This is a genomic window from Streptomyces sp. FIT100 (assembly GCF_024584805.1).
Lineage (GTDB): Bacteria > Actinomycetota > Actinomycetes > Streptomycetales > Streptomycetaceae > Streptomyces.
The window spans coordinates 7,474,982-7,590,324 of sequence record NZ_CP075715.1; the positions used below are offsets into that span (position 1 = coordinate 7,474,982).

Consider the following 115,343-nt stretch of genomic DNA (forward strand, 5'->3'; position numbering starts at 1 on the left):
GCCGCTGCACAGCGGGGCGGGTGCGTCACCCCGGCGCCCGCCGCCGGCGGGCGCCGGGGTGACGCATCGTCCGCCCGCGGCCCCCCACCGCTCAGCCGGCGGAGACGTCCCGGCGCAGCAGGTCCTCGAACGTCTCCCGGCGGACCACCTCGCGGGCCTCCCCGTCGCGGCAGAAGACGACGGGCGGCCGCCGGGCACCGTTGTAGTTGTTCGAGAGCGAGTAGCAGTACGCGCCCGTCACCGGCACCGCGATGACGTCGTCCACCTGCGGAGAGCGCAGACGGACGCCGCGGATCAGGGTGTCGCCGGACTCGCAGTGACGGCCGACCAGGTCGTACTCCTCGCCGCCGCCGACCCGCGAGGCCACGGTGGCCTCGAACCGCTGGCCGTACAGCATCGGTTCGAGGTTGTCGCCCATCCCGCCGTCCACGGCCACGAGCGTGCGCGGGCCCTGCTTGACCGTGACGACCCGGTAGAGCGTCATGGCGGCCTCCGCCACGAGCGAGCGGCCGGGCTCGATGATCAGCCGGGCGTCCGCCGGCAGGTGCTTGCGGGCGGCGTCCGTCAGGGTGCGGACGTACTCCTCGACCGTGGGCGGCCGGTCGTCGTAGGTGTAGCGCACCCCGAGCCCGCCGCCGAGGTCGTAGACGGCGTGCTCGCCGAGCTCACCGATCGCGGCGACCGCCTCGACGGCCCTGCGGAACGGCTCGGTGTCGAGCAGTTGCGAGCCCACGTGGACGTGCAGTCCCTCCAGCCGCAGGCGGTCGCTGGCCCGCAGCCGTGCCGCGGCCCGCACCGCGTCGGGCACGGAGAGGCCGAACTTGGAGCCGCGCTGCCCGGTGACCATCGCCTCGTGCGTGTCGGCGTCCACCTCCGGGATCACCCGGAGCAGCACCCGCTGCTCCCCGTCGCCCACCAGGCGTTCGAGGCGGTCGATGTCGTCGAAGTTGTCCACGACGATCGTCCCCGCGCCGGCGTCGACGGCCATGGCGAGTTCCTCGGTCGTCTTGGCGTTGCCGTGCACGACGAGACCGGCGGGATCGACACCGGCGGCGAGCGCGGCGACCAGCTCCCCGCCCCCGGCCACGTCCACACCGAGGCCCTCCTCGACCAGGACGCGGACGACGGCGGTGCAGGGGAACGACTTCGACGCGAACACTATTTGGCTGTTCGGCCAATGCTCCGCCATCGCCCGGACGTACTCCCGCGCGCGGCTGCGCAGCGCGTTCTCGTCGACCACGACCGCCGGGGTGCCGAAGCGTGCGGCAAGGTCGTCCACCTGGCATCCGCCGACGACGAGCGCACCGTCTTCGTCCAGGTGGGCGCCGTTCGGGAAGAGCCCGACGAGGTCGGTCGCGGTGGCGACAGGCTGTTCGGTGACGGTCATGGGTGGGGGTCTCCCTCTCGGTTCAGCTGAGCGTTCGCGGCTATCCTGGCAGTCTCCCACCGCACCCCGCCGTGGCCGATCGCCCCATGAAGAGAGGCGCCCGTTGTCCGCTCGCACAATGCCGGGCCAGTCCGCGCAGCCGCCTGCCGAGAGCACGTTGCGGGCCCTGGCCGACGCCACCGGCGCCGCCCCGGTGCGGGTGCTGACGGCCCCGGCAGGGCTGGACGTGCCGGTGAGCGGGACCGTGATCCACGATCCGCAGGAGCCGCTGCCGCCGTCGGCCGGTGCCGTCCTGCTGCTCGTCGGCGCCGGCATCGATGACGACCGGGCGCTCGATGTGCTGCGCCGGGCCGCGGAACAGGGCTTCGCGGCGGTCGTGGTGAAGCGGCGCGGCCACGACCCCGCGCGGTTCGTCGCCGAGGCACGGGCCGCGGGCATCGCCGTGCTCACGGCGGACGACGCGCTGCCGTGGCGGGACGTCGACGCGGGGGTGAGCTGTGTGCTCGCCGCGTACGGCAACGGGATGACGACCGGTTCGGCACCGGCCGGCGGCGAGGAGCTGTTCGCACTGGCCGACGCCGTTGCGGCGGTCGTCGGCGGCTCCGTGGCCATCGAGGACCTGGACCGGAACGTGGTCGCCTACTCCAAGGACCCGGGCCTGCGCATCGACGCCGTGCGGGAGCAGGGGATCCTCCACCGCCGTGTGCCCGACATCCCCGAGCAGCTCCGCCAGTACCGCCAGGTGCTCGCGGCCTCCGGCGTCGTGCGGTTCCCCGTCATGGGCGAGGAACTGGCGCGCGCGGCCGTCGCGATCCGCGCCGGGGCGCTGCCGCTCGGCACGCTCTGGGCCATCGAACCGGACGGGGGCCTGTCCGCCGAGGCGCAGAAATCCCTGCTGGACGCCGCCCGGTTCGCCGCCCCCCACCTGCTGCGCGCGCTGAACCTGCCCGAGGCGGAGCGCCGGATGCGCCGCGACACCCTGCGCGCGGTGCTCCACCGCTCGGGCCCGCCCGCGGACGAGGCGGCGGACCTGCTGGGGCTGCGCCCCGGGGTCGAGTTCAGCCTCGCGGCGTTCACGCTTCCCGGCGGCCGGCACTCGGCCCCTGACACGGTGTCAGCCACCGCCGACTCGGCGCTCCTCACCCATCTGGAATCGGTCCTGACACGGCACTGCGCCGCGCACCGGACGGCGGCGACGGTGGCGGCCGCGGCGAACGCCGCCTACGTGCTGCTGCCCGCCACGGGGCAGGCGGCGGGGTGCCGCTTCGCGGAGGTCGCCCTCGCCGCCGTCCGGCGGGCCGTGGGTGAGGGCGTACGGGCCGCTGTCACCCGGCCGTACGCCGACCTCGGCAGGTCGGCCACCATGCGCCGCGAGGCCGACGGAATCCTGCGTGCCACGGCCCAGGACGGGCCCGGGCTGCCGCCGGCGACGACCGCCGATGTACGGCACCTGATCCTGCTGGACCGGCTCGGCGACGAACTGGAGCGGGACCCGTGGCTGCGTCTGAGCGAGATCGACGAACTGCTGGGCCACGACCGCGACCAGGGCACCGACTACGCCACGACGGCCGTCGCCTGGATCGACGCCGTCGGCGACATCGCGTCCGCCGCAGCACGGCTGAAGGTGCATCCCAACACCTTGCGCCACCGGCTGCGGCGGATACGCGAGTTGTTCCGTGTCGACCTCGACGACCCGGACGTACGGCTCGCCGTCTGGCTCGAACTCAGGCGTGCGGCGGCGTCGGCTCCGACTCCCCGGCACGCGGCCGGACCACCTCGCCCCTAGCCGCGGCGTCGCCGCCCGCCGGGCCGCCGTCATCGGCCGGGCCGTAGTCACCCGCCGGGCCGTTGTCACCCGCCGGCGCGCCCTCGTGCCGCAGCCGCGAGTGGCGGCGTCCGAACCCGAGGTACAGGGCCGCCGCCAGGAGGAGCCAGACACCGAACAGCGTCCAGGTGATCCCCGGCAGCAGATACGCCAGGTACAGGCAGGACCCCGCGGCGAGCACGGGCACCACCGGGTAGAAGGGCACCTTGAACGAACGCGGCGCGTCGGGTGCGATGCGGCGCAGGACGACGACGGCGGCGGCGACCGCCACGAACGCGATCAGCGTGCCCAGGCTGGTCAGGTCGGCGAGGTGCTGCAAGGGCACGAACGCCGCAAGCAGACCCACACCCACGCCCACGATCCAGGTGTTGTGGGTCGGGGTGTGCCGCTTGCGGTCGACGCGGCGGAAGACCTCCGGCACGAGGCCGTCGCGGGCCATCGAGAACAGGATGCGGGTCTGTCCGAAGAGGGTGACCAGGACGACGCTGAAGATCGAGACGACCGCTCCGGCGGACAGCACCAGGGCCGGCCAGCCCGTGCCCGTGACGTTCCGCAGGATCTCCGCGAGGACCGCCTCGCCCGCGTCGGCCTGCTCGCCGAACTCGCCGGCCGGCTGCGCACCCACACCGGCGACCGCGACCGCGACGTACAGCGTCGTGACCACGAGCAGCGTCAGCAGGATCGCCAGCGGAATGGTGCGCCGGGGGTTGCGCACTTCCTCACCGGCCGTGGAGACGGCGTCGAAGCCGACGTAGGAGAAGAAGACGCCCGAGGCGGCGACGGTCACACCGGCGACGCCGTGCGGGGCGAAGTCGGAGAAGTGGTCCGAGTTGAAGGCGGTGATCGCCACGGCGACGAAGAAGACCAGCACGCCGATCTTGATGCACACCATCACCGTGTTCACCACGGCCGACTCCCGGGTCCCGCGCGCCAGGAGCAGGGAGCAGAGGAGCACGACCACGAGGGCGGGGACGTTGAACCAGCCGCCGGCTCCCGGGGGTTGGCTGATGATGTCCGGCAGGGTGAAGCCGAACAGGGTGTCGGAGACCTCGTTCAGGTACTGGCCCCAGCTGACGGCCACCGTGGAGACGGCGACGCCGTACTCGAGGATCAGACACCAGGCGACGAGGTAGGCGGCGCCCTCACCGAGCGAGGCGTACGCGTAGGAGTAGGTGCTGCCCGCGACGGGGACCGCGCCCGCGAGCTCCACGTAGCACAGTGCCGCGAGGCCGGCCACGGCGGCGGCGATCGCGAACGAGAAGATCACGCTCGGACCGGCCTTGGGCACCGTGGTGCCGAGCACGAAGAAGATGCCGGTGCCGACGACCGAGCTGATGCCGAGCAGTGTGAGCTGCCACAACCCCATGGTGCGCCGTAGCGGAGGGCCTGAGTAGTCGCCTTCGGCCTCGGCGATCATTCGGTCGATTGGCTTGCGCCGCCGCAACTCGTCGGCCATCGAGCTCATGGCTCCTCCTTCGGATCTTGCATCGCCGCTGTTTCGCGGTCCTGTGGATCCTGAGGCCGGCCTCTCGCCCGAACAACGGTGGAGTCGTGCGTCCGCCCGCCGCAACGTTGTCCGATCCGACAAAGACAGGGGGCGTCAAGCGCAGCGGGAAGTACGCCACGCTCGACGGCTTCCGCATCACAGGATGATCGAAGGGTGAAAATGGACCACTGTCCGGTGACTGCGGCCCACGCGGTCACCGGACGGGCCGCATAGCGTGACCTCCATGCCCATGCAGCCATGGTTCTCCGACGCCAAGCTCGGAATCTTCCTCCACTACGGCATCTACGCGGTGGACGGGGTCCCCGAGTCCTGGGCCTTCTACGGGGGCCGGGTCCCCCACGACCAGTACATGAAGCAGCTCGACGGCTTCACCGCGTCGCAGTACGATCCCGGGGCGTGGGCGGACCTGTTCGCCCGCGCCGGGGCGAAGTACGCGGTGCTGACCGCCCGTCACCACGACGGTGTGGCGCTGTGGGACACGGCGCACGGCGACCTGAACGTCGTGCGCCGCACCCCCGCGGGCCGCGACCTCGTCGCCCCCTACGCCGAGGCCCTGCGCGCGCGGGGCCTCAAGGTCGGTCTGTACTACTCCCACTCGGACTGGAACCACCCCGACTACGCGAGCGTCGTCCACCCCGAGCCGCCCAACGAGGACGTGCGCACCAACCGCTTCGTCGCACCGAAGGACGGCGTCGAGGACCCCGACGCCTGGGCCCGCTACCTCGCCTACCGCAACGGCCAGGTCGGCGAGCTCGTCGACCGCTTCCGCCCGGACCTGCTGTGGTTCGACGGCGAGTGGGAGCGCAGCGAGGAGCAGTGGGGGATGCGGGAGCTCTCCGAGCAGATCCTCGCGGGCAACCCGGAGACCGTCCTCAACGCGCGCATGCTCAGCTACGGCGACTACGCCACGCCCGAGCAGGGCGTGCCGCTGACGCCCCCGGACGGGCCGTGGGAGCTGTGCCTGACGGTCAACGACTCCTGGGGCTACCAGGGCCACGACCACAACCACAAGTCGGTGCGCCAGCTGGTGCGTTACTTCACCGAGACGATCGCCATGGGCGGCAACCTGCTGCTCGACGTCGGCCCCCGGGAGGACGGCACGATCACGGCCGAGCAGACCGAGCGCCTCGAGGGACTCGGGTCATGGATCTCCCGGCACTCCGACGCCGTGTACGGCACGGTCGCCGGACTGCCGGCCGGTCACCACTACGGTCCGAGCACCCTGGCCGCCGACCGCCGCACGGTGTACCTGATCTGCTTCGACACCCCGCGCGAGTCGCTCTCCCTGCGCGGACTGCGCAACAAGGTCGAGCGCGTGAGCGTCGTCGGCACGGGCACGGAACTGGCCCACCGGGTCATCGGCGGGCTCGGGGCCGTCCCGGGCGTGGTGTGGATCGACGCGCCCGAGGCCGGGGACGTCGACGAGTACGCCACGGTCCTCGCGGTCGAGCTCGACGGCGAGCTCGACCTCTACCGGGGGACCGGCCGGGACTGACGCCCGCTGTCCGTCGACCCATCGGCCTGTCGGCCTGTCGTCCGTCGGCCCGTCGGGCTCAGACGCCGGCGCGGATCGCGCGCGGAGACGCGCCCAGTTCGCGCCGGCACGCCTTGTTGAACGCCTGGAGATCCTCGACGCCGACGGCCGCCGCGATCGCCGGGATCGACAGCGTCGACTCGCGCAGCAGATGCCGGGCGCGCTCCATCCTGCGCCGGCGGATGTACGCCACGACCGTGTCGCCCGTCTCGCCCCGGAACAGCCGGATGAGGTGGTTGTGCGACACCCCCGCCGCCCGCGCCACGTCCGGCACCGCCAGCCGCCCCGCGAGATGCGACTCGATGTACGCGACGGCGGCCGCGACCGAGGCGTGCGGCCGGGCGGCGTCCGCGCCGGGCTCGGCGAGCTCGGCCACCCGCCACAGCGCGCCCCACACCTCCGCGTCCGCCCGGCGCGGGCTGCGCGGCGCCGTGGCGATGGCCCCCAGCAGCAGCTGCGACAGCGCGGGCGTCAGCGAACCGGCGTCCTGCATCACGGGAATCTCCCGCACCTCGCCCACCCCGGGCAGCCTGAAATGCGCGAACAGATGCTCGGACCGCCCTCGGTAGCGGTACCGCACGACCGCCCCGGGCGGCACGAGGCTCACATGCCCTGGCCGGATCGCGTGGTCGGCTCCGTCGACGGTGAGGTCGGCGGCGTACCGGTACAGGTGCAGCTGCCACAGCTCCGGCAGCCGGAACACCTCGAGCGAGGTCGTCGTGCCGTGCAGCCCCACCCCCAGCTGGGACAGCCGCGGCGGCTCGTCCAGGGGCGCCGCGGCCGTCCGGCCGGGCACGATCCAATGACTGTCGGTCACGTTGAAAATCTACCAGCGTCGAATGAACCGGGGCGCCCACCGAGATGGCCCGGTGGCTGCGCGACAGCGGCCACGGCCGGGTGACAGCCACCCGGCGACCGCCGCGTCATGGACCGCGCCCGGGCCCGGGCCAGCGCCTGGGCCTGCCTGCACCTGGTCACCGGCGGACCGGTACGTCCGAACCGGTCAGGCCCCCAGCCCGCGCAGCAGCCGTGCGCCCGCAGGGAGCAGGGGCGGCAGGGCCTGGGCCCCGGGGTACCACAGGGCCTCGTACTCCCAGCACAGCCAGCCCCGATAGCCGCCGCCCCGCAGGGAGTCGACGCAGGCGGCGAGCGGGAGGACGCCGGTGCCGAGGGGGAGCGGGGTGGTGTCCGTGCGGCTCGCGATGTCCTTGACCTGGACGTACGCCAGGTGGGGGGCGAGCGCCCGGTAGGAGTCCTGCGGGTCCTCGCCGGCGCGCCAGGTGTGCATCAGGTCCCAGATGGCGCCCACGCCCGGGTGGTCCACACGGTCCAGAACCCGGGACACGGCCGTGGCGGTGCTGTGCGAGTCGTGGGTCTCCAGCAGCACCCGCACGCCGAGGTCCGCGGCGACGGGCGCGACGGCCGCCAGGCGCCGGGCCGCGTTGGCGTCGGCCTCCGACGGGGGCAGGTCGCCGCCCCGGGGGAAGACGCGGACGTGTCCGGCGCCGACACCGGCGGCGAGCCGCACGGCGGCCAGCGCCTCCTCCACCACCGGCTCGTCGGGGCCGTCCTGGGCCATGCCCGCGTACGCCGCGATCGTGAGCGGGGTGACGCCGGACGTGGCGAACCGCTCGGCCACGCCGGCGCGCTCGGCCGCGTCCAGGCCGGGGTTGACCGGCTCGTCGGCGGCGGCCCGCAGCTCGACGCCCTCGTATCCGGAGCCGGTGGCGAGCGCCAGGACCTCGTCGAGCGGCATGCCGGGCACTCCGAGGGTGGAGAAGGCGAGTTCCATCGTGTGTGTTCCTTGCCTGTCAGCCGAGACTGACGGTGATCTTGTGGGTGGCGCCGTTAGCGGCCGAGGTGTCGATGCGCAGTTGCAGCGAGGAACCGGTGGACAGGACCGTCACCGTCGGGTCCGTGGAGATCACGGCGGAGACGGGACGGTTCCAGGTGATGTCGAGACTGGCGGCGTTTCTGGTGGGGTTGGCCACGCACAGGGTTCCGGTGGAACCGGACGTACGGGCCATGACCGTGGCCGGACCGGTGGAGCTGAGGGTTCCGACCGTGCCGGTGCCGTAGAAGTTGACTGCGGTGCAGCCGAGGGTGGGCACGCTGATGCCTTGGTGGTTCGCGGTGTTGGCGAGGACGGTCAGCCGGCCGGCGTCCGCGGCGCGGGCGGCGGTGGCCGCGGCGTCGGCGCCGGGCAGGAGGACATAGGAGTAGGTTCCGCCGGTGGGATCGGTTCCGTGATCGAACCACATCGTGAGGTAGCGGCGGGTGAACGGGGTCGTGGAACCACCGCCGTTGATGTCCCTCCAGGCGCCGGTGCGGTCCTCGCGCAGCGCCTTGACGGTGGCGCCGCCGGGGAACACATAGCCGGCGTGGCCGTCCAGGTGCGCCCAGCCGGCTCCGGCGAGCGTGGCCGACCAGCTCGCCGTCGAGGGCTGCTTGACCCCGTCGACGGTGAACGCCGTGCTGTAGACCCCGCCGTGGCGGTTGTCCACGACCGACTCGACGCCGGTGCCGTCGGTGCACCGGATTCCGGCGCCCAGGCAGACGATCGCGTCGTCCAGGAAGAACCAGGACTTGCGCCCGTTCAGCGTGGACGTCAGTCCCCGGATGTCCATGCCGGCCACACCGTACGTGCCGTCGGTCGTCCCACCGGCCCAGCTCGCGGTCGGCTTCGGCCGTGCGAAGCTCCCGCCCTCGCCGTCGGCGAGCACCTTCCGCGAGACGGTGGTCCCGGGGAGCCGGTAAGGGTCGACCGTGGGCCAGAACGCGTCGGAGTACTGGCCGAGCACGGCGCTCGCCCGCCACCAGGCGAGCATTCCGGAGTTGGTGTGCCAGCCGCGCTTGTTCTCGTCGTTGCCGAACTCGTAGAACGCGGTGCGGTTGGAGCACATCGACAGGGTGGCCGCCCACTGCGGACGCCGGTGGGTTGCGCGGTCCATGGAATTGAACGAGCGGTGCCCGACGGGCTCCGCGACGGCCGTCACCCCGGGATCGTCCCGCACCGCGAGCAACCGCGACAGCGCGACGACGTCCATGTTGGCGTTGTCCTCCAACGACAGGTAGTAGTCGCGCTGCAGCCAGCCCTTGACCAGCCCCTTCCAGCGGGCCTGCTCGGCCGGGCCCGCCCCTGTGCCCAGGAGCAGGATCGTCGACATGATCCCCTGCCCGCGCGAGTGGTCGCTGCTGGGCATGCCGGTGGTGCTGGTGGCGCTCAGGCCGCGGCTGACCCCGCGGCCCATGACGTTGTCCATGAAGGCACCGTTGTAGACGAACGGTGCGAACGAGTTCTCGACGGCGTCCAGCATCAGCTGCCGGGCGGGGTCGGTGATCTGCCAGCTCGACCCGGACAACAGGGCGAACAGCAGCGCCACGCCGTTGATGAGGACGGCCCCGTAGGACCCGGTGTACGGGATGGAGTTGTGCTGGAGGAACGATCCGTCGGCGTAGAAGCCGTCGCCGGAGGTGACGCGAGGGAACACGGGGGACAGCATGTCCCGGGCGAGGGCGAGCTTCGCCGGGTTCCTGCCCACGATCCCGCGTAGCGCCCGCACCCGGCAGAAGTCGACCTGGTTGGCGCCCGTGAACTCCGTGGAGTCCGGCAGGAAGTGGTCGACCGCGGCGCAGTAGTCGGCGATCTGCCCCGCCGAGAGGTGGTCGTACACGAGCACACAGGTGTCGAGCAGCGACTGCGGCGCCCCGATCTGGACGTTCCACCACCAGTCCCAGTACTCGTGGGGGATCGGGTCCGCCGCGCTGTACACCCCGTCGTGGATGTGGTCGAGGCCGGCGACGATGTCAGCGGCCAGCCCTGCGTCGCCCGTGAGGCCGGTACCGGTCTGGGCGTACGCGAGCGCCATCGTCCTGAGCCGGTTGCAGGTTCCGGTGATCGGGTCGCCCTTGAGCGTGTTGTACGGCAGATCGGGCCAGAGCCCCGCGCTCGACGGCGCCATGGACGAGCGGTACGCGCCGGCCTGGGTGCCGAGAGCGGCGAGCCGGGGCGCGAAGAGCGGGTCGGTACCGCTGATACCCGTTCCGACGAGCAGGTTGCGCCACTTCGCGCGGAGCGTGTCGTACTCGTCGGCCGCGAAGGCCGCGGGTGCCGGGACGAGCGCCAGTGACAGGGCTGCGCCGGTCGTGGCGCCGAGAAAGCGGCGGCGGGAGAGTGGAGAGGGCATGTGTCCTCCAGGAGACGAAGGCGGCGGCTACTGCCAGACGCGGATGTAGTCGACGTACATGTTCGAGCGGTGGTCGAGCGGTGCGTCGTGGATCGAACCGGCGGCCCACTCCGCCGACTCGCTGGAGATCACGGGGAACAGGGACACCTGGCTGACCAGGTTCGGGTCGGTGATGGTGCGTACAACCGTGCCGTCGTAGCGGTAGATGATCCGGTCCGGGCGCCACTCGACGGTGTAGGTGTGGTAACCACTGTGCAGGCCGGGAGCGTTGACGGAGACGGCCGACGCCTTGTGGTCGGCGCCGTAGCCGTCGTAGTGGACGGTGTTGCCGTACGTGTCCGACGCCGACGTGCTCTCGATGACGTCGTACTCGCCGCCGTCGCGGGCCGTCCCGTCCACGCCGTTGATCCCGCCCGGCGGCATCATCCACAGCGCGCCGAAGAGGTCGTGGTTCGGCGGCATCTGCGCCCGCCACTCGACGGTGTCGTACGTGAAGTCGAACTTCCCGCGGCTCTCGATCTCGCCGGTCGCGTACTCGGTCCCGCTCAGCTTCGACAGCGAGATCCAGAGGTTGCCGCCGTTGACGGAGTCCGGGTTCGGGTTGACCCTGACGTTCGACGGCTTCCACCAGCTGTCGAAGTACTGGCCGTCGCGGCGCTTCGCGTCCACGGCGGTCCACTTGGCGGTGTCGAGGGACGTGCCGAGGAACTCGTCGCTGAAGACGAGCGCCGCGTGCGAGCTGCCCCCGTTGGGGCGCACGCCCGCGGGGGTGTTGGGATCGACCCCCGCGGCGCGCACGCCGACCCGCACGCCGGCCCGCACGCCGGCCCGGGCGTCGGCCCGGGCGTCGGCGAGCGCGGACTCGGGGAGCAGGGCCGCGAGGGCGAGAACCGCGGCGGCGGCCACGGCGGTGTGACGACGGCGCTTCATGTCCGGTCTCCTGACGTGAGGGTGGCGGCCACGGACGCGACCGCCCGCAGCGGGTCGCCGGCCGGACGGTCGGCCGTACGAGGGGGGTGCCGTGCCCAGGCCGCGCCATGGGCGAACCAGTCGGTCGGGACAGGCTCCGCACCCGAGCGCAGGGACGCGGACAGGGCGCCGAAGTACCGCTCCCAGCGCGGGACGTAGTACGTGGACAGCAGCCCGGCCCAGTCGTGGTTGGCGTAGTCCTCGACCCAGTCGGCGGCGGGGCGGTCACCCCACACGGTGACCAGGCGCGCCGCGTCCGCCCGCAGCGCCGCCCGCTCCCGGGGGTCGGTGCCCCACCGCTCGGCCTGCCGGAGCCATGTCTCAAGGAGGAACTCGGGGCGGGTGGCGAGCACGGTGTCGGCGAGGCGCGCCGTGTCCAGGAACGCGTGTGCCAGCCGGTCGAACTCCCCGGCGTCCGCCGCCTCGTGGGCCGCCTTGATCCGCGGCAGCAGGACGCGCGCCCGGTTGGCCAGGACCTGGCGGGCGATGTCGACCAGGTCGTACAGGTAGGTGCCGGTACGGCCCAGCCGGGGCGCGGCGGCCAGCAGGGCGAGCAGCGCCCGCTCCACCAGGGCCGGGTCGTGGCTGATGCGGTCCGGGGCGAACGGCGAGGCTTTCGCCGCGTCGAGGGAGGGGCGCGCGTTGAAGAGGGAGTCGGCGCCGGACGGCCAGTCCGTCCAGCTGTCGTACGCGGACCGCAGCAGCAGCCGCCATGCCTCGCGGGCGGACGCGTCGTCGGCCCCGTAGCGCGCGGCGGCGTAGTGGGCGACCCAGGTCTCCGCGTCGCCGGCCGGCCCGCTCTCCCACACCAGATCGGAGAGCGCGGTCTGGATCACCGTCTGGTTCTGTACGCCCTCCAGCATCACGGCCAGCCCGGTCAGCGCGCCCCGGCCGGGCTCCCCGAGCGTCGCGGGCACTCGGGTCAGCAGCTCGCCCACCGCGCCGTACAGGCCCTCCCGGCCGCCCACGTTGGCCAGGATGCCGAGGGCCCAGGGCGCCCCCTGGAAGGCGTCCTTGCGCCAGCGCTCGTCGTGCTCGGTGCCGAGGTCGAGCACGAGCAGACGGCCGCGGTCGACGGCCGCCAGGATGTCGTCGCGCGGGTTGCCGCCCCACGCCTGCACGACCCAGCGGTAGTCCGGCCCGAAGGCGTCCCGCAGGGCCCGCTCCACGCCCCGGGCGGCGGCGCCCGGATCGACGTCGCCGGGGGTGCCGCCCTCGTGGAGCAGGTCGACGGCCTGGTACCGGGCGGTGCCGAAGAGTTCCTGCTGGGCCTCGTAGTACGCGGCGGCCACCTGCCGGTAGTGCGTACCGTCCGTCGCCAGCCAGTCGGGCCGGGTGAACGGACCCCACGTCCCCTGCGGAACGGTCCTCGCGCCCGGCACGCGCTCCGCGAAGCCGTCCGGCACCGTGCCCGCGAACCCCGGCAGCACCGGCTCGATGCCCAGCTCCCGCATCCGCGCGACGATCCGCCGGCCGAGTTCCACCCGGCGCTCCATCAGCCCGGGCGACGGCGCCGGCCCGATGCCGCCGATGTTGGCCATGTGCTGCCAGGGCTGGAGGGACGGCGCGCACACCCAGTCGCGGACCTCCTCCTCCGTGTACCCGAACCGGCTGAAGGTGTCCACCCAGACCTGTTCCAGACCGGTCGTCACCAGCGCCCGGTTGATGCCGTGGGCGGCGATCAGGTCCAGCTCCCGCTCCCACTCGGCGAAGGTCCAGTAGGGCGAGGTGTAGCCGTTGACGGTGAAGTTGTAGATGTACCGGTCGGTGTACGGGGTCGACTTCACGATCACCGCGTCCGGCCGGGGCGCCTCGGCGGGCACGGTGTCCCCGGTGCGGGAGAGGTGGCCGCCGGCCACGTGCCGCAGATACCAGTGGAAGCCGCTGACCAGGGCGACGGTGGTCGTCCCCGTGATCAGCACTCGGCTGTCCGTCCGGCTGTCCGTCCGGCTGTCCGTCCGGCTGTCCGCCCGGCCGTCCGTCCGGCCGTCGAGCGGCGCGATGGAGAAGCCCTCGCCGCCGTCCGCGCCGCGCTCCTGCGGACGAAGCTCCTCCAGGCGCAGCTCCACCGCGTCCGCCAGCGACGGCGCCAGCCGTGCGACGGCCCGCCGCGCCGCCGCGGCGCGGCCGTCCGCGGTCAGCGCCATGCCGGTGCGTGTCCCTTCAGGTCGTCGAGGTCGTACGTCGTGTCCCCGAGGGTCAGGGTCCCGCCGGACGTGGTGGCCGAGGGCGGGGTGCCCCTGCCGACCGCCAGGACGATCCTGAAGTCGGCCTCGGTGCCGCTGCGGGTGACCCTGAACGCACCCTTGTCGACCGAGAGTTCAGCACCCTCCGGGGCCAGCACCCAGCCCTTGAGATAGCCGCCGCCCTTCGTGAAGAGGAAGGTCCTGGCACCGGACTCGGTCTCGCCGAACGTGATCGCGGTGCCCGCCTCGGGTGCGAGCTGCCAGGCGTACGTGTGCGGGGCGCCGTCCGCGAAGGAGTCGTGGACGGCGATGACGGAGTCGGCGCCTGCAACGGGCCGCAGGTCCACGGCTATGTCCCGACGTGCCTTGGCCAGCTGGTAGTTGGCGCTCCCGTCGAGGGAGAGGAAGCCGCCGCCCTGGCCGGCGTAGGTGCGGGAGTCCAGGGTCCTGCCCTTGCCGACGACCGGCTCCACCTTCCCGTCCACGAACGGCTTGGAGTAGAGCTCCGTCTTCGTCGTGTCCTTGCCGGGCTGCCGAGCCCAGGTGACGTCCTGGCCGACGAGGGAGGTGCCGAAGGTCTCGGGCAGGTTCCAGCCGGCGTGGTGGTGGTTGCGGTTGGTGAGACCGACCAGGACGTCGTCGGCGTCCTGGTAGCGGCTGCGGAACTGGTACGCGCCGCCGTGGTCGTCCAGCAGTCCCGCCCGCACGGCTGCCGGGCCGTCGTCCGGGTCCTGCGCCGTCACCCCGTACGGGTAGTGCAGCAGCCCGAACACGCCGCCCCCGTTACCGACGGTCTTCTCGTACTGCCAGAGGAACGCGGCCTTCTGTTCCTCGGGCACGCTGGAGAAGGAGAGGGCGGCCACGGCCGTACTGCCGGTCGGGTAGCCCACACCCCACTGGAGCCGGGCCCGGTCGGGCTGGGCGGAGACGCTGTGCATCAGCAGATTGGCGAGCTGCGGGCGCTTCCACGGTGCCTTCAAGGCGTCGATGCCCGCGTCGAGCGCGGCGAAGACGCCCGGTGCGCAGATGGAGCGCTCGTAGTCGAAATAGTCGTAGCCCTCCTGGTACCAGCCGGTGTCGGAGTAGGCGAGGACCATGTGGCGGGCCATCTGGTCGACGAGAAGGGCGATACGGCGCTCCTGCATGTCGTGGTCTCCGTCGCCGCGCAGCGCGAGACGCAGGGCGAGCTCACCACCGCGGGTGACGGCGACCCAGTTGGACGCCTTGTCCGGGTAGTCCATGTTCGGGTGCCACGTCGTCTCCAGCATCGCGGCGGCCTTGCCCAGCGCGTCACGGGCCTTCGCCCGCTGCGGCTCGCTCCAGCCCCGGTACGCCCAGTCGTAGGCGGTGGCGAGCGCGGGGCCCGCGTTGCCCGTGCTGAGCGGATGCGTCAGCGGCATCTTCTGCCCGGCCTGGATCACCGCGTCGTAGGCGATCTGCGCGTAGGCGGGGTCGCCGCCGACCAGGTAGAGCAGGGCGGCGTCACGCGCCAGTGCCGCTTCGGCCTCACCTGCGGCGTAGTTGTACGCGGGCAGGCCCTTGGCGACGCGGGAGAGCAGCGCCTCCCAGGTCCCCTTGGGGGTGCCCGGCTGCTGGATCGCGGCACGGATGGTGGCGAGCTTGTCCTCGGTGGCGGCGATCCGGGGGTGCTGCAGCCCGGCCAGGCCCGCGGTGGCGAGCGTCCTGCCGTGGCGGTCCCTGAGTGTGAACGAGGTCGCGCTCTTGTCCCGGCCGCGGCCCAGGGTCACGCCGAGGTCGTCCGCGTCGTACGTACCGATTCGCCGGTGCCCGGCGTAGAGGGTGACCGGGCCGCGGGTGCCGGCCTTCAGCCGCCACGCCACCCGTGTTCCACCGCCGGTGGCGGTCGCCGAGAGGACATGGGTGCCCTGGTTGTCCTGGAACCTCGCCGGGGTGGTGACCGTCTCCGGCGCCGTGGTGGCGAGGACGCTCCCGTCGGCCGCGAGCGCGACGACCTTGTACGAGTACCGCTGGTCCGGCCGCGCGGTGCCGTCCTCGGCGAACGGCACACCGGGGACCGCGCGCAGCAGGGTCTTGCGGCCGGGCACGAAACCGGGGTGGGACCCGCGGTGGATCTCGTAACGCGCGGGCGCCTCGCTGAGCGAGCCGAAATCCCAGGACAGGTTGACACCCCCGGTGGGAAGCGGGTTGGCGCCGACCACATCGCCCTCGACCGGCTCCACCGACACGTTGTCGATCAGCATCCGGCCGGTGGAGAAACCGAGGCGCGGCCACAGCTTCTGCACGGTGGCGCCCTTGGGTGCGATGATCAGCCGACTCACCCGGTGCCAGCCGGTGGTGCCGGTGGTACGGGCATGGATCTCACCGGTGTAGTCGGTGGAGAGGTAGCCGCCGTAGCCGGTGATGTCCTCGGCCTTCTGGTCGAAGGTGACCCGGTACGCCTGCGGGCGCGTCGGGTCGGCGTTCGGGACGTCCTGGCCGACCGTGACGTTGTCGGCGAGATCGCCCGTCTCCAGCACCAGCGCACGGCTGCCGTCCGGTCCGGCGCCGTCGACGACGTGCGCCTTGTAGCTGCCCCATGCCTCGACGATCTTCCAGCCCGTCGGCAGTCCGTCGGCGCCGACCTGCTCGAAGCGGCCGTTGGTGACGAGCTCGGAGGCGTAGGCGGGCGCGGGCACGGTGAGGGCGAGGGCGCCGGCGAGCGCCGCACCGGCGATGGCGAGACGGAGCGGGCGCGGCAGAGCGGTGGGTCTGGGCATGAGTCTCTCCGGTGCGGAAGGAGGGAAAACCAAGTGGTGGAGTGGTGAAGTGGGGGCGTGGTGCCGGTCGTGGCGGGCGGCGACAGGGACCGCCCGCCACGACCGGGGTGTGCGAGCGGCTAGACGTCGCCGCTGGTGGTGCCCATCTTCAGATCGTTGATCCAGTTGACCTGGTCGGTGTCGGCGACGTTGGAGTCGTACACGCCCCAGCGGGGCTTGTTGCCCAGGTCGTCCCAGGTGCGCGCGTTATTCCGATCGACGATCAGATTGCCGTCCAGGTACACCTGGAACGAACCGCTCGTCGAGGACTGCGCGCTGATGCCCAGCTTGATCTTGTGCCAGGCCCCCGGTGTCCAGGCGCCGCTGCCGACGTGGATCCACTGCTCACCGGGCGCCACGTACCAGACGCGGAGCTGGTTCTCCAGGACCATCATGATCACCGGGTAGTTCTGCTGGTGCTGCTCGCCGGTGCCGTTCGACTTCCACTGGAAGACGGTCGCGGCGTTTCCGGTACTGGTCATGGACTCCCAGCCCCACCAGTAGGCCCTGCCGCCCGTGAAGGCGTACTCCGAACCGCCGACGCGGACGCTGTGCGCCTCGCAGCGCGTACCGCCCGCCTTGTTGACGAAGCCGAAGATGTCGCCGCGGCCGTCGCCCCAGTCGGGGATGTAGACGTAGTTCGGGGAGTCGCACAGGACCCCGGCGAACACCCCGGTGCTTCCGGACGCGTCGCCGTTCCAGATCAGCGAGGCGTGCGCGGGAGTGGCCACGACCAAGGTCATGGCCGCGGCCGCGGCGGCCGTGGGCAGAAGACGCCGCAGGCGCTTCGTGTGCTTCCGTCCTTTCACTGGACGATCACCGCCCACCGGGTGTCGCTGATACCGGTCCTGATGCGGAGCAGCGCGGTGCTGGTGGTCTGTGTGGCCGCGACGGCCATCGGCAGTTCCGTGGACCAGGTCGCACCCGGTGCCAGTGCCGGCACGTTCCAGTACTTCCAGCTGCCGGAGAAGCCCGGCGTGCTGTTGAAGCTCTGCATCTGAGTGGCGGGCGTGGTCGCGGTGGAGGTGTTGGTCAGGGTGACCGGGACCGTGGTCGTGGTGCCGCGCGGGACGATGCAGTTCCCGCTCGGCAGCGTCGCCGACACCTGGAAGGGGCCGGTGCTGCCGGTGCCGGTGATGACGCCCATCTCGTAGGAGTTCTGCGACACCCAGGCGCAGGCGTTGGCGTTGTTCGCCGTCGACTCCCATATGACGACGCCGTCCGCCGACGCCTTCACCTTGGCGAACATATGGGCCCAGGCGTTGCCCGGCACATACGTCTGGGAGCTGAAGGAGTACGGGTTCACGTACGGGTAGATGGGGTGGTTCGGCGCCATGGCGCGGTCGCGGGCGATGGCGGCATCGAAGTCGGAGTCCCACGCGGCGAGGGACTGGCCGTCGTAGAAGTAGGCACGCGGTGCGAAGCAGTTGAGCAGGTTTTCGTCGTGCAGATCCTCGATGAGGTCCTGGTTGAGGGTGAGCCAGTCGTAGCCGTAGTGACAGATCGGCGCCTGCGGGGCGGCGTTGCGGGTCCAGGTGAGCAACGTGCGCCACAGGCCTTGCGCCTTGAGCGCCGCCTGCCTGTTCGACAACTGGGTCATCTCGATGGCCTCGAAGTCGAGCACGACAGGGGCCGTCGGGTCCCCGCCGAACTGGCTCGCGCCCATGTACTCCTTGACCTTGGCCTCGTATGTGGCTTGCGAGGGCAGGGTGGTGCTGCCGTTGGAGTAGCAGGCGACGGCGTCGCACGTGTAGGCGAAGACGTCGTAGACGACGGTGGCCTTGGTCGCTCCGTACTGGGGGTGGCCCGGCGGGTGGGCGCCGCGCTCGTTGGTGAAGACGGTGAAGCCGGCTGCCGCCGCGCTCGGTGCTTCCGGGCTCTGCGCCGCCGCGGGTGGGGCCGTGGTCGGCAGGGCAGCGAGGGCGAGTACGGCGGCTACGGCCGCGAGGGGTCTCGCGCACTTGGCGCGAAGGACGGACAGGGCGTTGCGTCGTTGCAAGGTGTCCTCCTGAGGGGGAAAGCGGCCGCCTCGTCGCGGCCTGCGCTCACCGGCAGGGCCCTCCCGAAAGGGAGGCGGGGAGGGCCCTGCCGGGGATCTGGGGGAGGCGGCGCCCGGTGTCAGGCCTTCTGGGCGGCCTCGTACTCCTTGGCGTACTCCTCGGCGGCCTGGTCGCCGCCCTTGGACTTCCAGTCCTTGACGGTCGTGTCCCACTCGGAGAGCGGCTTGCGGCCCGCCACGATCGCCTTGATCGCGTCCTCTCTGACGACCTGCAGTTCGGACAGCTTGGTGTTGAAGGTCTTGGACAGCAGGCCGACCGACGGGTCGGCGACGCCGACCTCGGCGATCTCGGTCTGGAAGGCGTGGCGGCGCTTGACCGTCTCGGCGGCTCCCGGCAGGGAACCGGGAAGGAACAGCACCTGCTGCGGGCCGCACAGGTACGTCAGGCCGAGGGTGCCATGGTTGTCCCCGTTGAGGGCGAACTCGTTCTGCACCGGGCTGCCGTCGGCGCCGCGCTCGAAGTGCGTGCCCTCCACGCCGTACTGGATGAGCTCCCACTCCTTGGTGCCGAACGGAGCGGCCAGGAAGTCCAGGATGCGCAGCATCAGCTTGATCCGGTCCTTGGACGCCTTCTTCAGCGCGGTGAAGTAGTCGGCACCGGGAGAGAACCAGTGGCCGGGCCGGCCGCCGTTGGACGGCTGGAACGGGCGGAGCGTGTCGAGCGTGAAGCCGTCCTTGATCTGTGTGGCGAGGCCGGAGAAGGATGCCTGCGAGTTGGGGTTGAGGGCGATGACGCCGCTCTGGAAGTCGGTTCCGCCCTGCACCACCTGGGGCTTGTAGACGCCGGCCTTCCACCACTTGGCCATCTGCTCCAGACCGGCCTTGAACTCGTCGGTGTCCATCGACGGCAGGAACTGGCCGTCTTTGAGCGCCCACTGGTTGGGTGTTCCGTGCACGGGGATCACGGAGTTGAAGCCGTACGCCCCGGCCGGGTCGGCGGCGAAGGCGAACTTGTTCCTGCCCGTAATCTGCCGCAGTCCCTTCGTGAGGTCGTCGGCGGCGATCCCGCCGACCTTCGGGACCCAGATCCCGGCCTGCTTCAGCCGCCCCTGGTTGGCGTAGTAGGAGTGGCCGATCCGGGACCGCTCGGCCGGTACGCGGTACAGCCTGCCGCCGATGCGGCCTGCGGCCTTCCAGGCGTAGGCGGGGATGGCGGCCAGGTTCGGATATTCCTTGACGGCGTCCCCGGACAGGAACTCGGTCAGGTCCTGGCACTTGGCGGCGAGCAGCTCGGTCGGGTTGGGAAGGTTCTGCGAGACGGCGATGATGTCGGGCAGTTCGCCTCCGGCCACCAGCGCCGCGTACTTCTGCGAGACCTCCATGGCGGGCACGACCTTGAGGTCCAGGTCGACGCCGAGCTCCTTGTTCAGCGCCTGCCACAGCTTGTGCTTGTCCTTGGCGCTCGGCGGGGCACCCCAGGTGATGGTCCAGACCGTCACCTTGGAGCCGTCACCCGGCTTCTCGGCGACGGACTGCTTCAGCTCCTTCGGGTAGGAGAGGAAACCGGGCTGCACACCCTTGTCGTTCGATGCGAGCTCGGGCCTCGGCGCGTCCGGGTGGGGCACGTACGCAGGCCACGGGGCGAGGTCCTTGCCCACGTTGCCCAGGGAGCCGCCGGAGCCGCCGGAGGAGGAGCACGCGGACAGCGGGACACCCGTGGCGGCGAGGGCCGTGCCGATGCCGATCGAACGGAGGACGGATCTGCGGGAGAGGCCAGAACTCATGGGAACGCGACTCCTTGTGGACATGCCGGACCGAGGTGCCGGAGCTGAGGGGAGGAGATGGGGTGTGGGGGAGTCTGTGGTGCGGGGCTGGGCCGGTCAGCTCTTGATGGCCCCGGTGAGGACACCCTTGGTGAAGTAGCGCTGAACGAAGGGGTACAGGATCAGGATCGGCACCGTCGCCAGCACCACCACGGCCATGTTCGTGGTCTGGGGTGCGTAGATCATCTGTTCTTCCACCGCACCCTTGACGTCGATCAGATTGCCGTTGGTGGTGCCGATGACGTAGGTGCGCATCAGCGCCTGAAGCGGCCACTTGTTGGTGTCGCCGAGGAGCAGCACGGCGTTGAACCAGCTGTTCCAGTAGCTGACGGCGTAGAACAGGCCGACGACCGCGATGACCGCCTTGGACAACGGCAGGACGATCGTGCAGAGGATGCGCAGCTCGCCGGCGCCGTCGATCTTGGCCGACTCGAAGAGCTCGTTCGGGATGCCCTGGAAGAAGCCGCGCATGACGACGAGGTTGAAGGCGTTGACCAGCACAGGGAGGATCAGCGCCGCGTAGCTGTCGTACAGCCCCAGGCTCTTGACCACCAGGAAGGTGGGAATGAAGCCTGCCGGGAAGAGGAAGGTGAACAGGATGCCGATCATGACCGGCTTGCCGCCCACCACACCGGGCCGGGCGAGGGCATAGGCCAGCGTCACCGTGCAGAACAGACTGAACAGCGTGCCCGCGATCGTGATCCCGACGGAGACGCCCAGGGCAGTGGTGACCTGGCCTTGTTCGAGGATCCGGCCGTAGGCGGCGAAGGTCCACTGCTCCGGCCACAGGGCGTAACCACCGTTGGCGATCACTTGCCGGTCGGGGGCGAAGCTGGTGGCTATCACCGTCCAGAACGGGACCACGACCACCAGGACCGTGACCACCAGGGCGACAGCCTTCGCTGCCTGGGTGATCGGCTTGGGCTTCTCCTTCCACGCCGGGCGCTCGAAGCGCTCAGGGGCGGCGGAGGTCTTGTCCTCGAGTGCGAGGCTCATCAGCGGTACACCCCCTGCTCGCCCAGCCGGTGGGCGAACTTGTTCGCGGAGAAGACGAGGACGGCGCCGATCACGCCCTTGAACAGGGCGGCTGCTGTGGCCACACCCCAGTTCCCGTCCCGGACGCCGTGGAAGTAGACGTAGGTGTCGATGACCTCGGCGACGTCAGCGCCGAAGATGTCGCGCTGGAGCAGGATCTGCTCGAAGCCGACGGAGAGAATGTCACCGAGGCGCAGGATCAGCAGCAGAATGATCACCGGACGCAGTGAGGGCAGGGTGACGTGCCAGAAGCGGCGCCAGGGCCCGGCTCCGTCGAGCGCGGCGGCCTCGTACAGACCCTCGTCCACCTGGTGCAGTGCGGCGAGGAAGATGATGGTGCCCCAGCCGCACTCCTTCCAGATCAGCTCGACGACCATCAAGGGCCGGAACGCGTCCGGATTGCCGAAGACGTCGATCAGGTGGCCGTCCGTGCCGCCGAACAGTCCGTTGAGCAGTCCGCCCGCGCCGAGCACCTGCTGGAAGAGGGCGACGACGATCACCCATGAGATGAAGTGCGGCAGGTACACCACGCTCTGCACGAACTTCCGCGCACGTCCCTGGATCAGGCTGTGCAGCAGGAGCGCCAGTGCGAGCGGGATCGGGAAGTAGAACACCAGCTGCAGAAGCGAGAGCACCACCGTGTTCAGCGCGGCCTGCCAGAAGGCCGCCTCACCGAACAGGGTCTGGAAGTTGGCGAATCCCACCCACTCGCTGTCGAGGATGCCGATGAACGGCATGTAGTCCTTGAACGCGATCACGTTTCCGAACAGCGCCAGGTACTGGAAGACCAGGAAGTACAGGATGCCGGGAAGCATCAGCAGGAGCAGGACCCGGTCCCTGCGGATACGGGACAGCAGGCTCTGCGTGCTGCGGCCCCGCGCGGAGTCGCCGCCGCGGGGTGCGGCGGCCGAGGACCCGTACGGTTTCCCGGACTTGCTCGGCGTGGGCGGATCGTCCACGGACACGGCCATGGGTGGTTCCCTTCGATGCGCGTGAGCTGTGCCTGGGCAATCGGGGCGGCGGGGGCGGAGTGCCGCCTGGCTCGGTGAGGTGCGCGCAGCGGGCATTGGGGGGTGCCCGGAAGCGGCTCGCCGTGCGTTCCGGGCCGGGCTCAAGGGGAAGCCGGCGGCTCGTCCGGTTGCGGTGCGGGCGGTGATGTCGCCGTCCGGTGCGCCGGCCGTGGAGGCCCTGCAACGGTGCGGCGATGCGCAGTTTTTACGTTCCGCGCGATCGAAGTCAAGACGTTCGTAACAAACTTTTGAAAAACGATCGTTTTGATGTCACTTACAAAGTTTCAAGCCGGGCGCCGCAGGAGGCGCGCACCCGCAACTCGGGCAGCAGGTCCAGGTGCTGGCGCGGCGACGGAGCGACGGCATCCGCGAACGCCCGCTCGCGGACCCGCTGTTGGAGCAGACGCACCGCCGCCTGCCCCACGGCGTACTTGGGCGGGGCCACCGCCGTCAGCGGGAGCTCCGAGAGGGCGGCCACCTCGTCGTCGTAGGCGACCAGGGCGAGATCCCGGGGGACTTCGACGCCCCGGTCGCGCAGCAACTGGAGCAGGAGGATCGCGTCGGTGTCGCTGATCACAAGCACGGCGGTGACCTCGCGCTCGCGCACCGCGTCGGCCAGTCGGTCGACCGACGCCTCCTGGCGGGCCGGATCGGGGTCCTCGGCGTGGAACTCGATGGCCGCCACCGGGGGCCGGGCCAGACCGAGTGTGCGCAACGCGGTGTCGAAGCCCGCCATCACCTGCACCCGGGTCGGGCTGTCGCCGGCCACCAGGGCGATGCGCTCGTGGCCGAGCCCTGCCAGTCGTTCCACCGCGAGGCCGGCCCCGGCGGCGTGGTCGGTGCAGACCCGGTCGAGCCGGGCGGCGCCGGTGCCGGGTGCGCCCCGGCGTTCGACGAGGACGACGGGGACGCCGAACTCCAGGCCGGGGGAGTCCTGTCCGCTCACGCCGGTCGGCCAGTTGGGGGTGAGCAGCAGCCCTTCGACACCGCTGTCCAGCATCCGGCCGATCTGGAAGTCGGGACTCTGGGAGTAGCCGGAGAAGCCGAGTACGAGCCGGCCGCCGGCGGCCGCGGCGGCCTCCCCTGCGCCGCGGACGACCTGCTCGAAGTAGTGCCGGGTGCTGGGCACGACCATGCCGAGCACCGGGCCGGAGGCGGAGGTGGCGGGGGCGGCTGTCGTGTCGGGCACCCCGCGCTCGGCGTGCTGCAGGCGCTCGGCGGGGGAGGGGGCGTCGGGCCAGGACACGACGCCTCTCGCCCGGTCGACGATGCCCCGGCCCGCGAGGGTGTCGACGTCTCGGCGCGCCGTCACGGTGGAGATGTCCAGATGGTCGGCGAGTTCGACCAGCCGGACCGTCCCGCAGGACCTCACGAGCTCGATGATCCGCTGATGGCGCTCTTCCATCGTGAACCGCACGGTGTCCTCCCCGAGTCCGGCCGCGCACCCGGCTGCGCACGTGGTGGTGCACTGTCGCGCGGTTTCGTCGCCATGAAGCGATGAGCTTACTCATGCTTTCGCAGTGAGCGATGTTCGAAGTTCGCTCTTGACGATAGAAAGCCCTTTCCCTAGAGTCGCGGCACTCGCCGAGCGCTCATGATTGAGCACGCCAAGTCCGAGGAGCCGCCGTGCCCGCGCTGACGACCGACCCCGAGGAGCCCTTGCTCCCGGCCGCACCGGCGACACCGGCCCCGCTGGGCCCGCCGGCTCCGCAGCCGCGGCCACGTCCACGCGTACTGCTCGCGATGGACCCCGCCATGGAGCCGCGGCTGCTCACCGGCCGCACCCGCGCCGAACTCCACCGCGTCGCCGATCCGGTGCCGGCCCTCGTCGTCGACGACTTCTCCCGGCCGGCAGCGGCCGCGGCGCTGCGCGAGACCGAGGTGCTGTTCACCGGCTGGGGCTGCCCGCGCATCGACGAAGCGGTGCTCGCCGCCGCACCGCGGCTGCGCGCGGTGGTCCACGCCGCCGGCTCCGTACGCGGGCACATCACCGACGCCTGCTGGGACCGCGGCATCGCCGTCTCGTCGGCCGCGGCGGTCAACGCCCTCCCGGTCGCCGAATACACCGTCGCCACCGTCCTGCTCTCCAACAAGCGGGTACTGGAGGCCCGCGAGGAGTACCGCACGCACCGCGGGGAGAAGCGCAACTGGCGTGCGGAGTTCCCCGCAGTCGGCAACTACCGCCGCACCGTCGGGATCGTCGGCGCCTCCACCATCGGCCGCCGCGTCATCGAACTGCTGCGCCCCTACGACCTGGACGTCCTCGTCCACGACCCGTTCCTCGGTCCGGCCGAGGCCACCGCCCTGGGCGTGCGCAAGCGGGAACTCGACGAACTGTGCCGCGCCTGCGACGTGGTGAGCATCCACGCCCCCGAACTGCCCGGGACCCGGCGGATGATCGACCGGCGCAGGCTCGGGCTGATGCGGGACGGCGCCACGCTGATCAACACCGCGCGCGGCTCCCTCGTCGACCAGGACGCGCTCACCGACGAACTGGTGGCGGGCAGGCTCCGGGCGGTCATCGATGTGACCGAGCCCGAGGTCCTGCCCGCCGGATCACCGCTGTACGACCTGCCCAACGTTCTGCTCACCCCCCACTTCGCCGGTTCGTTCGGGAACGAACTGCACCGCATGGCGGACTGCGCCGTCGCCGAACTCGGCCGTTACGCCGCCGGGCTGGCCTTTGCCCATCCGGTGCTGCGCGAGCGCCTCGACCGCAGCGCCTGAATCCGTACCCACGCGGTGTCAGGCCCCTCGACGCACCGCACGCCGCCGCACCGCGCGCGCACCGCCGTACCGCCGTACCCATGCCCTGACGTACCGACGCAGCCACGTCACCTGGAGCCAGCCATGAGCCGAGCCGCCGCCGTGCCCCGACCCCCGACCCGGCCCCGTCTGTTGCGCACCGCCGCCATCGGCGCGATGGTGGCGGGAGCCCTCGCCGTGACGCTCCCGCCCCCCGCCTTCGCCGCGACGCTGCTCCCCAACGGCGACTTCGAGCAGGTGGCCGCCGACGGCCTCCCGGTGGGCTGGGGCCCGTGGAAGCCGGTGGGCGACGGCACCATAGCCGTCCGCGACGGGGCGGGACCCGACGGCAGCAAGGCTCTGGAGCTCACCGGCAACTCGCCCGACGACCGCACCGCCGTGAGCCGCCGCATCACCAACCCGGGCCCGGGAAAGGTGCAGTTCTTCCGCGTCGACCTCGACGTCAAGGCCGAGAACGTCGCCGGCTATGCCGCGGCGGTCAGGGTGCAGTACGTGGGCGGCGGTGTGCCCCTCAGCCTCGTCGGCCGCACATCGGGGACGCACGACTGGAAGCACGTCGCGGCGTACGTGTCCGCCCCCGCCGGCACCACCGAGCTGTCGGTCGAGCCGATGCTGGACGGCGCGAGCGGCCGCTACCTCGTCGACAACCTCACCATCGAGCCGGTCGACATCGCCGGGGTGGTCGGCGCGAGCCCCCAGCCCACCGGTGAGATCGAGCTGACCTGGAACATGAGCGGACTCGCCTCGACGCCCGAGAGCTACGAGATCCACCGCTCCGCCGACCCCGGCTTCACCCCGTCCGCGGACACCCGCATCCGGACGCTGAAGAGGTTCACCGCGGCCGAGGACGCCACCACCGCGCCCGGCGCGACCTACGCGTACAAGATCGTCGCCCGGGGCGCCGACGGTGCGCTGCTGGGCACCACCGCGGCCGCCACCGTGACCGCGCCCGCGGTCTTCGAGGACCAGCAGCAGACCGATGTCCTCTCGGCGACCCGTATCGACGGCCACACCCGCCTGGCCTGGCGGTTCAAGGCCGGCACCACCGGGACCACCACCGTCTACGCGGGCCGGCGCAAGGTCGGCGTGTACGACGTCGCGGCAGGCGGGGTCACCCTGCCGGAGTCCCGGCGCAGGGGTGTGACCGAGTTCTCCGTCGTACGCGACGGCCGGACCGTCGCCACCGCCTCCCTGGGCAGCCTCCAGCACCCGCGCGGCGAGGCCACCCGCGAGCGCATCGCCGACGCCCGCGCGGCGGTGAGCAGGCCGGGCACCCCGCAGGAGCTGTGGAAGAAGCTCCTCGAACGCGTCACCGCCGGCCCCTCCGCCTACGCCGGCAGCGTCTACGCCCAGAACTGCGTCTGGGGCAGCGAAGCGGCGCTCGCCCACCAGATCACCGGCGATGCGGCCCATGCGCAGAAAGCCTTCGACGGGTTCGTCGTCTCCGAGGCCAACCTGCCCTACCTGACCACCTCCAACCTCCTCGAATCGGCCAACTGCATCGTCCGTCTCGCCCAGATCTACGACTGGTCCTACACAGCCTGGACCGAGGAGCAGCGCGCCCGGGCACGCGACGGCTTCCACCGTGCCGAGGCGTTCTTCGAGGTCGGCCACCACCCCAACATCGACTGGCCGGACAAGGCGTCCAACTGGACCTCGGTGATCCGCGGCGCAGAGCTGGCCATGCAGCTGGCGGTGCGCGGCGACGGCGACTTCGACCTGAGGGAGCGCCGTATCGCCGACCTCACCGACCAGGTGCGCCGCCATCTCGACTCCGCCTACTCCGACACCGGCTGGGACCAGGAAGGTCTCGACTACCTCAGCTACGGCCTCTCCATCAGCGCCCCGGCGATCAACGCCTCGCTGGACGCCGGAATCGACGCGCTGGGCACGTCCTGGAAGCGCCCGCGGTTCGGCGCGCTGCTCATGCACAGCCTCTCCCTGCGCGAGAAGACCGACCGCCTCCAGTGGGGCGTCGGCTCCCCGCAGGGCGGCGTCGCCATCGCCCCGCTGTTCTTCCCGACCGTGCCGAGGGAGCAGCTGCCGGCGTACCTGTGGCACTTCGAGCGCACCATCGGAGCCACCGGCAGCACCCCCATGCTCGCGAGCTCCCAGGCATGGGCCGCGATCCTGTACTGGCCGAAGGGCGTCACCCCGCGCGACCCGGACCAGGGCCCCCGTGCCGTACGCTCCGCGCTGCTCGACGACCACGGCGGCGCGTACCAGTTCCGCAGCCGCTACCAGGACCGGGACGACGTCCTGGTCGGACTGACCAACCGCAACCAGAGCCATCTCGGCTGGAACGGCTACGAGACCTTCGGGCTCAGCCTGATCAGCCACGACGCCACCTGGGCCCGCCAGCCCGCCAAGGACCTGACGAAGCGGGAGCTCCTCTCCAAGCCGCTCATCGACGGTCGGCCCGAACGGCGCAGCGTCACCAACGACGACTCGCCCGGCAGGGGCGAGACGCTCGCGTCCCACGCCTACGAGGGGCAGGGCGGCGGCTTCGTCTCCCTCGACGGGCACCTCAACTACGAGGTGGCCACGGCCCGGCGCGACATCGCCGTGGACCTGCGCCCCGTCGGGGGCGCGGACTCGGTGATCGCGGTCCACGACACGTTCGCCGACACCGCCGCGCACCGCTACGACTGGCAGCTCGCCCCGGAGGCGGGCGTCACCATCACCCACGGCGAGACCGAGAACGGCGCCACGACCTTCCTCTTCCGCAAGGGCGACAGCTGGCTCAAGGGGTGGGTGCTCGACCCCGACGGCGCCGAACTCTCCGTCGACAAGGGCGCCTTCCGGGTCACGCGCACCGGCACGGACGCGGACTTCCGCATCGTCCTGGCCGTCGGCACAGGCACTGCGCCCACCGCCACGCCCACCGCCGACGGCGCCGGCCTGACGCTGGGTGACACGACCTACGACCTCGACCACCTGGACCGACTGCGGCCCTAGGCCGTGTCTGACAAATCCCGCCTGGCGCGCGATGCCCGGCACGCTCCCCCAGAGCTCGCGCCTGGGAGGTGCCCCCACCCCCGTAGCCCTTCGGGCACGGGAGGTGCCCCCACGCTGCGTTGTCGGAGTCATCCGAGTACGTCCAGTACGAGGATGATCCTCCGCCTTGCGGTTGCACGCACCGGACGCCGCGCACCCCGCCCTGCGGGCGGACGGCGCCATTTGTCAGACACGGCCTGGGCGGTGTCCGACGTCCGTCTCCGTACGCACAGAAGGCAACGATGACAACATCCCGACTCACCCTCCAGGACACCGGACAGGAAGCCCGGGACTCCGGACAGGCACCCGCCGGCCAGGTCGTCGCCGCCGACCCCGCCGCGTGGCGGAAGGTGCTCGCCGACGCCGACATGGTGTGGCAGCGCATGCCGGGGACCTGGTACGAGGGCCCTTTCCTCGGCAACGCCCTGCTCGGCTCCGCCGTGTACGCCGAACCCGGTGCGAACGCCGTGCGCTTCACCGTTCAGCACAGTGAAGTGCAGGACCACCGGCCGGAGTTCGGCGCACTGTTCGGCCTCGCCCGGCTCCCCGTCGGCCACTTCACACTGGAACCGGTCGGCACGATCACCGCCGTCGACTGGCGGCTCGGCCTGCACGACGCCGAGCTGGCCGGCACGCTCACCACCACGGCGGGCACACTCGCCCTGCGCGCCATGGTGCACAACGACCGCTCGCTGCTGGTGGTCGAGGCGATCCCGTCCCCGGGGGAGGAGGAGTTCCGCTGGGTCTTCCACCCGGCGGAGGCGGTCAGCCCGCGCACCGCGTTCATCGAACCGCCGGAGGGCTACCGGGCCAATCCGCCCGCGGTCGTCGAGCGCCACGGCTCGGCCTCCGTGGCCGTGCAGCGGCTGCTCGCGGGCGGCGGCCACGCCACGGCCTGGAGCGAGACCACCGGCGACGGGCTGCGCACGCTGTACGCGGGCATCGCCCACTCCTTCCCCGGTTCATCGGCCCGTGACGACGCCCTGCTCAGTGTGGCCCGGGCCGCCGGGACCTGCTACGACCAGCTCCTGCCCGGCCACCGCGCCTGGTGGAACGCCTACTACCGCAAGAGCTTCCTGTCCGTGCCCGACGCCCGCCTCCAGAGCTTCTACTGGATCCAGCTCTACAAGGCGGCCTCCGCGGCCCGCGCCGACGCGCCCGTCATGGCGACCTGCGGTCCCTGGCTGGAACCCACACCCTGGCCGGCGACCTGGTGGAACCTCAACGTGCAGTTGGAGTACTGGCTGATCCACGGCTCCAACCACCTCGAACTCGACGCGCTCACCCGCACGCTGAGCGAGAACCGGTCCGCGCTCGCCGACGCGGTCGCGGAGCCGTACCGGAGCGACAGCGCCGGCATCGCCCGTACGACGGACACCCGTCTCGACGGCGGCCTCGACGCGGCGAACGGCGGCTATCCGATGGGCGTCCCCGGGCAGGACGAGCCCGCGCCCGAGGTCGGCAACCTCACCTGGGCCCTGCACAACGCTTGGCTCAGCTACCGCCACACCATGGACGAGTCGATCCTGCGCGACACCGTCTTCCCGCTCCTGCGCAGGGCCGTCAACTACTACCTGCACTTCCTCCACCGCGGCTCCGACGGCCGGCTGCACCTGCCCGCCACCTCCTCGCCGGAGTACGGCGTCAACGCCCCCGACTGCAACTACGACCTGCAACTCCTGCGCTGGGGCTGCGCCACCCTCGCCGAATCCGCGGAACTGCTCGGCATCGACGACCCGCTGGCGCCCCGCTGGCGCGAGGTGCTCACCGACCTCGCCCCCTATCCGGTGGACGGCAACGGCCTCATGATCGGCGCGGGCGTCCCCTTCGACCGGTCCCACCGCCACTACTCCCATCTGCTGGCGATCTACCCCCTGTACGAACTCACCTGGGAGGACCCGGAGCAGCGGGAGCTCATCGAGACCTCCCTGGCCCATTGGATCGGCTTCGAGGGCGCGCTCCAGGGCTACAGCTTCACCGGCGCCGCCTCCGTCTGCGCCCAGATGCGGCGGGGCGACGCCGCGTGGGGCCATCTCAGCGAGCTGCTCGACCGTTTCGTGAAGCCCAACACCATGTACGAGGAGTCCGGCCCGGTCATCGAGACGCCGCTGTCGGCCGCCCAGTCCCTGCACGACATGGTCTGCCAGAGTTGGGGCGGGGTGATCCGGGTCCTCCCCGCGATCCCCGCCGCATGGCAGGACGTGACCGTGCACGATTTCCGCACCCAGGGCGCCTTCCTGCTCAGCGCCTCGCGCCGGGGCGGCCGCACCCGCTGGGTGCGTCTGCACAGCGAGGCGGGGGCGCCGTGCACCGTCGAGACCGGGATCGCGCGCCCGCTGACCGTGGTCGACGGCGAGGGGCGGCCGCTGCCCTGGGCCGACCTGGGCGACGGGAGGATCCGGATCCCGCTGGCGCCCGGCGGCGAGGCCCTGATCCATCCCGAGGGGGAGCACCCCGACCTCTCCGTCACCCCGGTCGAACCCGATGCCCGGGGCCCGCGCTGGGGGTTGCCCGCCTGACATACACGGAGCGCACGACGCACGCCAGCGATCGGATCTATCGACGCACAAATGTCCAAGCGGACTTGGACGTTCTGCACACGTTCCGGCCCACATCTTGACCTGCGCCGGGGTCCGCGGATTGGATCGGCAGTCGGTCATCCGGGGGTTAGAGATCCGATGACTGAACTCATGTACCCCGCTCCGATGGGACTTGCAGTGCTACGCAGACGATCCATCTCCCGGCTGTTGGGCGCCATGGCGGCTGCCCTGCTGCTGATCACGGGACCGGCACCGGGCGCCGCCGGGGCCACGGCCGAAGCGGACGCGGCGACCTCCGCATCCGCACCGCCGGCCATCGTCCCCGCCCTGGACAACTGGACACCCGGGAAGGGGAGCTTCGCCTTCGGTCGGCACACCCGCCTCGTCGCGGACCCGCGCGACATCGGCGCACGGCGCGTCGCCGCCACCCTCGCGGGCGACCTGCGCGCCGCCGGTCACGGCACCGTGCCCGTCGCCGACGGAGGCGCACGTACCGGCGACATCGTTGTCTCCGTCGCACCCGCACGGAAGAAGAGCCTGGGCGCCGAGGGGTACGAGCTGACGGCGGGCCGCACCGCCGCCATCACCGGAGCCACCGAGGCCGGTGCCTTCTACGGCACCCGCACGCTCCTCCAACTCCTCGCCGCGGACGCCCGGATACCGGCCGGGCGCACCGTGGACGTGCCGCAGTACGCCGAGCGCGGCGTCGGCGTGTGCGCCTGCTACATCCACATCACCCCCGACTGGCTGGAGAACCTCGTACGCGACATGGCGTACAACAAGCTCAACCAGCTGCTCCTCGAACTGAAGGTGAAGAGCGAGGCCCATCCCGAGGCCAACACCTGGGGCTACTACACCAGGGACGAGATCCGGGCGCTCGTCGCACTCGGCGAGAAGTACCACGTCACCGTCATCCCGGAGATCAACTCCCCGGGGCACATGGACCCGTGGATCGAGAACCGGCCCGACCTCCAGCTCACCGACAGCGACGGCAAGCCCCAGCCGTCCCGCCTCGACGTGACCGCCCCCGAGGCGTTCGCCTACTACACCTCGCTCATCGACGAGTACGCCGAGGTCTTCACCTCCCGCGCCTGGCACATGGGCGCCGACGAGTACATGCTCGGCTCGGACTTCGCCAAGTACCCGCACGTCCTTGAGTACGCACGCGAGAAGTACGGCCCTGACGCCACCCCGCAGGACGCCTTCATCGACTTCGTCAACCGCGTCCACGACTACGCCGCCGCCAAGGGCAAGCGGCTGCGCATCTGGAACGACGGACTCACCGGCGACCACACCGTGCCCGTCAGAGCCGGTACGACCGTTGAGCACTGGCTGAACGTGAAGACCAAGCCGAGCGAACTCCTCGCCCAGGGCTACCCCGTGCTCAACGCCTCGTACTCGCTGTACCTGATCCGCGGCGGCTTCCACATGAACACCAGGTCGCTCTACGAGCAGCAGTGGGACCCGCGCAGCTTCGAGGGCGAGAAGGTCGCCTCCCGCGACGGCATCACCGGAGCGAAGATCAGCCTCTGGCCGGACAACGGGCGCGGCAACACCGAGAACGAGGTCGCCGCGGGCATGTACCTGCCGCTGCGCTACCTTGCCCAGACCACCTGGGGCACCCCGAACCCCGACGCGACCTACGACGCCTTCACCGCCCGCGCCGAGGCCGCGGGCCACGCCCCCGGATGGCGCGACCTGACCCGGCTGCCGGTCGCCGAGGGCACGTACACCCTGCGCGACAGCAAGGGGCGGCTCGCCCCCGCCGACTGGCGGATCAGCCGCACCGCCGACGGCTACGCCACGCTGACGTCCGCGGCCGGCGGCCGCTGCGCCGAGACCCGCAGCGGCCGGCTCACCCTGAACGTCCCGCTCCAGCCCGGCACCCCGGTCACCGAGGAGACCTGCGCGGCGTCCAACACGCTCCAGCGCTGGCAGCTCACCGAGGTCCCCGGCGGTTACCGCCTCACCAACGCCATCACGCAGATGGCCGTCCACGTCACCGAGGACGGCCGGATGGTGCAGTACCCGGCCGACCAGCAGCCGCCCGCCGTATGGCGCCTGGACCCCCACTGACCACGGAGGAACCCCGCATGGCCATCAGCAGACGCCTCTTCGTCGGCGCGGTCGCCGCGTCCAGCACATCGTTCGCGCTCGCCGCACACTCCGGCACCGCGAACGCGGCACCGGCGGCTTCGGCTCCGCCCGTGGAGCCGTACTACCGCATCCCCGTCACCACCTCCGACACCCCGGAGGAGCTCGTCGCCAAGGCCGCCCGCGTCCGGCCGACGGAACGCCAGATCACCTGGCAGCGCCTGGAGAAGACCGCCTTCCTCCACTTCGGCGTCAACACCTTCACCGGCCTTGAATGGGGCACCGGCGACGAGGACCCTGACGTCTTCCAGCCGGCGGGCCTCGACACCGACCAGTGGGCGCGGGCGCTGCGCGACGGCGGATTCCGGCTCGCCATCCTCACCGTCAAGCACCACGACGGCTTCGTCCTGTACCCCTCCCGCCACACCCGGCACAGCGTCGTCTCCAGCAGCTGGCAGGACGGCCGCGGCGACGTGCTGCGCTCCTTCGCCGACTCGATGCGGCGCCACGGCATCAAGGTCGGCGTCTACGTCTCCCCGGCCGACGAGAACCAGTACCTGCACGGCGTCTACGCCAACGGCAGCGCCCGCACCGCGCACACCGTCCCGGCCCTCGTCGAGGGCGACGACCGGGCCGGCGAGGAGCTGCGCACCTTCGAGCTCCAGGCCACCGACTACGGCGCCTACATGCTCAACCAGCTCTACGAGGTGCTCACCGAGTACGGACCCATCGACGAGGTGTGGTTCGACGGCGCCCAGGGGCGCATCCCCCCGGACAAGGTGGAGCGCTACGACTGGGACAGCTGGTACGAACTCGTCCGCACCCTCGCCCCCGACGCGTCGATCGCCGTCTCCGGCCCCGACGTGCGCTGGGTCGGCAACGAGGGCGGTCTCGCGCGCGAGGACGAGTGGAGCGTCGTGCCGGTCAAGGAGAAGGACTACGGCCGCACCGACTACGCGCTCCACTACGAGGCCGCCGACCAGGGCAGCCGCGCCGCGCTGGTGGAGGCGCAGCCGCTGGCCCAGTACCTCCAGTGGTGGCCGGCGGAGTGCGACGTGTCCATCAGGCCCGGCTGGTTCTACCACGCCGACCAGCAGCCGAAGACGGTGGAGCAGCTGACCGACATCTGGTTCCGCTCGGTGGGGCGCAACTCCGTGCTGCTCCTGAACATCCCGCCGGACCAGCAGGGCCGGCTGCCGGACGCGGACGTCACGGTCCTGCGGGAGTTCCACGAGCGCACCGGGCGCGAACTGCCCCAGGACCTGGCCCGGTCCGCACGGGCCTGGGGCGACGGCCGACGCCACGGCCGCGCCGTCGACGGCGACCCGGACACGGCCTGGACCGCTCCGGCGCCCGCGAAGGGCACGCTCACGGTCGACCTCGGCCGCGACCGCACCGTCGACCGGATCCGGCTGGCCGAGGACGTACGGCAGGGCCAGCAGGTGGAGTCGGCGGTCGTCGAGGCCCGCACGGACGGCGGCTGGGAGCGGATCGCGGAGGTCGGCACGATCGGTGCGAGCCGGATCCTGGCGCTGCCGGCTCCGGTGACGGCCCGTCAGTGGCGGCTGCGGATCCTCGGCTCCCGCGATGCGGCGTCGATCGCCGCCTTCGAGCTCCACCGCTCGCGGGTGTGACCGCCGAAGGGGCGGGTCCGGTCCGGACCCGCCCCTTCAGGCGCCCGGCTTCAGCGCTGCGGCGACGCGGGCGTCGGACCGTTGAACGGAGCGCGCGGGGCGGCGTGTGCAACCGGCACGTGGAGCCGGCATACGGAACGGCGTGTGCAACCGGCACGTGGAGCCGGCATACGGAACGGCGTGTGGAACCGGCGCGTGGAACTGGCACACGGAACGGCGCGTGGAGCCGGCACACGGAACGGCGCGTGGAGCCGGCACACGGAACGGCGCGCGGGGCGGCCGCCCCCGCAGCCGCCCCGCGCCATATGCCGCCGGCCCCGGAGCGCGTCAGGTCGCCTCAGGGCCGGCGGGTCCTCGTCACGCCCGCTTCAGCCGCAGCGTGACCAGCTCGAACGGACGCAGCGTCAGGAAGACCGTGTCGCCCGCCCGCTGCGGCGGCGCCGCCTCGGCGAGCGGCCTCTCCAGCAGGTCCGTCGCCGTCGCCTCCGCCACCTGGAAGCCCGCCGTCAGCGTCGCCCGGGCACGCCCGCCGCGCGACTCGTGGAAGCGGACCACGACATCGCCGCTCCCGTCGTCCGCCAGCTTCACGGCGGTGACCACGACGGCGTCGTTGTCCACCGCGACCAGCGGTGTCACCTCCGCCTCCGCACCGGCGACCGTCCGCTCCGGCAGGTTGATCCGGTAGCCCTCGCGGACCGCGTCGCCGATCGCCGCGCCCGGCACGAGCGCATGGCGGAAGCGGTGCACTCCCTGGTCGGTCTCCGGGTCGGGGAAGCGCGGGGCGCGCAGCAGCGAGGCGCGGACCGTGGTCGTCGTACCGGAGTCGGCGGCACGCACCGTGCGGGTCACGTCATGGCCGTACGTGGAGTCGTTGACCAGCGCCACGCCCCACTCCGGCTCCTCGATGTGCACGAAGCGGTGGTTGCACGCCTCGAACTTGGCCGCCTCCCAGCTGGTGTTGGTGTGGGTCGCCCGGTGGAAGTGGCCGAACTGCGTCTCGGACGCGTACCGGTCGGCGTGCACGTCCAGCGCGAACGCCAGCTTCAGGAACTTCTCGGTCTCGTGCCAGTCGACCTCGGTGTCGATGTCGAGCCGCTTGGTGCCGGGCGCGAGCGACAGCACCTGGGTGACCGTCGACTCCCCGAAGGAGCGCACGATCCGTACCGCCGCCGTCCCCCGGGCCCCCTCGGCCGACTCGACCGCGTCCGCGTCCACCAGGTCGGTCACGGTGTTGCGGTAGAACTCGTCGACGTCCCACGCGTCCCACATGTTCGGGAAGTCGGGGTGGAGCTGGAGCAGGTTCGCGGCGCCGCCCGGTGCGACGGACTCGCGCTCGGCGCCGATGTCGTACGCGGAGACGACGAGGCCGCGCGCGTCGACCTCCACCCGCAGCAGGCCGTTGTCCAGGACGTACCCGCCGCCCTCGCGCGGATGCCGGTACGAGGCCGCGCCCGGGGCGGGCAGTGCCGCGCCGCCCGCCGCGACCCCGTGCCGGGCGTGCGGCGCGGAGTTGAACACCAGCTCCGCGGTGCCCTCACCGGCGAGCGCCCGCTGCGCGCCGTCGATGATGCCGCCCAGCTCGCCGGCGACGGCCGCGTAGGTCTTCTCGGCCTCACGGTGCACCCAGGCGATGGACGAGCCGGGCAGGATGTCGTGGAACTGGTGGAGCAGCACCGTCTTCCAGACCCGGTCCAACTGCTCGTACGGGTAGGGGAACCCGGCCCGGACGGCGGCCGTCGCGGCCCACAGCTCGGCCTCGCGCAGCAGGTGCTCGGAGCGCCGGTTGCCCTGCTTCGTCTTCGCCTGGCTGGTGAGCGTGGCGCGGTGCAGCTCCAGGTAGAGCTCGCCCACCCACACCGGCGCGTTCGGGTACTCGGCCTCGGCCTTGGTGAAGAACTCCTCGGGAGTCTCCCAGACGACGGTGGCCGAGCCCTCCAGGTCCCGCATCCGGGCCGCCTTGGCGACCATCTCGCGCGTCGTGCCGCCGCCGCCGTCGCCCCAGCCGGTCGGGGCGAGCGAGTGCCGGGCCACGCCCTTGTCCTTGAAGTTCTTCGCCGCGTGGGCGATCTCGCCGCCCTTCATGGAGCAGTTGTAGGTGTCGACGGGCGGGAAGTGGGTGAAGATCCGCGTCCCGTCGATGCCCTCCCACTGGAAGGTGTGGTGGGGGAACTTGTTGGTCTGGCTCCACGAGATCTTCTGGGTGAGCAGCCACTTGGAGCCCGCCGCCTTGATGATCTGCGGCAGTCCGGCCGCGAAGCCGAAGGTGTCCGGCAGCCACGCCTCGTCGTTCTCGACGCCGAACTCCTCCAGGAAGAACCGCTTCCCGTGCACGAACTGACGCGCCATCGCCTCCGAACCCGGCATGTTGGTGTCCGACTCCACCCACATGCCGCCGGCCGGCACGAACCGGCCGTCCGCGACGGCCTTCTTCACCTTCGCCCACACCTCGGGCCGGTGCTCCTTCACCCACGCCCACTGCTGGGCCTGCGACATGGCGAAGACGAAGTCGGGCTCGTCCTCCAGCAGTGCCGTCATGTTGGACGTCGTCCGCGCGACCTTGCGCACCGTCTCGCGCAGCGGCCACAGCCACGCCGAGTCGATGTGGGCGTGGCCGACGGCGCTGATGCGGTGCGCGGACGGCTGCGCCGGGGTCGCGAGCACCTCCGCGAGCCGTGCCCGCGCCGCGGCCGCCGTGCCCTTGACGTCCTGGAGGTCGACCGCGTCCAGCGCCCGGTCGACGGCGCGCAGGAGCTCCCAGCGCCGGCCGGAGTCGACCGGCAGCTCCTGCATCAGCTCACCGAGGACCTCGAGGTCCATGACCAGCTGCCACACCGTCTCCTCGAAGACGGCGAGGTCCATCCGGGTCAGCTTGTACTGGGGGTCGCTGCCCGCGGTCTCCTTGTCGCCGAGCTGCGTCGGCAGGAAGGGGTGGTAGTCGAGGATGACCGGATTGGACGCGGCCTCGATGTGCAGCCGCACCTCCTCGCCGCCCGCGACGGGCGCCCCGATGCGCACCCACTGGTTGCGCGGGTTGAGACCCTTCACCGGGGTGCCGTCGGGCCGGTAGACGAGCCCCTCGCACTGGAATCCGGGCATGTTCTCGTCGAAGCCGAGGTCGAGGATCGCCTCGACGGTCTCACCGGCCCACTCGGCCGGCACGGTCCCGGTGACGCGGAACCAGCACGTGCCCCACGGAGCACCCCACATCGAGCCGACGTCGATCGGCGACGGCTCGGCCGCCAGCCCTTCGGCGACCGGGACGGGCTCGCCCGGCGCGTTCCAGACGGCAACCTCCAGCGGCACGGAGGCGGAGTACACCGCGGGGCGGATGCGCTCGTCGAGGACGCGCTTGAGGCGGGCCTCGACCAGGCTGCGGTCGTCATGCATGAGGGGTGCTCCGTAGAGGGTTGAGGGTGTGGGTTACCAGGTGTGCGCGGCCGAGGCCGCGCCGGAGGTGGTGTACAGCTCGCCGACGGCGCGTACCTCGAAGCGCGCCGCCGACTCGCCCTGCTCCGGCCGCAGACCGGAGAGGTGGAAGGCGCTCTGGCAGGTGCCGCCGAGGAAGCGCCGTGAGCCGTCCGGCAGCACCCGGTGCAGCTCGTAGTGGCGCACGGGGCCGGGGGCCGGGGTCCACCGCAGCCGCAGCGCGGTCTCACCCGCCGTGCCGGCACTGTCGGTGACCCGCAGGTCGGAGGGTGCCGCCGGCGCCACCGACGCCTCGCGCACGGCGAGGGCGCCCAGCCGGTAGGCCACGGCCCCTGGGCCGGTCAGCCGGACACCGAGCGAACGGACCGTGCCGGTGACCCCGCCCAGCCGCAGCGTCGCGGTCGTCCAGCCGGTGCCGGCGCGCAGCGTCCCCGCAGGGACGTACGTGTACGGGACCGGCTCGCCGGGCGCTCCCGGCTCGGCCGTGGCGACGGCGAGCTCGACGGTCACCTCGCCCCCGTCGGCGCGGTGCGTGAGCTCGACGGCGACGGAGTCGGAGAGCGGCAGCCGGGCCGCGTACAGCTCCACCGTCACCGGCGCGTCCAGGTCGCCGGAGACCAGCACGCTGCTGCCGCCGCGCCAGGCGTCGGCGAAGTCGAAGGAGACGGCCGGGCGGCGGCCCTCGGTGCGCACCACCCAGCGGCGGCCCGGCAGCCGGTCCTGCAACCCCAGATGGTTCCACTGGACGTCGGAGGCGACCGTGCCCCCGTCGTACCAGCGCAGCCCGTGACCGGTGTTGAACGTCGTCGCGAACGGCAGCGAGGTCACCGTCGACCGGTCGGCGACGGCCGTCGCGGGAGCGCGCCAGCCGCTCGCGCCGTCCGGCTGGGACGGGTCCAGCGACTGGCCCGTCCAGAACCGGTCGTCGGCGGCGTGGAACTGGCCCGGGGTGCGGCCCCCGGGCAGCTGGTTGCGGGTCCATTCGGGCCGGTAGAAGCCGTACGACACGATGTGGTCCCGGCCGCGGGGGATGATCGCGTCCCAGTCGACCGACTTGTTCCAGCCGCTCGCCTCCACGTCGACCCCGGCCCACAGCTCGTAGCGGCTGCGGTCGAGGTCGTCGGCGAGCGTTCCCGAGGAGGCGAGTTCCGACGCCGTCCAGCGGAAGTCGACGAACATCGAGTCCGCCGTCTCGAAGAAGGGCCGGTTCTGCTCGTTGAGCGCGCCCTGCCAGCTCACCGAGCCGTTCGTGGTCATGGAGTCGTACCAGGTGACGCGCTGGCCCTTCGCCGCGCCCAGCTCCCTGAGCTCGGTGAGGAAGCCGAGCATCGCGGTGGCGAGCGCGGCGTCCCCGCCGCCGGTCTCGGCGTTGACGAACCAGCCGTCGAAGCCGTACGCCTCGGCGACCGCGACCAGTTGCGCGGCGATCGGGTAGTGCCCCGCGGAGTCCTTCTGCACCAGGTCGCGGGTCCACTGGAGCTGCCCGCCGTAGGCCACGGGCGGCAGGAAGACATTGCCGAGGACCGGCACGCCGTGCCGGTGGGCGGCGTCCACGATCGGGGCGTTCGGCGCGAGGACCAGGCCCTCGCCCGACGAGCCGCCCCAGAAGACCAGTTCGTCGATGTACGCCCAGTGCGTCAGGGCGTAGTAGTCGGCCGTGGCGGCGCCCTGCGAGGGGTTGAGCGACGTGGGGCCGAACGACACCAGCGACTGGATCCGGGCCTGGCCCGCGCGGGCCGTGGTGTTGGGCGGCACGGGTGTGAAGCGCTGCGCCAGCGGCACGCTCGCCGCGTTGAACGCCAGGTCCGCGTCGTCCTCGGCGCGCCACTGCTTGAGACTGCGCCAGGTGATGCCGGTGCCGGGGCTGCCGGAGGGCAGCGAGTCCGGGTACCAGTACGAGGCGTACGGCTGCAGGCCGGCGGCGGCCGCGGCCGTCCCGGACGCGGATGCCGCTCCGGCCGCGGTGGCCGCGGTGGCCGCGGTGGCCTGCGCGGCCGGGGCGAGGAAGGCGGCAGCCGCCCCCGCGGCACCCGCGAGGACGACGTTGCGGCGGCTGGGGTGCGTGCCAGGCGTCGCCGGGCAGACGGGACTTTGAAGACACGACCTGGGTTCGACGGAATGGGTCATGACGGGCTCCGTATCGGTGGCGGGCGAGGGACGGTGCTTTCCGTGGTGCGGGGTGTGCGCGTCGGTCATCGGACCTGGTCCGGGGTGACCACCTCGGTGATGCCCCGGGCGGCCAGATGCGCGGTGTCGTGCGCGCGGCTCGCGAGCACGGCGGTGGGACGGGCGCCGTCGGCCGTGAGCCGGGCGAACGCCTCGAAGACGGCGCCGCCGGGCGCGCACACCGAGCGGCCCGGGGCGTTGCCGTCGTCACCCGCGTCCACGACGAGGGCGGTGGTGCGCGTGGCCGGCCGGCAGGGGCGGGCGCGCTGCTCCTCGACGATGCGGGCGATGGTCTTCCCGGCCGGCTTGACCTCCCGGTCGCTCGTCATCAGGCCCAGGCTGTACTCCAGCTCGGGGAAGTCGGCGAGCGCACGCGACACATCGTGCGAGCACCACCAGGTGACACCCCACAGATCCGGGCAGTCCAGCGCACCCGCGACGGTCGCCTCGGTGAAGGTGTCCGCGTGCTCGGCCGGGATCAGCGGCGCGGGCGCGCCGACCTCCTGGAGCCACACGGGCCGGTGCGGATCGTCGGCCCACGCCTTGGACAGCTCGACGAGGTAGGCGGCATGGTGCTCGGTGGCCGTTCCCGTGCGCCCGTGGCGCTGGGCCGTGCCGTTGAAGACCCAGGAGTGCACGGCGGTGACGGCGCCCAGACGGGCGGAGTGCGCGGGCGTGAACGGTTGGTCGTCCTGGTACCAGGTGGCGTCGTACTCGGCGTGCAGATGAAGCTTGCCGGGCGCGCCCTCCTCGCAGGCTTCGAGCAGCCGGGTGAGCCAGCGCTCCGCCTGCTCCGGCGTGATGCGGTCCGGGTCCGGGTGCGGCCCGGAGGAGAACTGGTTGACCTCGTTGCCGATGGTCATGCCGATGAAGTTCGGCCGGTCGGCGAGGGCCGCGGCGAGCGTCCGCAGGTACGCGGCCTGGCCCGACACCACGTCCGGATCGCTGAAGATGTTGCGCCGGTGCCAGGTCTGCGTCCAGGCCGGCAGGAAGTCGAAGCTCGACAGATGCCCCTGGAGGCCGTCGACGTTGACGTCCAGGCCCCGCTCGGCGGCGGCGTCGGCCAGCTGCACGAGCTGCTCGACGGCGCGCGGGCGGATGAGGGTGCGGTTGGGCTGGAAGACGGGCCAGAGCGGGAACACCCGGACGTGGTCGAGGCCGAGCCCCGCGATGGAGTCCAGGTCGGCCCGTACGGCGTCGAGGTCGAAGTCGAGCCAGTGGTGGAACCACCCCTGGCTGGGCGTGTAGTTGGCGCCGAAGCGCACGGTGGAGGTCATATGCGTCAGAAGTTCCTTGGAAGCGGGGGCGGGGGCGCGGCGGGGTGTCAGCCCTTGACGGCGCCCTCGCCGACGCCGCGGAAGAAGTAGCGCTGGAGGCAGGCGAAGAGGACGATCAGCGGCATCACGGCGATGATCGTGCCGGCCGCGACGAGGCGTTCGTCGTTGGCGAAGGTGCCGTGCAGATAGTTCAGTCCGATGGTCAGGGTGAAGTTCTGCGGATCGCTGAGGACGATGAGCGGCCACAGGAAGTCGTCCCACGCCCCCATGAAGGCGAAGATGGCGACGACGGCCAGGGTGCCCTTCACCGAGGGCAGCGCGATGCGCACGAACCGCTGCCAGACGTTGGCGCCGTCGACGAACGCGGCCTCCTCGATCTCGTACGGCAGGTTGAGGAAGGCGTTGCGCATCAGCAGCACGTTCAGGGCCGAAACGGACAGCGGCAGCAGCACACCGACGAGGGTGTTGTTGAGGCCGAGGTCACGCATGGTCGTGAACTGGGCGATGATGATGCCCTCCACGGGCACGAGCATCGCCAGGATGAACGCGAGCGTGGCGGCCCTGCGGCCCCGGTAGCGCAGCCGGGCGAGCGCGTATCCGGCCAGTGCGGCACCGACGCAGTTGGTCAGGACGTTGGCGAGCGCGACCTTGAGCGAGTTCAGTGCGTAGTCCCAGACGGGGATGGTCTCGGCGACGCGGCTGTAGTTGCCGAGGGTCGGGTCGTCCGGCAGGAAACTCGGCGGGGAGCTGAAGATGTCCTCGTGCGGCCCCTTGAGCGAGGTCGACAGCTGCCACAGGAACGGTCCGACGGTCAGCGCGAGGACGGCGAGGAGCAGCACGTACCGCAGCGCGATCTCCCAGACGGGCATCCGGCGCCCACCGTCCCGGTTCATGCGTGCGCTCTTCCGGTTCACGCGTCCTCCTTCCGGTCGGCGCGCATCACCAGCAGCATCAGGGCGACGGTGACGACGAAGACGACCACCGAGATCGCGGACGCGTAGCCGACGCGGCCGGTCAGCCCGGTGCCGGTGCGCTGGACGAGCATCACGAGGGTGGTGTCCTCGCCCGCGGGGCCACCGTCGGGACCCGCCATCAGATAGACCTCGGAGAAGACCTTGAAGGCGGCCACCGAGGAGAGCGCGCCGACCAGCACCATCGTGGAACGGACCGCGGGCAGGGTGACGGTGAGGAAGCGCCGCAGGGCGCCCGCGCCGTCCACGGACGCGGCCTCGTGCAGCTCGCGCGGGACATTGGCCAGCGCGGCCAGATAAATGATCATGTAGTAGCCGAGGCCCTTCCAGACCGTGACCATCATGGCGCTCAGCAGGAGCAGCCACTGGTCGCTGAGGAAGCCGACCTTGCCGACCCCCACCGCCTCCAGCACCGCGTTGACCAGTCCGCGCTCGTCGAGCAGCCACACCCAGATCAGGCCGACCACCACGATGGAGGCGACGACGGGGGTGTAGAACGCGGAGCGGAAGAAGGTGATGCCGGGGATCTGCTTCTGTACGAGGAGCGCCAGCAGCAGCGGCAGGATCACCAGGGCGGGGACGACTCCGAGGACGTACAGCGTGCTGTTGCGCAGCCCGGTCCAGAACATCTCGTCGCTGAGCATCTCCCGGAAGTTGGCCAGGCCCACGAACTGCCCGGGAACCAGGGTCCTGCGGTCCGTGAAGGAGTTGACCACCGTGGAGAGGAACGGGTACAGGCTGAAGGCGCCGGCGACCAGCAGCCCGGGGGCGGCGAACAGCCAGGGGCTGGTGGGCAGGTGCCGGCTGATCCGGGGCGCGGCGGCGCGCCCCGCGCGGCTGCCCCGGCCGGGGCCCGAGCCCTTCGGCGCGGGCCCCGCCGTACCGGTGTCGGAGGAGGCCGCCGTGGCGGCGGTGGGGGTCTTCATGGCAGGTCCGGGTCTCAGCTCTGCTTCAGCAGCTTGTCGCACGCCTTGACAGCGTTGTCAAGTGCTTCCTTGGGGCTCTGCTTGCCCTGGAGCGCCTTGGCGACGGAGTTGCGCAGCTCGGTCTTCATCTGCTCGCTCATCAGCACCGGGGTGTAGTTCACCGCGGTCTTCAGGGACTTGGCGGCGGCGATCCGCACCCGCGTCTCGTCGGTGCCGTCCTCCTTGGTGAAGTACGGGTCGTCGAGGGAGCCCGCGGTGCTCGGGAAGATGGCGACCTGCTTGGCGAACTCCATCTGGTGCTGCGCGTCGGTGACGAAGTGCGCGAAGGCGACGGCGGCCGGGGTCCGCTTGGTCTGGGCGTTCACCATCACGCCCATCACGTACATGTTGTCCTTGCCGGTGCTGCTGATCTGCGGGGTGATCCCGATGTTCTTGTAGAGCGTCGGGGCGTCCTTCTCGAACTTGGCGAGGTCAAGCGCAGAGCCCGGGTTCATCGCCACGGCCTGCGTGAGGAACTTCTTGCCGGCGGACTCGGGCGTGGCGGTCAGCGCCTGCGGGTCGAGCGCCTTGGCGTCGTACAACTCCTTGTACTTGGTGAGGAGTTCGACGCCCTTGGGCTCGTTGAAGGCGAAGCCGGTGCCCCCCTCGTTCATCAACGTGACGCCGTAGCGGCCGAAGTCCTCGATGGTGGGGATGTTGGCCAGCGTGGCGATCTTCCCCTTGCTCTTCCCGGACACCTGGAGCGCCTGCGCGAAGAGCTCGTCGTACGTCGTCGGCGGCTTCTCGGGGTCGAGACCGGCGTCCTTGAACAGCTGCTTGTTGTAGAACAGCGGGCCGGTGTTGAGGTACCACGGGAAGGCGTACGTGCCCTCCACGCCCGGGATCTGATGGCCCGCCCAGGCACCCGGCAGGTATTCCTTCTTGTACTGTGCGGCCGTCTTTTCGAGGTCGAGCGCGAGACCGGCCTTGGCCAGCGGGGCGACCAGGTCGGGGGAGACGTTCACGACGTCGGGCAGCGTCCCGCCGGCGGCGTCGGCGCTGATCTTGTCCGCGTACCCCTCGGCGGGCTGGTCGATCCACTTCACCTCGGTGCCGGGGTACTTCTTCTCGAACTCCGCGATGAGCCCGGTGAAGTACGGCTTGAAGTTGGCCTGCAGGTTCCAGGTCTGGAACGTGATGCTGCCTTCGACCTTGCCGGAGGCGTCCGCCGCCCCGGTGCCGCCGGAACCGGCGCCACAGGCGCTGAGCGGCAGGACGACGGCGAGGGCGGCGGCGGTGGCGACTGCTCTGCGGGAGATACGCACGGTGAAACGGCTCCTTTGCTCGGCCCGGGCGTGACGGCAGCGTCCCCCGCACACAAGCCCGCGGCGGATGCTGCCAGCAGACCCTGCATTGCGGTCGCGGAGAAAGTCAATGATTCGTTCGAAGAAATTCATTTCACCTGCTGTTTGCGCAGGTCAGAGGCGTGCTTCGGTCAGGGTTGCGTGATCGACTAATGCGCTTTAGAGTGCTTGAGCTCAAGCGCATTAGCGCATCGAGGCCGGGGAAAGGGGCACGGGTGGCAGGGAACCCCCCGTCCGCCAGGGACACGTCGCGGACCAGACGGGCACCGGCGCGCCGGCCGACGATGAAGGACATCGCCCGCCGGGCCGGAGTATCGGAGAGCGCCGTGTCGTTCGCGCTCAACGACCGGCCCGGGGTCTCGGAGGTCACCCGTGACCGGGTGCGCCGCGTGGCCGAGCAACTGGGCTGGCGGCCCAGCACCGCGGCCCGCGCGCTCTCCGGAGAAGGCGCGGCGACCGTCGGCCTGGTGGTGGCACGGCCCGCCGGGACGCTCGGCGTCGACTCGTTCTTCCTCCAGCTGATCTCAGGAGTCCAGGAGGTGCTCTCGGAGCGCCAACTCGGCCTGCTCTTCCAGGTCGTGGAGGACGTGGATGCCGAGTGCGCGGTGTACCGCCGCTGGTGGGCCGAGCACCGGGTGGACGGCGTGCTCGTCGTCGACCCGCGCTCCGACGACCCGCGCCCCGCGCTCCTCGATGAACTCGGCCTGCCGGGCGTGGTGATCGGCGGCGTCCCGCAGGAGGGCCACCCCGGGCTCTCCACCGTATGGGCGGACGACGCAGGGGCGATGGCGTCGGTCGTCGGCCGGCTGCACGCCCTCGGCCACCAGCGCATCGTGCACATCGCCGGCCTGCCCGGCCTCGCCCATACCGAGCGGCGCATCCGCTCGCTGCGCGCCGAGGCCGAGCGCCTCGGCCTGACCGAGGCCCGCTCCGTCACCACCGACTACTCGGACGCGGAGGGCGCGGCGGTCACCCGCGGCGTGCTCTCGGGCGAGGCCCCGCCGACCGCGCTCGTCTACGACAACGACGTGATGGCCGTGGCGGGCATCGCCGCAGCGACCGGCCTCGGCTTCGCGGTCCCCGCCGACGTCTCGATCGTGGCCTGGGAGGACTCGGCCCTGTGCCGGCTCGTGGAGCCCTGGCTGGCGGCGCTCTCCCGTGACACGGTCTCCTTCGGCCGCACCGCCGCCCGCGAACTCACCGCCCTGCTCGACGGCGGCCCCGCCCGCACGGTCCAGGTGCCGCTGCCGGAACTGATCCAGCGCCAGAGCATGGGGCCGGTGCGCGCGGGCGACTAGGTCGTGTCTTCGAAGTCCCGTCCGCCCGGCGACGCCTGGCGCGCTCCCGCAGGGCTCGCGCCTGGGAGGTGCCCCCACCCTCGTGGCCCTTCGGGCACGGGGGTGCCACCACGCTGCGTTGTCGTCGGTCGCCGATGTCCCCCGTGGTCCTTCGGGCACGGGAGGTGCCCCCACCGCATGGACTCCCCCTCCTCCGCCTTGCGATCGCACGCACCAGACGCCGTCGGGCCCGCCCTCCGGGCGGACGACGCCTGGCCCCCGCCTCGCCGCGTTGGCGAATCGTGCCCGCAGCACGGGCAGCCCCCTTCGAGGGCGGCTCTCCGCCTTGCGACGTACCGCTCACCAGCCGCGGCGGGATCCGCCCTGGGCGGGTTTCCCTCGGCCCTGTTGGGCGCTTTCGGGTCTGCGGTCGGGTCGAGGCGCCGCCACGTTCAACGGTCCCTGCGCCCCGGGTCCGTCGGCGAAGCATCGCGGCCGCTGCGAGCGCCAGAGCCGGGCCGCGGGGTCTCCGGCGCGGGGTTCTGGAGCACGGGCCGGGACCAGGGCGCGTCGACGCCGCCGGACTCCGGCCGCAGTCCGAGCTCGCGGAGCTGGTTGACCGCCATCATGGCGGTGAAGGCCGCATTCGGATTGGCGCCGCCGACCCCCAGTTCGGCGACGGCTTCCGCGTAGCGGGTGGTGAACGCGCTCGGCCGCACCTGTCCCCTCTCCCCGGTCAGCCCGAGCGCCGCCTCCTGGAGGGCGGTGGCCTGCTCCAGCAGCCCGTCCAGGTAGGGCACCACCTCACCGCCACGGCGCACCGCGAAGGTGTGCCCGTCGGTGAGGACCGTGGCCGCTCCCTCCTCGAAGACGAGAGCGACGGCGCCGAGCGCCGTCTGGATCTTCAGCTGGTCGGCGTCGGCCATCGCACCGCAGGGTCCGTTGCCCTCGTCGGACAGGTGGAGGACACCGGCGTCCCTCAGGTGCACGATCACATGCCCGGCGCAGTGGCCCTGGCTGCGCAGCACCCGGATCGCACCGTCGGCGAAGGTCCAGCCGGTGCATCGAAGCGAGCCGATCCGAATCCGCTCCAGTGGTCGCTGCTCGTAGGTCCGGGTCGTCGCTCCGAAGGGCCGCAACGGCTGGAAGAGCGACACCACCTTGCTGCCGGCCAGTTCGGGAGCCGGCAACGGCCCCACCCCGGCGATGCGTTCGAAGGAGCGCGTCCAGTACGACACCGGGTCCCGCATCTGGTCGAGGTCGGCGGCGGGGACGTAGTGCTCGACCGGCACACCCCGCTCGTCGGCCAGTTCGTCGGCCAGTTCGTCGGCCAGGTCGTTGTTGCCGACGTGGTCGGGATGGCCGTGCGTGGTCAGCACCAGTGCCCGGGACCAGCGCCCGACCCGGCCGGCCGCCTCCCGCAGCGCTGCGCGGAAGGCCGCCGTGTCGCCGGTGTCGACCAGCACCAGGGTGTCGCCGACCCGGTGCACGAGGGCGTTGGCGACGTCCGGCTGATCGTGATCGAAATCCAGTCCCTGCCCGAGGACCAGCACGGTCCTGTCGTCGATCTCGATCAGGTCGCCGAGCGCGGTCATGGATCCTCCCGCGGTGTCGTGCCCGTTCGGTGAGCTCTGCCGCCCGCCTCGACGAAGTCGATCACGAGGCCCCTGCCGACGAGCGTACGCCGCACCGGGCAGGGTTCTCGGGGCACCCGACTTGATAGGCAAGTCATTACTTGCCTATGGTGATGGCCATGGCGGAGGACGTCTTCAAGGCGCTTGCCGACCCCACCCGCCGGCGCATCCTCGATGAGCTGGTGGAACGGGACGGCCAGACCCTTTTCGAGATTTGCACGCGGCTGGTGACCAAACACGGTCTCGGGCTGTCCCGCCAGGCGATCAGTCAGCACCTGGCCGTACTGGAATCCGCGGGTCTGGTCCTTTCCCGGCGCCAGGGCCGCTACAAGTTCCACGATCTGAACACCGAACCCCTTGAGCGCATCGTGACCCGGTGGCTCAGGTCCGACACACCGGAGAGCACACCATGAGGATCCACCTGACCAGCGTCTTCGTCGACGACCAGGAGAAGGGGCTGCGCTTCTACACCGACGTGCTCGGCTTCCGGAAGAAGCACGACGTCCCGCTGGGCGAGGACCGTTGGCTGACCGTGGTCTCGCCGGAGGCCCCCGATGGGACCGAACTGCTCCTCGAACCCTCCCGCCACCCCGTGGTGAAGGCGTACAAGGACGGGCTGGCCGCGGACGGCATTCCGGCCGTCTCCTTCGCCGTGGACGACGTTCAGGCGGAGTTCGAGCGGCTGCGCGGGCTCGGGGTGCAGTTCACGCAGGAGCCGCTGGAGATGGGCCAGGTCACCACCGCGGTCCTGGACGACACCTGCGGCAATCTGGTCCAGCTCGTGCGCAGCGAGTAGGGATCCCGCGCGGCGCTAGGTCGTGTCTTCAAAGTCCCGTCTGCCCGGTGACGCCTGGCACGCTCCCCCGGAGCTCGCGCCTGGGAGGTGCCCCCACCCCCGTTGCCCTTCGGGCACGGGAGGTGCCCCCACGCCGCGTTGTCGTCGGTCGCCGATGTCCCCCGTGGCCCTTCGGCACGGGAGGTGCCCCCACCGCATGGACTCCCTCCTCCGCCTTGCGATCGCACGCACCAGACGCCTCCGGGCCCGCCCTCCGGGCCCGCCCTCCGGGCGGACGACGCCACTTTGAAGACACTCCCTAGGCGCCGGGGTCACGGAGGCCGACCGCGTCGTGCCGCCAGAACGGCTCGGCGTAGACCAGCGTCCCCGCCATCCACGGCTCGTGGGCCGGGAGCCTGATGGCCTGGAAGGCGCCGTCCGGGATGCGCAGGGACGGCTTGCGGAATCCCAGGCCGCCACCGGGCGCGAAGCCGGTTCACGGCGTCACTCGAGGAGGGCCACGACTCCGCCACCGCGGCGAACTTCGGCGGTGGCGGCCTCGGTTACGTCTTCACCTGCCGGCCCTGCGCGGAGGCCGCCTTCCTCTGGCAGCGCTGAACCCCCGCGCTCCGGCGGGGGTGCCGCGCGGTCAGGAGACCGAGGGGCTGCGGCGTTCGAGGAGGAGCACGTCCCGCCACACGCCGTGGTGGCGGCCGATGCGTTCGCGGGTGCCGATGATGCGGAAGCCCGCGCGGCGGTGCACCGCGAGGCTCGCGGCGTTCTCGGGGAAGATGCCGGACTGGATGGTCCAGACGCCCTCCGCCTCCGTCGACGCGACCAGCGCATCGAGCAGTGCCGAGGCGACGCCGCGGCCGCGGGCCCTCGGGTGGACGTACACCGAGTGCTCGACGACGCCGGCGTAGGCACAGCGGTCGGAGACCTTGCTCGCGGCGACCCAGCCGAGCACGGTCCCGTCGCTGTCGAGGGCGACGAAGCGATGGCGGGGGAGCCTCGCGGTGTCGAAGGCGTCCCAGGTCGGGGTGGCGGTCTCGAACGTGGCGTCGCCTTCGTCGATACCCGCCTGGTAGATCGCGAGCACGGCGTCGGCGTGCGCGGCCGTCAGCGGGACGACGGCCGCGGCCGGCCGGCCGGTGGGTACGGACACGGGAACCCCTCGGTGAACGATCCGGGAGAGCCGAACGCGGTCAGGCGGTGGCGGTGGCGGTGGTCGTGGTCGTGAGCAGCCTGCCCATCGCCGCGAGCACGGACGGCTCGACGCGGTAGTACACCCAGGTCCCGCGGCGTTCGGAGGTCAGCAGCCCCGCCTCCCTCAGCTTCTTCAGATGGTGCGAGACGGTCGGCTGCGAGACGCCGACGTCGGAGATGTCGCACACGCATGCCTCGCCGCCCTCGTGGGACGCGATCGACGAGAACAGACGCAGCCGGACCGGGTCCCCCAGCGCCTTGAACATCTTCGCGGTCCGCTCGGCCTCCTCGGCCGTGAACGGGCGCTCGGTGAGCGGCGGGCAGCACGGAGCGACGGCTTCGGGTGCCTCGGACTCCAGCAGCGGAATCACCTGCGTGTTCGACATGCATCAATGTTGGCACATGTCGAATCAGTGCGGAGGGGCCCGCCGAGAGGGTCAGCTCTGTGTCCGGCGCCTCGGCGGTGGACGGCCCCGGCGGTGGACGGCCCCGGCGGCGGACGCCGGGCCTAGGCCGGGAGGCGCTTCGCTCCGGTGATCGCGGCGGCGAGGCGTTCGAGGACAGGTGCGTAGCCGGCGTAGCTGTAGCGCTCCTCCATCGACCAGGGCACGGTCTGCCCGGCCTTGACGGCCGGCAGGCCGCGCCAGGTGGGCTTCTTGGCGAGGTCCTCGGCCTGCATCGAGGTCGAGCGGTTGTCGATCATGATCAGGTCGGCGTGGTACTTGCCGGCGTTCTCCCAGCTGAGGAACTCCCAGAAGCCCCACTCGTCGGACTTCTTGCCCTCGACGAACTCGACGCCGAGCTCCTTGAAGTAGGCCAGGTCGCAGTACGAGCCGGGGACGGCGACGTACATGTTGTCGGGGTCGCCGGTCATCGCGAGGACCTTGAGTCCGCGGTTGGCCCGTGCGGCCTGCCGCAACGTCTCGGCCGCCCGCTCGAAGCGGGCCTTGGCGGCGGTCGCCTGCTGGGCGGCGAGGTCGGCGCCGAGGGACTCCGCGAGCTCGGCGGTGCGGCGCAGCGGCTGGAGGAGGGAGGTGCGGGCGACGCTGATGCCGACCGTGGGGGCGAGCGCCTCGATCTTCTTGAGGCTCTCCTGCGGCACGAACCAGAGGTCGGGCGCCGGGAACATGTTGCTGACGAGCAGGTCGGGGTCGAGCTTCGCGTACGCCTCGATGCCGAATTCGCCCCACGCCTGGCCGACGCTGGTCAGCTTCGACACGTCCAGCGTGCCCGCCTGCGGATTGGGCTTGCCGTCGACCGGCTTGCTGGGGCCGAAGACGCCCGTGCACTCGACCCCGTAGTCGTGCAGGGCCGCCGCCGTACTGACGAAGGCGACGATCCGTTCCGGCCGCTTGCCGAGCCTGACCGTCCGGCCGCGGTCGTCCTTGAACGTCCAGGTGCCCGTGCTCTCCCCGGACTTGGACCGGGACGACGCGGCATCGCTCCCGCAGGCGGCGAGCAGCGGGGCGACGGCGAGACCGCCCGCCGCGGCCAGCAGGCGCCGGCGGGTGGGGGCGGTCGGGGTGTGGGCACTGGCGGGCGTCATGGTGCATCCCTCTGGGGGTGATCTAGGGGCCGAGTAGGTGAGGCTAACCTAACCATCGCTGTTCGGGAAGTGAGCGGGAGGTCCGCCCTCGCGGTTCCGTCGCAGGTCCGCTGCCGAGTGGTGGCCTGGTGGCCGCGCGGGAGACTGGGAGCAGACATGGCTCCGAGCAGACGAGGCTGGTGGCGATGGGCGCATCCGACGTCACGCACAGCAGTGCCGGACACGGCGGGCGCACGGCGCGGGACCGGGCTCGGGTCGTGCTCGACGCGCATGGCGTGGTGACGGGATGGAGCGCTGCGGCCGAGAGGCTGTTCGGGCACACGGCCGGTGCGGTGGTGGGCCGTCCCGCGGCCGGGCTGCTGGCGGCGGCCGGGGAGCCGGGCGCCGCGGCGGAGGGTGTCGTCCACGTACGGCACAGTGACGGCCGGGCGGTGACCTGCCGGCTCGGGGTCCGCCCCGCGCCGGGCCCGGGCGCCGAGCCGCACTGGGAGGTGACGCTGGTTCCGGCGGACCTGGGGGCTCCCGCGGAGGACCTGAGGGCTCCGGCGGACCTGGGCGACGTGGGGGATGTAGGGGCTCCGGCGGACCTGGGGGACGTGCGGGACCTGCCGGACCGGTCCGAGATGCCGGCCCCGGACCTGGGGACCCGGCCGGCGTCGGACCCGGCATCGGACGAGGAGGTCGACCGGGCGCTGCTGGAGGCGCTGTTCACCCAGTCCCCGATCGGGCTCTTCGTACTCGACCCGGAGCTGCGGCTCATCCGCTTCAACAACGCCGCCCAGGGGATGCGGGGCACCCCGGCCGCCGAGGCGCTCGGAAAGCGCCCCTCCGAGGTGTGGCCCGATTTCAGCTCCGAGCTCACGGAACGGGTGATGGGCCATGTGCTCGCCACCGGTGAGAGCGCGATCGGCTTCGAGAAGCGCGGGCGGCCCCCCGAGGACCCCGGCCGCGAGCACGTCTATGCGGCCTCCGCCTTCCGGCTCCGGGACCGGGACGGCCGCGTCCTGGGGGCCGCCGACGCGGTGGTGGACGTCACCGACCGCCATCTGGCCCAGCAGCGGCTCGCCCTGCTCGCCGAGGGCGGCGCCCGCATCGGGTCGACGCTCGACGTGCTGCGAACGGCCCAGGAGCTGGTCGATGTGGCGGTGCCGCGGCTGGCCGACACGGCCGCGATCGAGGTCCTGGAGTCCGTACTCGCGGGCGAGGAACTCGCCCCCGGGCCGGTGGCGCCCGGTGCGGTGCTGCGCCGGGCGGCCTCCCGTTCCATCCGCTCCGACGCGCCGCCCGGCGTGTACGAGGTCGGCGAGGTGAGCACGCTCCCGGTTGCCGCGCCGTCCAACCAGGCGCTCGCCGACCTCCAGCCGCGGCTGGTCAGCCCGGTGCGGTCGGACAGCGAGTGGGTGCTCCGCGACCCGGTCCGCGGCCGCCGGATGCTGGAGGAGCAGGTCCACTCGCTGATGCTCGTACCGCTCGTCACCCAGAACCAGGTCCTCGGCCTCGCGGCCTTCTACCGCTGGGGGCAGCAAGGGCCGTTCGACGACAACGACCTCACCCTGGCCACGGAGCTCGGCCGCCGCACTGCCGTGTGCATGGACAACGCCCGGCGGTACCTGCGCGAGCGCAACTCCCTCGTAGCGCTGCAACGCAGCCTGCTGCCGGGGGAACTGCCGCACCACCACGGGGTGGAGGTGGCGCACGACTACGTGCACGCGGGCGCGGGCGGCGACTGGGTCGACGTCGTCCCGCTGTCGGGTGCCCGGGTGGCCCTCGTGGCCGGCAGCGTCCCGGGCCGCGGCGTGCGCACCGCCGCGGCGATGGGGCGCCTCCGCGCCGCCGTGCACACGCTGTCCGACCTGGACCTGGAGCCCGACGAACTCCTCGCCCGCCTCGACGACTTGGTACGCCGCCTCGCCAGGGACGAGGGCTCGGTGGACGACGGCCCCGAGGACGTACTCGGCGGACCCGCGTGGGAAAGGGCGTCCGGGACGCGGACGCCCCCGGTGGGGGAGGGCGCGGGATGCAGCTGCCTGTACGTGGTCTACGACCCCATCACCCAGTCCGCCTGCATGGCCGCCGCCGGGCATCCCGGGCCGGTCGTCGCCTTCCCGGACGGCTCGGTGGAGAGCCTGGATCTGCCCGTCGCGGCGCCGCTCGGCCGGCCCGGACCGCTGTTCGAGAAGACGGAGATCGAACTGCCGGAGGGCTCGACGCTCGCCCTCTACACCCCGGGGCTGCTCCAGGCGCAGCAGGGCGAGGCCGGCAAGACGCGGCTCGCGGAGCTGCTCGCCAGGGCGCCGGGCTCCGTGCACGAGGTCTCGCGCATGGTGACCGACGCGCTCGTTCCCTCCACGGCGCAGGAGGACGCGGCGGTGCTGGTCGCCCGTACGCACGCCCTGGGCCCGGGCAGGGTCGCGTCGTGGGACCTGCCGAGCGATCCGGCCGTCGTCTCCACGGCCCGGTCGCTCGTCACGCATCAGCTCGAATCCTGGGCGCTGGACGAGGCGGTGTTCACGACCGAGCTCATCGCCAGCGAGCTCGTCACCAACGCCATCCGGTACGCCAAGGCGCCCGTACGGCTGCGCCTGATCCGTGATCAGGTGCTGACCTGCGAGGTGTCGGACGGCAGCAGCACGGCGCCGCGGCTGCGGCACGCGCGGACCACGGACGAGGGCGGCCGCGGGCTGCTCCTCGTCGCGCAGTGCTCGGAGCGCTGGGGCACCCGCTACACGGAGAGCGGCAAGACGATCTGGGCCGAGCAGAGCGTGGAGGACGCGGTGTGAGCCCGCGGCCCGATCGTCCCGCCGGCCCCGATCGTCCCGCCGGCCTCGCCGGCGCCCGTGCCCGCGCCCCGCTCGTGGACGTCTAGACGGAGGTGCCGGTGTCCGCGACCGCCGCCGCCTCCATCGCCGCGAGGCGCTGGAGCCATTCGCGCAGCAGTGCGGCCTCGCCCGGTGACAGAGCCTCGCCGGTATCCGGCAGTACGGCGGCGAGGGCGATGGCCCGCGCGGCGGGGGTGTCCGGGCCGTCCGCCGGCCGGGGCCCGGTGGTGAGGGCGCTCAGCACGATGTCGCGGGTGCGCGCGGACAGGTCGCCGCCCCGGCCCCCGGCCGGATCCGTGATCAGGGCGAGGGCGACGCCGACACTGGCGGCCTGGACCATCTGCGCGGCGGTGGCGACCGGTACGCGCAGCCGGCCCGCCCGGGCGACCCGTTCCAGCATGCCGACGAGCACCGCGTAGGCCTCCTCCGCGGCCGCGGGGCGCTCACCGGGGCGTACGGCGCCGTACATCAGCACGTAGAACGACGGGTGGGTCAGACCGAAGTCGATGTGCAGGTCCCAGCCGCGGCGCAGGTCCTCGACCGGGTCCTCGGTGGCCGTGAGCGACTGCTTGCCCGCCAGATAGCGCTCGAACCCGTACGCCGTGACGGCGTCCAGCAGCCCCTTCACGCTAACGCACGATGGGATCGCTCTCTGTGAACACCCGCATCCTCGGCACCGACGGCCCGGTGGTCTCGTCCCTCGGACTGGGACTCATCGTCCCGGTCGGCGCCGCGGCCGGCACGCGCTATGCGGCGCCCCTCATGAACCACCTCGACAGCGAGCGCTGACCCCCGCGGCGCTCGTGCGGCAGCACCGGTCATCCTCCCCCGGTCCCGGTCCCGGTCCCGGTCCCGGTCCCGGTCCCTGGTCCCGGTGCCGCCCGCGCTGTCGGGCGCCGTCCCGGAAGGACGGCGCCCGACGGCTTCCTCTCACCCCTCACCCCGGAGCCGCACCATGTCCACCACCCCGACCCACGTCGTACTCGTCACCGGAGCCGCCACCGGCATCGGCAATCTGACCGCCCGTACGCTCGCCGACGCGGGCCACACCGTCTACGCCTCCATGCGCGACCCCCACGGCCGCAACGCCGACCGCTCCAAGGCCATGGTGGAACACGCTGCGGCGGGCCCCGGCGCCCTGCACGTCATCGAACTGGACGTGCTCTGCCAGGAGTCCGCCGAGCGGGCCGCCGACGCGATCACCGAGGCCGAAGGTCGGCTGGACGCGGTCGTCCACAACGCGGGCCGCCTTGTCGTCGGCGTCACCGAAGCCTTCTCCGCCCAGGAGGTCCTGCACGTCCTCGACACCAACGCGGTCGGCGCCCTGCGCGTCAACCGCGCCGTCCTGCCGCACTTCCGCGCCCGCGGCGCGGGCCTGCTGCTGTACGTCGGCAGCGTGACCAGTCGTATCAACTCGCCCTTCCAGGGCCCGTACGTCGCCGCCAAGGCGGCCCTGGACGCGCTGGCCCAGGCCACCGCGTTCGAGACGGTCCGCTACGGCATCGACACGAGCATCGTGATGCCCGGCGCCTTCACCGACGGGACGGACCACTTCGCCGCCGCGGCGGGCCCCGCCGACCGGGAGCGGGAGGCCGCGTACGACCGACTGGCGGGCCTGCCCGAGCAGTTGGCCGCCCGCTTGGACACCCTGGTCCCCGCAGGCACCGCCGTCGACCCGGGGACCGTCGCCGACGAGGTCGCCCGCATCCTCGCCCTCCCCGCCGGCACTCGCCCCTTCCGCAGCGTCGTCGACTTCCAGCACCACGGGGCCGAGCAGATCAACGAGGTCGCCGAACGCATGCAGGCCGACCTCATGAACCGGATGGGCATCGGCGACCTGCACCGATGAGCGCGGTCCCCGGCGGCGTGGCCCGCTTCCGGGCCGCGGCGGCCTCGACGAGGCGGGCGCAGAACAGCCCACCGTGCGGGGCCGTGGCGCGTGGGGTCTAGTGGCTCAACCGGCGGCGGTCGTGCGGGCAGCCGTGGGCGGCGGTGAGCAGCTGGTGGATGCGCTCGCCGAGCTGTTCGGCGCGCGTCAGTGGAGCCGGGAACGCGATGCGCAGGTCGCCGTGGCCGCGGGCGTACTCGTAGCGCAGTGTGATCCCGTAGCGGTCGAGCGCGAAGGGGGTGACGCGGAGGGTGTCGTTCATCGGGCGCGGGCCGGCCAGCGCGGCGAGCCGGGCGACCAGGTCGGCGTGGTCGTCGGTGAGATGCGTCAGCAGTGCGGCCTCCTCGCGGGCCAGGGGGTCGGCCTCGGCCAGGATGACCTCGTCGAGCCCGACGGTGGCGCCGGTCTCGCCCGCTTCGATGGTGGCGCGGGCGGTGTCGAGGCGCAGCGCGTAGCCCTCGGATGCGCCGTCGCCCTCGGTGTCCGTGCCGGAGGCGTGGTCCGTGCCGGACGGATCGTCCGGACCGGCGGGGGAGAGCCAGCCCGACAGGGTGACCCGGGCGCGCACCCGGTCCCGTACGGCGGTGGGGGCGATGTCGGTGAAGTGCAGCAGCGCGGCCAGGGCGCCGCGCGGTGCGCACGCGACCTCGGACGCCAGCGGGCTGTCGGCCGGCGGGTGGAGCCGCAACTGCCCCTTGGGGGTGACCGTGTGCGCATCGATGAGGTCGTAGATCCGGCGGTGGGTGGTCAGGGTCAGCGAGGTCGCGCCGGTGAGCACCGTACGGATGCGCTCCGCGCTGCTCGGCACGGGCACGCGGGCTGCTGTGAGGCTCATGCACACTCCATTAGGTTAGGCTTACCTAAGCTAGCGCATCGTACCCGTCACCAGCACACGCGCACCCCCGCAACACCTCCTTGGCCCCTGCCGGATCGCCCGATACGTTCACCGCATGCAACGCGTCAGGGCGGTCCTCATCGACATCGACGGCGTGCTCACCGTCTCCTGGCGGCCGCTGCCGGGAGCCGTCGAGGCGATGCGGCGCCTGCGCGACACCGGCGTCCCCCTGGCGCTGGTCACCAACACCACCTCGCGCACCCGGGCTTCGATCGCGGCCGCCCTTGCCGAAGCCGGATTCCCCGTCACGGCCGACGACATCCTCACCGCCCCGGCCGTGACCGCCGCCTACCTCACCGAGCACGCGCCCGGAGCCCGCTGTCTGCTGCTCAACAGCGGTGACATCCGCGAGGACTTCGCGGGCATCCACCTGGTGGACCCCGATGACGACGGGACCGCGGGCGACGGCACGGCGCCGGACGTGGTCGTCGTCGGCGGCGCGGGACCGGAATTCGGCTACGCGGCGCTCAACCGCGCCTTCGCCCATCTCCAGCGCGGCGCCCGCCTCGTCGCCATGCACCGTAATCTGTACTGGCGCACGGACACGGGGCTGCAACTCGACACGGGCGCCTTCCTGCTGGGCCTGGAGCGCGCCGCCCGTGTCGAGGCCGAGGTGACCGGCAAACCCGCGGAGGCGTTCTTCGCCACCGCCGTGGAGCGCCTCGGCTGCGCCATGGGGGACGCCCTCATGGTGGGCGACGACATCGAGTCCGACGTGCTCGCGGCGCAGCGCCACGGGCTCACCGGCGTTCTCGTCAGGACCGGCAAGTACCTGCCCGAGACCCACCGGGCGGCGTCCGGCGCTCCGGACCACGTCCTGGACTCCTTCGCGGACCTCCCCGCTCTCCTGGACTGAACCCGCGTCGCCACCGCATCGCGGTGCCACGACCACGATGCGATGGTGAAGGAGAACCCCCTCCCAGCGGTCGCAAGGAAGGCGGTGGCGAGGATGGAGTCACCCCTGGTCATAGGGATAGACGGGTCCCCGCCCAGCCTCGATGCCGTGGACTGGGCGGTGTCCGAGGCCGCCCTCCGCGGCCTCCCGGTCCGCCTGGTGTACGCATCCAGATGGCAGCGGTACGAGGGCGCCGTGCCGCAGGACCCCACCGAGCGCCCGTCCGAGCAGGAGCTCATCGACGCGCTCGTCGCGGACGCCGTGCAACGCGCCCGCCGCCGCGACGCCGCTGTGCGGATCGCCACCGACGTCCTCGCGGAGGACACCGTGATGTCACTGGTCGGCGAGAGCCGGCACGCCGCGATGGTGGTCATCGGATCGCGCGGCAGGGGCGGCCTCTCCGGACTGCTGCTGGGATCGGTGTCGCTGGGCGTGGCGGCCCGGGCGCACTGCCCCGTGATCGTGGTACGCGGCGACAAGGCCGGGCGCGAGGGCACCCACGGCCGCGTCCTGCTCGGCGTCGCCGACGCGGGCGAGGGGGCCGACGCCACCCGTTTCGCCTTCCGGGAGGCCGCCAAGCGGCGCAGCGAACTCGAGGCGGTCCGTGCGTGGCGCCGTCCTCTGCGCGAGGTGCTGCGCGAGACCGTGGGCCATCCGCGGCCGGCCGACGACCCCGGTGCCTACCACGCGGAAGAGGCGGCCACCCAGATCGAGACGGCCGTCGCCGAGGGCGTACGGGATCATCCCGGGCTCGCCCTTCGCCACTCCGCCGTCGAAGGCCCCCCGCACAAGGTGCTGGTGCAGCGCAGCGCGGCGGCCGACCTGGTGGTGGTCGGGGCGCGGCGCCGGCAGGGCCACTTCGGGCTCCAGCTCGGCAGAGTGGCGCACGCGGTGCTCCACCACGGCGAATGCCCCGTCGCCGTGGTCCCGGAGCACGACGTGCCCTCGACCACGGCCGCCGCCAAGGAGATCTAAGGAGATCTGAGGGACGGCACGGAGTCGCACCGCACGGAGCGGACCCCCGCGGAGCAGACCTGCGCGGAGCGGACCTGCGCGGGGTCGCACCGCGCGGAGCAGACCCGCACGGAGCACAACCCCGCGGTGTCGAACGGGACGGCGTTGAACGCCGCGGCGCGGCCCCGCGTATAGACGGTGGGGCCCCGGCTCTCGGGGCGCCCGCACAGCTGGTGACACCGTGTCGGTACGACCATGGGGCTGCGGATGAGGCATGCACGACGGAACCTCCAGCGGATCGCGCGGCTGGCGGCCGTCGGCGGGCTGCTCTGGGGCTCGCTGATGGTCTCCGGCGCCATGGCCGGCGAGCCGTCCGCGCCGGGGACGGGCGCGAGCACGACCTCGGGGCCTCCCGACCCGGCCGCGGCCCTCGTCGCGCGGCTCGGGACCGACCGCACCGCGGGCAGCTGGACCCGCGCCGACGGCCGCCCGGTCGTCGCCGTGACGGACACGGACGCGGCGGCGGAGGTTCGGCGGGCCGGGGCGGAGGCGGAAGTCGTCCGCCACAGCACGGACCGGCTCCGCGCCGCGACCGACGCCCTGGGCGCGGCGCCGCGCGTGCCCGGCACCGCCTGGTCGGTGGAGTACGCGTCCAACGAGGTCGTGGTGCACGCCGACAGCACCGTCTCGGCCGCCGACTGGTCGCGCCTGTCCGGCCTCGCCGAGAGCATCGGCGCCTTCGTACGGATGGAACGCGCCCCGGGCGCCTTCACCACCCGGCTGAACGGCGCCGCCCCGATGTTCGCCGAGAACAGCCGCTGCTCCGCGGGGTTCAACGTGACCGACGGCCGGCGCGCGTTCATTCTCACCGCCGGGCACTGCGGCTCCGCCGGCACCGTCTGGTCCGGCGGCCGTCGCCGGGCCGGGCAGCTGGGCACCACCGTCGCGAGCAGCTTCCCGGGCGACGACTTCTCCCTCGTCCGGTACGAGGACGGCGAATCCGTCGACGGGACGGTCCCCGGCATCGTGGAGATCGGCGGCGGCCAGGGCGTGCGGATCGTCGGCGCGGCCGAAGCCGTCGTCGGCCGGCAGGTGTTCCGCAGCGGCAGCACGACGGGGTTGCGCACCGGGCGGGTGACCGCGGTGAACGCCACGGTCAACTACCCCGAGGGCACCGTCACCGGCCTGATCGAGACCACGGTCTGTGCCGAACCCGGCGACAGCGGCGGCCCGTTGTTCGCGCAAGGGCTGGCGCTCGGCGTGACATCGGGCGGCAACGGCGACTGTACGACCGGGGGCGTCACGTACTTCCAGCCGGTCACCGAGGCGATGGCGGCCCTCGGCGTGAGCCTGGCCGGGCAGGCACCCGCCGGAGCGGACGGCCCCGACCCGGGCCGTACGGAGCCGTCGGCCCCGGCGGATCCGCCGTCGAGCGCCGCGGCCGTGCCGCCGGCCGCGGGAGGCGAGGGAGGGACGGGAACAGCGGGAGCAGCGGGAGGGGGAGCGGCAGTACAGCCGCCCGCAGGGGCGAGCGGACCGGGCATCGTCACCGACATCGCCGCCGGACTGGGCCCGCTCGGCGCCGTCGCTCCGGGCATCGGCGTCATCGGCGTCAGCCTGATCCTGCTGATCGCCAGCCGCTGGATCAAGTCGGCCCAGGGCCGCAGGAACTACCGCGACTACTACTCCCGGACCTGGGCCTGAACCGGCAGGCCGCCGGTTCAGTCGGCGAACGCGCCGTGCCGGCCGGCGCCGCGGGAGAAGCGGTCGGCGCCCCGCTGGGTCTCGCCGGCGGTGAGCGGGACCATGCCGTGCCGGTGCTCGGCGGCCAGCGCGTCCGGCTCGTCCAGGCCGTGCTGCTCGCGTACGGAGAGCCGGTCGTGCCGCAGGCAGAGCTGGGGGAACGCGGCGATCTCGTGGGCCAGTCGCTCCGCCGCGCCGCGGGCCTCCCCGGGCGGGACAAGGCGGTTGGCCAGCCCCATCCCGTACGCCTCCGGAGCCGGGACGGGGCGGCCCGTCAGGATCATGTCCATCGCGCGGCTCTCGCCGATGAGCCGCGGCAGCCGCACCGTGCCGCCGTCCACCAGCGGTACGCCCCAGCGACGGCAGAACACCCCGAACACCGCGTCCTCCTCGGCGACCCGGAGATCGCACCAGAGCGCCAGCTCCAGTCCGCCGGCGACCGCGTGCCCGGCGACGGCGGCGATGACCGGCTTGCTCAGCCGCATCCGGGTGGGGCCCATCGGACCGTCGCCCTCGGCCCGCACCGCGTTGCCGCGCCCGGTGCCGACAGCCTTGAGGTCGGCGCCTGCGCAGAAGGTGCCGCCCTCGCCCCACAGCACGGCGACGGACGCGTCCTCGGCTGCCTCGAACTGTCGGAAGGCGTCCGCGAGCCGGGCGGCCGTCGGGCCGTCCACGGCGTTGCGGACCTCGGGGCGGTCGAGGATCACGGTGAAGACGGGGCCGTCGCGTTCGACCCGTACCGCGGACTTCTCACTCATCGTGACCTTGTATCCCGCCAGGACCGGACCGCACAAGGCCGCGAACGCCGAACACCGAACGGGGAGCGGGGCGTCGCGACAGGATGCGATCAGCGCCCGACGGGAGTCCGATGGGGGGAGACGGGGCGAAGAGGCGTGAGGCGGACGGGATCGGGGTAGTTGCGCGGGACCGGGGTGGCTGTGCGGTGCACCCCGTTGATCGGCAGAGGAGGTTGCCATGAAGCGAGCCAGGCAGCACGGGAAGCCGGCCCCGCCGGCCGAGGAAGAGCTCAGGCGGGAGATCCGGGACGCCGAGCCGGACATCACCGAACGCCGTCGGGAGACCGGCGTGGCCACCGATCCGGGCACGGTGTACCGACTGGTCCACGAGCAGACGTCCATGGGCGGGCGCGAGCGGTAGCCGGCCCCGCGGTCCTGGCGAGGAGCCCGTCGGCCCGTCGGCCCGTCGGCCCGTCGGCCCGTCGGCCCGTCGGCCCGTCGGCCCGGCGGGCTCCTCGGCTCGGGCCTCGGCCCCCGGCCTCGCGCCGACCCGGCGGGCCTGGCGGACCCGGCAGTCCTGGCGGGCCCAGCGGTCCTGGCGGGCCCAGCGGTCCTGGCGGTCCCGGCGGTCCTGGCGGGCTCCGCGGCCCTGGCGGCCCCAGCGGGCTCGGGGCCCTAGGCCGTGTCTGACGAATCCCGCCTGGCGCGCGACGCCCGGCACGCTCCCCCAGAGCTCGCGCCTGGGAGGTGCCCCCACCCCCGTAGCCCTTCGGGCACGGGAGGTGCCCCCACGCTGCGTTGTCGGAGTCATCCGAGTACGCCCAGTACGAGGATGATCCTCCGCCTTGCGATTGCACGCACCGGACGCCGCGCACCCCGCCCTGCGGGCGGACGGCGCCATGTGTCAGACACGACCTAGCGGCTCCAGCGGCGCTCAGCGCGCCAGCGCCAGCATCACCAGCTTGCGCCACTCCAGCCGCGGCCGGGCCCGCGGCACACCCGGACGGTGACGGGGGACCCGTACCCGCAGGGCGCCCGGGCGGATCGTGCAGCGGACGGGCACCGGAAGCGTGAGTGCCTCGCCGTCCAGGCCCACATGGACCTCCGGCGCATCGGCGTCCACGACGACCTCGTGGGTCGTCAGGACGGTCAGCCCGCGCGAACGGTCCCCGCCCAGCAGGGCGGCCGCCTGCGCGGCGCTGTCCACGGAGATGCTCAGCAAGCCGAGCACGCCGGTGTCCAGCCGGTCCCGGCGCCCCGGCGCACCGGGGTCGCCCACGCGGTACGGGTTGTTGCTCACCAGCACCGCCTGCGGGGCGTCGATCGTCATCGCCCCGGCCCGCACGGTCAGCCGCGGACCGACCCGGTGCGTCAGCACGTCCGGGAACAGGTCGAGCGTGGTGCGCAGCTTGTCGTCCCGGTACGCGTCGCTCTGCACGACCGCCGCGTAGGCGCCGAACGAGGCGTTGTTGACGAACACCCGAGTGCCGACCAGGCCCAGGTCGACCGTGAGCTCGACCCCGTCGGCCAGGGCGTCCAGGGCCGCCGAGGGATCCTCGCGGTCGAGGCCGAGGTCCATCGCGAAGTGGTTGCGGGTACCGGCGGGAACCACCAGGAACGGGATGCCGTGCTCGGCCGCCACGGCCGCCACCAGGGCCTGGGTGCCGTCGCCCCCGGCCACGCCGAGCAGATCCGCACCGTCCGCGACCGCCCGGCGGGCCAGCGCGGCCACATCCGTCCGCCGCTGGGGATCCAGCAGGGCGACCGTGGCGCCGGCGGCCTCCGCCTTCTCGCGCAGCCCGAACCGTCCCGCCTTCCCGCCGCCCGAACGCGGATTCATGATCAGGAAAGGTCGCGCGGGGCGCGGTGTCGCCGTCGCGTGCTGCGGCTTCGGTCCGCTTTCCGCGGCGAGCGCCGACCATCCGGCACCGGCCGCGAGCGCACCGAGCACCAGGCAGACGACCAGCGGTCCGAGCAGGCCCGAGGCGATCTGGAGCCAGATCACGGCCACCGGGGCCGCGACGGCCAGCACGGCGGCGAGGGCACGCACCGCCCCTCTCCGGGTCAGCGCCCACCACAGGGCCGCCCCCGTCACCGCGGTCCCGACCACCAGCGTGACCACGACGAACCCGACGCCCCTGAGCCCGGCGACGAAGACGAACAGGCCCACCGCCGCGACCGCGGCCACGATCGCCAGCCGCGCGGTCCAGCGCCGCCCGCGCGGCGTGAGCGTCCTGCGCCCCGCACGCCCGGCCCGCCCCGCACGTCCGGCCCGCCCCGCCCGCCTGGCCCGCCCCGTAGGCCCCGTACGGGCACTGTGGCCGCCGCCCACGTCCATCGGCACCTCCGCCTCCACCTCCTCGGCGCACACCGCGCCGACCCCGCCGGACGCTCCGCGCCCTGCGAGGCGCGCGGCCCGCGCCCCACAGCCCCATTGCACCGCCCGGTCCCGCCCGCCGCCTCTCCGCACGTCCTCCGCGCCCCGCCGCCCGGCGCGGGAGGCGATCATGCCGGGCCGCTGGGATCATGGTGCTTTCGGCGGACCGTACGACGGTGGAGCCCATGGCGGATGACGACGAACTGAGCCCGAGCGGCGATCCGCTGCTGGCCGCGAAGTTCGCGGTACCCCCGGTGCCCCCGGCCTTCGTGGCCAGAAAGCGCCTGACCGACCGGCTCACCGAGGGCACCCGGGGCCCGCTCACCGTGATCACCGGCCCGGCCGGCGCGGGCAAGACGACCCTCGCCGCCTCCTGGCTGCACCAGTCCAGGCGGCAGCGGGCGCAGCCGCCCGCCGGCCCCGTCGTCTGGCTCACCGTCGAGCGCGACGACAGCGCCCCCGGCGTGTTCTGGGCGTACGTCCTCGGCGCCTTCCGCTACCACCGGGTGCCGCTGCCCGAAGGCGTCGGCAGCCCCTCCCGGCCCGACAGCGTCGACCATGCGCTGATCGTGCGGCTCGCGTCCGCGCTGACCCGGCTGGACCGGCCGGTCGTGCTCGTCCTCGACGGCTTCGAACAGGCCGCCGACCGCGACGTGGCCGCCGATCTGGACTTCCTCCTCACCCACTCCGGCACCTCCCTCCGGCTCGTCCTCACCGGCCGGGTCGATCCGCCGCTTCCGCTGCACCGCTACCGGACCGAGGCCCGCAGCTGCGAGATCCGGCGGTCGGAACTGGCCTTCACGGCGCGTGAGACCGGCCGGCTGCTGCAGGGCCACGGGCTGACCGCCTCGCCGGAGAGCGTCGCCGTTCTCACCGAGCGGACCGAGGGCTGGGCCGCCGGGCTGCGGCTGTGCGCCCTCGCCATGCAGCAGACGGAGGACGCCGAGGACTTCGCCCGCTCCTTCGCCGCCTCGCAGCACGCTGTCGCCGACTACCTGATGGCCGAGGTGCTCGACGCCCAGCCCCCGGGGACACAGGAACTGCTGATCCGGACGAGCATCCTCACGCACATCCACCCGGAGCTCGCCGACGCCCTGACCGGACGCGACGACGCCGGGCGGACGCTGGGCCGGCTGGCGGCCGGCAACGCCTTCCTCGAACCGGTCGGCGACACGTCCTGGTACCGGAGCCACCCGCTCTTCGCCGAGGTCCTCCGCGCCCATCTGCGCAGCCGCAGCCCGGTGCTCGGCACGGAGCTGCACCGGACGGCGGCGCACTGGCTCGCCGGCCACTACCGGCTGACCGACGCTCTGGGGCACGCCGTCGCGGCGGACGACTGGGCGTACGCCACGGCCCTTCTCGTCGACCGGCTCGCGATCGGCCGGCTGCTCACCGGACCCGACAGCCACGGTCTCCAGCAGCTGTTCAGCGCCCTGCCCGCCGATCTTCCCGGTGCCGCCCCGGCACTGGTCGCCGCCGCGGTCGCCCTCGCGGGCCGGGACACGAAGGAGAGCCGCAGACTCCTCGAAGCATCGCCCGTGGGCGGTGACGCCGCCCTCGAACCGCGGCTCGCCCACGCCCTGCTCCGTCTCCTCACCGACGCGGCCACGGGCCCGGACAGCGACGGCGACGCCGCCCAGTACGGGGGCGGCGAGGGCGGGGACGACAGTGACGGCGACGGCGGCGACGGCGACGGCGCGAGCGCCGATGACGTACGTACGCTCATGGCGCAGCTCCCCCTGGCCCGACGCGAGGAGCATCCCGAGATCGAGGCGCTGTACCGCTACGGCCGCGCACAGGCGCTCCTCGCCACGGGCCGCCGCGCCGAGGCACGGGACGCCTTCGCCGCCGCGCTCCCCGCGGCGACCGACGAGCGGACCCGGACCGTCCGCTACCACTGCCTCGGCGCCCTCGCGCTGACCGAGGCCGTCGACGGACTGCCCGGAGCGGCCGAGGCACACGCGCGCGAAGGGCTCGACACCGCCGAGCAGCACGGCATCGCGGTCGCCGGGCGCACCGGTCTGTGCCAACTCGCGCTCGCCGCCGTCGCCCTGGACCGGGGCGACCTCCAGGGCGCCGCGCGCCACCTCGACGCCGCCGACGCCTGCCCACCCGCCCTCGATCCGCTGGCCACCGCCGAGGCCGCCGTCCTGCACGCACGGCTCGACCTCGCGCACGGGCGCACCTCGGCCGCCCTGACCGCCCTGACCGGCTTCGACGACAACGGCACACATGATCCGTGCGCCGAGGCCGAACGCCGCACCGCCACGGCCCGCTCCGCCGTCCACCTGGCCCGCGGCGACACCCGGGCGGCCCGTACCGCCCTGCGCGCCGCGCCGGGCTCCGGGCCCGCGTGCACCGTCGCCGCCGCGGCCGTCCAGCTCGCCACCGGAGACCCCGAACGCGCCCGCCGCCTGCTCGCTCCGCTGGGCGAAGGCGCCCCGCTCTGCCCCGCCGACGAGATCCGCCGCGCGCTCCTCCTGGCACAGGCGGCCGTGGGCGAGGAGGACACGCCCGCCGCGGTGGCTTTCCTCGACCAGGCCCTGCGGGCCGCCCGCCCCGGGCTGTTGCGCGCACCCTTCGACGAGTGCGGCCCCTGGCTGCGCCATCTGCTCGCCCGCGCCCCCGAACTCGCCGCCACCTACCCCTGGCTGACCAAGCGCCCCACGGCCGACGACGGCTGCGCTCCGCTCATCGAGCGCCTGAGCGCCCGCGAATGCGATGTGCTCCGCTGCGCCGCACAGCTCATGTCGACCCAGGAGATCGCCGCGGAGATGTTCCTGTCCGTCAACACCGTGAAGACGCATCTCAAGAGCGTCTACCGCAAGCTCTCCGTCTCCCACCGCGGCGAGGCCGTACGGCGTGCCCGGGAGGCCGGCCTCCTCTGAGGCGTGCCCGGTGTGCCCGGTCGGCCGAGGTGCGGCCGGCCGGCGCCGCTCACCTCGCCCGTCGCCCCTCGGCGAGGCTCACCTCGTCCGGGTGATGCGCCCCGGCCCCGTACCCGCGCAGGATGCACGGAGAAGCCCGACCGAGGCTGCCCCTGAGGCACGACCCGGCCCTCGTCCACGGGGAAGTGCGCCCATGCGATACGAGTTCCGCGTCTCCGGCCGTCTGTCCACGGCCGTCGCCGGCGCGTTCCCCGAGCTGGAGGAGGCACGCGTCCCGGAGGAGACCGTCCTGTACGGGCCGATCACCGACGAGGCACACCTGTACGGGCTCCTCATCCGCTTCCAGGACCTGGGCCTGCACGTCGTGGAGATGCGCAGGCTGCCGGAGTGAGTCGGTTCCCCGGCACGGCCCCGGCACGGCTCCCCGGCACGGGCTCCCCACGGATTCACCCCCGCCGGGTGAGGGCACCGCCACCGCCCCGGCGGACACTGACGGCGAGCGGACGCCAAGCGTCCGACGTCCGACTGCAGGAGGACTGGTATGGACGGCTCTGTCTACCTCGCATACGACTATCCGGTTCTGGGCGCGTTCTGGACCGTGATGTGGATCTTCCTCTGGGTCCTGTGGCTGATCCTGCTGTTCCGGATCATCGTGGACGTCTTCCGCGACCACGAGATGAACGGCTGGGTCAAGGCGGCCTGGCTGCTCTTCCTGATCCTGATTCCCTTCCTCGGCGTTCTGGTCTACGTCATCGCGAGGGGCAAGTCGATGGGCAAGCGCGAGGTCGAGCACGCGCAGCAGCAGCAGGAGGCGTTCAACGCCTATATCCGGGACACCGCCAAGGGCGGGAGCGCGGGGGAGGAGCTGACGAGGCTCTCCCAGCTCAAGGAGAAGGGCGACCTGAGCGAGGAGGAGTTCCAGAAGGCCAAGGAGAAGCTGCTCCACTAGGCCGAGACCTCCAGGGTCGGCTCCGGGCCTCAGGCCGGCGCACCCGGACAGGCGCCCAGGGTCGGCTCCGGGCCTCAGGCCGGCGCACCCGGACAGGCGCGCACAGCGCGCACCGGCCGACGACCCGCGCTGCAATGAACGGGTGACCGCGAACCGCGCGGCGGCGCCGGCTCCCGACGACTGCCTCGCGCGCAACGACTGGATCTGCGGCGAGTACCTGTCCACCCGCCGCGAGATCCTCTGGGACGCGGTGCTCCAGCACCTCCAGCTGACCCTGGTCTCCGTCGCCGTCGGACTGCTGCTGGCCGTCCCGCTGGCCGTCGCCGCCCGCCGCTGGCGCTGGGCCGCCGGGCCCGTACTCGGCGTGACGACGATCCTCTACACCATCCCGTCGCTCGCCATGTTCTCGCTGCTGCTCCCCGTCTACGGACTCTCCGCGTCGCTCGTCATCGCCGGACTCGTCCTCTACTCGCTCACCCTGCTGGTACGGAACATCCTGGCCGGACTGCGCGCGGTGCCCGAGGAGACCCGGCAGGCCGCGCGAGGCATGGGCTACGGGCCCGTACGGCTGCTCCTCACCGTCGAGATGCCGCTCGCCCTGCCGGCGGCCATGGCCGGACTGCGGATCGCGACCGTCTCCGCGGTCTCGCTCGTGACCATCGGCGCGATCGTCGGCTTCGGCGGGCTCGGCAACCTCATCTACTCGGGGATGAACACCTACTTCAAGGCCCAGGTGCTGACCGCGTCCGTGCTCTGTGTGGTCATCGCCGTCGCCGCCGACGCCGTACTCCTCGGAGTGCAGCGGCTCCTCACGCCCTGGACCAGGCGGGCCGCCGGATGAACACGCTCGCCCTGACCTGGGACTGGCTCACGAACCCGGCCAACTGGTCCGGCGGCAACGGCGTTTGGCACCGCCTCGGACAGCACCTCTACCTCACCGCCGTCTGCCTGGTGATCAGCTGTGCGATCGCGCTGCCCGTCGCACTCGTCCTCGGCCACCTCGGCAAGGGCGGGGCGCTCGCCGTCAACATCTCCAACGTCGGCCGGGCCGTGCCCACCTTCGCCGTCCTGGTCCTCCTGCTGCTCAGCCCGATCGGCGGCTGGGGCGACTGGCCGACGATCACCGCCCTGGTGCTGTTCGCCGTGCCACCTCTGCTCACCAACGCGTACGTCGGCATGCGCGGCGTCGACCAGGACGTCGTACGCGCCGCCCGGGGCATGGGCATGACCGGCCCCCAGTCGCTGTTCCGCGTGGAGCTGCCGCTCGCGACACCGCTGATCGTCACCGGCGTACGGATCGCCGCCGTGCAGCTCGTCGCGACCGCGACGATCGCCGCGCTCGCCGGCGGCGGCGGACTGGGCCGGATCATCACGGCCGGTTTCAATCTCGCCTCGACACCGCAGGTCGTCGCAGGCGCCGTCCTCGTCGCCGCCTTCGCGCTGCTCGTCGAGGCGGTCTTCGTGCTCGTGGAACGGCTGGCGCCCGACTGGGGGAGGGGCCGGACGTGATGATCCGGTTCCGCACGGGCCCCGTCGCCCTCCGTGCCCCTGCCGCCCGCGCCGCCCGCGCCGCCCGCGCCGCCCGCGCCGCCCGCGCCGCCCGCGCCGCCCTCGCCACCCTGGTCGCCCTGGTCGTCAGTGCCGTGCTCGCCGTCCTTGCCGCGCTCGCCCTGACCGGCTGCACCACCGGCCCGTCCCTGGAGGACCAGGGCGAGGTGACCGGCTCGCCGGGCGACAGCAAGCATCTGACCATCGGCTCCGCCGGGTTCACCGAGAGCGAGCTGCTCGCCCAGATGTACTCCCTGCTCCTGGACCACGCGGGATACGACACCAGGATCATCACGGTGACCAACCGGGAGATCTACGAACCCGCCCTGGAGAGCGGCCAGATCGACGTCGTACCGGAGTACGCCGCGACCTTCGCGGACTGGCTCAACGCCAAGGCCAACGGCCCCGACGCACCGACCGTCGGCTCGCCCGACCTCGCCGCCACCATGACGGCGCTTCGCTCCCTGGCCACCCCGCGCGGCCTCACCGTCCTTCCCCCCGGCAAGGCCGTCGACCAGAACGCCTTCGCCGTCACCAAGGAGTACGCCGACCGGCACCATCTGAAGACCCTGAGCGACCTCGGCCGCTCCAAGCTGCCCGTACGGCTCGCGGCGGGCGACGAATGCGTCCAGCGGCCCTACTGCGCGCCCGGGCTGAAGAAGACGTACGGCATCGACATCACCGCGATCGACCCCAAGGGCATCGGCACCACCCCGGCCAAGCAGGCGGTCCAGTCGGGCCAGGACCAGATGGTGGTCACCACGACGACCGACGCGACGCTCGACGACTTCGGCCTGGTGCTGCTCGCCGACGACAGACACCTCCAGAACGCCGACCACGTCGTCCCCGTCGTCAACCGCTCGCGTGCGGGCAGCCCCGCCGTCACCGGCGTACTGGACCGGCTCAACTCCGTCCTGACCACCGCGGACCTGGCCAGGCTCAACAAGGAGGTGGACAGCTGGCGGCGGCTGCCCGAGGACGTCGCACGGGAGTACCTGGAGTCCAAGGGCCTGCTGCCGAAGTGAGCCCCGGGGACCACCGGCGTCCCGCGGCCGTCCCGCTGCCGGCCTGCGACGCCGTCACGCGTCGGAGACCGAGTCGAACTCCACCTCGTCGCGCCCCACTCCCTGCGCCTCCGCGTCCACCGAACGGCGCAGCGCCTCGTGCAGTTTCGCCGGGGTCAGCACACCCGCGAAGCGGGCCCCGTCCACCACGGCGACCCACCCGGCGTCATGCTGGAGCATCTCGCTGAACGCCTGCTTCAGCGGTGCCCCGAGCGGCACCCACGCCTCCATCCGGCGCGCCAGATCGCCGACGGTGCCCTGTTCCCCGGCGATGGCCAGCGAGTCCGCCGAGACCCAGCCGTGCAGCTCGCCCGTGGCTCCGAGGACCACGGCCCAGCGCGCGTCCTCGGCATGCAGCCGGGCGGCGGCGGCCGCGGCCGGCTCATCGAGGCGCGCCACCGGCGGCTGCTCCAGGTCGTCGACCTCGATCGCGGTGACCGAGAGCCGCTTCAGGCCGCGGTCCGCGCCGACGAACCGCGCCACGTAGTCGGTGGCCGGAGTGCCGAGCACCGCGCCGGGCGTGTCGAACTGCTCGATGCGGCCCTGCCCGTACACGGCGATACGGTCGCCCATCCGCACCGCCTCCTCGATGTCGTGGGTGACCAGCAGCACCGTCTTGCGGACCGTCGCCTGGAGGTTCAGGAACTCGTTCTGGAGCCGCTCGCGCACCACGGGGTCGACGGCGCCGAACGGCTCGTCCATCAGCAGCACCGGGGGATCGGCCGCCAGCGCACGGGCCACGCCGACCCGCTGGCGCTGGCCGCCCGAGAGCTGGGCCGGATAGCGGGAGCCGTACGTCTTCGGGTCGAGCCCGACCAGGTCGAGGAGCTCCGCGGCGCGGGCGCGGGCCTTCGCCTTCCTCCAGCCGACCAGGGACGGGACGGTCGCGGTGTTGTCGAGGACCGTCCGGTGCGGGAAGAGGCCCACCTGCTGGATGACGTAACCGATCCTGCGGCGCAGCCGCACCGGGTCGACCCGGGAGATGTCCTCACCGTCGACCAGGATCCGCCCGGAGGTCGGTTCGATGAGCCGGTTGACCATCATCATCGTGGTCGTCTTCCCGCAACCGGACGGGCCGACCAGCGTGACCAGTTCCCCCTCGGCGACCTCGAAGGTCAGCCCGTCGACGGCGGTCGTGCCGTCCGGGTAGACCTTGCTGACCTGCTCGAACCGGATCATGGCTCCACGCTAGGCCATTTCGTGCCGGATCGGCCTTGCACGTCCGGGGCCCGGCAGCGCGGGGTGCCCGGCCATGTGGTGCACTGGGCGACGGGGGAGCAGCAGGAACGTTCAGAGCAGGAGCAGCCTTGACCAGCTACCGGCAGCCGGGCCTCGTCCTCACGGACCGCCACTTCACGGTCCCTCTCGACCATGCCGACCCGGGAGGGGAACAGATCCGGTTGTACGGCCGGGAGGTCGTGTCGAGCGCCCGGGCGGGGGCGGAGCTGCCCTGGCTGCTCTATCTGGAGGGCGGTCCCGGCTTCGGTGCCCGGCGCTTCCCCGGCAAGCAGGCGTGGCTCGGCCGCGCGGTCCAGGAGTTCCGGGTCCTGCTGCTCGACCAGCGCGGCACCGGACTCTCCACGCCCGCCAACCGGCAGACCCTGCCGCTGCGCGGCGGCCCCGAAGAGCAGGCGGAGTACCTCGCGCACTTCCGCGCCGACAGCATCGTGCGCGACTGCGAGGCCGTCCGCCGCCAGCTCACCGGCGGGGCCCGGTGGACGGTGCTCGGCCAGAGCTTCGGCGGCTTCTGCGCCACGCACTACCTGTCGACCGCGCCGGAGGGCCTGCGGACCGTACTGATCACCGGCGGACTGCCCTCGCTCGACGCCCGCGCCGACGATGTGTACCGGGCGGCCTTTCCCCGTATCCAGCGCAAGGTCGAGGCCCACTACGCGCGCTACCCGCAGGACATCGAGCGCGCCCGCCGGATCGCCGCCCATCTCGCCGAGCACCGCACCGTCCTGCCCGGCGGCTACGTCCTGACGCCCGAGGCGTTCCAGTCGCTCGGCATCCAGCTCGGCACCGGGGACGGCAGCCACCAGCTGCACTACCTGCTGGAGAACGCCTTCGTCACCGGAGCGGACGGCGACGAGCTGTCCGACGCCTTTCAGGAGGGCGCGCACGCCGCCCTGTCGTACGCCGCGCATCCGCTCTACGCCGTGCTCCACGAGGCGATCTACGCCCAGGGCGGGGCCCCCACGGCATGGGCGGCCGAGCGGGTGCGCGCCGAGTTCCCGCAGTTCGACGCGGCGAAGACGCTCGCGGACGACGGACCGCTGCTGTTCACGGGCGAGTCCGTCCACCCCTGGCACTTCGAGACCGACCCCGCCCTGCGCCCGCTGCGCGAGGCGGCGGAGCTGCTGGCCCGGCGCACCGACTGGCCCCCGCTGTACGACGCGGAGGTCCTCGCGGCCAACGAGGTCCCCGTCGCCGCGGCCGTCTACCACGACGACATGTACGTCGACACGGCTCACTCGCTGGCGACCGCCCGGACCATCCGGGGGCTGCGCACCTGGGTCACCGACGAGTACGAGCACGACGGCGTCCGCGCCTCGGGCTCTCGCGTACTGGACCGGCTGCTGGCACTGGTACGGGACGAGGTGTAGGCAACGGCCCCCGGGCCGGGGCAGACCCTGACCTGACCTGACCTGACCTGACCTGACCTGACCTGACCTGACCTGACCTGACCCGGCTCCCGGTGAGGCGGGGTGGGGACGGCTGTTCCCAGATGGGCAAGCGACCGCTTAGTATGCGGCAGGCAGTGGTACGCCCTACACACCGCGGAGGCCCCGAGATGCAGGCATGGCGAGTGCACCGGAACGGCGAGCCGAGCGAGGTGATGCGCCTCGACGACGTCGACCGCCCGGAGCCCGGCGAAGGACAGCTCCTGCTCAAGGTGCGCGCGGCGAACATCAACTTCCCCGACGCGCTGCTGTGTCGCGGCCAGTACCAGGTGACCCCGCCGCTGCCGTTCACCCCCGGCGTGGAGATCTGCGCGGAGACCGAGGACGGCCGCCGCGTCATCGCCAACCCCGCCCTGCCGTACGGCGGCCTCGCCGAGTACGCCGTCGCGGACGCCGCCGCCGTACTCCCCGCGCCCGAGGCGCTCGACGACGCAGAGGCCGCGGCGCTGCACATCGGCTACCAGACCGGCTGGTTCGGACTGCACCGCCGCGCACAGCTGAAGGAGGGCGAGACGCTGCTCGTCCACGCGGCCGCCGGTGGAGTCGGCAGCGCCGCCGTCCAGCTCGGCAAGGCCGCGGGCGCCACGGTCATCGGCGTCGTCGGCGGTCCCGAAAAGGCCGCCGTGGCACGTGAACTGGGCTGCGACACCGTCATCGACCGGCGCTGCGACGACATCGTCGCCGCCGTCAAGGACGCCACCGGCGGCCGGGGCGCGGACGTGATCTACGACCCCGTCGGCGGCGACGCCTACACCAAGTCGGCCAAGTGCGTGGCCTTCGAGGGCCGCATCCTCGTCGTCGGCTTCGCCAGCGGCACCATCCCCAGCCCGGCCCTGAACCACGCGCTCGTCAAGAACTACTCGATCGTCGGGCTGCACTGGGGCCTCTACAACCGCAAGGACCCGCGGTCCGTCCTGCGCTGCCACGAGACCCTCACCGAATACGCCGCCAAGGGCCTGATCAAGCCCCTGGTCAGCGAGCGGGTCGCCCTCGGCGCCGCCGCCGGCGCCGTGCAGCGCGTCGCCGACGGCACCACGACCGGCCGTCTCGTCGTCGTCCCAGAAGGAGCCGCCGCATGACCGGCGTCACCGACACAGCCGAACTGCGCCGGCGCACCCGTGAGTTGCTCGCCGCGCATCCGCCCGCCACCACCGGCCGCACTGACTTCCTGAAGGCCCGCTTCGACGCCGGACTCGCCTGGGTCCACTACCCGGCCGGGCTCGGCGGGCTCGACGCCCCGCGCTCCCTCCAGGCCGTCGTCGACGCCGAACTGGAGGCCGCGAGCGCCCCCGGCAACGACCCCCGCCGGATCGGCATCGGCCTCGGCATGGCCGCACCCACGATCCTCGCGTACGGCACCGAGGAGCAGAAGCGGCGCTTCCTGCGCCCCCTCTGGGTCGGCGAGGAGGTGTGGTGCCAGCTGTTCAGCGAGCCCGGCGCCGGCTCCGACCTGGCCGCACTCGGCACCCGCGCCGTACGGGACGAGGCGACCGGCGACTGGGTCGTGGACGGTCAGAAGGTGTGGACCTCCAGCGCCCATCTCGCCCGCTGGGCCATCCTCATCGCCCGCACCGACCCCGATGCGCCCAAGCACCGCGGTATCACCTACTTCCTGTGCGACATGACCGACCCCGGCGTCGAGGTCCGGCCGCTGCGCCAGATCACCGGCGAGGCCGAGTTCAACGAGGTCTTCCTCACCGGGGTGCGCATCCCCGACGCCCACCGCCTCGGGCCCGTCGGCGACGGCTGGAAGGTCGCCCAGACCACGCTGATGAACGAGCGGGTCTCGATCGGCGGCATGCGCATCCCCCGCGAGGGAGGCATGATCGGCCCCGTCGCCCGCACCTGGCGCGAACGCCCCGAGCTGCGCACCCACGAGCTGCACCAGCGCCTCCTCGCCCTCTGGGTCGAGGCCGAGGTCGCCCGCCTCACCGGTGAACGGCTGCGCCAGCAGCTCGTCGCGGGCCAGCCCGGCCCCGAGGGCTCCGGCATGAAGCTCGGCTTCGCCCGCCTCAACCAGGAGATCAGCGGCCTGGAGGTGGAACTGCGCGGCGAGGAGGGCCTGTTGTACGACGACTGGACCATGCGCCGCCCCGAACTCGTCGACTTCACCGGCCGCGACGCCGGCTACCGCTATCTGCGCGCCAAGGGCAACTCCATCGAGGGCGGCACGAGCGAGGTGCTCCTCAACATCGTCGCCGAGCGCGTACTCGGCCTGCCCGCGGAGCCGCGCACCGACAAGGACGTCGCCTGGAAGGACCTGACGCGATGAGCACCCAGCCGGACAGCATCCAGCCCGACACCCAGCCGGACCTCCTCTACTCCGAGGCCGAGGACGACCTGCGCGCCGCCGTGCGCTCCCTGCTCACCGACCGCTCCGACCACACGGCCCTCCTCGCCCGCGCCGAGTCCGGCGTGCCGTACGACGACGGGCTGTGGCAGGCGCTCGCCGGCGGCATCGGCGCTGCGGGGCTCCTCGTGCCCGAGCGGCTCGGCGGTCAGGGCGCCACGCACCGGGAAGCCGCGGTGGTGCTGGAGGAGCTGGGGCGGACGGTGACCCCCGCGCCGTATCTGAGCAGCTCGGTCATCGCGACCGAGACGCTCCTCGCCCTCGACGGCACGTCAGGTGAGGCCGCCGAGCTGCTGAAGGGCCTCGCCACCGGCCGTACGGTCGCGGTCCTCGCACTCCCGCTCGCCGCCGCGCCCGGCGCGGAGCTCCCGGTGAGCGGGACCGTGACCGGTGTCGCGGACGCGGCTGCCGCCGACGTCCTGCTGGCGGTCAGGCCGGACGGGCTCTACTCCGTGGAGCGCGCCGACGCCGTCCTCGTGCCGCAGACCGCGCTCGACCTGACCCGTCCGCTCGCCTCCGTCACGGTCGACGATGCGCCCGGGACCCGGCTCGCGGACGCCGCGACAGCCCGCGCCGCCGTGCGCCGCGGGCTGCTGGCAGGCGCCGGACTGCTCGCCTCCGAACAACTGGGCGTGGCCGTCTGGTGTCTGGAGGAGACCGTCCGCTACACGCGCGAGCGCCATCAGTTCAACCGGCCCGTCGGCTCGTTCCAGGCGCTCAAGCACCGGATGGCCCAGCTCTGGCTGGAGCTGGTGAACGCCCGTGCCGCCGCCCGCAACGCGGCGGACGCGCTGGCCACCGGCAGCGCCGAGGCGCCGCTCGCCGTGGCCGTCGCGCAGGCGTACTGCTCGCGCGTCGCCGTGCACGCCGCCGAGGAGTGCGTCCAACTGCACGCCGGTATCGGCATGACCTGGGAGCACCCCGCCCACCTCCACCTCAAGCGCGCCAAGGCCGACGAGATCGCCCTCGGCACGCCCGGCCGCCACAAGGAGACGCTGGCGCAGCTCGTCGGACTGCCCGCCCCCCACTGAACCCCGCCGCCCACTGAACCTCCGACTCGCACTGCACCGGCGGCGGGTAAGGGGCGAGCCGCGTCTTAGCGGAGAAGATGCGGCACCCGGAGAGCCGGACCCTCGTTCCAAACGTGCTCCCGCGAGTTTCCCGTGGGCCCGCTACCTCCCACGAGGCGTCGTACGGGAGTTCTCTGTCGAGCTCGTCGCGACCCTGGCCGCCGCCACCGAGCCGGACACACTACGGCCGTTGCGCTGCTGATCACCGAGTGGCGCCACCCGGCCGAGGTGCACGCCGACCCCGAGCCGCACGCTGCGCTGCCTCGGGATTCCGGTGAGGGCTTCGGGCCCCTCCCGGAGCCCGGAGCCGCTGCGTGAGCCCTAAGCGCGCGATCTCGCGGCCCCGCCCCCGGGGCCGGCAAGTACGACGTGCGCTTCGCGAATCGCGAACCTGCGGAGGGATGGGCGGAGTTGGGATCACAGGCTCCGCCAACACCCGCGCGGCATGGCAGCTGGTGCGCACCGACCGCCCGGCCGTACGGACCGAGCGGCACCACTGCCTCAAGGGTGAACTGGCCCACGGCACCCACCGCGGACAGATGAACTGCGGATCGACGCCGTGCTGATGAAGATCAACAGTATTACGCGCGGCTGTGCCAACCACTTCAAGCATGCCGTCGCCAAGCACTCCCTCGCCGCCCTGCGCCAGTTCATCTGGTGGCGGGTAGTGAACATGGTGCGACGACGGCATCGCTGGAAGTGGCTCCAGGTATGGCGATGGCTGACTAGCCCGCGCGGCTGGAAACCCATCTCCTGGGGCGGGATCACGCTGTACGACGTCTACCGGACACCGGACACCCGGTACCGGTGGCGCGGCAACTACATCCCAACCCTCTGGTCGATCGCGCTCACCGAACCAACGGCATGACACTCGTGGAGAGCCGGATGCGGTGAGAGTCGCATGTCCGGTTCGGCGACCGACCTCTGGCCCCGGACCCGGTGCGTGGCGTGTGTCCGCCTTGCGCCTGACAGAGCTCTGCTCGAAGTGACGAGTCCTCTCCGGCGATACCGAATAGGCGGTAGACCCACAGGGCGACCGTCGTACGCCTGGACGCCGGCTCCGGCGGGCGTGAAGGGGCTGACCAGCGTGTTTCCGGCGGGTGGTCGGCCGTCGTTGTCCGGGCTGAGGTTATTGTTCAGCTGCTCGTGTCACTGCTGGAGTTTGGTGAGGGAGGCGGCAGTGATGGCTTTGAGGAACTCGTGGTGGCCGGCGCGGTAGTGCATGCCCTCGTCGCCGAGCTCGACGGTGCTAGTCCGTAGGGCCTCTCTGGGCGTCCCGCGTGGTGAGCGTCTTGTCCCCGTGCCGGTTGCGGTAGTTGGTGGCCGAACGTAGTGACTCCAGAGGGCGAACCAGTACGGACTGGGAGAGAGCCACCGTGCATCTCCTCCCCTTGATGAACTAAGCGTCCATCAAGGATAGTTGCACGGTGGCCGACCCCTGCGCCGGGACCGCACACTGCTAGCCGGAGTGCACCGGCGCACCATCAAGGTCGATCGGCTTCACCATCACGCCGGACGCCATCGAGGTCGGCTCCCTTCTGTTCCGTGAGCCCAGCGAAGACTGTCTGGTCAAACGCCTGACCGTCGAGGGACTGCAAGGCGCGATCCGCTCACCACTCGTCGGACGCCGATGAGCGGCCCGCCTGGTGCGGCCGGTCCAGCGCGGGATGCCACGATGTCGGACAAGAGGGCATGGACGTCCCTTTGATCACGTGAGCCTCAGCACCCCGCATCTACACCCCATTCAACGAATTTGCCGAGACCTGCCACCCCGCTTTGCAGTCAAGTGGACCGGACCTGTGAATTTCCCTGCAGGAACCAGCCGGGCTTCTTGGGGGCCTTTACGACTTTACCGATACCTGAGCAGGCGATGTAGAGGTCGTTGCCATCGACTGCCACGCTTGTCGGCGTGGCGAGGTTTGTGATGACCGGGGTTGCCTGTCCTCCTCCGGCCTTGGGGGCCTTTACGACTGTGCCGTTACCTGAGCAGGCGATGTAGAGGTCGTTGCCATCGACTGCCACGCTTGTTGGCGTGGCGAGGTTTGTGATGACCGGGGTTGCCTGTCCTCCTCCGGCCTTGGGGGCCTTTACGACTGTGCCGTTACCTGAGCAGGCGATGTAGAGGTCGTTGCCATCGACTGCCATGCCCAGTGGCCTGGAGAGGTTTGTTACGAAAGCATCGGTAACCTGTCCCCCATTTTTTGGGATCTTTTTCACCTCGTCCCACCCAGTAACATAAAGACTGTCAAGATCTACCGCCAGAGAGTTCGGATTATCTAGTCTATGGCTAAGTTGGAGATCGGTGCCCCCTCCGCTGCCCGACAGAGGGATCTTTACTATCCATTGAGCTGTGTCAATTGAACAGTTACACACGTATAGTGTCTGCTGGACCATGTCCACCGCGGCAACCAGGGGGCCTGTGGTGACCCCCAGCTCTTCGGAAGAGATTTTGCCTTTGGTCTTGGAACCCTTCACCACTGCCGTATACGATGTATGGTTACCTGTAGGGGGGACGTTTTTGGTGAGGTAAATATCGTCGCCGTTAATCGCCAGGATACGAGGCAGACCTATGTCTTGAAGTGTGGCTGTTGTGATTAGTTCGGCGCTTCTTGAAAATTGGATAGATAAGGTGTTGGCTGCTGCTGAGTAGTTGCCATTTTTAGTGGCGCGGAGGGAGACGCTGTAGGCGGTTTCGTTGAGGCTGGTGGGTATGGAGATGCTGGTGCGGTCAGTGTCAGTCGCCTGTGTATGGGGGTTGGTGGCGGACATGTAGGTGAGTTGGTAGCGGGTCAGTTCGCTGGTGTCGTCAGGGGCTGTCCAGGCGAGGGTTTCCCCGTTTTGGAGATGGAGGTCCTTCGGAGGGTTGATCTTTTCGCCTTCCAGGAATATTCTCAACTCGGACGCGACGTTACTGTCAGTCATTGGCTGAATCTCTTTCATTCTCCGATTTTGCAGGTCGGTGGGCCTGATGCTGACGGGTTGTCAGTCTGCTGGTTTAGGGTGATGCAATCCTGTCAGAAGACCTATCGCTGTAGCCTGCCTTCACTCGCTTTCTCGAGGTGGGCGCCGCCCTCGATGGGGATCTCGTGCTGCGGGGGAAGGGTGCCGGCACTCCGCAAGGTCGATCCTCTTGCCGCTTGTCGGTCTTGGATGAGCGCATGCCGTAAAGCCGGTGTAAGGGTGGTGAGGTCTTTCATCCTGCCCCGGAAGAGTTATGAGGCTTTTAGCGGGTGGTGACGTAGCGAAGCCACGGGTCGTTGGCTGTGATGATCTCAATGAGCACATCCGTCGACCGGGGGCGACGGCCTGGCGCTGCGTCGACGAGATAATCGAGCTTCTGGCCGGGTAGGCTCCGGGCTGGTGTGAAACCCTAAGGGCTGTCCTGTGAATGATCTGGGACGCGCTGTTGGCCTGCTCGTTTCTCCGTCATTCGGCCAGTGCCTGAGGTTGTGCAGGCGGGGCGATGCCCAGCACGGCGTGGTGAACGCCCTCGCCTTTCAGGCGGCAGTCACGGAGGATCTTCCAGCTCTTCATCGGGGCGAAGGCGTGCTCGACGCGGGCGTGGACTTTGCGATCGGAGGTGTTGTGTTCCTCCTTCCAGTCAGGTAGTTAGCTCTGCCCGCGTTCGCGGCGGTGCGGGATGACCAGCCCGGTGCCTCGGTTGCCACCGTCAGCGATCACCATGGTGTCCCCGACGGCGGCCTTCGCGCCGGACAGTTCCCACGCCTTGCAGTCGTTGCGGTTGCCTGGCAACGGCCGGCCGGCCACGACGACGAGCCGTGTGTAGGAATCGATGACAACCTGGTGATTGGTGGAGTTACCGGTAGTTCTTCGACTGCTCGGCCACCGCGTGGTCACGGGGTGGGGATCAAGGTTCCGTCCACGATGAGCACCGTGTCCTTGCGGAACCGCGTGCGGGGCCGGAGCGCAAGAAGAGGCCCGAGTTGGTTGATGATGCGGTCGGCCGCAGAGTGGGAGATGCCGAACAGCGGCGCGAGCTGGCACAGCGTCAAGCTGTTGCGCCAGTATGCCGCGACCAGAAGCACCCGGTTCTGCAGCGGCAGACTCCACGGCCGACCGCGGCGGACCGCGTCCGCCCCTTCGTGCTGCAGTATGGTCAACCTGCCGAACTGCCGCGGGCTCCACCCGGTGAACGGAGCTGTCCAGGACGGCTCCGACGCCGTGATCACACCAGCCACCGCAAGATCCTCACACGGATCCCGTCGGCCACTGGCCCGCTGATCACTTGCTGGACAGGCGGAGATCTCCGGACCGGGTATCGCACCTGACACGGCCGGATTCGAAGGGAGCAAAGCTCCAGCTCACACACATAAGCGGGACAGCCCTTAGCGGCCGGGATAAACGCGACTGCGCTTCGGGCAACTCAAGACCTTCGGGTCCTGGGCGATGGGCACGCTACTCCACCTGCCGCGTCAGCCGCACCGTCCACACACTGCTGATTTGCGACTACTCAGGTTGAAGGTGATTCAGTGAAACCGTCTTTCCTCTCCGTCTGTTGAAAAGCTTCTGGAATCGGCGAACGCTCGGCACGGTGTGTACGGGCCCTCGGGGTTTCTGGTGCTGCGATGTGCGCGGTAGTCTTCACGCAGTGGCTCCACCCGGGCGCGCGTCCGTTGGGAACACGGAGCTCAGACACGATACTGATCCTCGCTCAGCCAGGCTCCTCAACGATGGTGGCCACGCTGCCGGTCTGCCGTTTTGCACGATGTCGGACCGCGCGCTGCCGGCAGAACGATCGGGTACGGGTGGACCAAGGAGTCGACCATGGGCTTCGGCGGGCGCGTCGCAGGCGCCCGTGAGGAACGCACCTCATACAGAGAGGTTCGCGACCCGCAGCGCAAAGCCCGCTATCCGGCGGACGTTCACCACGCGGATGTGCACGGGTTCAAGATTACGCGACGGGTGGCTGGCAAGTGGGATGATGTCCGGGGCTGGACCAAGCGGGCTCGAAGTCGTCGCCCGCAGTGACCCAACCTCGATACGAAGCGTGACATGGCGATCGAAGTGCGTCAAGAAGCCCCTTTCTTTGATATTCCGAGACTGTGACTCTCCGCCCACGCGCGCAAGCACCTGAGTGTGAGCGAACAGAGAGCAGGCCAGATCCTCGACAGCCGAGGAGGCCCCGCTCGAAGAGGGTCGCCGTCCGAGCACCACGTGGTCGACATCGGTCGGGAAAGGACCGGCCCTGACGCCGGGCCACGAAGTCGGAGGTTGCTCTGTGTCTAGGCCGATGGGTGACCGCGATACGCGTACTCAGCCACCGGCACCGGGCGCCGCGGCGGCAGCGCACGGCGGTCGGTGTCGTCTTCCAGCAGCCGCGGATGGCCGCCGACCCGCGGCTGCGGCTGCGCGATCTCATCGCCGAGCCGCTGCGCGCCAACGGGCGGCGCGGCGAGGCGGCCGGCGCTCGCGTGGCCGGGCTGGCCGTCGCCGTCGGACTCACCGACGACCTCCTCGCCCGCCGTCCGCACGAGGTGAGCGACGGACAGCTCCAACGCGCCTGCCTCGCCCGCGCCCTGGCGCTGCGCCCGCGCTGGCTGGTCTGCGACGAGATGACCGCGATGCTCGACGCATCGACGACCGCGGCGCTGGTCACAGCCGTCGAGCGGTACCGCGCCGACACCGGCGCCGGTCTGCTCGCCGTCGGCCACGACCGCACCCTCCTGGCACGCTGGTGCGACCGCACCGTCGACCGCACCGTCGACCGCACCGTCGACTGGACCGCCGATTCCGCGTCCCGCGGCTGACGGGTGGCCGACGGCGCCCCCGCGCCGGTTGAGCACCGCGTGACCAGTGGCCGAACTCTTCCCCGCGACCTGCCCATTCGGCCCGAGCGGCACGGATACTCGCCGTGTCCCGCACGCCCCGCAGAGCCCGGAGGCCCCATGGACCGCACCACCCGTCGCGCCGCCGTGACCGCACTCACCGCCGCCCTGGCCGGAGTCGTCGTCGCGTCCCCCGCCGCCCAGGCCCTGCCCGCCCCACGGCACCCGCGCACACCCCGCCCGCTGCGCCGCGCGCACGCCCACAACGACTACCTGCACACGCGGCCGCTGCACGACGCGCTGGACCACGGCTTCACCAGCCTGGAGGCCGACATCTTCCTGGTCGACGGGGAGTTGCTCGTCGCCCACGAACCCGCCGAGCTCGACCCGGCCCGTACGCTCCGCTCGCTCTACCTCGATCCGCTGCTGGCCCGTGTGAAGGCCAACCACGGATCCGTGTACCGCGGTCACCGGCGGCCGGTGCAGCTGCTCGTCGACATCAAGAACGACGGGGTGAACACATACCTCGAACTCCACCGCCAACTCCGCGAATACCGCCGGATCCTGAGCACGTACGCCCACGGCACCGTGCACCTCGGCGCCGTCACGCCCGTCATCTCCGGCGATCGCGCGGCCCGCGCGCCCATGGAGGCCCAGTCCGTGCGCCACGCCTTCTACGACGGCCGGCTCGACGACCTCGCCGCCCCCGCCCCGGCCTCCTTCATCCCGCTGGTCTCCAGCAACTGGACGCAGAGCTTCGGCTGGCAGGGCACCGGGCCGTTCCCCGCCGCCGAGCGGGAGCTGCTGCACACCCTCGTGTCCACCGCACACTCCCGCGGGCAGCGGGTCCGCTTCTGGGCCACCCCCGACGCGCCGGGCGCCGCGCGCGACGCGGTCTGGACGGAGCTGCTGGACGCCCGCGTCGACCACATCAACACGGACGACCTCGCCGGCCTGGAGAGCTTCCTGCGCTCGCGCGGCGAGTAGCGCCACACCGCAGGCCCGCGCCGCCGACGCCCGTCGACTGCGCGGGCCGACTGGGCGGGTCGGCGGCGCGGGTCAACGCCCGCGTCGAAGACCACCCGGTCGGCGGACACGCCAGTCGGCCATCCGGCGCCTCCACTCCGCCACACTGGCGGCCGAATGCCGCAAATCCGCTGCGGCGGCGAAGGAGGTAGGGGGATGGCCGTGTCCGTCTCAGTCGTACTGCTGCTGCTGGTGCTCGCCGTGATCTATCTGCGCAACGGCGGTCTGAAGATCTCACACGCGCTGGTGTGCGCCCTGCTCGGCTTTCTCCTGGCGGGCACGAGCATGGCGCCTACCATCCAGAGCGGCGTCACCGCCACCGCGGACGTGGTGAGCCGGCTGAAGCCCTGACCACCGGGCCGGGCCGGCCGACGCCGCGCCCGGACGGATGCCCGACGCCGAGCCCGGACGGATGCCCCACGCCGCGCCCGGACGGATGCCCGGCGCCGAGCCCGGCGGGCGGCGGCCCCGCGCCGGGCGTTCAATGAGACGTATGCGTGCCGCGAGGCGCGCGCGACTCCGCAGCAGCCGCACGCGCGCCGTATCGGGTCTGGCCGCCGCGCTCGCCGGAGCGATGGCCCTGGCCTCGGGCGCCTTCGCCCCGGGCGCCACCGCCGAGCCGAGCCCGCCGCCGGCCCCGAAGCCGCCCCCGGCCCAGCCTCCGCCGCAGCTCACCCAGGCCGACGTGGACGGGGCCGTCGCACGGCTCGACGGTGTCGTCCAGAGCATGATGAAGCGCACCGGCGTTCCCGGAGCGGCCGTAGGTGTCGTGTACAAGGACCGGGTCGTCCACCTCAAGGGCTTCGGCAAGCGACACATCGGCAGGCCCGGCGACGTCGGCGCAGACACGGTGTTCCAGCTGGCCTCCCTCTCCAAGCCGGTCAGCTCCACCGTGGTCGCCGGCACCGTGGAGACCGGAGAGGACGCCGCCGCGGACGCCTCCACCGTCACCTGGGACGAGCCCGTGACGCCCCACCTGCCCGGCTTCGCCCTCAAGGACCCCTGGGTCTCCCGCCATGTCACGGTCAGCGACCTGCTCTCGCACCGCAGCGGACTGCCCGACCACGCGGGCGACCTGCTCGAGGACCTCGGCTACGACCAGGCGTACATCCTCGGGCACCTCCGCCTCGAGCCGCTCGCCCCCTTCCGGGCCAGCTACGCCTACACCAACTTCGGCTTCACCGCCGCCGCGGAGGCCGTCGCCCGCACCAAGGGCGTCAGCTGGCAGAAACTCAGCGAGGACACCCTCTTCAAACCCGCGGGCATGGACGCCACCAGCACCACCTTCGCGGACTACGAGAAGCAGGCCGACAAGGCCGTCACGCACGTGCGGACCGCCGACGGCACCTGGCAGGCGAAGTACGTCCGCGACGCCGACGCCCAGTCGCCCGCGGGCGGCGTCAGCTCCTCGGTCACCGACATGATGCGCTGGCTGAGGCTCCAGCTCGGCAACGGGAGACTCGACGGCCGGCAGATCATCGACGCCGGGAACCTGGAGCACACCCGTGTGCCCCAGATCGTCTCCCAGCCGCCCGCGGCCCCCGCGGCACGCACCGGCTTCTACGGCCTCGGCTGGAACGTCGGCTACGACGACCGGGGCAGGCTCCGCCTGAGCCACTCCGGCGCCTTCGACCTCGGCGCCAACACCAACGTCACGATGCTCCCGGGCGAACAGCTCGGCATCGTCGTGCTCACCAACGGCCAGCCGGTCGGCATGGCCGACGCGGTCGCCCTCGACTTCTTCGACATCGCCCAGTACGGCAAGCCGACCACCGACTGGCTCCCGGTCGTCGCCGCGCTCTACGCGCAGGAGGCGGACGCCGGCAGGTCCTCCGTCGACTACGCCGATCCACCCGCGGACGCGAAGCCCGCCCGCGCCGACAGTGCGTACACCGGGACGTACCACAGCGCGTACTACGGCAAGGCCGTCGTCACGACCGACAGGAACGGCCTGGTGCTCGAACTCGGGCCGGGCCCCATGCGGTTCCGGCTGGACCCCTACGACGGCGACACCTTCAGCTACGTCACCTCCGGTGAGAACCAGGTCGGCCGCACCGGGGTCGGCTTCACCGTCGGTGCCGGGGGCAGGGCCACCAGCCTGCGCGTCGACTACCTCGACGGCGACGGCCTCGGGACCTTCACGCGCGGCTGAACGCCGCCTCGCGCGGCACCGCCGGTCGGCCTCCTCAGGTCAGCTGGGGCATCTCGCCCTCGGTCGTGGTGATGTCGATGACCGCGAACGCCGCGCCCTGCGGGTCGACGAGCGCCGCGAACCGGCCGAAGGGGCTGGTCATCGGCCCGAACGCCGGTGTGGCGCCCAGCTTCTGGGCGGTCGCCACCGCGGCGTCGCAGTCCGGGACGGTGAAGTAGACCTGGATGTACGAGGGGACCTCGGGCGGGAACTCCTCGTCGGTCATCCTCATCCGGCCGAGCGTCGGGCCCTCGCCGAGCCCGTAGATCTTGAAGTCCATGGCCGGGTCGTCCAGTGTCTTCACGTCGTAGCCGAAGACGGCGGGGAAGAACGCGTCGGACTTCTCGGGCGCGCGCGTCATGACCTCGGCCCAGCAGAAGGCACCGGGCTCGTTCTGCGCCTCGAACCCCTTGTGCGTGCCGGACTGCCAGACGCCGAAGGTGACACCGCCCGGGTCCTGGGCGAGGCACATCGTGCCGAACTCGCCCACCTCCATGGGCTCCATGAGGACCGTGCCGCCCTTCTCACGGATCTTCCCGGCGGTCGCGGCGGCATCGGGCGAGGCCAGGTACAGGCACCACTGCGACTGGCCCTCCTGGCCCGGCATCGGCGGGACGACCGCGGCGACGGCCTTGCCGTCCGCGTACGCCTCCGTGTAGTTCCCGTACTCGGACGACGCCTCGCCGAACGTCCAGCCGAGGACTTCGGAGTAGAAGGTCTTCGCGCCCTCCAGGTCGGTGAACATCGCGTCGGCCCAGATCGGCGTGCCTGCGAGTACTGCGGCCATGACTGACTCTTTCTGCCGTGTCGCCTGTGTTCGGCCATGTCGGCCGGATCCGGATGGTCCTGCCGTGCCCACGCTAACCAGGGCAGGACCGTCCCGCGCGGTGACACCGGGATTCAGCCGCGGAAGGAGCCTTCGATGCGGGAGAATACGCCGATGCCATTCGGCACCGGCCGCTCCGCCCCGCCGCTTTGGCGGTCACGCACGGTCACGGCTGCCGGTAGGCCACGCCCGGCAGGCGAGGACGGCGACGAGCACCGCGCACGGATCCGGGCACGGCATGCCGTCACTTCGCCCCCGGCCACGGTGTCCGGTCAATGCTCCCCATTCTCCGGGGAGTCGACCGGACGCCAGGGGCTAGGCCCTGACGTTCGGATCTTGCCGGGCTCGCGTGTCCTGGTACGCACACCTGCCGCGTTGTCGTCAGTCGCCGACTCCCCCGTAGCCCTTCGGGCACGGGAGGTGCCCCCACCGCGTCGACTCCTTCCTCCGCCTTGCAGCTGCACGCACCGCTGTGACATCAGCCGCTCCGCGCCGGGCCGCTCGCTGATCCGGCCTGATCCGAACGACAGGGTGCCTAGGAGCCGACCAGGCGGGAGCGGATCAGGAAGCGCACACCCTCGGGCGCCTCCAGTGAGAACCCGCTGCCGCGGCCCTCGACGACGTCGACGATCAGACGGGTGTGCCGCCATGCCTCGTACTGGCTCGCCGACATCCAGAAGGCCACCGGTTCGGCCACTCCTTCGACCGACAGCCGGGCCAGCAGCACGTCCGAGCCGCCGGTGCGGAACTCGCCGTCCGGGTAGCACATCGGCGTGCTTCCGTCGCAGCAGCCGCCCGACTGATGGAACATCAGCGGCCCGTGCTCGGCGCGCAGCCGCCTCAGCAGCTCGGCGGCCGCGGGTGTGAGCTCGACATCCATCCGCAGCTCCTCTCGTTGTCCTCGCCATGCCCGCTCCGGGCCGGCGTGGCAACGGCCCAGTGAACCCCCTCCGACGTTGCGAGGGGGTTGCACCGGGCCGTGTCATGGCGCGGTCGGACGTCAGGCGTCAGGCGAGCCAGTGGTTGCCGGTGACGGCGATCATCACCTGGAGCTGGATGCTGGAGCCGTAGTAGCTGCCCGAGTCGAGCGGGGTGGCGTTGAGCTTGTTCCACAGGGCGTCCAGCCATGCCTGGCTGCCGCTGTCGGCCGCCGCTGCCACCGCGAAGGGGGCGATGAAGGCGACGGAGGAGCCGGACTCGGCCACCGTGCCGTCGAGCCGGTAGCCCTGCTGGATGTTGTTCGGGTTGCCGCCGGTCGCCTGCTTGATCCAGGTGTTCATCTTGCGCACGGCGGCGAGCGAACGGCTGTCACCGGTGGTGAGCGCGTCCACGCCGATCCGCCAGGGGTCACGGCAGGCGTTCCACGAGTACGACCCGTCGAGCGGCGACTCCAGCACCTGGCCGACCGCGGGCCGCGGGTTCGACGTGGTGTCCTGGACGAAGTCCGGGAGCAGCCCGGTGTTCGGCGCGTACTGCGACTGGAGGCTCGCGATGAGGGACTGGTGCCGGTCCCTGATGGTGTCCCAGGCCGCGTCCCCGGTCGCCTTCCTGAAGGCGCGGAAGTGGCCGGGCAGCCAGTCGGAGGTGCGGCTGATGGTGTCGTAGCTGCCGGACGACCAGTCGCCGAGGTTGGTCAGGTTGGTGCCGGAGACGATCTCGCTGCGCTCGATGGCGTTGATGCGCCGGACCGCGAGGTCCTTGTAGTGGTACGTGCCGGTGGTGCTGCCCCACTGCCGGTCGGCGAGGAGCAGGGCGTAGGCGATCTCCAGGTCGCCGTCGGTGGCGGAGTCGCTGCCGTTCACGCTCTGGCAGGAGACGTTCTGCTCGGCGGCGTGCAGATCCGCGTCGTTGACCGAGGGGTGGTCGAGGACGTACTTGAGCACGCGGTCGAACGAGGTGCGGGCGTCGGGGTCGGCGCCGGCCATCGTCGCCAGGATGGTCAGCCCATATCCCTGGCCCTCGGCGACGTACGGGTGGTCCGCGTCGGGGGAGGCGATGGCGGACCAGCCGTTGCCGCAGTCCGACCTGAGGAAGGCGCTCTTCCACTGCTGGTAGTAGGCCACGACCTTGGCGTCGTTGGTGGCCTGGCTGCCGGAGACCTTGATGGTGCCCGAGGCGTACGGGAAGGAGTGGCTGCCGAAGGGCACATTGACCCCCGTGCCGGTGCCGGGGTCGGTGGTGACGTTGACCGTGGTCGTGGCCGGGGAGGTGTTGCCGGCGGCGTCGCGGGCGCGGACGGTGAAGCCGTAGGCGGTGCTCGGGGCGAGTCCGGTGACGGTGGCGGTGGTGCCGGTCACGGAGGTGGCGAGGGTGGTGCCGCGGTAGACGTCGTAGCCGGTGACTGCGACGTTGTCGGTGGCGGCGTTCCAGGCCAGGCTGACGCTGGTGGAAGTCTTCGCGGTGGAGCGGAAGTTGGCGGGGGTGGTGGGGGCCTGGGTGTCGCCGCCGCCTGGGCCGCCGGGTCCGTCGAGGCTGATGTCGTCGGCGTAGTAGGTGCCGGTGCCGTACCAGCCGTGCAGGTAGATCTCGGCACTGGTCTGCGAGGCGCCGGTGGTGAAATTGACGGTCAGCTGGGTGTACGACCCGCTCGAAGCGGCCCAGGTCGAGGTGGCGCCGGTGACGCCGAGGTAGACATTGCTGCCGCGGACCCAGCCGGTGAGGCTGTAGGCGGTGTTGGGCTGCACGGACACGGTCTGGGTGCACTTGGCGTTGTCGCTCGCGCTCGCGGCTCCGGCCAGCGCCTTCGTACCGCCGTGCACGGGCGAGCTCACCACGGACCCCAGTCCGCCGCTGCACGACCAGCCGGACAGGGAGCCGCTCTCGAAGCCGGGGTTGGTGAGCAGATTGGCGGCATGGGCCGGGCCGGGCACGACGAGCACCGCGGCCGCTGCCATGAGGGTCGTGCCTGCTGTGCCGAGCAGGCGTGATCGCAAACGCACAGGACCTCCCGAAGGGCGGGATGGAGGGGGACGGAGAACCGGGACGGAAAACCGTGGGGGCGATGGCACGACAGCTTCGTGACCGTGGCGGTTCACCGTCAAGGGCTTTGGTTAGGAAACTTTCCTAACGTGCCGGGAACGCGGAGTTCTGCACGAACTCGTGGTGCTCGTGGTGCTGGTGGTGCCGGTGATTCCCCATGGTGCTGCATGGTGGTGCAGCGGCGATCCTGCTCGGGCTGATCCGGCCGCCTAGTGTGGGGCCGTGAGCGGTGAGCGAGAACTACGGACTCTGCTGAGCGGCATGCGCCCGGAACTGAACCCGGGGCGCTATGTCTTCACCACCGTCGACGGTGGTATCCCGGCCGGGGTGACGCCCGTGGTCACCGTCCGCGAACCGGAGGGTGTGACACTCGTGGTCCCGCTGGGGGAGGCGGACGCGGCAGGACTCGCCTACGACTACGTGGCGGGCTGGATCACACTGCGGGTCCACTCAGCCCTGGACGCCGTCGGCCTGACGGCCGCCGTCGCCAGGGAACTCGCCGACGCGGGCCTGAGCTGCAACGTGGTCGCCGGCTTCCACCACGACCACCTCTTCGTCCCGTACGAGCGCGCCGCCGCGGCGGTCACCCTGCTGGACGGCCTCGCGCGGCGGTCCGTCTGACCGCGGTCCTTCCGGCCGGTTCCGGCCGGTTCCGACCGCGCTTCGGCCGCGCTTCGGCCGGGCTCCCGCCGGGCTTCGGCCGGGCTCCCGCCGTGCTCCGGCGGCGCTACGGCAGCCGGCGCTCAGGCGTGGTCGACGAGCTCGGCGACGCCCCGCTGGCGCGCGCAGTGCGCGCAGCAGAAGAACTGGCCGTTCGACTGGAGGCCGTGGCCGAGGATGCGGCACTGGCAGTTGTCGCAGATCGGTGCCATCTTCTGGGCGGCGCACTCGATGCTGTCGAAGGTGTGCACGGCGCCTGCGGCATGCACCTCGAACGTCAGATCGTAGTCGTTGTGGCAGACTTCGCACACGGCCATGGACGATCAGCTCCTCGTTGCTGCGGTGACACGGCGGGGCCGCCGGGCGGCACCCCTGGAAGGTATCGGGACGGCGCGCCGAACCCAGGTCGGCGCGTTGACCGAGGTCCCGCCGGCGGGCGGGAATCACCCGCCCGGACGCGGAGCCCCGACACGCGGCAGCCCCCGGGCGGCGGACCGGAGGCCCGGCGCCCGGAGGCGGTCACCGTCGCTCACGCACCAGGGGGTTCGAGCACGACGGGCAGCTCCGCGAGACCGCGGAAGGCGGGGAACGGAACCTCCATCCACGGCGCCTCACGCGCCGGGTCGGCCAGCGCCACCCTGGGGAAGCGGCTGAACAGGCCGGTGAGCGCGAGTTGCGTCTCCAGCCTGGCCAGCGGTGCTCCCAGGCAGTAGTGGCCGCCGTGACCGAACCCCAGATGGGCGTTCTGCGCGTTGCCCGGTCGCCGCACGTCGAACTCGTCCGGCCTGTCGAACTTCCGCGGGTCGCGGTTGGCCGACGTGAGCGCGATCTGGACGAGGGCGCCCTTCGGGATCCGCGTCCCGCCGATCTCCACGTCCTCCGTGGCGTAACGGAACGTGGCACTCTCCACCGAGCCCTCGAAACGCACGAGCTCCTCGACCGCGGGCGCGATCAGTTCCTGGTCCTCCTGCACGGCGCGCAGCTGTGCGGGATGGGCCAGGAGGTGGTACACGGCGTTGCCGATGAGGTACGCGGTCGTCTTGTGACCCGCGAACATCAGCAGGAACGCCGTCGAGACCAGCTCGTTCTCGGTGAGCCCGCCTTCCGCGTCCTGCACGGCGGTCAGGGCGCTCAGCAGATCCTCTCCCGGACGGCTCCGCTTGCGCGCGATGAGGTCCGTGAAGTAGGCGTGGAGATCCTCCTCCGCCTTCTGCTGGGCCCGCTTGGACTCCTCGCTGAAGCCGGTCTGCGCCACCGTGGTGGACAGCTCCTGCATCCGCGACCGCTCGTCCGGCGGCACGCCGAGGAGTTCGCAGATCACCGTGATCGGCAGCGGGAAGGCGAACGCGGGCAGCAGGTCCACCGGTTCCCCGGTGGGGCACGCGTCGAGCAGCCGCCCGACGACGTCCTGGATCTGCCCTCGCAGGGCCTCCACGCGGCGCGGGGTGAACTCGGAGTTGACGAGTTTGCGCAGCCGGGTGTGCTTGGGCGGGTCGGAGTTGAGCATGTTGTCGTCCAGCGCCACCGACGAGTCACCGAAGATGCTCCGGTACGCGTCCATGGCCCCGTACATGTCCTTGCTCAGCCGCGGGTCCGAAAGGGCCGCCCGCGCGTCCTCGTACCGCGTGATCAGATATGTCTCGTTGCCGTGCGGCGGCTTCATCGGGCAGACGGGCGCCGTGTCCCGGAGGTGGGCGTAGACCGGGTGCGGGTTTCGCCGGTACTCCGGCGTGCACCGCTCGGCTGCGGCGACGGGGTCGTGCGTTGTCGTCACGGACGGCTCCTGAGGTCGAAGAGGGCCTCGGCATTGCCGCCGAGGATCCGCTGCTGCGACGCCTTGTCGACAGGCAGCTTCTCGATCATGCGGATGAGGTCCTCCAGCGGCGCCGCCAGCGGCGGCGAGTCGGTGCCGAACAGCATCCGTTCGGGCCCCAGCACCTCCGCGTTCAGGCTCAGATGCGCCGAGCTGTACGGGCTGGTGTCGACGTACATGCGCTGGAGCGCCTCGGCCGGGTCGGCGGCCGGCGGGTTCTCCGCCGAGGGGGCGGAAGGCGGCGCGGCCGGCCGAGCGGACGGCGGCGCCCCCCCGCCCCAGTGCCGGGGCCGCGCCGCCGTCTGGAGGCGCTCCGCCAGCAGCGCCATCGCGCCGCCGCCGGTCGCACCGATCAGACGCAGACCGGGATACTTGTCCAGCCATCCCGCGAAGGCGATCATCGCCATGCCCATGGTGACGTCGCCGAAGCGGCCGATCTGCTCGACGAAGCCGATGTTCTCGACCCGTTCCGTGCCGGCCGGTTCGGCCGGCGCGTGCACCAGGACCGGTACCCCCGCCTCCGCCGCCAGCGCGAAGAAGGAGTCGGCCCGGGGCGAGCCGAGCAGCTCACCGTGGACGCTGGAGGTGGTGATCAGGCCGACGAAGGCGGGATCCGCCAGCGTCTCCCTGACCCCTTCCAGATGATCGTCGTCGCCGAACGGGTTCGCGTAGACGTACCCGCGCAGCTGGTCCGGGTGCGAGGCGATCAGCCCCGACATCCAGGCGTGGAAGGCGCGGAGCCGGTCACGCGGCTGCTGGTAGTTGTCGACGCCCGGGACCCGCGCCATCGCACCGGCACCGACCGGGCTGCCGATGATGGTGAGGTCGATCCCGGCCTGGGCGCGGGCGGCCAGCATGCCGTCGACGTCCGTGAGGCTGGGGGGCATGGGGAAACGCCGGGCGGCCTCCGGTGGGGAGAGATGCCCGTGGATGTCGATGATCATGTGTCGGTTCCCGGGTTCGGTGTGAGGGCGTGGGTGACCGCGGCGCAGTCCTCGTCGCCGTGGCCCTGCTCGGTCGCGCGGAGGTGGGTCAGCGCGGCCGCCGCCGCGAGCGGCAGCAGCAGTCCGACGGCCTCGGCCTGCTCCTCGGCGAGCCGGAGGTCCTTGGCCATGAGGCGCAGCCGGAAGTCCGGCTTGTCGTAGCGGCCGGCGGCCATCCGCTTCGACTTGAACGCCATGACCGGCGAGGCGAAGCCGCTGCCCGCGATCGTCCTGAGGACACGCTGCCGGTCCAGGCCGGTGGCGGCCGCCAGCTCCACGGCCTCGGCCAGGGCCTGCACCTCTATCCCCATGAGGAGATTGAGGAGCAGCTTCATCCGCATGCCGGAGCCGAGCTCGCCGAGGTGGACGACCTCCTTGCCCAGCAGTTCGAGCAGCGGCCGCCCGGCGCTGAAGGTCCGTTCCTCGCCGCCGACGAACAGCCGCAGCTCGCCGCTGCGGGCGTGCTCCCGGTTGCCGAGCATGCCGACGTCGAGCACGGAGGGGGTGTCCCCGGCGAGGCGGACCACCTCGTCGGGGGCCACCGTGCTGGCGCAGAACAGGGCGCCGGGGTAGTGGCCCCCGGACAGCACTCCGCCCGGCCCCCTCAGCACGTGGCCGAGGGCTTCGCCGTCGGCCACGGTGCAGATGGCGGCGCTGGTGCCCTCGACCGCATCGGCCGGGTGGGCCGCGGCGTAGGCGCCTGCCTTGGCGAGCGGCTCGGTCCGCTCGGCGGTACGGTTCCAGACCCGCACCTGCACGCCCTGGTCGAGCAGGCGGGTGGCGAGGCCGGAGCCCATGGTTCCGAGTCCGAGGACGGCCACAGGGCCGTGGGCGCGGGTCATGACGTCGCCTCCACGGTCTCCTTGTGCGCCTCCACCGTCTCCTTGACGACCCGGAAGCGCAGCGACTGGGTCGCGTCGACCCACTTGCGCAGCGGGGCCACCAGCTCGCGGTGCTCCTCGCTCTGCTGCCAGGCGAAGAAGTCCTCGGCGGTCTCCCACTCACTGGTGATCACCCATTGGCGGGTGCCGTCGACGGGTGCTCCGAGTCTGTCGATGATGTGCCCAGGGGTACGGGCCACGGACTTCCGGATCTGCTCGTACATATCCAGAAATCCTTGCTCGCCGCCCTCGATGACGTGGACCGCGAACACCACGGACAGCTTTTCGGCCGATCGGCCGTTCTGCACAGTGCCCATGTCTCCTCCTGAAGGTGAGATCCGGCAGGACACGATTCCTACCGACTCATGGCCCCCAGGGGCGCGCAACTCCGAATGGGGGACGCCCCAATGGCGGCATGGGCCGCCGCCGCGGGGGTTGGTCCGTACGGGTGATCGCTGAAGTGGCCCCCGGCAGGGCGTTCGTGGGCACCGGGTGTCACACGAACGGGGCGCCGTACGGGCCTTGGCCATCCGCCCACGGTCCTGCTCCCGGGCCGTGGCGGCCCGGCCGGGCGGGCGGCGCCCGCCGGGACGCCGCCGGGTGGCGGAACGGGCTCGTACGCGCCGCCGGACCGATCGGTTGCGCAGCGTCAGCGTCAGGCGGATTCTGGAACCTGATGAAGCGGGCCGGTGAGGGCGTCATGACGTACGCGAGAAGGGCGATCGGGGCCGCCGACCTCCGTGGCCCGCTGGACGTCACCCGGGCCGCGAGCTTCGTCCTCGACGGTCAGGACGTCGTCATCGGCTGGAGCCCGGCGGCACAGGAGATGCTCGGCTACCGGCCGGGCGACATCATCGGCCGGCCCGCCGGCACCTTCCTCGTCCCCGAGTCCGCGGCCGAGTCCGTGACCGGGACCGGAGCGTGCTTCCCGCAGCGCGACGTCCGTATCGCCGTCCACCGTGACGGTCACCGTCTGCGACTCGCCACCGCCGTCTGCCGCCTGTCCGGAACCGGACCCGCGGAGCGGGTCCTGGTGGCCGCCGAGCACGAGCGGCTCAGGCAGTGGGAAGCCCAGCTGGCCATGTTGCACGGACTGGCGACCCAGTCACCGGTGGGCCTCGCCATCTACGACACCGAACTGCGCCTCGTCTGGTGCAACGCCGCGTCCGAGGAGGAGCTCGGGCGGCCGCTCGCCCACGTCCGCGGCGAGCTGGCCGACGAGCTCTACCCCCAGGGCGGATTCGTGACGCAGGGTTACCCCGAGACGCTCCACGAGGTCATGCGCCGGGTGCTGGAGACAGGGGAGCCCATCCTCGATCTGCACTTCCGCGGGGAGCAGCCCAGCGAGCCGGGGAAGGTGCACCTGTGGTCCTGCTCCTACTACCGGCTGCAGGACGCGGACGGCCGCGTGTTCGGGCTGTGCGAGGACGCCTTCGACATCTCCGACCGCTACGAGACGCAGCGGCAGCTCAATCTGCTGGTCGAGGCCGGCCGCCGGGTCGGCACCACCCTCGACGTGACCGTCACCACGGACGAGCTGGCCGAGGTCGCCGTGCCGGAGTTCGCCGACCGCGTCGAGATCGATCTCGCCCCCGCGGTGCTGGAAGGGGACGTGCCCGCCGCCGCGGGCCCGGCGGGCACGGAGCTGATCCGCACCTCCTCCCGGTCGGCGGCGCCCGGCGCCACGGCCGGCGCCACGACCGGCGCCGGGGCCGGCGGCATGGCGGAGCCGGGTCGTCCGGCGCGCCCGGTGACGTACCCGGCCGGCTCACCCCAGCACCGCAGCCTCGCCTCGGGCGGGCTCGTGACGGAGGACGACACGCTGGTCGTGCCGCTGCGCGCCGGGGGGACCGCCCTCGGTCTCGTGACCTTCGTCCGCCACCGTGCGCCGGGCTTCTTCGACCGTGCGGCGGTCGCGGTCGCGGACGAGCTCGTGGCCCGGGCCGCCGTCTCCATCGACAACGCCCGCCGCTTCACCCGCGAACGCACCGCGGCCCTGGCGCTCCAGCGGCAGCTCCTGCCCCAGCATCTGCCGCCGCACTCGGCGGTGGAACTGGCCTACCGCTATCTGCCGACGGACGACCTGAGCGGCGTCGGCGGCGACTGGTTCGACGTCATCCCGCTCTCCGGGACGCGGGTCGGACTCGTGGTCGGCGACGTGGTCGGCCACGGGATCCACGCGGCGGCCACCATGGGACGGCTGCGGACGACGGTACGGGCGCTCGCCCCCATGGACATGCCACCCGACGAGCTCCTCAAGCGGCTCGACGATCTCGTGGGGCAGTCCGCGGAAGCCGGCGCCGAAGGAGCGGGCGCCCTGGACGGCGGTGACGACGTCGTGGCCGGGGCCACCTGCCTCTACGCGGTCTACGACCCGGTGTCGCGGCGCTGCACCATGGCCCGCGCGGGCCATCTGCCGCCGGCCGTCGTGGAACCCGGCGGACGCGTGGTCTTCCCCGATCTGCCGGCCGGTCCGCCGCTCGGCCTGGGCGGGCTGCCCTTCGAGTCGTTCGAGGTCGAACTGCCGGTGGGCAGTCTGCTCGCCCTCTTCACGGACGGTCTGGTCGAGGCGCGCGACCGGGACATCGACAAGGGGCTGGACACCCTCGGCAGGGTGCTGAGCGAGGGCGCGGACACCCTCGCCCTCGACGACCTCTGCGACCGGGCGATCTCCGAGCTGCTTCCGGACGGCACGACCACCGACGACACGGCGCTCCTGCTGGTGCGCACCCGCGAGCTCGACAGCCGCAGGGTCGCCGCCTGGCAGCTGCCGGCGGAGCCGGTCTCCGCCGGCCGCGCGCGCGAGCTGGTCGCCGCCCGGCTGCGGGCCTGGGGCCTGGACGAGCTCGTCTTCTCCACCGAGCTGATCGCCAGCGAGCTGGTCACCAACGCGGTCAGGTATGCCGAGGGCCCGCTGCATCTGCGGCTCATCCACGACCGCACACTGGTGTGCGAGGTCGCGGACGCCGGACACACCGCCCCCCATCTGCGCCACAGCGGCGAGGACGACGAGGGAGGGCGGGGCCTGTTCATCGTCGCCCAGCTGGTGCTGCGCTGGGGCACCCGGTACAGCCGCAGGGGCAAGACCATCTGGACGGAACAGGCACTGCCCCCGGCCTGAGCGTCAGGAGCCGACCTTGCGCCTGTTCCAGACGTCGAACCCGACCGCCGCCAGCAGCACCAGGCCCTTGATCACCTGCTGGTAGTCGGTGCCGACACCGACCAGCGACATGCCGTTGTTGAGCACACCGAGCACCAGACCGCCGATGATCGCGCCCAGGACGGTGCCGACGCCGCCGCTCATCGAGGCGCCGCCGATGAACGCCGCGGCGATGGCCTCCAGTTCGAAGTTGACGCCCGCCTGCGGGACACCGGCGTTGAGCCGGGCCGCGTAGACCACGCCGGCGAGCGCGGCCAGCATCCCCATGTTGGTGAACACCCAGAAGGTGACCCGCTTGTCCTTGACACCGGAGAGCTTCGCCGCCGCCTGGTTGCCGCCCAGCGCGTACACATGGCGGCCCACGACCGCGTTGCGCATCACGAAGCCGAAGCCGATGAGGAGCGCGGCGAGCAGCAGCAGGACCACCGGCACGCCCCGGTAGCTGGCCAGCGTGAGCGTGAAGGCGAGCACGGCGGCCGCCATCGCCACGCACTTGGTGACGAACAACGAGCGCGGCAGGACGTCGAGTTCGTAGCTCTTCTGCCGGCGCCGGTCGCGCACCTCCTGCGTCAGCGCGAAGACGATCAGCAGCAGCCCGAGGACCAGCGTCAGATTGTGGTAGTTGGACTCCGGTCCGACCTCCGGCAGATAGCCCGTGGAGATCTTCTGGAAGCCCTCCGGGAACGGGCCGAGCGAGCGCGACCCGAGCAGGATCTGCGTACCGCCCCGGAACAGGAGCATCCCCGCCAGCGTCACGATGAACGACGGGATGCCGACGTACGCGATCCAGAACCCCTGCCAGGCCCCTGCGGCCGCCCCGATCACGAGCGCGATCACCAGCGCGAGCACCCACGGGACGTCGTGCTCGACCATCATCACCGCGCACGCGGCGGAGACGAACGCGGCCAGCGAGCCCACCGACAGGTCGATGTGGCCCGCGATGATGACGATCACCATGCCGATCGCGAGGACCAGGATGTAGCTGTTCTGGAGGACCAGATTGGTGACGTTGTTCGGCTGGAGCAGCACCCCGTCCGTCCAGATCGCGAAGAGCGCGACGATCAGGGCGAGCGCGACGAGCATGCCGTACTGGCGCATGTTGCGGCGCATCGCGTCCAGCAGCAGAGTGCCGACGGCGGTCCGCCGCGGCGCGTCGGCGGGCGGCACGCTGCGCGGTGTCTCAGTGGTGGCCGGGTTCATGTGACTAACCTCGTTGCCTTGCGTGGATTGGTATGTTGGTGCCCTGCTCTCGGGCAGCGGTCAGGGCTTGGCCGTCATGAGGTCGCGGAGCGGCCGAGTGAGAAGCCCCCTCGTTTACCTGGGGGGAGGAGCCACGGTCATATGGCGCATCAGGATTTCCTGGGTTGCCTCATGACGCGGGATCTCGCCGGTTAGCCGGCCGGCCGACATCGTGTAGATGCGGTCGCACATCCCGAGGAGTTCGGGCAGTTCGGAGGAGATGAAGACGACGGCCTTGCCCTCGGCGGCGAGGCGGTCGATGACGGTGTAGATCTCGTACTTCGCCCCGACGTCGATGCCGCGCGTCGGCTCGTCGAGGATCAGCACATCGGGACCCGCGAAGATCCACTTGCTGAGGACGACCTTCTGCTGGTTGCCGCCGGAGAGCCGGCCGGCCTGCTCGAAGACGGTCGGTGCCTTGATGTTCATGGTGCGGCGGTACGACTCGGCAACGCGGGTCTCCTCGTGCTCGTCGACGACACCGCGCCGGGACACCTTGGGCAGCGCGCTCAGGGTGATGTTCCGGCCGATGGTGTCGATGAGGTTGAGGCCGTAGTGCTTGCGGTCCTCGGTGACGTACGCGATGCCGTGTCCGACGGCCTCGGGGACGGTACGGGTGCGGATCTCCCGGCCGTCCTTGAGGACGGTGCCGCTGATGCCCCGGCCGTAGGAGCGTCCGAACAGGCTCATCGCCAGCTCGGTGCGGCCCGCGCCCATCAGCCCCGCGACACCGACGATCTCACCGCGCCGGACCCGGAGCGAGACCCCGTCGACCACCTTGCGCTGCTGGTCGATGGGGTGGTGCACGGTCCAGTCGCGCACCTCAAGCGCAGGATGCGCGCCGGCGTCGCCCTCGTACGGGGTCCGCTCGGGGAAGCGGTGGTCGAGATCGCGGCCGACCATGCCCCGGATGATCCGGTCCTCGGTCGTCGACTCGGCCCGCACGTCCAGGGTCTCGATGGTGCGGCCGTCGCGGATGATCGTGACCGAGTCGGCCACCCGCGCGATCTCGTTGAGCTTGTGCGAGATGATGATCGAGGTGATGCCCTGCTGCTTCAGCCCCAGGATCAGATCGAGGAGTTTCGCCGAGTCCTCGTCGTTGAGCGCGGCGGTCGGCTCGTCGAGGATCAGCAGCTTCACCTCCTTCGAGAGCGCCTTCGCGATCTCCACCAACTGCTGCTTGCCGACGCCGATGTCGGCGACCCGCGTCTGCGGATGCTCGTCGAGGCCCACCCGCTTGAGCAGCGCCGCCGCGTGCCGCAGGGTCTCGCTCCAGCTGATCACCCCGCGCCGGGCGTGCTCGTTGCCGAGGAAGATGTTCTCGGCGATGGAGAGATAGGGCACCAGGGCGAGTTCCTGGTGGATGATGACGATGCCGCGCCGCTCGCTCGCCCGGATGTCCCGGAACGCGCAGGTCTCGCCGCGGAAGCGGATCTCGCCCTCGTAACTCCCGTGCGGGTGGACCCCGCTGAGGACCTTCATCAGCGTGGACTTGCCGGCGCCGTTCTCCCCGCAGACGGCGTGGACCTCCCCCTCGGCGACGGTGAGCGTGACGTCGGAGAGCGCCCGGACCCCGGGGAAGGTCTTGACGATCGAGCGCATCTCGAGGACGGGTGGCGTCACTTCAGGTCACTCGCCTTGATGTAGCCCGAATCGACCAGGACCGACTGGTAGTTGGTCTTGTCGACGCTGACCGGGTCGAGGAGGAAGGACGGCACGACCTTGATCTCGTTGTTGTAGGTCGTGGTGTCGTTCACCTCGGGCTTCTTGTCGTTCAGCACGGCGTCGGCCATCTGCACGGCCTGCTTGGCCAGCGCCCGGGTGTCCTTGTAGACCGTCTGCGTCTGCTGGCCCGCGATGATCGACTTCACGGACGCCACCTCGGCGTCCTGGCCGGTGACCACGGGGTAGGGCTTCGCCGCCGTCCCGTACCCGTCCGACTTGAGCGCGGACAGGATGCCGATCGAGATCCCGTCGTACGGGGAGAGGACCGCGTCCACGCTCTCGGAGCCGTACGCCTTCGTCAGCAGGTCGTCCATGCGCTTCTGGGCGGTGCCGCCGTCCCAGCGCAGCGTGGTGATCTGCTCCAGCTTCGTCTGCCCGCTCCGGACGACGAGCTGCTTGCTGTCGATGAACGGCTTGAGGGTCTTCCAGGCGCCCTCGAAGAAGTACCGGGTGTTGTTGTCGTCCGGCGAGCCGGCGAACAGCTCGACGGTGAACGGGCCCTTCTTCGCCCCGTCCTTCAGCCCGAGCTTCTCGATCATGTACGTGGCCTGGAGGACGCCGACCTTCTCGTTGTCGAAGGAGGCGTAGTAGTCGACGTTCGGCGAGCCGAGGATGAGCCGGTCGTACGAGATCACCTTCACGCCCTGGTCGGCGGCCTGGCGCAGCACGTCGGAGAGCGCCCGACCGTCGATGGCCGCGACCACCAGGACGTCCACCCCCTTGGTGATCATGTTCTCGATCTGCGAGACCTGCTGGTCGACGTCGTCCTCGCCGTACTGCAGATCCGTCTTGTAGCCGAGCTTCTTGAACTCCGCGACCATGTTCTGGCCGTCGGCTATCCACCGCTCGGACGACTTGGTCGGCATCGCGATGCCGACCGTCGACTCCTCGGCGGACTTCTCCTCCTTGCTGCCGCCCGTGCCGCTCTGGCCGCAGGCGGTCAGGGCGAGGGCGAGTGCGGAGGCGGTGAGGGCGGTGGTCGCGGCTCGGGAGATACGCATGGCGCTCAGTCCTTCTCGGGGTGGGTGACGGGGAACCGGTGGAGCTCGCCGGGCAGGCGGGAGCCGAGCGGGGACATCCCGCCGTCGGCGCCGTGCCGGGCCAGCAGATCGAGGACGAGCCGGCCGCGCCGTACCCGTTCCCGGGCGGTGGCCAGCGCGATGTCGCGCAGCTGGGCGCCGTACGGGTAGATGCCGGGGGAGCGGGAGAGCCCGAACTTGAGGTAGAGCGGCGCGCCTCGGCGGATCAGCTCGGCCGCCTCGTACATCCGGACGTAGCCGCCGAGGTCGTCGGGCGCCTCGACATAGAGGTCCATGGGGGCTCGGCTGACCCGCCGGATCTCGGTGAGATGGGCGAGGGCGAGGTCGGACGGGATGTTGAGGGAGTCGGCGCCGAGCCGTTCGTGGACGGCGTACGCCGCGGGGTTGACCGGACCGATCAGCGCGGACACCTTGAAGGTGGTGTCCGCGGGCAGGGCGCCCGCGGCCCGCAGCCGGTGCAGCGTCCACAGCACGCCCTCGTCGGCCACGAGCAGGCAGCGCACCCCCAGCTCCACGGCGCGCAGCGCGTCCTCGACGCAGCCGGCGAGCGCGTCATGGCCGCGGGCGCGCAGCCCGGCGCCGCCCGAGTCGGTCCGGGTCGCGGCGCCGATGTCCCAGGTGCCGCGGGGGCCGGTGAACAGGCAGAGCTCGATGGAGCGTTCGGCGCACGCCCCCACCATCTCGGTGATCTCCGCGTCGCTGAGCATCCAGATGCCGCTGCCCTGGCTGATGCGGTGCACCGGCAGATCCCGGCGGGCGCTCTCCTCGAGCACGACGGCCAGCGCCTCGGGCCCCTCGACGGAGGGGATCTCGGTGCGCCAGGTGCCGCCGTCGGGGAAGGCGTGCGGTGAGGCGTCGGAGGGGTCGGTGTCCGGCAGGGCGTGGCCGATGCGGGCGAACGCCTCGGCGCCGGGTCGGCGCGGGGTCGAGGGGGCTGTCACGGAACTCCAATGTTCGATATTTCGGACAGGGTTCGGGCCTGGGGGTACGGGGCGGTACGAGGCGGTGCGGAACCGTCGGCCCCGCACCGCCGGGGCGTCGCCGCGCGTGCGTCACGGGCGCAGGAGCACCTTCCCGGCCTTCGGATCCCCGCTGCCGACAAGGGCGATGGCGTCGCCGAACCGCTCCAGCGGATACTCGTGTGTGATCAGTGGGGCGGGGTCCAGCAGCCCGAGGCCGAAGGCCCGTACGGCGGCGGCCCAGGCCGCCGACGACGCGCCGAAGACGCTGCGCACGGTGAGCTGGGCGAGCGACAGCGCGACGGGGTCGATCCCGGTCGCCCCCGGGGCGAACATCCCGGTCAGCACCACCCGCCCGCCCCTGCGGGCCAGCGCACAGGCGTCCTGCGCGGTGCTCGGTGCGCCCGCCGTCTCCACCACCAGGTCGTATCGCCCGGCACGTTCCGCCGCCTCGCCCGGGGCGAGCGCTTCGCCCGCGCCGAAGCGCAGCGCCTGCCGGCCGCGGCTCTGCCTCGGGTCGATCGCGGTCAGCAGGGCGGGGGAGTGCGCGGCCAGCAGCTGCACGGCGAGCAGGCCGAGCGTCCCGGCGCCGACGACCGCGATCCGCTCCCCGGGGCGCGGCTCGCCCGCCCGCACCGCCGCGGCGACCACCGCGGCGGGCTCCAGCAGGGCCGCCGCCCGCAGGTCGGCGTCGTCGGGCAGGAGGTGCAGCAGCCGGGCGGGGACGGTGACATGGTCGGCGAAGGCACCGGGCCGGGTGAAGCCCGTCTCGTCGTAGCCGCTCGTGCAGAGATTGGTGTCGCCCTCGCGGCACCGCTCGCACACACCGCAGGCGCGGAAGCCCTCGGCGACGGTCTTGCGGCCCACCAGCGCCGGGTCGACGCCCTCGCCCACCGCCTCGACCGTGCCGGACCACTCGTGTCCTGGCACGACCGGGTAGCGGACATAGTCGGCGTCGCGATGGCCGTCGTAGACCTCGCGGTCGCTCATGCAGATGCCGGCTGCGGCGACCCGTACCCGCACCTCGTCCCGCCCCGGTGCCTCCGTGCCGCGCCGGACGAGCCGGTGCGCGCGCGGCCCGTCCACGACGATGGCCCGGGTCACTTGGGCGCCCTCCTCTCCCAGCCCTCGGCCCACAGGTCGAAGCGCGCCTTCTGCTGCGGGAACTCGGCCGCCGCGTCCACGTCCAGCTCGACGCCGAGACCTGGCGCGTGCGAGACCTCGAAGTAGCCGTCGACGACCTGGGGCGCCCCGCGCACCACCTTCTTGATCTCCGCGTCCGCGAAGTCGTTGAAGTGCTCCAGGATCTTGAAGTTGGGGGTGCAGGCGCCGAGTTGCAGCGAGGCGGCCGTCAGGACCGAGCCGCCGACGTTGTGCGGGGCGATGAGCGTGTAGTGCGTCTCGGCGGTCGCGGCGAGCTTGCGCGTCTCCAGGATGCCGCCGATGTGGCCGACGTCCGGCTGGATGATGTCGGCGGCCTGCGACTCGAAGAGCTCGCGGAACTCGATCCGGTCGTGGATGCGCTCACCGGTCGCGATCGGCATGTCCACCTTGGCGGCGACCTTCTCCAGCGCCTTGAGGTTCTCCGGCGGCACCGGCTCCTCCAGCCACGCGGGCCGGAACGGGGCCAGTTCGCGTGCCAGCCGTACGGCGGTCGAGGGCGAGAAGCGGCCGTGCATCTCCAGCATCAGCTCGGCCTCGGGGCCGATGGCGTCCCGTACGGCCTCGATCAGCGACACGGCGTACCGGGTCTGCTCGTGGTCGAGCTCGAAGTGGCCGGTGCCGAACGGGTCGATCTTCAGCGCCCGGTAACCGCGTGCGACGACCTCCCGGGCGGCCTCGTGGTACGCCTCCGGGGTCCGCTCGGTCGTGTACCAGCCGTTCGCGTACGCCTTCACCCGGTCGGTGACCTTGCCGCCGAGCAGCTGCCACACCGGCACGCCGAGCGCCTTGCCCTTGATGTCCCAGCAGGCCATCTCCACCACGGCGATACCGGACATCACGATCTCGCCCGCGCGTCCGTAGTCGCCGTACTTCATGCGGCGGACGAGGTCCTCGACCGCGAACGGGTCCGAACCGGCGATGTGGTTGGCCTCCGCCTCGCGGAGGTAGCCGACGAGCGCGTCGGTGCGGCCCAGCATCCGGGTCTCGCCGACTCCGGTGAGGCCCTCGTCGGTGTGGACCAGGACGTAGGTGAGATTGCGCCAGGGCGTCCCGACGACGTGCGTGCTGATTCCCGTAATGCGCAAGGCGATTGCCCCTTGGTTGTTCGGTATTTCGTCACACGTTCGAAATCGTGGCGCGACCGTATTCAGGCAGGCCGAGGGGTGTCAATGGTTCGCGCACAACGATGCCCGGGCCTGGAGCATTGCCCCTCGAACGGAGCTGTGCTTAACCTGTGTTCGCAATACCGATCGTTGACCGAGGTTTCGAACGCGTGGGGTGGGAGGTCGGCCATGGGACGACTGGTGCCGGCGGTGACCAGGGCGCTGGACATACTGGAGCTCTTCCTCGAAGGCGACGGGGCGCTCTCCGCCCCCGACGTGACCCGCAGGCTCCAACTGCCGCGCACCACCGTGCACGAGCTGCTCACCACCCTCGCCACCCGCTCCTACCTGGTGCCCGTCCCCGAGCAGCCCGGCCACTACCGGCTCGGTGTGCGCACCTACCAGCTCGGCAGCCGGTACGCGGAACAGCTCGACCTCGCCGCCGAGGGCAGACAGGTCGCCCGCGAGGTCGCCGACACCTGCGACGAGACCGTCCACGTCGCCGTCCTGGAGGACACCGACGTCATCTACATCGCCAAGGTGGACTCCACCCACGCCGTCCGCATGGTCTCCGCGGCGGGGCGCAGACTGCCCGCGCACTGCACCTCGGTCGGCAAGATGCTGCTCGCGAGCCTGCCCGAGGCAGAGCTCGAAGCCCGCATGGCGGGACGGGAGTTCACGGCGATGACCGCCAACAGCATCACCGACCCGGACGCACTGCGCGACGCGCTCGCCGCCATCAGGGCCCGCGGCATCGCCGTCGAGCACCAGGAGTCCAACCCGGACGTCAGCTGTGTGGCCGCCCCGGTCCGCGACAGCGCCGGACACGTGGTCGCCGCGCTCTCCATCTCCGTGCCGATGAGCCGCTGGAGCGACCAGCGGGAGAGCGAACTCGCCGAGCTCGCCGCGAAGGGCGCCGCCGACCTGTCGGTCCGCCTGGGCCACCGGGGGTCCTGGTGAGGCGCCGGACGACCTCCGGGCCGACGTACGAGCCCGCGGTCCGGGAGCAGGCGGCGCTCGGCGAGGGCCCCACCTGGGACCCGGCGACCGGCCGGCTCCTCTGGGTCGACATCCTCTCCTCGCGCATCCACACCTACGACCCCGCGAGCGGCCGTCGCACCGTCATGGCCACCGAACAGCACGTCGGCGCCGTGAAGCCACGCGCCGGCGGCGGCCTGGTGGCCAACCTCAGGGACGGCATCGGGCTGTACGGCCCGGACGGCGCCTCCTTCCGCTGGCTGGTCCACGCCCCCGTGCCCGGCCGCCGCGGCAACGACGCCGCCGTCGCCCCCGACGGATCGCTCTGGGCCGGCACCATGCGCTACGACGAGGCCCCGGGCGGCGGAAGCCTCACCCGCATCGCCCCGGACGGCACCGTCACCGAGCAGCTCCCGGACGTCGCCGTCAGCAACGGCACCGGCTGGAGCCCGGACGGCCGGCTCATGTACTACATCGACAGCCCCACCCGCCGGGTCGACGTCCTCGACCACACGGCCGGACGCGCGGTGAACCGGCGGCCGTTCGTCCGTATCGAGGAGGGTGCCGGGTTCCCCGACGGCCTGACCGTCGACGCCGACGGCTGTGTGTGGGTCGCGCTGTGGGACGGCGCGGCGGTCCGCCGCTACACACCGGACGGCACGCTCGACCGCGTCGTCGAACTGCCCGTGAGCCGCCCCACCGCCTGCGCCTTCGGCGGCCCGGGCCTGCGCGACCTCTATGTCACCACGGCCCGCACCGGTCTCACCCGGCCGCATCCGCTCGCCGGTTCGCTGCTGGTCCTCCCCGCCGCGGGCCAGGGGCTGACGGGCACGCCCTTCGCCGGCTGAGTACCGCTACTCATGCGCGTCGCCCGCCTCGGCGGGAGCATGAACGACGGTGCGGCGGCGGCCGCGCCGAGCGGCTCTCTCGGGGGAGGACGGCATGGGGAAGTTCTTCGGCGCGGTACTGGCGGTGGTGGTGGCCGCCGCGGCACTGATCCTGGCCCATGCCGTGGGGGCGCCGCCTGCGGTGGTGCTGGGGGCGGCCGCCGGTGTACTCGCCCTGCTCTGGCTGCTCGTTCTCCTGACCGTGCCATGGAACCTGTACTTCCGGGCGCATGCGGTCCTCTCCGAGATCGCCGTGAGCCGGGAGAAGGGCATCGCCGTCTCCTCGGCGCGCGACGCCGAGGCCCGGCGCATCGCGCGGACGATGCTCAGGGCGGCCGTCGCGGGCCATGTCCTGACCGCGGCCGGGGTGGTGGCGGTCACCGTGGCGACGGGACAGCCGGCCGGCTACTGGTTCGCCGGGTTCTTCCTGCTGAGCACCTTCTTCCGGCCTGCGGGCGCCTACTTCACCCAGCTGCGGCGGCGCCTCGGCGTGCTGCTCAAGGACGTGACGCATCCGCGCGACGACGTGGTGGAGCTGCGCGCACGGGTGGACCGCCTGGAGGCCGGGATGACGGTGCTGGAGGGCAAGGGGGAGGAGCAGTACCGGGCCCTCGCCGAACTGCGGCGCACGGCGGACGCGCTGGGCGTGGCGTCGTACGAGCGGGCGGACGCGGCCGACCGCAGGATCGCCGCGCTCGGCCGGGAGTTCGAGTCGACGGTGAACCGCCTCACCGACGACCAGGAGATCATCGCCGGTGTGAAGGCGTTCCTGCGGCTGCTGCGGGCCGGAGGCGACGGCCTCGAGCCCGCGAGGGGCCCGAGGCCGGTGTGACCGGTGCACCGACCGGGCACTGACCGGACGTCGGCCGGCGCATCGACCGGCGCATCGACCGGCGCGTCGGCCGGCGGGTCGGCCGGCCGGGGCCGTCAACTGCCCAGTGCCGCCGACACGACGGACCGGGCCTCCTCCTGCACACGCGCCAGATGGTCGGGCCCGAGGAAGGACTCGGCGTACACCTTGTAGACGTCCTCGGTGCCCGAAGGGCGGGCGGCGAACCAGGCGTTGGCGGTGGTCACCTTGATGCCGCCGATGGCCGCCCCGTTCCCCGGAGCCTCGGTGAGCACCGCGGTGATCGGCTCCCCGGCCAGCGTCTCGGTCGTCACCTGGCCGGGAGACAGCCGCCCGAGGACGGCCTTCTCCTCGCGGGTCGCGGGGGCGTCGACCCGGGCGTAGGCGGGTTCGCCGAACCGGGCCGTGAGCGAGGCGTAGTGCTCGCTCGGCGTGCGCTCCGTCACGGCCAGCATCTCGGACGCCAGCAGGGCCAGCAGGATGCCGTCCTTGTCGGTCGTCCACACCGAGCCGTCACGGCGCAGGAACGAGGCGCCGGCGGACTCCTCACCGCCGAACCCGATCGTGCCGTTCTCCAGCCCGTCCACGAACCACTTGAAACCGACCGGCACTTCCACCAGCTCCCGGCCCAGGTCGGCCGCCACCCGGTCGATCATGCCCGACGACACCAGCGTCTTTCCGACGCCGGCCCCGGCCGGCCACTGCTCGCGGTGGCGGAAGAGATAGGCGATGGCGGTGGCGAGGTAGTGGTTGGGGTTCATCAGCCCGCCGTCCGGGGTGACGATGCCGTGCCGGTCGGCGTCGGCGTCATTGCCGGTGGCGAGCTGGAAGCGGTCGCGGCCCTCGATCAGCGACGCCATGGCGTACGGCGACGAGCAGTCCATCCGGATCTTGCCGTCCCAGTCCAGCGTCATGAACCGCCAGGTGGGGTCGGTGTGCGGGTTGACGACGGTCAGGTCGAGGCCGTGCTCCTCGGCGATCCGGCCCCAGTACGCGACGGACGCGCCGCCCAGCGGATCGGCGCCGATCCGCACCCCCGCGGCGCGCACGGCGTCCAGGTCCAGCACGGACGGCAGGTCCGCCACATAGGCGCCGAGGAAGTCGTAGCGACCCGTGGTCTCCGCGGCGAGGGCCCGGGCGTAGGGCAGCCGCCGTACGTCCTTCAGACCGCCCGTGATGATCTGGTTCGCGCGGTCCTGGATCCAGCCGGTCGCATCGGAGCCGGCCGGCCCGCCGTTCGGCGGGTTGTACTTGAAGCCGCCGTCGGCCGGCGGATTGTGCGAGGGCGTGACCACGACGCCGTCGGCGAGGCCGGCGGTGCGCCCGCGGTTGTGCGCGAGGATGGCGTGCGAGACGGCCGGGGTGGGCGTGTACCCGTCGGCGGTGTCGACGAGGACGGTGACGCCGTTCGCCGCGAAGACCTCCACGGCGGTCACCCGGGCGGGCTCGGAGAGCGCATGCGTGTCGGCGCCGAGGAACAGCGGCCCGTCGATGCCCTGTCCGGCCCGGTACTCGCAGATCGCCTGGGCGGTGGCGGCGATGTGGTCCTCGTTGAAGGCGGTGGCCAGCGAGGACCCCCGGTGCCCCGACGTGCCGAAGGCGACACGCTGGGCGGGTTCGGCCGGGTCGGGGTGCAGGGCGTAGTACGCGGTCACCAGCCGGGCCACATCGATGAGGTCCTCCGGCCGTGCCGGCTGTCCCGCCCGCTCGTTCGGCATCCGTCCACTCCTCCACGTCGGTCGGTGCGATCAGTCCACGGACAATGATCGCTCGTCGGTCCTGCTTCGTCCCGCCGCCCCTCCGCCACGAAGGGTACGCACGGCCCGACCACCGGCCCGTCCCCGGTCACCGCCCTAGGGGGTGTCCGGTGGGTCATGCTGGGCTCGCGACGCCCTGCGGCTCCGTCTTCCGCGTTGTCGTCGGTCGCCAACTCCCCCGTAGCCCTCCGGGCACGGGAGGGACTCCCACCGCGTTGTCTCCCTCCTCCGCCTTGGATCCGAAGCTGCTGGACGCCGCTTGCTGGTCCAGTCTGATCCACCGGATACCTCCCCAGGCCGTGTCCGACACATGGCGCCGTCCGCCCGCAGGGCGGGGTGCGCGGCGTCCGGTGCGTGCAATCGCACAGCGGAGGATCATCCTCGTACTGGACGTACTTGGATGACTCCGACAACGCAGCGTGGGGGCACCTCCCGTGCCCGAAGGACTACGGGTGAAGGCGTGCCGGACGTCGCGCGCCAGGCGGGATTTGTCAGACACGGCCTAGACTCGCGGGATGGCGAAGTACTTCGACGTCCACCCCGAGAACCCGCAGCGGCGCACCATCAGCACGGTGGCCGACAGTATCCGGTCGGACGCGCTCGTCGTGTACCCGACCGACTCCTGCTTCGCGCTGGGCTGCCGGCTGGGCAGCCGCGAGGGCATCGACCGCATCCGGTCGATCCGCGACCTCGACGAGCGCCACCACTTCACCCTCGTGTGCCAGAACTTCGCGCAACTGGGCCAGTTCGTGCAGGTCGACAACGACGTCTTCCGCGCCATCAAGGCCGCGACACCCGGCAGTTACACCTTCATCCTCCGCGCGACGAAGGAAGTGCCGCGCCAGCTCCAGCACCCCAGGAAGAAGACGGTCGGCGTGCGCATCCCCGACCATGTCGTCGCGCAGGCCCTGGTCGCCGAACTCGGCGAGCCGCTGGTCTCCAGCACCCTGCTGCTGCCCGGCGAGGACGAGCCGCTGACTCAGGGGTGGGAGATCAAGGAAAGGCTCGACCACGCGGTGGACGCCGTGCTCGACTCCGGCGACTGCGGCACCGAGCCGACCACGGTCATCGACTTCTCCGGCGGAGAGCCCGAGATCGTCCGCCGGGGGGCGGGCGACATCTCGCGGTTCGAGTAGCGGCCGGATCCCGCGTCACCAGGTGGCGCCCGCCCGCGGGAGACGGGCGCGTACCCGGGTGACGTGCGGAGTGCCGGAGTTCCCGCGCGGTGGACGAGGTACGCGGTGCTGATCGGCAGATCCTCCGCGTACGTGACCAGCGGGACGGTGTGCAGCACACCGGTCCCCTCGGCGGCCGGCCGGTCCCCGATGCGCTCGGCCCACTCGGGCGCGGCGACGAGGACGAACTCCTCGCCCGCCGGCGGCACGGCGCTCAGGGTCCGCCCGCGCGGGCGCGACGTGGCGATGACCAGGTCGTGGCGGCCGGCCCGTACCTCGGCGAGCAGCGAGTGCCTCAGGCCCGTGGACACCCGGAGCCGGACGCCGCGGGGAACGTCCGTCCGCCGGCCCGTACCCCGCCTGACGTGGGACGCCTCACCCCCGGAAGGCCGCCGTGCGCTCCGGCGAGGCGTCGGCGAGCGCCTCGGTCACCTCCGCGGCGCCGGCGCGCAGGCCGTAGACGGGCGTGTCGGGCTGCTGGCGCCAGGAGTCGTCGATCCCGCCGGCGTCGACCGTGTCGAAGCCGAGCTCGTCGATGAGGGCGCGTACGGCCTTCTTTGCCGTCTCGTCGTCACCGGCCACCGGAACGGCCATCCGGTCGGGGTGGCCCGCCGGCCGGGCCCGTTCGATGATGTCCTGCGCATAGGTGCCGTTGAACGCCTTGATCACCGGGTGGCCGATCTGCCGCTCGGTCCAGCGGCTCTCGGTCAGCCCGCCGTCCTCGATGGCGGCGATCCGGCCGTCGCGCTCTCTCGGGTAGTAGTTGCCGGTGTCGATGACCGCGACGCCCTCGGCCGCGTGGTCGAACAGGCCGGACGGCAGGTCGGGGACGCGCTTGACCGGGACGGTGACGACGACGATCTGCGCGTCGCGGGCCGCCTCGGTGGCGGTGACCGGCGTGGCGCCGGTCTCCTCGGCGAGTGCGGTCAGGGTCTCGGGGCCGCGGGAGTTCGCGACGGACACGTCGTGCCCGAGCGCGGTGAGCCGGCGGGTGAGGTTGCCGCCGATGTTTCCTGCGCCGATGATGCCGATCTTCATGGATGTCCTATCTATTGATGTGGGTCTGAACTGGTCATTCGTAAGATCGGTGAGGCCCAGGGGTCCGGGGTATGGCTGTCATGGGTGAGCCGCTGGATGGCTTGAAGGACATGGCCGCCTCGGGCCTCGCGACGACTCGACCGCCAATTGGGAGACGCGATTCGATCGCTGCATAGGACAACGTCGGCGAGGTCGTCTGCTGGGTTGACGTAACGACGAGCTGGCGGAGGTGACCGTGCCCGAGATCTGGGCCGGAGTGGACATCGGCAAGACGCACCACCATGCGATGGTGATCAACACGGACGGCGAACGGCTGCTGTCCCGCCGCGTCGAGAATGACGAGTCCGAACTGCTGGAGCTGATCGGGGATGTCCTGGCGATATCCACCGACGTGCTGTGGGCGGTCGATCTGAACCACGGCGGCGCCGCCCTGCTGATCGGGCTGCTGCTCTCGCACGACCAGTCCATGACCTACCTCACCGGTCTTGCCGTGCATCGGGCCTCGGCGTCTTACCGGGGTGAGGGAAAGACGGACGAGCGGGATGCCTTCGTCATCGCGGACCAGGCCCGTGTCCGCCGCGATCTGGGGGTGCTGCGGCCCGGGGACGAGCTGGCTGTCGATCTGCGCACGCTGACCACCCGGCGCCTGGACGTCGTCTTTGACCGCACCCGGCAGATCAACCGGCTGAGGGCACAACTTCTGGAGATCTTCCCAGCGTTGGAGCGTTCCGTGGACCTCATGAAGAAGGGACATGTCACGCTGCTGAGGGGCTATCAGACTCCGGCTGCGATCCGCCGTGCAGGCGCTCAGCGGATCGAGACTTGGCTGAAGAACCGCAAGGTCCGCAGTGCCGCCGCCGTCGCAAAGATGGCCGTGGAAGCGGCCCAGGCCCAGATGACCGCACTGCCTGGCGAGGCGCTGGCCGCAGCTATGGTGGCCCGCCTCGCGAAGGGGGTGATGGCCCTCGATGAAGAGATCGCCGAGCTCGACGACCTCATCGAGGTCCGGTTTCGCGAGCATCCCCACGCCGAGGTGATCCTCAGCCTGCCCGGCATGGGGCCCAAACTCGGGGCCGAGTTCATCGCCACGACCGGCGGCGACATGGACGCCTTCGGCAGCGCCGACCGCCTGGCCGGGTTCGCCGGCCTGGCTCCGCAGCCTCGTGACTCCGGCCGTGTCAGCGGCAACCTGCGCAGACCCCGCCGCTATCACCGCGGGCTGCTGCGTGCCATGTACCTCTCGGCGATGGCCAGCCTGCCGGCATGCCCGGCCTCCAAGGCGTACTACCGGCGAAAGCGGAGCGAAGGCAAGGGTCACAAGCAGGCCCTGCTCGCTCTCGCCCGCCGGCGCCTCAACGTCCTGTGGGCCATGATCCGTGACGGAGCGTGCTATCACGCTTCACCTCCCGTCACGTCCGCGCCTTGACAACACGATTGGGATGTCCTTCGACGGTGGTCGTGTCTCTCCTGGGCGGGTCTGACGGTGTCGCTCGGCCCGTCGTACCCGCCGTCCGTTGACAGCGCCGGGAGCGGCCCGTGTGTTCCCGCCGGGGCGCCCAGGAACCCTGCCGGGCCTCCCGGCCCCTACCGTCGGACCACGGTCGGGCCGGCTTCCTCAGCCACCAGCACCGCCGCACCGGCCTCCGCCAGCCGGTCCTGGAGCAGACACTTCGCCTTGTCGGCGAAGCCGGTGTGCGGGCGGGGCCCTCGGTGCTGACGAAGAGTCAAACGAAGGGGTCAGACGGAGGGGCCGAAGCCGGGGATCCGGGCCTTGATGCGCTCCAGCTCGGCCTCGTCCGAGACGCCCTGGACGTCGTGGCGCGGGGTGTAGGGGCGTTCGAGCCGGGAGATCTCGTCGTCGGTCAGCCGGATGTCGAGCGAGGCGACGGCGTCGTCGATCCGGGAGGTCGTGCTCGCGCCCACCAGGGGTGCGGCGACGACGGGGTGGTGGTGCAGCCAGGCGAGCGCGATCTGGGCGCGCGTCACACCCCGGGCCTCGGCGATCTCCCCGACGGTGTCGATGATCGCGCGGTCGCTGTCGGCGGTCAGCTCCGTGTACAGCATGCCGGCGAACGGGTCGCTCACCGAGCGGTCGGTCTCGGTCTTCCACGGGCGGGCGAGACGGCCGCGGGCCAGCGGGCTCCAGACCATGGTGCCCACGCCCTCGTCCGCGCAGAGCGGCAGCATCTCCCGCTCCTCCTCGCGGGCGAGGAGGTTGTAGTGGTCCTGCATGGTGATGAACCGGGCCCAGTTGTTGGCCTTCTGGAGGTGCAGCGCCTTGGAGAACTCGAAGGCGCGCATCGACGAGGCGCCGAGGTAGCGGGCCTTGCCCGCCTTGACGACATCGTGGAGGGCTTCGAGGGTCTCCTCCAGCGGGGTGGCGTTGTCCAGTCGGTGGATCATGTAGACGTCGACGTGGTCGGTGCCCAGCCGGCGCAGACTGTGGTCGATCTCGGTCATGATCGCCTTGCGCGACAGGCCCCTGCCGTTGGGGCCGGGACGCATGGTGTGGCGGATCTTGGTGGTGATCACCACGTCGTCGCGGTCGGCGTAGTCCTTCAGGGCTCGGCCGAGGATCTCCTCGCTGGAGCCGAGCGAGTACATGTTGGCGGTGTCGAAGAAGTTGATGCCCGCCTCCAGGGCGTGCCTGATCAGGGGCCGGCTCTGCTCCTCCGCGAGGGACCAGACCGGGTGTCCGCGGTCCGGTTCGCCGTAGGTCATGGCGCCGATGGCGATGGGGGAGACGTCCAGGCCGCTGTTGCCGAGCTTGATGTAGTGCACCGGTACTCCTACGGTGAAAGCGGGAGCGGAGAGTTCTCCGCCTGCTCTCGAAAAGCGTAGCGGAGAGTTCTCCGCTTAGCGGGCGCTCCATTCCGACCTGGAGGAATCCCGTGGCCGAGCCTGCGAACGACCCCCTGCGCGCCGATGCGCTGAAGAACCGGGAGCACATTCTCCAGGTCGCCCATGACGCCTTCGCGGAATCGGGGACGACCTCGCTCAACGCCATCGCCAAACGCGCCGGCGTGGGCCCCGGCACCCTCTACCGGCACTTCCCCACCCGTGAGGACCTGATCCTCGCGGTCTACCGGCACGACGTCCGGCGGCTGGTCGACTCCGTCCCGGGCGTCCTGGCCGCCGCCCCCACCCCCCTGGACGCCTTCCGGGCCTGGTTCCACACCCTCGCCGACTATGTGCGCCTCAAGCACGGGCTGGGCGAGGCCCTGCACGCGGCCGCGGTCCAGGACGCGGTCAACGAGACGTACGCGCCCGTCACGGCGGCCGTCGCCGGCCTGCTGCGCGCGTGCGAGGAGGACGGCAGCGTCCGCCCCGGCCTGGACGCGGCGGACGTGCTGCTGCTGATGGGCTTCCTCTGGCGCGTGGGCCCGGGCGAGGAGGGCCGGGAGCAGGCCGGGCGGCTCATGGAACTCGCCATCGCCGGGCTCGGCCCCGACAGCACCGTCAATGGTCCAGATACGAGTCATTGAACAACTCGGGATTGTTCGGCTGCAGTTCACTGCATCAGCATTGACGCGGAGAGTGTGAATCCTCAACACTCTGCGTGCCCGCTATTGGCGTGACCGCAGACCATTGGTATCTGCCGGTGGACCGGGCGTCGCACAGTCCTGCCCCTTGCCCGGTCCAACCTTTCCGTGACCGGGCGCTGGAGTTCTGAGAGGTGACCAGGTGGATCGTCGGAAGTTCCTGGGAGTGGCCGCCGGCGCGACGGCCGGAGCCGTCGCCGGGTCCGCGCTCGATCTCGCGGCGGGGGCCTCGGCCGCCGCGGCGACCGGCACGATAGCCGACGTCAAGCACATCGTCGTCCTCATGCAGGAGAACCGCAGCTTCGACCACTACTTCGGCAAGCTGAAGGGCGTACGCGGCTACGCCGACCGCAGCGCCATGCTCCTGAACGGCGGGCAGTCGGTCTTCAACCAGCCCAACGGCTCGGGCCGGCAGTACCCGTACTCGCTGCGCGAGGGCGTCGGCGGCGACGCCTCGCTGGTGCCCCACTGCGCGCCCGGCCTCGGCCACGACTGGAACACGCAGCACGCCTGCTGGAACGGCGCGCTGATGGACAACTTCGTCTCCGGTGCCGGCGGCGTGCACTCCATGGGCTACCTGGACCGCACCGACATCCCGTTCTACTACGCCCTCGCGGACGCCTACACCGTCTGCGACTCCTACTTCTGCTCCTCGCTCACCGGCACCGGCCCGAACCGTGCCTTCCTGTGGAGCGGGAAGATCGACGCGAGCCACAACAACGGCGGCGACCTCACGGGCTGCACCTGGAAGACGTACGCGGAGAACCTCCAGGACGCCGGCGTGACCTGGCGCGTCTACAACCGGCGGAACGACAACTTCGGCGACAACGCCCTGGAGTACTTCAACCAGTTCGCCAACGCCGGCCCCGGCAACCCGCTGTACGACCGCGGCGTCGCCGACGTCCCCGGCTCCGCCTCCACGCCCACCCACCAGGCCATCATCGACGCGATACGCGCGGACGTCGTGGGCGGCACGCTGCCCCAGGTGTCGTGGGTCGTGCCCAACCAGGCGTACTCCGAGCACCCCTCGGGCAGCACGCCCGGCGACGGCCACCACTTCACCAACATGCTGCTCCAGGCGCTCAACGCCGACCCGGCCGTCTTCAACTCGACCGTCGTGATCATCAACTACGACGAGAACGACGGCTTCTTCGACCACGTGCCGCCGCCGATCCCGCCGAGCGGCACCGCGGAAGAGCTCGTCATCGGCGGCAAGCCGGTCGGCCTCGGCTTCCGCGTCCCCATGCTCGTGGTCTCGCCGTGGACCCGCGGCGGATGGGTGAACTCCGAGGTCCTCGACCACACCTCCGTCATCCGCTTCATGGAGAAGTGGACCGCGGCCATCGGCAAGCCGGCCACTTCCCCCAACATCAGCGCCTGGCGGCGCAAGGTGTGCGGTGACCTGACGAGCGTCTTCGACTTCGCCGCACCGGTGAACGGGCTGCCGTCGCTCCCCGCGACGGCGACGATCGGCACCCGCTGCAACGGCGTCCCCGACCCGAAGCCGGCGACCAACGCGCTGCCCGCCCAGGAGTCCGGTACCCGGCCCGCAAGGGCGCTGCCGTACCAGGCCGACGGCTACCTCGACCGCCTGGAGATCAACGGCACCACGATGAAGCCCTGGTTCAAGATGGTCAACGTGGGGGCGCCCGCCAAGCAGGCCGCGCACTTCTCCATCCACCCCAACGCCTACCGCTCCCGCACCCCGTGGCAGTACACGGTCGACGCGGGTGGCACGCAGGAGGACTTCTTCAACGTCGGTGCGGGCTACGGCGACGGCAAGTACGACATCAGCATGTACGGCCCGAACCGCTTCATGCGCCGCTTCATCGGCAACGCCACCACGGCCGGCCAGTACGCCTTCGTCAGCAGCCGCTTCGCGGTGGAGTCGGGCACGGGCAAG

The 115,343-nt window shown here is 71.7% G+C and carries 88 protein-coding genes and 3 pseudogenes (1 of these 91 cut by a window edge); 42 read left to right on the forward strand and 49 right to left on the reverse strand.

Annotation, left to right across the window (positions count from 1 at the left end; all coding sequences use genetic code 11):
• Positions 1-91: 91 nt before the first annotated feature.
• Entirely contained in the window at positions 92-1,387 is a 1,296-nt protein-coding gene (gene lysA, locus KK483_RS33325) for a diaminopimelate decarboxylase (RefSeq protein WP_262008937.1), read from the reverse strand.
• A gap of 118 nt (positions 1,388-1,505) precedes the next feature.
• On the opposite strand from lysA, the gene KK483_RS33330 reads away from it, so the two are divergent.
• Positions 1,506-3,173, forward strand: a complete 1,668-nt coding sequence (locus tag KK483_RS33330; RefSeq protein WP_262008938.1) for a CdaR family transcriptional regulator — start codon at positions 1,506-1,508, stop codon at positions 3,171-3,173.
• Here KK483_RS33330 and KK483_RS33335 read toward each other — a convergent pair.
• On the reverse strand, positions 3,112-4,668 hold the full coding sequence (locus tag KK483_RS33335; RefSeq protein ID WP_399016273.1) for an APC family permease: 1,557 nt from the start codon (positions 4,666-4,668) through the stop codon (positions 3,112-3,114). The two genes, KK483_RS33330 and KK483_RS33335, sit on opposite strands and share 62 nt — an antisense overlap.
• Positions 4,669-4,942: 274 nt before the next feature.
• Here KK483_RS33335 and KK483_RS33340 point away from each other — a divergent pair, with 274 nt between their 5' ends.
• Positions 4,943-6,214 carry an alpha-L-fucosidase gene (locus KK483_RS33340; RefSeq protein ID WP_399015686.1) on the forward strand — a complete coding sequence of 424 codons (1,272 nt, stop codon included), beginning with the start codon at positions 4,943-4,945 and terminating at the stop codon, positions 6,212-6,214.
• A gap of 58 nt (positions 6,215-6,272) precedes the next feature.
• Here KK483_RS33340 and KK483_RS33345 read toward each other — a convergent pair whose 3' ends face one another.
• The 12 genes from KK483_RS33345 to KK483_RS33400 all read right to left on the reverse strand — a co-directional run bounded on the left by KK483_RS33345 (position 6,273) and on the right by KK483_RS33400 (position 23,656).
• The gene (locus KK483_RS33345; RefSeq protein ID WP_262008941.1) at positions 6,273-7,070 is read right to left on the reverse strand and encodes an AraC family transcriptional regulator; all 798 of its coding nucleotides are present in this window, start codon (positions 7,068-7,070) and stop codon (positions 6,273-6,275) included.
• 186 nt (positions 7,071-7,256) lie between these two features.
• Positions 7,257-8,045: a sugar phosphate isomerase/epimerase gene (locus KK483_RS33350; protein WP_262008942.1), complete on the reverse strand. Its 789-nt coding sequence runs from the start codon at positions 8,043-8,045 to the stop codon at positions 7,257-7,259.
• A gap of 19 nt (positions 8,046-8,064) precedes the next feature.
• Positions 8,065-10,440 (reverse strand): polysaccharide lyase 8 family protein, encoded by a 2,376-nt coding sequence (locus KK483_RS33355; protein WP_262008943.1) that lies wholly within the window; start codon positions 10,438-10,440, stop codon positions 8,065-8,067.
• 27 nt (positions 10,441-10,467) lie between these two features.
• Positions 10,468-11,370 carry a glycoside hydrolase family 16 protein gene (locus KK483_RS33360; protein WP_262008944.1) on the reverse strand — a complete coding sequence of 301 codons (903 nt, stop codon included), beginning with the start codon at positions 11,368-11,370 and terminating at the stop codon, positions 10,468-10,470.
• On the reverse strand, positions 11,367-13,556 hold the full coding sequence (locus tag KK483_RS33365; RefSeq protein ID WP_262008945.1) for an alpha-N-acetylglucosaminidase: 2,190 nt from the start codon (positions 13,554-13,556) through the stop codon (positions 11,367-11,369). The genes KK483_RS33360 and KK483_RS33365 overlap by 4 nt, the downstream gene beginning before the upstream one ends.
• A complete protein-coding gene (locus KK483_RS33370; RefSeq protein WP_262008946.1) occupies positions 13,547-16,333 on the reverse strand; it encodes a hypothetical protein in 2,787 nt (928 codons plus the stop codon). The genes KK483_RS33365 and KK483_RS33370 overlap by 10 nt, the downstream gene beginning before the upstream one ends.
• 119 nt (positions 16,334-16,452) lie before the next feature.
• Positions 16,453-17,103, reverse strand: coding sequence for a polysaccharide lyase (locus tag KK483_RS33375; protein WP_262008947.1), 651 nt, complete (start codon positions 17,101-17,103; stop codon positions 16,453-16,455).
• 74 nt (positions 17,104-17,177) lie between these two features.
• On the reverse strand, positions 17,178-18,371 hold the full coding sequence (locus KK483_RS33380) for a hypothetical protein (RefSeq protein WP_262008948.1): 1,194 nt from the start codon (positions 18,369-18,371) through the stop codon (positions 17,178-17,180).
• Between the two features lie 119 nt (positions 18,372-18,490).
• Positions 18,491-20,155, reverse strand: coding sequence for an extracellular solute-binding protein (locus KK483_RS33385; protein WP_262008949.1), 1,665 nt, complete (start codon positions 20,153-20,155; stop codon positions 18,491-18,493).
• 96 nt (positions 20,156-20,251) lie between these two features.
• Positions 20,252-21,190 (reverse strand): carbohydrate ABC transporter permease, encoded by a 939-nt coding sequence (locus tag KK483_RS33390; protein WP_262008950.1) that lies wholly within the window; start codon positions 21,188-21,190, stop codon positions 20,252-20,254.
• Positions 21,190-22,200, reverse strand: coding sequence for an ABC transporter permease (locus tag KK483_RS33395; RefSeq protein WP_399015693.1), 1,011 nt, complete (start codon positions 22,198-22,200; stop codon positions 21,190-21,192). Before KK483_RS33395 ends, KK483_RS33390 begins: the two co-directional genes overlap by 1 nt.
• A gap of 313 nt (positions 22,201-22,513) precedes the next feature.
• A complete protein-coding gene (locus tag KK483_RS33400; RefSeq protein ID WP_262008951.1) occupies positions 22,514-23,656 on the reverse strand; it encodes a substrate-binding domain-containing protein in 1,143 nt (380 codons plus the stop codon).
• 326 nt (positions 23,657-23,982) lie between these two features.
• On the opposite strand from KK483_RS33400, the gene KK483_RS33405 reads away from it, so the two are divergent.
• From KK483_RS33405 to KK483_RS33425, 5 genes are all read left to right on the forward strand, one after another.
• Entirely contained in the window at positions 23,983-24,966 is a 984-nt protein-coding gene (locus tag KK483_RS33405; protein WP_262009801.1) for a hydroxyacid dehydrogenase, read from the forward strand.
• A 123-nt stretch (positions 24,967-25,089) separates the two neighbouring features.
• Positions 25,090-27,963 carry a hypothetical protein gene (locus tag KK483_RS33410; RefSeq protein WP_262008952.1) on the forward strand — a complete coding sequence of 958 codons (2,874 nt, stop codon included), beginning with the start codon at positions 25,090-25,092 and terminating at the stop codon, positions 27,961-27,963.
• Positions 27,964-28,244: 281 nt separating this feature from the next.
• Positions 28,245-30,521, forward strand: a complete 2,277-nt coding sequence (locus KK483_RS33415; RefSeq protein ID WP_399015698.1) for a glycosyl hydrolase family 95 catalytic domain-containing protein — start codon at positions 28,245-28,247, stop codon at positions 30,519-30,521.
• 186 nt (positions 30,522-30,707) lie between these two features.
• The gene (locus KK483_RS33420) at positions 30,708-32,618 is read left to right on the forward strand and encodes a family 20 glycosylhydrolase (protein WP_262008953.1); all 1,911 of its coding nucleotides are present in this window, start codon (positions 30,708-30,710) and stop codon (positions 32,616-32,618) included.
• Positions 32,619-32,635: 17 nt separating this feature from the next.
• The gene (locus KK483_RS33425; protein ID WP_262008954.1) at positions 32,636-34,270 is read left to right on the forward strand and encodes an alpha-L-fucosidase; all 1,635 of its coding nucleotides are present in this window, start codon (positions 32,636-32,638) and stop codon (positions 34,268-34,270) included.
• A 357-nt stretch (positions 34,271-34,627) separates the two neighbouring features.
• Here KK483_RS33425 and KK483_RS33430 read toward each other — a convergent pair whose 3' ends face one another.
• From KK483_RS33430 to KK483_RS33455, 6 genes are all read right to left on the reverse strand, one after another.
• Complete coding sequence (locus KK483_RS33430; RefSeq protein ID WP_262008955.1) at positions 34,628-37,657, reverse strand: glycoside hydrolase family 38 C-terminal domain-containing protein; 3,030 nt, start codon at positions 37,655-37,657, stop codon at positions 34,628-34,630.
• A 33-nt stretch (positions 37,658-37,690) separates the two neighbouring features.
• Positions 37,691-39,823, reverse strand: coding sequence for an endo-beta-N-acetylglucosaminidase (locus tag KK483_RS33435; protein ID WP_262008956.1), 2,133 nt, complete (start codon positions 39,821-39,823; stop codon positions 37,691-37,693).
• A 65-nt stretch (positions 39,824-39,888) separates the two neighbouring features.
• Positions 39,889-41,139 (reverse strand): glycosyl hydrolase, encoded by a 1,251-nt coding sequence (locus tag KK483_RS33440; RefSeq protein ID WP_262008957.1) that lies wholly within the window; start codon positions 41,137-41,139, stop codon positions 39,889-39,891.
• A 47-nt stretch (positions 41,140-41,186) separates the two neighbouring features.
• Complete coding sequence (locus KK483_RS33445; RefSeq protein WP_262009803.1) at positions 41,187-42,032, reverse strand: carbohydrate ABC transporter permease; 846 nt, start codon at positions 42,030-42,032, stop codon at positions 41,187-41,189.
• A gap of 17 nt (positions 42,033-42,049) precedes the next feature.
• Positions 42,050-43,036: a carbohydrate ABC transporter permease gene (locus KK483_RS33450; protein WP_262008958.1), complete on the reverse strand. Its 987-nt coding sequence runs from the start codon at positions 43,034-43,036 to the stop codon at positions 42,050-42,052.
• 14 nt (positions 43,037-43,050) lie between these two features.
• Positions 43,051-44,340, reverse strand: a complete 1,290-nt coding sequence (locus KK483_RS33455) for a sugar ABC transporter substrate-binding protein (protein WP_262008959.1) — start codon at positions 44,338-44,340, stop codon at positions 43,051-43,053.
• 323 nt (positions 44,341-44,663) lie between these two features.
• Here KK483_RS33455 and KK483_RS33460 point away from each other — a divergent pair, with 323 nt between their 5' ends.
• Positions 44,664-45,677, forward strand: coding sequence for a LacI family DNA-binding transcriptional regulator (locus tag KK483_RS33460; RefSeq protein WP_262009804.1), 1,014 nt, complete (start codon positions 44,664-44,666; stop codon positions 45,675-45,677).
• A gap of 431 nt (positions 45,678-46,108) precedes the next feature.
• Here KK483_RS33460 and KK483_RS33465 read toward each other — a convergent pair whose 3' ends face one another.
• Positions 46,109-47,251, reverse strand: coding sequence for an MBL fold metallo-hydrolase (locus tag KK483_RS33465; protein WP_262008960.1), 1,143 nt, complete (start codon positions 47,249-47,251; stop codon positions 46,109-46,111).
• A 158-nt stretch (positions 47,252-47,409) separates the two neighbouring features.
• Here KK483_RS33465 and KK483_RS33470 point away from each other — a divergent pair, with 158 nt between their 5' ends.
• Both KK483_RS33470 and KK483_RS33475 read left to right on the forward strand, forming a co-directional pair.
• A complete protein-coding gene (locus KK483_RS33470) occupies positions 47,410-47,703 on the forward strand; it encodes a helix-turn-helix transcriptional regulator (protein WP_262008961.1) in 294 nt (97 codons plus the stop codon).
• Positions 47,700-48,086 (forward strand): VOC family protein, encoded by a 387-nt coding sequence (locus KK483_RS33475; RefSeq protein WP_262008962.1) that lies wholly within the window; start codon positions 47,700-47,702, stop codon positions 48,084-48,086. Before KK483_RS33470 ends, KK483_RS33475 begins: the two co-directional genes overlap by 4 nt.
• Before the next feature lie 628 nt (positions 48,087-48,714).
• On the opposite strand, the gene KK483_RS33485 is transcribed toward KK483_RS33475, so the two are convergent.
• The 3 genes from KK483_RS33485 to KK483_RS33495 form a co-directional block, all read right to left on the reverse strand.
• Positions 48,715-49,230, reverse strand: a complete 516-nt coding sequence (locus KK483_RS33485; protein ID WP_262008963.1) for a GNAT family N-acetyltransferase — start codon at positions 49,228-49,230, stop codon at positions 48,715-48,717.
• Between the two features lie 40 nt (positions 49,231-49,270).
• The gene (locus KK483_RS33490) at positions 49,271-49,657 is read right to left on the reverse strand and encodes a helix-turn-helix transcriptional regulator (RefSeq protein ID WP_262008964.1); all 387 of its coding nucleotides are present in this window, start codon (positions 49,655-49,657) and stop codon (positions 49,271-49,273) included.
• Between the two features lie 122 nt (positions 49,658-49,779).
• Entirely contained in the window at positions 49,780-50,817 is a 1,038-nt protein-coding gene (locus KK483_RS33495; protein WP_262008965.1) for an ABC transporter substrate-binding protein, read from the reverse strand.
• A 185-nt stretch (positions 50,818-51,002) separates the two neighbouring features.
• Between KK483_RS33495 and KK483_RS33500 the strand changes: the two genes are divergently transcribed.
• Complete coding sequence (locus KK483_RS33500; protein ID WP_262008966.1) at positions 51,003-53,597, forward strand: SpoIIE family protein phosphatase; 2,595 nt, start codon at positions 51,003-51,005, stop codon at positions 53,595-53,597.
• 82 nt (positions 53,598-53,679) lie between these two features.
• Here KK483_RS33500 and KK483_RS33505 read toward each other — a convergent pair whose 3' ends face one another.
• Positions 53,680-54,264 carry a TetR-like C-terminal domain-containing protein gene (locus KK483_RS33505; RefSeq protein ID WP_262008967.1) on the reverse strand — a complete coding sequence of 195 codons (585 nt, stop codon included), beginning with the start codon at positions 54,262-54,264 and terminating at the stop codon, positions 53,680-53,682.
• Positions 54,265-54,275: 11 nt separating this feature from the next.
• On the opposite strand from KK483_RS33505, the gene KK483_RS33510 reads away from it, so the two are divergent.
• Positions 54,276-54,425 (forward strand): hypothetical protein, encoded by a 150-nt coding sequence (locus KK483_RS33510; RefSeq protein WP_262008968.1) that lies wholly within the window; start codon positions 54,276-54,278, stop codon positions 54,423-54,425.
• Positions 54,426-54,591: 166 nt separating this feature from the next.
• Positions 54,592-55,485 carry an SDR family NAD(P)-dependent oxidoreductase gene (locus KK483_RS33515; protein ID WP_262008969.1) on the forward strand — a complete coding sequence of 298 codons (894 nt, stop codon included), beginning with the start codon at positions 54,592-54,594 and terminating at the stop codon, positions 55,483-55,485.
• 97 nt (positions 55,486-55,582) lie between these two features.
• Here KK483_RS33515 and KK483_RS33520 read toward each other — a convergent pair whose 3' ends face one another.
• Positions 55,583-56,359, reverse strand: coding sequence for a DUF2470 domain-containing protein (locus tag KK483_RS33520; protein WP_262008970.1), 777 nt, complete (start codon positions 56,357-56,359; stop codon positions 55,583-55,585).
• A 115-nt stretch (positions 56,360-56,474) separates the two neighbouring features.
• Here KK483_RS33520 and KK483_RS33525 point away from each other — a divergent pair, with 115 nt between their 5' ends.
• The 3 genes from KK483_RS33525 (at position 56,475) to KK483_RS33535 (ending at position 59,972) form a co-directional block, all read left to right on the forward strand.
• Complete coding sequence (locus tag KK483_RS33525; protein ID WP_262008971.1) at positions 56,475-57,275, forward strand: HAD-IIA family hydrolase; 801 nt, start codon at positions 56,475-56,477, stop codon at positions 57,273-57,275.
• A gap of 93 nt (positions 57,276-57,368) precedes the next feature.
• Positions 57,369-58,289 (forward strand): universal stress protein, encoded by a 921-nt coding sequence (locus tag KK483_RS33530; RefSeq protein WP_262008972.1) that lies wholly within the window; start codon positions 57,369-57,371, stop codon positions 58,287-58,289.
• A 246-nt stretch (positions 58,290-58,535) separates the two neighbouring features.
• On the forward strand, positions 58,536-59,972 hold the full coding sequence (locus KK483_RS33535) for a S1 family peptidase (protein WP_262008973.1): 1,437 nt from the start codon (positions 58,536-58,538) through the stop codon (positions 59,970-59,972).
• Positions 59,973-59,989: 17 nt separating this feature from the next.
• Here the strand turns inward: KK483_RS33535 and KK483_RS33540 are convergent, their stop codons facing one another.
• Complete coding sequence (locus tag KK483_RS33540) at positions 59,990-60,769, reverse strand: crotonase/enoyl-CoA hydratase family protein (protein WP_262008974.1); 780 nt, start codon at positions 60,767-60,769, stop codon at positions 59,990-59,992.
• A 217-nt stretch (positions 60,770-60,986) separates the two neighbouring features.
• On the opposite strand from KK483_RS33540, the gene KK483_RS33545 reads away from it, so the two are divergent.
• Entirely contained in the window at positions 60,987-61,169 is a 183-nt protein-coding gene (locus KK483_RS33545; RefSeq protein ID WP_262008975.1) for a hypothetical protein, read from the forward strand.
• Between the two features lie 513 nt (positions 61,170-61,682).
• On the opposite strand, the gene KK483_RS33550 is transcribed toward KK483_RS33545, so the two are convergent.
• Positions 61,683-63,257 carry a diacylglycerol kinase family protein gene (locus KK483_RS33550; RefSeq protein ID WP_262008976.1) on the reverse strand — a complete coding sequence of 525 codons (1,575 nt, stop codon included), beginning with the start codon at positions 63,255-63,257 and terminating at the stop codon, positions 61,683-61,685.
• A gap of 53 nt (positions 63,258-63,310) precedes the next feature.
• Between KK483_RS33550 and KK483_RS33555 the strand changes: the two genes are divergently transcribed.
• The 6 genes from KK483_RS33555 to KK483_RS33580 all read left to right on the forward strand — a co-directional run bounded on the left by KK483_RS33555 (position 63,311) and on the right by KK483_RS33580 (position 69,535).
• Positions 63,311-66,013 carry a LuxR C-terminal-related transcriptional regulator gene (locus KK483_RS33555; RefSeq protein WP_262008977.1) on the forward strand — a complete coding sequence of 901 codons (2,703 nt, stop codon included), beginning with the start codon at positions 63,311-63,313 and terminating at the stop codon, positions 66,011-66,013.
• A gap of 193 nt (positions 66,014-66,206) precedes the next feature.
• Positions 66,207-66,404, forward strand: a complete 198-nt coding sequence (locus tag KK483_RS33560) for a hypothetical protein (RefSeq protein ID WP_262008978.1) — start codon at positions 66,207-66,209, stop codon at positions 66,402-66,404.
• Between the two features lie 150 nt (positions 66,405-66,554).
• On the forward strand, positions 66,555-66,962 hold the full coding sequence (locus KK483_RS33565; protein ID WP_262008979.1) for an SHOCT domain-containing protein: 408 nt from the start codon (positions 66,555-66,557) through the stop codon (positions 66,960-66,962).
• Positions 66,963-67,104: 142 nt separating this feature from the next.
• On the forward strand, positions 67,105-67,803 hold the full coding sequence (locus tag KK483_RS33570; protein WP_262008980.1) for an ABC transporter permease: 699 nt from the start codon (positions 67,105-67,107) through the stop codon (positions 67,801-67,803).
• A complete protein-coding gene (locus KK483_RS33575) occupies positions 67,800-68,471 on the forward strand; it encodes an ABC transporter permease (protein ID WP_262008981.1) in 672 nt (223 codons plus the stop codon). Before KK483_RS33570 ends, KK483_RS33575 begins: the two co-directional genes overlap by 4 nt.
• Complete coding sequence (locus KK483_RS33580) at positions 68,471-69,535, forward strand: ABC transporter substrate-binding protein (protein WP_262009805.1); 1,065 nt, start codon at positions 68,471-68,473, stop codon at positions 69,533-69,535. The genes KK483_RS33575 and KK483_RS33580 overlap by 1 nt, the downstream gene beginning before the upstream one ends.
• 54 nt (positions 69,536-69,589) lie before the next feature.
• Here KK483_RS33580 and KK483_RS33585 read toward each other — a convergent pair whose 3' ends face one another.
• On the reverse strand, positions 69,590-70,753 hold the full coding sequence (locus KK483_RS33585; protein WP_262008982.1) for an ABC transporter ATP-binding protein: 1,164 nt from the start codon (positions 70,751-70,753) through the stop codon (positions 69,590-69,592).
• 128 nt (positions 70,754-70,881) lie between these two features.
• On the opposite strand from KK483_RS33585, the gene KK483_RS33590 reads away from it, so the two are divergent.
• The 6 genes from KK483_RS33590 to KK483_RS33615 all read left to right on the forward strand — a co-directional run bounded on the left by KK483_RS33590 (position 70,882) and on the right by KK483_RS33615 (position 76,546).
• Complete coding sequence (locus KK483_RS33590; RefSeq protein ID WP_262008983.1) at positions 70,882-72,180, forward strand: alpha/beta hydrolase; 1,299 nt, start codon at positions 70,882-70,884, stop codon at positions 72,178-72,180.
• Between the two features lie 188 nt (positions 72,181-72,368).
• The gene (locus KK483_RS33595; RefSeq protein WP_262008984.1) at positions 72,369-73,337 is read left to right on the forward strand and encodes an NADPH:quinone oxidoreductase family protein; all 969 of its coding nucleotides are present in this window, start codon (positions 72,369-72,371) and stop codon (positions 73,335-73,337) included.
• On the forward strand, positions 73,334-74,530 hold the full coding sequence (locus KK483_RS33600) for an acyl-CoA dehydrogenase family protein (RefSeq protein ID WP_262008985.1): 1,197 nt from the start codon (positions 73,334-73,336) through the stop codon (positions 74,528-74,530). Before KK483_RS33595 ends, KK483_RS33600 begins: the two co-directional genes overlap by 4 nt.
• Complete coding sequence (locus KK483_RS33605) at positions 74,527-75,639, forward strand: acyl-CoA dehydrogenase family protein (RefSeq protein WP_262008986.1); 1,113 nt, start codon at positions 74,527-74,529, stop codon at positions 75,637-75,639. Before KK483_RS33600 ends, KK483_RS33605 begins: the two co-directional genes overlap by 4 nt.
• 440 nt (positions 75,640-76,079) lie before the next feature.
• Positions 76,080-76,244: a hypothetical protein gene (locus KK483_RS33610; protein WP_262008987.1), complete on the forward strand. Its 165-nt coding sequence runs from the start codon at positions 76,080-76,082 to the stop codon at positions 76,242-76,244.
• Positions 76,244-76,546, forward strand: a complete 303-nt coding sequence (locus KK483_RS33615; RefSeq protein ID WP_262009806.1) for a group II intron maturase-specific domain-containing protein — start codon at positions 76,244-76,246, stop codon at positions 76,544-76,546. Before KK483_RS33610 ends, KK483_RS33615 begins: the two co-directional genes overlap by 1 nt.
• Before the next feature lie 914 nt (positions 76,547-77,460).
• On the opposite strand, the gene KK483_RS33620 is transcribed toward KK483_RS33615, so the two are convergent.
• On the reverse strand, positions 77,461-78,618 hold the full coding sequence (locus tag KK483_RS33620) for a hypothetical protein (protein WP_262008988.1): 1,158 nt from the start codon (positions 78,616-78,618) through the stop codon (positions 77,461-77,463).
• 503 nt (positions 78,619-79,121) lie between these two features.
• Positions 79,122-79,877: pseudogene (locus tag KK483_RS33625) on the reverse strand (transposase); the annotation flags it as partial.
• A gap of 1,071 nt (positions 79,878-80,948) precedes the next feature.
• Between KK483_RS33625 and KK483_RS33630 the strand changes: the two are divergent.
• The 4 genes and pseudogenes from KK483_RS33630 to KK483_RS33645 all read left to right on the forward strand — a co-directional run.
• Positions 80,949-81,446 (forward strand): annotated as a pseudogene (locus KK483_RS33630) (ATP-binding cassette domain-containing protein); the annotation flags it as partial.
• A gap of 138 nt (positions 81,447-81,584) precedes the next feature.
• Positions 81,585-82,451 (forward strand): phosphatidylinositol-specific phospholipase C/glycerophosphodiester phosphodiesterase family protein, encoded by an 867-nt coding sequence (locus KK483_RS33635; protein ID WP_262008989.1) that lies wholly within the window; start codon positions 81,585-81,587, stop codon positions 82,449-82,451.
• A gap of 195 nt (positions 82,452-82,646) precedes the next feature.
• A complete protein-coding gene (locus KK483_RS33640) occupies positions 82,647-82,841 on the forward strand; it encodes a hypothetical protein (protein WP_242331523.1) in 195 nt (64 codons plus the stop codon).
• A gap of 142 nt (positions 82,842-82,983) precedes the next feature.
• Positions 82,984-84,642: a serine hydrolase gene (locus tag KK483_RS33645; protein ID WP_262008990.1), complete on the forward strand. Its 1,659-nt coding sequence runs from the start codon at positions 82,984-82,986 to the stop codon at positions 84,640-84,642.
• 34 nt (positions 84,643-84,676) lie between these two features.
• On the opposite strand, the gene KK483_RS33650 is transcribed toward KK483_RS33645, so the two are convergent.
• From KK483_RS33650 to KK483_RS33660, 3 genes are all read right to left on the reverse strand, one after another.
• Complete coding sequence (locus KK483_RS33650; protein WP_262008991.1) at positions 84,677-85,468, reverse strand: VOC family protein; 792 nt, start codon at positions 85,466-85,468, stop codon at positions 84,677-84,679.
• A 574-nt stretch (positions 85,469-86,042) separates the two neighbouring features.
• Complete coding sequence (locus KK483_RS33655; protein WP_262008992.1) at positions 86,043-86,387, reverse strand: DUF779 domain-containing protein; 345 nt, start codon at positions 86,385-86,387, stop codon at positions 86,043-86,045.
• 127 nt (positions 86,388-86,514) lie between these two features.
• Positions 86,515-88,401, reverse strand: coding sequence for a glycosyl hydrolase family 8 (locus KK483_RS33660; protein WP_262008993.1), 1,887 nt, complete (start codon positions 88,399-88,401; stop codon positions 86,515-86,517).
• 307 nt (positions 88,402-88,708) lie between these two features.
• Between KK483_RS33660 and KK483_RS33665 the strand changes: the two genes are divergently transcribed.
• Positions 88,709-89,107: an ACT domain-containing protein gene (locus KK483_RS33665; RefSeq protein ID WP_262008994.1), complete on the forward strand. Its 399-nt coding sequence runs from the start codon at positions 88,709-88,711 to the stop codon at positions 89,105-89,107.
• Positions 89,108-89,229: 122 nt separating this feature from the next.
• Here the strand turns inward: KK483_RS33665 and KK483_RS33670 are convergent, their stop codons facing one another.
• From KK483_RS33670 to KK483_RS33690, 5 genes are all read right to left on the reverse strand, one after another.
• Complete coding sequence (locus tag KK483_RS33670; RefSeq protein WP_242331528.1) at positions 89,230-89,463, reverse strand: hypothetical protein; 234 nt, start codon at positions 89,461-89,463, stop codon at positions 89,230-89,232.
• Positions 89,464-89,675: 212 nt separating this feature from the next.
• The gene (locus KK483_RS33675) at positions 89,676-90,920 is read right to left on the reverse strand and encodes a cytochrome P450 (RefSeq protein ID WP_262008995.1); all 1,245 of its coding nucleotides are present in this window, start codon (positions 90,918-90,920) and stop codon (positions 89,676-89,678) included.
• Positions 90,917-91,903 carry an amidohydrolase family protein gene (locus KK483_RS33680; protein WP_262008996.1) on the reverse strand — a complete coding sequence of 329 codons (987 nt, stop codon included), beginning with the start codon at positions 91,901-91,903 and terminating at the stop codon, positions 90,917-90,919. The genes KK483_RS33675 and KK483_RS33680 overlap by 4 nt, the downstream gene beginning before the upstream one ends.
• On the reverse strand, positions 91,900-92,784 hold the full coding sequence (locus tag KK483_RS33685; RefSeq protein ID WP_262008997.1) for an NAD(P)-dependent oxidoreductase: 885 nt from the start codon (positions 92,782-92,784) through the stop codon (positions 91,900-91,902). Before KK483_RS33685 ends, KK483_RS33680 begins: the two co-directional genes overlap by 4 nt.
• Entirely contained in the window at positions 92,781-93,140 is a 360-nt protein-coding gene (locus tag KK483_RS33690) for an antibiotic biosynthesis monooxygenase (protein ID WP_262008999.1), read from the reverse strand. Before KK483_RS33690 ends, KK483_RS33685 begins: the two co-directional genes overlap by 4 nt.
• A gap of 383 nt (positions 93,141-93,523) precedes the next feature.
• Between KK483_RS33690 and KK483_RS33695 the strand changes: the two genes are divergently transcribed.
• Positions 93,524-95,944 carry a SpoIIE family protein phosphatase gene (locus KK483_RS33695; protein ID WP_262009000.1) on the forward strand — a complete coding sequence of 807 codons (2,421 nt, stop codon included), beginning with the start codon at positions 93,524-93,526 and terminating at the stop codon, positions 95,942-95,944.
• Positions 95,945-95,947: 3 nt separating this feature from the next.
• Here KK483_RS33695 and mmsB read toward each other — a convergent pair whose 3' ends face one another.
• The 6 genes from mmsB to KK483_RS33725 all read right to left on the reverse strand — a co-directional run bounded on the left by mmsB (position 95,948) and on the right by KK483_RS33725 (position 103,195).
• Positions 95,948-97,183: a multiple monosaccharide ABC transporter permease gene (mmsB, locus tag KK483_RS33700; protein ID WP_262009001.1), complete on the reverse strand. Its 1,236-nt coding sequence runs from the start codon at positions 97,181-97,183 to the stop codon at positions 95,948-95,950.
• A gap of 114 nt (positions 97,184-97,297) precedes the next feature.
• Entirely contained in the window at positions 97,298-98,845 is a 1,548-nt protein-coding gene (mmsA, locus tag KK483_RS33705; RefSeq protein ID WP_262009003.1) for a multiple monosaccharide ABC transporter ATP-binding protein, read from the reverse strand.
• Positions 98,842-99,948 carry a multiple monosaccharide ABC transporter substrate-binding protein gene (gene chvE, locus KK483_RS33710; protein WP_262009004.1) on the reverse strand — a complete coding sequence of 369 codons (1,107 nt, stop codon included), beginning with the start codon at positions 99,946-99,948 and terminating at the stop codon, positions 98,842-98,844. The genes mmsA and chvE overlap by 4 nt, the downstream gene beginning before the upstream one ends.
• Before the next feature lie 5 nt (positions 99,949-99,953).
• Positions 99,954-100,928, reverse strand: coding sequence for a hypothetical protein (locus KK483_RS33715; protein ID WP_399015731.1), 975 nt, complete (start codon positions 100,926-100,928; stop codon positions 99,954-99,956).
• A 111-nt stretch (positions 100,929-101,039) separates the two neighbouring features.
• The gene (locus KK483_RS33720; protein ID WP_262009006.1) at positions 101,040-102,050 is read right to left on the reverse strand and encodes a zinc-binding dehydrogenase; all 1,011 of its coding nucleotides are present in this window, start codon (positions 102,048-102,050) and stop codon (positions 101,040-101,042) included.
• The gene (locus KK483_RS33725) at positions 102,047-103,195 is read right to left on the reverse strand and encodes a mandelate racemase/muconate lactonizing enzyme family protein (RefSeq protein WP_262009007.1); all 1,149 of its coding nucleotides are present in this window, start codon (positions 103,193-103,195) and stop codon (positions 102,047-102,049) included. Before KK483_RS33725 ends, KK483_RS33720 begins: the two co-directional genes overlap by 4 nt.
• A gap of 207 nt (positions 103,196-103,402) precedes the next feature.
• Between KK483_RS33725 and KK483_RS33730 the strand changes: the two genes are divergently transcribed.
• From KK483_RS33730 to KK483_RS33740, 3 genes are all read left to right on the forward strand, one after another.
• A complete protein-coding gene (locus KK483_RS33730) occupies positions 103,403-104,173 on the forward strand; it encodes an IclR family transcriptional regulator (RefSeq protein WP_262009008.1) in 771 nt (256 codons plus the stop codon).
• The gene (locus KK483_RS33735; RefSeq protein ID WP_262009009.1) at positions 104,170-105,039 is read left to right on the forward strand and encodes an SMP-30/gluconolactonase/LRE family protein; all 870 of its coding nucleotides are present in this window, start codon (positions 104,170-104,172) and stop codon (positions 105,037-105,039) included. Before KK483_RS33730 ends, KK483_RS33735 begins: the two co-directional genes overlap by 4 nt.
• 94 nt (positions 105,040-105,133) lie before the next feature.
• Positions 105,134-105,910 carry a hypothetical protein gene (locus KK483_RS33740; RefSeq protein ID WP_262009010.1) on the forward strand — a complete coding sequence of 259 codons (777 nt, stop codon included), beginning with the start codon at positions 105,134-105,136 and terminating at the stop codon, positions 105,908-105,910.
• A 95-nt stretch (positions 105,911-106,005) separates the two neighbouring features.
• On the opposite strand, the gene pgm is transcribed toward KK483_RS33740, so the two are convergent.
• Positions 106,006-107,646, reverse strand: coding sequence for a phosphoglucomutase (alpha-D-glucose-1,6-bisphosphate-dependent) (gene pgm / locus KK483_RS33745; protein WP_262009011.1), 1,641 nt, complete (start codon positions 107,644-107,646; stop codon positions 106,006-106,008).
• A 554-nt stretch (positions 107,647-108,200) separates the two neighbouring features.
• Between pgm and KK483_RS33750 the strand changes: the two genes are divergently transcribed.
• Positions 108,201-108,821, forward strand: coding sequence for an L-threonylcarbamoyladenylate synthase (locus tag KK483_RS33750; RefSeq protein ID WP_262009012.1), 621 nt, complete (start codon positions 108,201-108,203; stop codon positions 108,819-108,821).
• 203 nt (positions 108,822-109,024) lie between these two features.
• Here KK483_RS33750 and KK483_RS35580 read toward each other — a convergent pair.
• Together KK483_RS35580 and KK483_RS33760 are read right to left on the reverse strand one after the other, a co-directional pair.
• Positions 109,025-109,174 (reverse strand): annotated as a pseudogene (locus tag KK483_RS35580) (LysR family transcriptional regulator); the annotation flags it as partial.
• A gap of 61 nt (positions 109,175-109,235) precedes the next feature.
• On the reverse strand, positions 109,236-109,913 hold the full coding sequence (locus tag KK483_RS33760; RefSeq protein WP_262009808.1) for an NADPH-dependent F420 reductase: 678 nt from the start codon (positions 109,911-109,913) through the stop codon (positions 109,236-109,238).
• Between the two features lie 214 nt (positions 109,914-110,127).
• Between KK483_RS33760 and KK483_RS33765 the strand changes: the two genes are divergently transcribed.
• On the forward strand, positions 110,128-111,324 hold the full coding sequence (locus tag KK483_RS33765; protein WP_262005470.1) for an IS110 family transposase: 1,197 nt from the start codon (positions 110,128-110,130) through the stop codon (positions 111,322-111,324).
• Between the two features lie 311 nt (positions 111,325-111,635).
• Here KK483_RS33765 and KK483_RS33770 read toward each other — a convergent pair whose 3' ends face one another.
• Positions 111,636-112,679: an aldo/keto reductase gene (locus KK483_RS33770; protein ID WP_262009013.1), complete on the reverse strand. Its 1,044-nt coding sequence runs from the start codon at positions 112,677-112,679 to the stop codon at positions 111,636-111,638.
• 110 nt (positions 112,680-112,789) lie between these two features.
• Here KK483_RS33770 and KK483_RS33775 point away from each other — a divergent pair, with 110 nt between their 5' ends.
• Positions 112,790-113,383 (forward strand): TetR/AcrR family transcriptional regulator, encoded by a 594-nt coding sequence (locus tag KK483_RS33775; RefSeq protein WP_262009014.1) that lies wholly within the window; start codon positions 112,790-112,792, stop codon positions 113,381-113,383.
• A 199-nt stretch (positions 113,384-113,582) separates the two neighbouring features.
• On the forward strand, positions 113,583-115,343 hold the 5' portion of the coding sequence (locus KK483_RS33780) for a phosphocholine-specific phospholipase C (RefSeq protein ID WP_262009015.1). 249 nt of this gene lie beyond the right edge of the window; only the first 1,761 of its 2,010 coding nucleotides appear in the window; the start codon lies at positions 113,583-113,585; the stop codon falls past the right edge of the window.

Coding starts and splice junctions, on each gene's coding strand:
- KK483_RS33340 (WP_399015686.1), top strand. CDS start 4,943: ATGCCCATGCAGCCATGGTTCTCCGACGCCAAGCTCGGAATCTTCCTC.
- KK483_RS33355 (WP_262008943.1), bottom strand. CDS start 10,440: ATGCCCTCTCCACTCTCCCGCCGCCGCTTTCTCGGCGCCACGACCGGC.
- KK483_RS33750 (WP_262009012.1), top strand. CDS start 108,201: ATGGCGAAGTACTTCGACGTCCACCCCGAGAACCCGCAGCGGCGCACC.
- KK483_RS33425 (WP_262008954.1), top strand. CDS start 32,636: ATGGCCATCAGCAGACGCCTCTTCGTCGGCGCGGTCGCCGCGTCCAGC.
- KK483_RS33565 (WP_262008979.1), top strand. CDS start 66,555: ATGGACGGCTCTGTCTACCTCGCATACGACTATCCGGTTCTGGGCGCG.
- KK483_RS33540 (WP_262008974.1), bottom strand. CDS start 60,769: ATGAGTGAGAAGTCCGCGGTACGGGTCGAACGCGACGGCCCCGTCTTC.
- KK483_RS33585 (WP_262008982.1), bottom strand. CDS start 70,753: ATGATCCGGTTCGAGCAGGTCAGCAAGGTCTACCCGGACGGCACGACC.
- pgm (WP_262009011.1), bottom strand. CDS start 107,646: ATGCCGAACGAGCGGGCGGGACAGCCGGCACGGCCGGAGGACCTCATC.
- KK483_RS33435 (WP_262008956.1), bottom strand. CDS start 39,823: ATGACCCATTCCGTCGAACCCAGGTCGTGTCTTCAAAGTCCCGTCTGC.
- KK483_RS33550 (WP_262008976.1), bottom strand. CDS start 63,257: ATGATCGCCTCCCGCGCCGGGCGGCGGGGCGCGGAGGACGTGCGGAGA.
- KK483_RS33360 (WP_262008944.1), bottom strand. CDS start 11,370: ATGAAGCGCCGTCGTCACACCGCCGTGGCCGCCGCCGCGGTTCTCGCC.
- KK483_RS33475 (WP_262008962.1), top strand. CDS start 47,700: ATGAGGATCCACCTGACCAGCGTCTTCGTCGACGACCAGGAGAAGGGG.
- KK483_RS33530 (WP_262008972.1), top strand. CDS start 57,369: ATGGAGTCACCCCTGGTCATAGGGATAGACGGGTCCCCGCCCAGCCTC.
- KK483_RS33445 (WP_262009803.1), bottom strand. CDS start 42,032: ATGAACCGGGACGGTGGGCGCCGGATGCCCGTCTGGGAGATCGCGCTG.
- chvE (WP_262009004.1), bottom strand. CDS start 99,948: ATGCGTATCTCCCGAGCCGCGACCACCGCCCTCACCGCCTCCGCACTC.
- KK483_RS33450 (WP_262008958.1), bottom strand. CDS start 43,036: ATGAAGACCCCCACCGCCGCCACGGCGGCCTCCTCCGACACCGGTACG.
- KK483_RS33620 (WP_262008988.1), bottom strand. CDS start 78,618: ATGAAAGAGATTCAGCCAATGACTGACAGTAACGTCGCGTCCGAGTTG.
- KK483_RS33580 (WP_262009805.1), top strand. CDS start 68,471: ATGATCCGGTTCCGCACGGGCCCCGTCGCCCTCCGTGCCCCTGCCGCC.
- KK483_RS33650 (WP_262008991.1), bottom strand. CDS start 85,468: ATGGCCGCAGTACTCGCAGGCACGCCGATCTGGGCCGACGCGATGTTC.
- KK483_RS33420 (WP_262008953.1), top strand. CDS start 30,708: ATGGGACTTGCAGTGCTACGCAGACGATCCATCTCCCGGCTGTTGGGC.
- KK483_RS33635 (WP_262008989.1), top strand. CDS start 81,585: ATGGACCGCACCACCCGTCGCGCCGCCGTGACCGCACTCACCGCCGCC.
- KK483_RS33460 (WP_262009804.1), top strand. CDS start 44,664: ATGAAGGACATCGCCCGCCGGGCCGGAGTATCGGAGAGCGCCGTGTCG.
- KK483_RS33640 (WP_242331523.1), top strand. CDS start 82,647: ATGGCCGTGTCCGTCTCAGTCGTACTGCTGCTGCTGGTGCTCGCCGTG.
- lysA (WP_262008937.1), bottom strand. CDS start 1,387: ATGACCGTCACCGAACAGCCTGTCGCCACCGCGACCGACCTCGTCGGG.
- KK483_RS33525 (WP_262008971.1), top strand. CDS start 56,475: ATGCAACGCGTCAGGGCGGTCCTCATCGACATCGACGGCGTGCTCACC.
- KK483_RS33515 (WP_262008969.1), top strand. CDS start 54,592: ATGTCCACCACCCCGACCCACGTCGTACTCGTCACCGGAGCCGCCACC.
- KK483_RS33695 (WP_262009000.1), top strand. CDS start 93,524: ATGACGTACGCGAGAAGGGCGATCGGGGCCGCCGACCTCCGTGGCCCG.
- KK483_RS33555 (WP_262008977.1), top strand. CDS start 63,311: ATGGCGGATGACGACGAACTGAGCCCGAGCGGCGATCCGCTGCTGGCC.
- KK483_RS33685 (WP_262008997.1), bottom strand. CDS start 92,784: ATGACCCGCGCCCACGGCCCTGTGGCCGTCCTCGGACTCGGAACCATG.
- KK483_RS33560 (WP_262008978.1), top strand. CDS start 66,207: ATGCGATACGAGTTCCGCGTCTCCGGCCGTCTGTCCACGGCCGTCGCC.
- KK483_RS33690 (WP_262008999.1), bottom strand. CDS start 93,140: ATGGGCACTGTGCAGAACGGCCGATCGGCCGAAAAGCTGTCCGTGGTG.
- KK483_RS33545 (WP_262008975.1), top strand. CDS start 60,987: ATGAAGCGAGCCAGGCAGCACGGGAAGCCGGCCCCGCCGGCCGAGGAA.
- KK483_RS33495 (WP_262008965.1), bottom strand. CDS start 50,817: ATGACGCCCGCCAGTGCCCACACCCCGACCGCCCCCACCCGCCGGCGC.
- KK483_RS33645 (WP_262008990.1), top strand. CDS start 82,984: ATGCGTGCCGCGAGGCGCGCGCGACTCCGCAGCAGCCGCACGCGCGCC.
- KK483_RS33510 (WP_262008968.1), top strand. CDS start 54,276: ATGGGATCGCTCTCTGTGAACACCCGCATCCTCGGCACCGACGGCCCG.
- KK483_RS33655 (WP_262008992.1), bottom strand. CDS start 86,387: ATGGATGTCGAGCTCACACCCGCGGCCGCCGAGCTGCTGAGGCGGCTG.
- KK483_RS33370 (WP_262008946.1), bottom strand. CDS start 16,333: ATGCCCAGACCCACCGCTCTGCCGCGCCCGCTCCGTCTCGCCATCGCC.
- KK483_RS33730 (WP_262009008.1), top strand. CDS start 103,403: ATGGGACGACTGGTGCCGGCGGTGACCAGGGCGCTGGACATACTGGAG.
- KK483_RS33615 (WP_262009806.1), top strand. CDS start 76,244: ATGAAGATCAACAGTATTACGCGCGGCTGTGCCAACCACTTCAAGCAT.
- KK483_RS33395 (WP_399015693.1), bottom strand. CDS start 22,200: ATGGCCGTGTCCGTGGACGATCCGCCCACGCCGAGCAAGTCCGGGAAA.
- KK483_RS33405 (WP_262009801.1), top strand. CDS start 23,983: ATGGACCCCGCCATGGAGCCGCGGCTGCTCACCGGCCGCACCCGCGCC.
- KK483_RS33470 (WP_262008961.1), top strand. CDS start 47,410: ATGGCGGAGGACGTCTTCAAGGCGCTTGCCGACCCCACCCGCCGGCGC.
- KK483_RS33410 (WP_262008952.1), top strand. CDS start 25,090: ATGAGCCGAGCCGCCGCCGTGCCCCGACCCCCGACCCGGCCCCGTCTG.
- KK483_RS33660 (WP_262008993.1), bottom strand. CDS start 88,401: ATGGCAGCGGCCGCGGTGCTCGTCGTGCCCGGCCCGGCCCATGCCGCC.
- KK483_RS33390 (WP_262008950.1), bottom strand. CDS start 21,190: ATGAGCCTCGCACTCGAGGACAAGACCTCCGCCGCCCCTGAGCGCTTC.
- KK483_RS33605 (WP_262008986.1), top strand. CDS start 74,527: ATGAGCACCCAGCCGGACAGCATCCAGCCCGACACCCAGCCGGACCTC.
- KK483_RS33365 (WP_262008945.1), bottom strand. CDS start 13,556: ATGGCGCTGACCGCGGACGGCCGCGCCGCGGCGGCGCGGCGGGCCGTC.
- KK483_RS33415 (WP_399015698.1), top strand. CDS start 28,245: ATGACAACATCCCGACTCACCCTCCAGGACACCGGACAGGAAGCCCGG.
- KK483_RS33500 (WP_262008966.1), top strand. CDS start 51,003: ATGGGCGCATCCGACGTCACGCACAGCAGTGCCGGACACGGCGGGCGC.
- KK483_RS33335 (WP_399016273.1), bottom strand. CDS start 4,668: ATGGCCGACGAGTTGCGGCGGCGCAAGCCAATCGACCGAATGATCGCC.
- KK483_RS33535 (WP_262008973.1), top strand. CDS start 58,536: ATGAGGCATGCACGACGGAACCTCCAGCGGATCGCGCGGCTGGCGGCC.
- KK483_RS33610 (WP_262008987.1), top strand. CDS start 76,080: ATGGGCGGAGTTGGGATCACAGGCTCCGCCAACACCCGCGCGGCATGG.
- KK483_RS33670 (WP_242331528.1), bottom strand. CDS start 89,463: ATGGCCGTGTGCGAAGTCTGCCACAACGACTACGATCTGACGTTCGAG.
- KK483_RS33430 (WP_262008955.1), bottom strand. CDS start 37,657: ATGCATGACGACCGCAGCCTGGTCGAGGCCCGCCTCAAGCGCGTCCTC.
- KK483_RS33520 (WP_262008970.1), bottom strand. CDS start 56,359: ATGAGCCTCACAGCAGCCCGCGTGCCCGTGCCGAGCAGCGCGGAGCGC.
- KK483_RS33600 (WP_262008985.1), top strand. CDS start 73,334: ATGACCGGCGTCACCGACACAGCCGAACTGCGCCGGCGCACCCGTGAG.
- KK483_RS33490 (WP_262008964.1), bottom strand. CDS start 49,657: ATGTCGAACACGCAGGTGATTCCGCTGCTGGAGTCCGAGGCACCCGAA.
- KK483_RS33740 (WP_262009010.1), top strand. CDS start 105,134: ATGGGGAAGTTCTTCGGCGCGGTACTGGCGGTGGTGGTGGCCGCCGCG.
- KK483_RS33595 (WP_262008984.1), top strand. CDS start 72,369: ATGCAGGCATGGCGAGTGCACCGGAACGGCGAGCCGAGCGAGGTGATG.
- KK483_RS33440 (WP_262008957.1), bottom strand. CDS start 41,139: ATGACCTCCACCGTGCGCTTCGGCGCCAACTACACGCCCAGCCAGGGG.
- mmsB (WP_262009001.1), bottom strand. CDS start 97,183: ATGAACCCGGCCACCACTGAGACACCGCGCAGCGTGCCGCCCGCCGAC.
- KK483_RS33350 (WP_262008942.1), bottom strand. CDS start 8,045: ATGGAACTCGCCTTCTCCACCCTCGGAGTGCCCGGCATGCCGCTCGAC.
- KK483_RS33385 (WP_262008949.1), bottom strand. CDS start 20,155: ATGAGTTCTGGCCTCTCCCGCAGATCCGTCCTCCGTTCGATCGGCATC.
- KK483_RS33465 (WP_262008960.1), bottom strand. CDS start 47,251: ATGACCGCGCTCGGCGACCTGATCGAGATCGACGACAGGACCGTGCTG.
- KK483_RS33575 (WP_262008981.1), top strand. CDS start 67,800: ATGAACACGCTCGCCCTGACCTGGGACTGGCTCACGAACCCGGCCAAC.
- KK483_RS33680 (WP_262008996.1), bottom strand. CDS start 91,903: ATGATCATCGACATCCACGGGCATCTCTCCCCACCGGAGGCCGCCCGG.
- KK483_RS33330 (WP_262008938.1), top strand. CDS start 1,506: ATGCCGGGCCAGTCCGCGCAGCCGCCTGCCGAGAGCACGTTGCGGGCC.